Source organism: Mitsuaria sp. PDC51 (assembly GCF_900113225.1).
Taxonomy (GTDB): domain Bacteria; phylum Pseudomonadota; class Gammaproteobacteria; order Burkholderiales; family Burkholderiaceae_C; genus Roseateles.
This window is the reverse complement of record NZ_FOZE01000001.1, coordinates 623548-738890: the sequence shown is the minus strand read 5'-3', so window position 1 is coordinate 738890 and position 115343 is coordinate 623548. Positions and strand designations below refer to the sequence as shown.

Here is a 115343-nt window from a genome sequence, read left to right as displayed (position 1 = left end):
GGTTCTTCAGCGCGGCGATCACTGCGCATGTGTGGCGGAGGGCGCCGGCGAGGGCGCCGCCTTCGGTGGTTTGAGGCCGCTGCATCGGTGAGGTTCTGCAGCAAGGGGCACCGCATCGGGCGGGAGCTCCCACGCTCACCCCTCCCTCTCCCGCCCTGCGGGAGAGGGTGAAAAGAGGGGTTGGGAGAGCCCGACCGTGGGCTCTGCAGGCAACGGCTTTTCCGGTGCTCCTTCATTCCGTTGGAGTCCCTTCATGCAAAGACATTTCCGTGCGCGCCGCCTGCAAGTCGGCGTGCTTGCCCTGCTTGCGGGCGCCTGCGCCGCCACCGCCGCGGCAGACGACACTGCGCGTCGCACCGCGTCCCCCAGCACCGACCGAGTCGACGACACCGGGCTGCGTGCCGCGTCCCTCGGCGTCGTCCGGGTCGACGGCGCCGCGCCGACCTCCCTCCCCAGCCGCATCCCCACGACGATGGAGGGCGTTTCGGGCGAGGACATCGCCCGCGACATCAACGCCACCGATGCCGAGGATGCGCTCAAGTACCTGCCCAGCCTGCTGGTGCGCAAGCGCTACATCGGCGACTACAACCACGCGGTGCTGTCCACGCGCGCCTCCGGCACGGGCAACAGCGCGCGATCGCTGGTCTATGCGGACGGCATCCTGCTGTCCAACCTGCTCGGCAATGGCGCCACCTTCGCGCCGCGCTGGGGGTTGGTGTCGCCCGAGGAAATCAGCCGCGTCGACGTGATGTACGGGCCGTTCTCGGCGGCGTATCCGGGCAACGCGGTGGGCGCGGTGGTCGACTACCAGACCCGCATGCCCACGCGCTTCGAGGCGAACGCGCGGCTCGGCTACAGCCATCAGCCGGACGGCCTGTACGGCGCGCGGCGGAGCTACGACGCGAAGCAGGCCAGTGCCTCGATCGGCAGCGCCGAGGGCGCGTTTGCGTGGTGGCTGCACGCCGGTCGCACCGACAGCGAGGGCCAGCCGCAGACTTTCGCGAACCGGCCCGTGAGCAGCGCGGCCGCCAATCCGGCCGCCCCAACGGTGACAGGCGCAGTGCCAGGGCTGAACCGCACCAATCAGCCGTGGCTGCTGCTCGGCAGCGGCACGCAGTACGACACCGTCCAGGATCAGGCGAAGCTGAAGCTGGCCTACGAGCTGGCGCCGGGCCTGCGGGCGCTCTATGTCTTCGGGCTGTGGAGCAACCGCTCGGATGGCCACTCGCGAAGCTTCCTGATTGACGCCAGCGGCCAGCCGGTCGACCACCGCTACGGTGGCGGCCTCACGCAGCCGGTCAACATCGACGGCCAGAGCTACACGCTGGCCGCGAGCGACTTCCCGCAGACACGGGATGAGCTCGAACACCGCATGCATGCGTTGTCGCTGAAGCGGCGCGTCAGCGACGGGCTCGGCTGGGAGCTGTCGGGCAGCGTCTACGACTACCTCGCCGATCGCTCGCGCGCCTATGCGCCGACGCAGAAGGCCAGCGACGGTGGCCGCCTCACCGACCAGGCCGGCACCGGGTGGAACACGCTGTCCGCCAAGCTGACCTGGACGCCGGCGGGCAGCGATCACGCGATCGACGCTGGCCTCTCGCAGGAGCGCTACCAGCTGCGCACACGGGTGTCCGCGCTCAGCGACTGGCGCTGGGGGGCGGCGGGCGCGCAGACCTCGCGCTTCGAAGGCGACACGCGCGTGGGGGCCGTCTTCGCGCAGGACGCGTGGAGCTTCGCGCCGGACTGGACCGCGGTGCTGGGCCTGCGCGGCGAGCGCTGGCAGGCCTTCGATGGTCTCACGCAGGCCGCTGCCGATGCCACGCCGCATCGGCACGAGGATCGCGCCCGCACCGCGTGGTCGCCGAAGGCGGCGCTGTCCTACGGCCTCTCCGAGCACTGGGTGCTGAAGGCCAGCACCGGACGCGCGGTGCGCTTTCCCACGGTGAGCGAGCTGTTCCAGGGCGGCTTCGACCCGGCTGGCAACTTCATCAACAGCAATCCGCTGCTGAAGCCCGAGCGCAGTTGGACCAGCGAGCTCAGCGCCGAATGGACAGGCCGAGGACGCGACAGCCTGAGGATCACGCTGTTCCACGAGGACAGCCGGGATGCGCTCTATTCGCAAATCAATCCGGGCGTGATCACCTCGACCAGCACGGTGCAGAACATCGATCACGTGCGCACGCGCGGGGTGGAATTCAGCGGCACGGCGACGCTGCCCCAGCGGCTCACGCTGACAGGCAGTCTCACGTTCGCGGACTCGATCATCCTGGCCAACAGCGGCTACGCGGCGGTGCCCGGCGACACGATCGGCAAATGGCAGCCGCGCGTGCCGCGCTGGCGGGCGACGCTGCTGGCGCAATGGCAGGCGCGGGATGATCTGAGCCTGAGCCTGGGGGCGCGCTACAGCGGCAAGCAGTTCAGCACCCTGGACAACAGCGACGTCAACGGCTTCGCCTACATGGCGGCGAGCAAGTACTTCACCGTCGATACGCGGGCCCAGTGGAAGATCGACCGCCAGTGGACGCTGGCCGCCGGCGTCGACAACCTTAACAACTACCGCTACTGGAACTTCCATCCGTATCCGGGACGGACCTTCCAGGTGGAAGCGAGGTGGGATTACTGAGGGGCTGCCTCAACCAGGTGGCCACAGCCTCGCCGTGTGGATGATCCGCGCGATCCAGAGCACCTCGTCTTCCACGCGATAGACGATGCGGTAGCGTCCCTTGACAAAGGTCTCTCGAGTCTCGAAGTCTTCCCCTCGCGTCCCCAAGCCTGGCTGGAACGCCAGCAGGGACAGCTTCCTGAAGAACTCCTTCCGCATCTTTCGGGCGGCGAAGGGGTTCTCGTGGAAGATTCGAATGAGGATGTCGAAGAGTTCTGTCTGGGCAACTCGGCTGAAGGCGACCTTCACCGTTTCGACGGGAGGTCCTCGGACCCCGCCGCTCCGAGAAGCTGGTCCAGCGACTTCTCGACGTCCTCCCACGAGACCGTCTCGCCGCGATGGATCTCGGCCAGGCCGGCCTCGATCATGCGGAACTCCTTCGCACGTTCGCTGGAAGGATCGTGGTACTCGGCTGAGCTCCGGAACAGCGCGGCGCGGATCATCTGCTCGACCAGTTCGTCGACCGTGAAGCGAGCGCGCCGCGCTCGCTCCTCAAGTTCGCTTTTCAGTTCCGCTGCAATGTGGACGGTCAATGCGGAGAGCTTGCTCATATACGGACTGAAGTCGATGCGCTCAAGGAGGGCATTCATTCTGCACCTGCACTTTCCAACAAGGAGGAGAAGAGCAGTCTGAGCGCGCTGGCGACAGCCCGGATTCAGCCAGCCGCCCAAAACGACTGGGACCAGTCAGCGCTCGCCGAAAGTCGACCACTTTGAGCCAGCCCCTCACGCCACAGCCAGGCGCGGTCGCCGCTCGCCGACGCCCTCCGAGCCCCTCGGTGTTTCCCCGCCCTGACCAAAGGCACCCCCGGGTGGGCCGGGCACAATGCCGGCCCACCGCCCCGCCCGGCCACGAGCCACGCGGGGCGGCTCCCCGACTCTCAGGAGCACACCGCATGCATTCCCGTCTCACGCTGACCGCCGCGCTGGTGGTCGGACTCGGCGCCAGCGCGGCCGCCACCGCGCAAACCCCCGCGCCCGCCGCTGCCTCCGCCACCGCCTCGCAGGGCCTGAGCTACCCGGTCACCCGCAAGGTCGAGCAGACCGACAACTACCACGGCACCACCGTGGCCGATCCGTACCGCTGGCTCGAGGACGACAACAGCGCCGACACCAAGGCCTGGGTCCAGGCCGAGAACGCGGTCACCGACAAGTTCCTCGCCGCGATGCCGCAGCGCCTGCCCGCGCGCAAGCTCTACACCGACCTCTACAACTTCGAGAAGTTCGGCGTCCCCTACAAGGAAGGCGGCCGCTACTTCTGGACCCGCAACGACGGCCTGCAGCAGCAGGCGGTGCTCTACACCGCGCGCAGCCTGAAGGACACGCCGCAGGTCGCGCTCGATCCCAACACGCTGTCCAAGGACGGCACCGTCGCCCTGACCGGCGGCGCCGTGTCGCGCGACGGCAAGCTGATGGCCTACGGCACCGCCGGCGCCGGCTCCGACTGGCAGACCTGGAAGGTCCGCGACCTCGACACCGGCAAGGACCTGCCCGACACCATCGAGTGGGTCAAGTTCTCCAGCGCGTCCTGGACGCCCGACGGCAAGGGCTTCTTCTACTCGCGCTACGACGCGCCCAAGGCCGGCGCGGCCCTCACCGGCGCCAACTACTTCCAGAAGGTGTACTACCACCGCCTGGGCACGGCCCAGTCCGCCGACGTGCTGGTCGCCGAGAACCCGGCCGAGAAGGAATGGGGCTTCAACGTCGAGGTCACCGACGACGGCCGCCTCGCGCTCATCAATGTCTGGAAGGGCTCGGCCCGCAAGAACGGCCTGATGCTGCTGCCGCTGGACGGCCAGGGCGGCTACGCCGGCGCCAAGCCGGTCCCGCTGACGCTGAGCTTCGATGCGGAGTACAGCCCCGTCGTGCTCGACGGCCAGCGCCTGATCGTCAAGACCGACAAGGACGCGCCGCGCGGCCGCCTGATCGCGATCGACCTCGACAAGGACTGGACCGCCAAGGATCCCAAGACCTGGACCACGCTGGTGCCCGAGACCAAGGACGCGCTGACCGCCGCCAGCGGCGTCGGCGGCCACCTGGTGCTGAGCTACCTGCAGGATGCCTCGACGCTGGTGCGCGTGCATGCGCCCAGCGGCAAGCATGTCCGCGACCTGCAGCTGCCGGGCGTCGGCACCGCCGCCGGCTTCGGCGGCAAGTGGAACGATCCCGAGACCTTCTTCAGCTACACCAGCCTGACCACGCCGGGCGAGATCTGGCGCCTGGACGCGAAGACCGGCCGCGCCGAGCTCTTCAAGCGCACCCAGACCGCGTTCGACGCCAGCCAGTTCGAGAGCAAGCGCGTCTTCGTCACCAGCAAGGACGGCACGAAGCTGCCGATCTTCATCGCGCACCGCAAGGGCCTGAAGCTGGACGGCAGCAACCCGACGCTGCTCTACGGCTACGGCGGCTTCAACGTGCCGATGACGCCCGGCTACGGCGTCACCGCCGCGACCTGGATGAAGATGGGCGGCGTCTACGTGCTGGCCGTGCTGCGCGGCGGCGGCGAGTACGGCGCCGGCTGGCACGAGGCCGGCACCAAGCTCAAGAAGCAGAACGTCTTCGACGACTTCATCGCCGCCGGCGAGTACCTGGTCGCCAACAAGTACACCCAGCCGGCCAAGCTCGCCATCAATGGCGGCTCCAACGGCGGCCTGCTGGTGGGCGCGGTCGTGAACCAGCGTCCGGAGCTGTTCGGCGCGGCGGTGCCGCAGGTCGGCGTGATGGACATGCTGCGCTTCCACAAGTTCACCATCGGCTGGGCATGGACCTCGGACTACGGCAGCTCGGAGAACGCGGACGAGTTCAAGGCGCTGCTGGCGTATTCGCCGCTGCACACGATCAAGAGCGGTCCCGGCGTGCGCTACCCCGCGATCCTGGTCACCACCGGCGACCATGACGACCGCGTCGTGCCGGCCCACAGCTTCAAGTACACCGCGACGCTGCAGGCCGCCGAGACCGGCCCCGCGCCCAAGCTGATCCGCATCGAGACGCAGGCCGGCCATGGCGCCGGCAAGCCGACCTCCAAGATCATCGAGGAGCGCGCGGACATCCTGGCCTTCATCGCCAACACCTTCGGCATGGACGTCAAGTGAGCTGAGGACCTCCGCGTCCCGATCGGCGCCGGTGCGCGCGCCACGGCGCCCTGCCAGCGGAAATGGCGGTGAAATCCGGCCAGTTGTTTGGCCGGATTTGGGGCCTGTTCTTCGCGGCTCGCCGGCGCGCCCGGCGGCGATGATGCGAAGCATGAAGACACGCCGCACGCCCGCCTGCCCGCAGACCACGCTCCCGCGTCCCTGCTCGCATCCCTGCCCGGCCAGGCCCGCCCCGGCGCGGTCGCGACGCGACTGACGTCCTCCCCGATCCACGCGCCCAGGCCGCGGCCCCTCGCGGGTCGCCTCATGGCCGGCGCGCACGCGCTTCCGAATCGCCACGCCGCAGCGCCACGCCCTCGCAGTCAGGGTGTCCAGGCGGCGTCCCAGCGCTCTTGCCCGGCCCTTCTCACGAGGGGCCGGGCTTCTTTTCTTGCGGCGCTCAGCGCTTTTCCAGCGCGTAGGCGCGCACGTGGTCGCCAGGCTTGGTGCCCGTGGACCCATGCCCACCGGCGACCACCAGCAGGTACTGTCGCCCGTCCGCGCCGAGATAGGTCATCGGCGTGGCCTGGCCGCCGGCCGGCAGGCGGCTTTCCCACACCACGCGGCCGTCGTTGACGTCGTAGGCGCGGACGTAGTCGTCCATGCTGCCGGACAGGAAAGCCAGGCCGCCGGCGGTCATCAGCGGTCCGCCCAGGCTGGGCACGCCCAGGCGCAGCGGCAGGGGCAGCGGCGAAAGGTCGCGCACCGTGCCGTTGCGGTGGCGCCAGACGATGCGGCCCTCGTTCAGGTCGACGCCGGCCACCGTGCCCCACGGCGGCGCCTGGCACGGGACGCCCAGCGGCGAGGTGAAGGGCTTCATCCGCGACGCGAAGGGCGCGCCGAAGTTCTCGTTCAGCGCCGGCAGCGAGCCGCTGGGCGGCCCCTCGTCCTGCACCAGCTGGGAGCTGTCGTCGCGGCGCGGCACCAGCTGCGAGGTGAAGGCCAGCACCGCCGGCGTCGTGAAGGCGATGCCGCGCACCGGATCGACGGCGATGCTGCCCCAGTTGAAGACGCCGAAGTTGCCGGGGTTGATCAGCGAGCCCTGCGTCGACGGCGGCGTGAAGCGGCCCTCATAACGCAGGCGGTGGAAGGCGATGCGGCACCAGAGCTGGTCGAACATCGTCACGCCCCACAGGTCGCGCTCGCGCAGCACCGGCGGGTTGAAGGAGATCGCCGAGACCGGCTGCGTCGGCGCGGTGAAGTCGCCCGCCGCGGCGCCCTGCGGCGCCGGCGTCTCGGTCACCGGAAACACCGGCCGGCCATCGCGGCGGTCGAGCACGAACAGCTCGCCCTGCTTGGTCGGCTGCACCAACGCCGGCACCCGGGCGCCGCGCACCGTCAGGTCCACCAGCACCGGCTGCGCGGGCACGTCGTAATCCCACAGGTCGTGGTGGACCGTCTGGAAGACCCAGCGCAGCCGGCCGGTCGCCAGGTCGAGCGCCACCACCGAGGACGAATGCCGCTCCACCGCCGCCGAGCGCTTGCCGCCCCACTGGTCGGGCGGCTGGTTGCCCATCGGGAGGTAGACCAGGCCGAGGTCCTCGTCCACGCTGGCCACCGACCAGCTGTTGGGCGAGTTGGCCGTGTAGGTCTGTCCGGCCGGCAGCGGCGCGGTCGCGTCCGGGTTGGCCGAGTCCCAGTTCCAGACCAGCGCGCCGGTCTCGATGTCGTAGGCGCGGATCACGCCGGACTGTTCCTTGACCGACGCGTTGTCCAGCACCGTGCCGCCGACGATCACCAGCCGCCGCGTGACGACCACCGGCGAGGTCGAGTAGTACGCGCCCGGCTTGGCGTTGGGCATGCCGGCCCACAGGTCGACCGCGCCCTGCCGGCCGAAGGCGGGACAGGGCTTGCCGGAGGCGGGATCGAGCGCGATCAGGCGCGCGTCGGCCGTCGGCATGAAGAGCTTGGCCGCGCAGGCCGGTGCCTGCGCGCCGGCGGCGGCCATCGGATCGGGCGGCGGCTGGTAGGACAGGCCCCGGCAGGTCAGGTGCTGCAGCGCGAGTTCACCGCGCACCTGCGGATCGAAGCGCCAGAGCTCGCGGCCCGTCGTCGCGTCCAGCGCCAGCACCGTCTGGTGCGGCGTGCAGAGGAACAGCCGCTCGCCGACCTTGAGCGGGGTGACCTCGAAGGTGGTCTCCTTCGGATCGCCGGGCCGGCCCCGGACATCGCCGGTGCGGAACTCCCAGGCCAGCTTGAGGTCGCCGACGTTGGCCGGCGTGATCTGCGCCAGCGGCGACCAGCGCTGGCCGAAGCCGGTGCGGCCGTAGGCGTGCCATTCACCATCGGGCACGGCCGCGGCGCCCGATGCCGCCACGCCCGGCGGGCGCGCCGCACCGTTGGCCGGCATCGTGCCCTCCAGCGCGTGCAGGTCCCGCGTCCAGGACACGACGGCCACGACCACGAAGGCGCCCAGCGCCGCGGCCAGCACCAGCGCCGGCGGACTGCGCCACGCGACGCGCCGCGGATCGTCCACCGGCAGGTGGCGGCGCATCGTCGGCACCAGCGCCAGCAGCACCGCGCCGAGGACGAAGGGCACGCCCAGCCGCGCGCCCAGCGGCCACCAGTCCAGGCCGGCCTCCCAGAGGCTCCATGCCAGCGTGGCGAGGAAGTAGAGCGCGTAGCCGAGCACCGCCTCGCGCAGCCGGCCCCACATCAGCGCGCCGATGAGGGCCCAGGCCAGGCCCGACAGCGCATAGAACCAGCTGCCGCCGAGCGACGCCAGCAGGCCGCCCGCGGCCAGCATGACGAATCCGAGGATCAGCAGCACCACGCCGAGGACGCGGGCGAGCCAGGGCACCGGGGCGGGAATGGGGGCGAGGACATTCGACATGTCGCCGAAGCGGCAATCGACATGCCGATTGCCCACGCCCGCTGTGGACAAGTCGTGGGAAAAGCTGAGGCCGGCGCCTTCAAGCCCTTGATCCGCCAGGACCTTTCTTGCGCTGCCTCAATTTCAGGCAGCACCCTCGGCGCAGCGGCCTTCCGGGGAGCTTCACGCGCGGTTCACGCCGCCGTCGACCTCGAGCCGCCCTTCGACGCGCAGCAGCGTCTCCAGCGCCTGGCTGCGCAGGCCGTAGAAACGCTTGATCTCGTCGAGCTGCGACAGCAGCTCCGCGCGCCGCGCCGGGGCCAGGTCTTGCGGCCGCTTCACCGCCAGCACCATCTTGTTCTTGCTGGTGTGCTCCAACGCGATGAACTCGATGACCTGCGTGTCGTAGCCCATCAGCTCCAGCAGCAGCGCGCGCAGCGAGTCGGTGACCATCTCGGCCTCCTGGCCCAGGTGGATGCCGTGCTGCAGCAGCGGCCGCAGCGCGGCCGGCGTGTTCATCTGCGGCCGGATCTCCTTGTGGCAGCAGGGCGCGCACATGATGATCCGCGCGCCGCTGCGCAGGCCGAAGTGCATCGCGTGGTCGGTCGCGATGTCGCAGGCATGCAGCGCGACCATGACGTCCAGCGGCTGGTCGCCGCGCTCGCGCACGTCGCCATGCTCGAAGCTCAGTCCCGCCAGCCCGTGCCGGGCCGCGGCCGCGTTGCCCAGCGCCACCATGTCCTGCTTGAGCTCCACGCCCTGCACCTGCGGCACCAGGCCCTGCGCGCGCAGCCAGTCGTGCATCGCGAAGGTCAGGTAGCCCTTGCCGGAACCGAAGTCGGCCACCCGCACCGGGCGGTCCGCGCCGGCCGGAGCGTCCAGGCCCGCCTTGCGGACCGCGGCGCCGAAGATCTCGATGAACTTGTTGATCTGCTTCCACTTGCGCGCCATCGCCGGCACCAGCGCGGCCTGGCCCTTGAGCTCGTGGGTGACGCCCAGGTCGCGCCAGAAGGGCTGCGCCATCGACAGCTCGCGCGGCTTGGCGCGGTCATGGCCGCCGGGCGCGACCGAAGCGCCCTCGCCGGCCGGGCCGTCGGGGCCGGCCGGGCCGCCCGCCTGCGGCGCGGCCTTCTTCCCCACCTGCAGCAGCGGCTTGCCCTTGCGGCTGAAGCGCAGCTGGACCTCCTCGCCGAGCGTGTCCAGGTGGGCCTGCTGGAAATCGCGGCCCAGCAGCTGCTCCAGCAGCGCCAGGCCTTCCTCCAGCGGATGGTTCTTGGTCACGTCCTTGGTCTTGTGCCGCCACAGGAAGCTGAGCGCGCGCTCGCCGCGCAGTTCGATGTCGCGCACCGTCAGGCGCTCGATCGAGGCGTCCTCGCCCTCATGGCGGCCCAGCAGCAGGCGCTGGAAGCGGCGCTCGGCCAGCGCGGTGCGCAGCAGGCGCAGGAAGCGCTGGCGCTCGTCGGGCGCGGGCGTGTCGGGAACAGGGGAGCTGAACAGGGGATTTCCGGCGGACATGGGGCCGGATTGTCCCCTGTCCGGCTCAGGCCGGCCGGTCAAGGACCTGGCGGGCGCGCTCGAGCGCCTGCATCAGGTCGCTCACCGCCAGGCGGCGGCACAGCGCGTCGACCCGCGTCCCGTAGGCCGCCTCGCTCAGGCCCAGGGCCTCGGCCTGCTGCTCCGGGCGCGGGCGGCCCAGCAGGCCGAAGAGCAGTTCGGCGTCGGCCTGCGGCAGGTCCAGCGCCTTGGCCAGCGTCGCGATGCTGGCGGCCTCGTCGGCTTCGCGCAGGACCAGCAGCCAGTGGCCGTCGCCGATGACCTCGGGGTCGGCGGCCATCAGCGCGAAGCTCAGGCGCTGGCGCGGTGCGCCGGAGGGCGGCGCCACAGTGAGCGAGGACGGCGGCGCGCCGGCGCGCCGACGCAGCGCCTCGCGGTGCAGCCAGGCCAGCACCTCCGGCGGCAGGCGCGCATGGTCCGACCACGGCGGCGGGAAGTAGGCGCCCATCAAGGCCCGCGCCTGCGGCGTCTGCCAGGCGCAGTGGCCGTCACGCTCGCGCACCGTCATGCTGGCCGTCGGCCGGCGCGGCGCCGCCGTGCCCGTGCCGCGCGCCGGGCGCAGCAGGCGCTCGATCCGCATCAGCAGCTCGCTCATGCGCACTGGCTTGATCAGGCACTCGGCCGCCCCGGCGGTCAGCAGCGCGCCGATCCGCGGCGGGTCCTGCGGCCGGCTCAGCGTCAGCACCGGCGCCGGGCCGGCGGCCAGCCGCCGCAGCAACGCCAGCGGGCCGTCGCCCGGCAGGTCGGGCAGGGTCATGTCCATGATCACCAGCGAGGGCCGCGCGCCCAGGCCGTCTACCGCCGCGATCGCATCCGCGGCGCGGAGCAGCTCGTAGCCGCTCTCCTCCAGCACGGCGGCCAGCGGCTGCACGCTCAGCGCCTGCACGACCAGCAGGCGGGTGCGGGCGTCGGCGCCAGTGCCAGTGCCAACGCCTGCGCCATCACCCATGCCCGAGGAGCCAGGAGATCCGGTTCCCGTCCCGGAAGCGCTGGCATCGACGGCCTCTTCGGTGCGGGCGGGCGGCATGTCGGCGCGCGGCTGGGGGGGTCGAGGTGGCGGGAGCGGCAAGGACGGCATGCGTTCCACCATACAAATCCCATGCCCGCTTCTCAAGGGGACGGGACCGGGCCGAAGCCTCGAATTCCAGGGCCTTCGCCCCGGTCGCGCGGCGATCGGCCCGCAGGGGCTGACGCACAATGGCCGGCGCCATGGACGATACCCCCGCCTCGCCCGACGTCGACCCGACCGCCCCGCCGCCCGACGGCGGCGCGGTCGCGCCCGCCGCCACGCCCGCCCCCGCCGCGCCGGCCGCGCCGTGGGAAGGACCGTCGCCGGACGTCGTCGCCTGGCTGCTGGTGAACTGGCACAACAAACATCCGCTGGCGCGTCGCATCGGCATCGCGGACGTGCACACCGTCGGTGCCGTCGCCCTGCCCTTCATGGCGCAGGCGCTGCCCAAGGAACCGAGCCTCGAGGCCGCCACCGCGCCGCCCGAGGGCGCCGCCCCCGCGCCGGCGAAGCGACGCCTGCCATGGCAGCGCAAGGGCGCGGGGAACGGGCCTCGGCCGGCGTGGGTCGATGAATTCATCCCGGGGCTGAAGACCTCGGCGGTGGCCGCGATGGCGCTGGACCACGGCTTCACCGCCGCGCCGGAGGAACTGCCGCTGCGGCGCGTCGAGATCGATGAACGCGCGCTGGCCGCCGACACGAACCAGGCTGGTGCATGGCCGATGGAATTGGTGCTGCTGAGCGCCGCCTTCGATGCGGGGCCGGCGCGACGACGGGTGCTCGTCGGCCGGCGCGACCGGGTGCTGGGTCGACGCGCGCTGGATCCGGCGCGGCTGGGCGTGGCTGCCAGCGTTGGCGCACTCGTGCTCATCGCCGCGGTCTGGGCGCTGTGGCCGTCGTCCAAGCCATCGGAGGAAGAGCGCGCCGCGCAGGCCGCGGCCGAGGCCGCGTCGGCGGCGTCCGCGGCCCTGGCGACGCAGGCGGCTTCCGCCGCGTCGGCATCGGCATCGGCATCGGCGCCGGCTGCCGCGGCGTCCGAGGCACCGACGGCCGCGAGCGCCGCTGCCTCGCAAGTCGCTCCCTCGGCCGACGCTTCGGTCGCCTCAGCCACTTCCGCCGCTGCGGCGTCTTCGGCCCCCGCAAGCGCCGCGACCGCCGCCACGGCGCCGAGCGCACCCGCGATCCCGAGCATCCGCCCGACGCTGCAAAGCGGCGTGGAGCGGGCCCAGCGCGAGCAGGCGGCCGCCGCCACCGCGAAGGAGAGCCCGGCGCCGGACGCCGGCAAGCCGGCCGCCTCGTCGCCGGAGGCCGAGCGCCGGGTGAGCGTGGACGACGCCGGCCTGGGCAACCTGATGAAGCGCGACGCCGCGCCCGGCGGCAAGCTGGTGGCGCTGGTCGGTCAGCCGCAGAAGAACAAGGCCGATGCCGAGGCCCAGCTGGCGCGCATGCGCGAGATGATCGGCCAGACGCTGGGCGGCAACGCCGTGCCCAACGGCGAGGTCTTCCAGACCAAGGACGGCTGGCGCGCGGCCGTCTGGCCCTTCGGCAGCCGCGAGGAAGCGCAGCTCATCAACGCGACGCTGCTGGCGCGCGGCATGCGCGGCACGCGCGCCGTCGATTTCTGACGCGACAGACGACAACGGCGGCCCTCGGGCCGCCGTTCGCGCGTCATGCACCGCCCTCGGCGGCTTCGATCAGGAGCGGTAGTCCGCGTTGATCGTCACGTACTCGTGGCTGAAGTCGCAGGTCCAGACCGTCGTCTCGGCCGGACCGCGGTTCAGGTGCACCCGCACCGTGATCTCGCTCTGCTTCATCACGCGCTGGCCGTCCTCTTCCTTGTACTCGGGGCGGCGGCCACCCTTGGTCACGACATGCACGTCGTCGAGGAACAGGTCGATCAGGCCCTGGTCGAGGTCGTCGATGCCGGCATAACCGACCGCCGCCAGGATGCGGCCCAGGTTGGGATCGCTGGCGAAGAACGCGGTCTTCACCAGCGGCGAGTGCGCGATCGCGTAGGCCGCCTTGCGGCATTCCTCTTCGGTCTTGCCGCCCTGCACCACCACCGAGATGAACTTGGTCGCGCCCTCGCCGTCGCGCACGATGGCCTGCGCCAGCTGCTGCGAGACCGCCACCACGGCGTCGCGCAGCGCGCGGCCTTCGGCGCTGGTCAGCGAGGTGATGCGATCGTGGCCGGCCTGGTGCGTGGCGATCAGCACGAAGGAATCGTTCGTCGAGGTGTCGCCATCGATGGTGATGCGGTTGAAGGACAGGTCGGCCGCTTCCTTGACCAGGGGCTGCAGCAGCTCCGGCGCGAGCACCGCGTCGGTGGCGACGAAGCCCAGCATCGTCGCCATGTTCGGGCGGATCATGCCGGCGCCCTTGGACACGCCGGAGATGGTGACCGTCCGGCCGCCGATGGTGAGCTGGCGCGAGCAGGCCTTGGGCAGCGTGTCCGTGGTCATGATGCCGGCGGCGGCCTCGCCCCAGTGGTCCGGCTTCAGCGCGGCGATCGCCGCAGGCAGGCCGGCGACGATGCGGTCCACCGGCAGCGTCTCCATGATCACGCCGGTCGAGAACGGCAGCACCTGCTTCGCGTCGAGCTTCAATTCGGCGGCGAGCGCGTCGCAGGTCTGGCGCGCGCGCGCCAGGCCGTCGGCGCCCGTGCCGGCGTTGGCATTGCCGGTGTTGATGACGATCGCGCGGATCGCCGCGCCCGACGCGAGGTGCTCGCGGCAGACCTGCACCGGCGCGGCGCAGAAGCGGTTGGCGGTGAAGACGCCGGCGACGCTGGCGCCCTCGTCGAGCGCGATCACCGTGAGGTCGCGACGGTTGGCCTTGCGCACGCCGGCCATCGTGACGCCCAAGCGCACGCCGGGCACGGGCAGCAGGGTTTGCGGATCGGGAGCGGTCAGGTTGACGGGCATGGTGGGCGGTCGTTGAGGGTCGGCGTCCGGACGCGGCGGTCCGGTGCGAGCGCGAGCGTCGGCGCCCGCGCGCGGGATTGTAGGAGGCTCGGCCCCTCACCACCGCCCTCTCCCCGCAAGCGGGGCGAGGGAGTTTCTTTGCAGGACCGCGAGGAGGGCACCAAAACAAAACGGCGCCCGCGAGGGGCGCCGTTCATCAGCGGGAGCAAGACCGGATCAGGCCAGCTTGCCGTGGCAGCTCTTGAACTTCTTGCCGCTGCCGCACGGGCAGGGATCGTTGCGGCCGACATGGCCCCACTCGCTGGGCACGGCCTGCGTGCCGCCCGCCACCGGCGCCGCGTCCTGCGACACCGAGCCATCCTCGTTCGGATGGGTGTAGGTCACGTTGCTGACGTTCTCGGCGCGCTGCTCGATCGCGTCGGCGGCGGCGGTGGCCTCCTCCTGCGACTGGATGCGCACGTTCAGCAGCACGCGCGTCACTTCCAGCTTCACCGCGTCCAGCAGCTGCGAGAACAGCTCAAAGGCCTCGCGCTTGTATTCCTGCTTGGGGTTCTTCTGCGCGTAGCCGCGCAGGTGGATACCCTGGCGCAGGTAGTCCAGCGACGCGAGGTGCTCGCGCCAGTGCTGGTCGATGCTCTGCAGCAGCACCATGCGCATGAAGGGCGTGAACTGCTCCAGGCCGACGCGGTCCAGCTTGTCCTGGAAGGCGGCGTCGCCGGCCTTGAGCACGGCGTTCAGCACATCCTCGTCGGTCAGCGTCTCGCTCTTCTTGAGCATCTCGCCCAGCGGCACCTCGAGCTTCCACTCGTCGCGCAGCACGCGCTCCAGCGCCACCAGGTCCCATTGCTCCTCGAGCGATTCCTCCGGCACGAAGCCGCGCACCACGTCGGTCAGCGTGCCGGTGCGCAGATGCGAGATCTGCGCCAGCAGGTCCTCGGCCTCGAGGATCTCGTTGCGCTGCTGGTAGATGACCTTGCGCTGGTCGTTCGACACGTCGTCGTACTCGAGCAGCTGCTTGCGGATGTCGAAGTTGCGGGCCTCGACCTTGCGCTGCGCGCTCTCGATCGAGCGCGTCACGATGCCGGCCTCGATCGCCTCGCCCTCGGGCATCTTCAGGCGGTCCATGATGGCGCGCACGCGGTCGCCCGCGAAGATGCGCATCAGCTGGTCGTCCAGCGACAGGTAGAAGCGCGACGAGCCCGGGTCGCCCTGGCGGCCCGAGCGGCCGCGCAGCTGGTTGTCGATGCGGCGGCTCTCGTGGCGCTCGGTGGAGATCACGCGCAGGCCGCCGGCGGCCTTCACCTGCTCGTGCAGCTGCTGCCATTCGGCCTTGAGCGCGGCGATCTTGGCCTGCTTCTCGGACTCGGACAGGGCCTCGTCGTTCTCGATCGCGACCACGTCCTTCTCGATGCTGCCGCCCAGCACGATGTCGGTGCCACGGCCCGCCATGTTGGTCGCGATCGTGATCACGCCCGGACGACCGGCCTGGGTGATGATGTCTGCCTCGCGCGCATGCTGCTTGGCGTTCAGCACCTGGTGCGGGAGCTTGGCCTTGGTCAGCAGCTCGGAGACCTTCTCCGAGTTCTCGATCGAGGTCGTGCCCACCAGCACCGGCTGGCCGCGCTCGTGGCAGTCGCGGATGTCCTGCGTGACGGCGTCGTACTTCTCCTTCGTGGTCTTGTAGACCAGGTCCAGCTCGTCGCGGCGCACCGTCGGGCGGTTCGGCGGGATCACCACGGTCTCCAGGCCGTAGATCTCCTGGAACTCGTAGGCCTCGGTGTCGGCCGTGCCGGTCATGCCGGACAGCTTGCCGTACATGCGGAAGTAGTTCTGGAAGGTGACCGAGGCCAGCGTCTGGTTCTCGGCCTGGATCTGCACGCCTTCCTTGGCCTCGACGGCCTGGTGCAGGCCATCGCTCCAGCGGCGGCCCGTCATCAGGCGGCCGGTGAACTCGTCGACGATCACGACCTCGCCGTTCTGCACGACGTAATGCGTGTCGCGGTGATACACGTGGTGCGCCCGCAGCGAGGCGTACAGGTGGTGCATCAGGGTGATGTTGGCGGCGTCGTAGAGCGACGCGCCCTCGGTCAGCAGCCCGGCCTGCGACAGCAGCCGCTCGGCGTTCTCGTGGCCGTCTTCCGTCAGGTAGATCTGGTGCGACTTCTCGTCGACGGTGAAGTCGCCCGGCTCGATCACGCCCTCGCCGGTGCGCGGGTCCAGCTCGCCGATCTGGCGCTTGAGCTGCGGCGCGACCGCGTTGATCGCGACGTAGAGCTGGGTGTGGTCCTCGGCCTGGCCGGAGATGATCAGCGGGGTGCGCGCCTCGTCGATCAGGATCGAGTCCACCTCGTCGACGATCGCGTAGGCCAGGCCGCGCTGCACGCGGTCGCGGACCTCGTAGACCATGTTGTCGCGCAGGTGGTCGAAGCCGTATTCGTTGTTGGTGCCGTAGGTGACGTCGGCGTTGTACGCGGCCTGCTTCTCGTCGCGCGGCAGGCCCGAGTAGTTGATGCCCACGGTCAGGCCGAGGAAGCGGTACAGGCGGCCCATCCACTCGGCGTCGCGACGCGCGAGGTAGTCGTTGACCGTCACGACGTGCACGCCCTTGCCGGTCAGCGCATTCAGGTAGACCGGCAGCGTGGCCATCAGGGTCTTGCCTTCGCCGGTGCGCATTTCAGCGATCTTGCCGGCGTTCAGGACCATGCCGCCGATCAGCTGCACGTCGAAGTGGCGCATCTTGAGGACGCGCTTGCTGCCCTCGCGGCAGACGGCGAAGGCCTCCGGCAGGATGTCGTCGACGGTCTCGCCCTTGGCGATGCGCTGCTTGAACTCCTCGGTCTTGGCGCGCAACTGGTCGTCGCTCAGGCCTTCGAACTGCGGTTCCAGCGCGTTGATCTGCTGGACGACCTTGCGGTAGGTCTTGAGCAGGCGCTCGTTCCGACTGCCGAAAATCTGGGTCAAAAGCTTGGGCAACATGCGGCTTCGTGAAGTTCTTTTGTGGGGCCCGGTCGACCGGGCTCGGACGCCCGCCGGACCGCCTCGTGGGCGGCCTCCGAGGGCAGTTCCGCGCGACCGGTGCAGTTGGGGACGCAAACCCCGGCCTGCAAGCGCCAGCGCGGAAAAAAACCGGCGGAGTTTAGCACCCGCCCCTCGCGCGCCCGGGCCGGCCCAGGCGCGCGCCGTGCCGGTCCGGATGCGGGTTTTCCAGTGCCGGGACTACACTGCCGACCCATGCCGCCCCGCTACCTGCCACCCCGCGTCAAGCCCGAAGCGCCCGATCCGCTGGACTTCGGCCGGGCGATGTCGCAGCACGGCGTGCTGGCGCGGCTGGGGCAGCAGCTGGCGCTGTCGCAGCGGCACCTGGCCGCGGTGAGCGTGGCGCTGCCGGGCGCGATGAAGCGCTTCGTCCAGGCCGGCACGCTGGACGAGCAGGGCTGGACCCTGGTCGCCGACAACGCCGCCATCGCCGCCAAGCTGCGGCACCTGCAGCCGACGCTGCTGCGGCTGCTGCGCGAGGAAGGCCTGCTGCTCGAGGGCGAACTGCGCATCCGCGTGCGCCAGTCCTGAAGCGACGCGCCGGGCCTTTGACGGCGTCCGGCCCCTGCGTTGACAGTCGTCAACACGCGGCATGAGGCTGCGGCGAAGAATCGCCGCCCATGTTCCCCGCAACACCTGCCCCCGTCGGGACGACCTGCGCGCGATGTCCCTGTGATCGGGGCCTTGGGCCGGTTACACGCGGGTTCTCGTTGACAGTCCGAGGAGGCCACCGCTATAACCGGTTGGTCGCCCCGCGCACAAAACAGAAACCGCCAGGTTCAAGGGGCCGACCGCCAGGGAGAAGCCGTGATGCCATTGTTCCCTCCGACCGACGCCTCGCCGTCGACGCGCACCGAAGAGCTGCGCAGCTTCCTGTTCCTCGCTGTCGTGATGGCGCCCGTGCTGGCCGTCGTCACCGTCGCGGGTTATGGATTCACCGTCTGGGTCTACCAGATGTTCGCCGGCCCGCCCGGCGGGTAGCAACCGCCCCCCACCGCCGCCGCCGCGGCGTCTCCACGCGATCCCTCCGGCCACACGCCGCCGATCGCGGCCCTGAACCCCTTCCGAGGCATGCCATGCCCGCAGAGATGCACATCGCCAGCGTGGTGGTGCAGGTGTTGCCACGCCTGCTCGACGCCGCCGCCGCCGCGGTCGACCGGATGCCGTCGGCGCGACTCCACGGTCGCTCGGCCAGCGGCAAGCTGGTCGTGACGCTGGACGGCAATACCGCCGGCGAGATCCTGGACCAGGTCGGCGAGCTGCAAGGCCTGCCCGGCGTGGTCAACGTCGCGCTGGTCTACCAGCACGTCGAACCCGAACCCGAACCCGAGCCTTGCCTTCAAGAGGAACCCCGACCATGAGCACTCGCCGCGACTTCGTCCGACATTCCGCCGCCGTCGCCGCCGGCGCCGTGGCGGGCGTTCCCATCGAGGTCCTGGCCCAGGACGGCAACGCCTACGCGCAGGCCTCGAAGCTGACCTGGTCCAAGGCGCCGTGCCGCTTCTGCGGCACCGGCTGCCATGTGCAGGTGGCGGTCAAGGACAACCGCGTCGTCGCGACCCAGGGCGATCCCGAAGCCGAGGTCAACCGCGGCCTGAACTGCGTCAAGGGCTACTTCCTGTCCAAGATCATGTACGGCGCGGACCGGCTCACCACGCCGCTGCTGCGGATGAAGGACGGCCAGTACGCCAAGGACGGCGAGTTCCAGCCGGTGAGCTGGGACCGCGCCTTCGACGTGATGGCCGAGCAGTTCAAGAAGACGCTCAAGGCCAAGGGACCGACGGCGGTGGGCATGTTCGGCTCGGGCCAGTGGACGGTCTGGGAGGGCTACGCCGCGTCCAAGCTGATGAAGGCGGGCTTGCGCAGCAACAACCTCGATCCCAACGCGCGCCACTGCATGGCCTCGGCGGTGACCGGCTTCATGCGGACCTTCGGCATGGACGAGCCGATGGGCTGCTACGACGACATCGAGAACGCCACCGTCTTCGTGCTGTGGGGCTCCAACATGGCCGAGATGCATCCGGTGCTGTGGACCCGCGTCACCGACCGGCGGCTCAGCGGCCCGGACGTGAAGGTCGCGGTGCTGTCGACCTTCGAGCACCGCTCCTGCGAGCTGGCCGACATCGAGCTGATCTTCAAGCCGCAGACCGACCTGGCGATCCTCAACTACATCGCCCATCACATCATCTCGACCAACCGCGTCAACAAGGAGTTCGTCGAGAAGCACGCCAACTTCAAGCTGGGCAATCCCGACATCGGCTACGGCCTGCGGCCGGAGCATCCGCTGCAGAAGGCCGCGAAGAATGCCGGCGACCCCAATGGCGCCAAGCCCATCACCTTCGACGAGTACGCGAAGTTCGTCAGCAAGTACGACCTCGACTACACCGCCGAACTGACCGGCGTGCCGAAAAACCGCCTCAAGGCGCTGGCCGAGCTGTACGCGGACCCCAAGACCAAGGTCACCTCGTTCTGGACCATGGGCTTCAACCAGCACACACGCGGCACCTGGGCCAACAACCTCATCTACAACATCCACCTGCTGACCGGCAAGATCTCGACGCCGGGCAACAGCCCGTTCTCGCTGACGGGACAGCCCTCGGCCTGCGGCACCGCGCGCGAGGTCGGCACCTTCGCCCACCGGCTGCCGGCGGACATGGTGGTGACCAATCCCAAGCACCGCGCGCACGCCGAGGAGATCTGGCGCCTGCCCGAGGGCACCATCCCGGCCAAGCCCGGCTATCACGCGGTGGAGCAGAACCGCAAGCTCAAGGACGGCGCGCTCAACGCCTACTGGGTGATGGTCAACAACAACATGCAGGCCGGCGCCAACCTGATGCAGGAGACCTACCCGGGCTACCGCAATCCGGAGAACTTCATCGTCGTCTCCGACGTCTACCCGACGGTGACCGCCGTCGCCGCCGACCTGATCCTGCCCAGCGCGATGTGGGTCGAGAAGGAAGGCGCCTACGGCAACGCCGAGCGCCGCACCCACTTCTGGCACCAGCTGGTGAAGGCGCCGGGCGACGCGCGTTCCGACCTGTGGCAGTTGGTGGAGTTCTCCAAGCGCTTCAAGGTCGAGGAGGTCTGGCCGCAGGAACTGATCGACCAGAAACCCGGCCTGCGCGGCAAGACGCTGTATGACGTGCTCTACCGCAACGGCCATGTCGACAAGTTCCCGCTGGCGGACGTCGACAAGGCCTACGCCAACGACGAGGCGCAGGCCTTTGGCTTCTACCTGCAGAAGGGCCTCTTCGAGGAGTACGCCAGCTTCGGCCGCGGCCATGGGCACGACCTGGCCCCGTTCGACGAGTACCACAAGGCGCGCGGCATCCGCTGGCCGGTGGTCAACGGCAAGGAGACGCGCTGGCGCTACCGCGAGGGCGAGGATCCCTACGTCAAGGCCGGCACCGGCTGGCAGTTCTACGGCAACCCCGATGGCAAGGCCAACATCTTCGCCCTGCCCTACGAGCCGCCGCCCGAGTCCCCGGACAAGGACTATCCGTTCTGGCTCTCGACCGGACGGGTGCTCGAGCACTGGCATTCGGGCTCGATGACGCGCCGCGTGCCGGAACTGCATCGCGCGGTGCCCAACGCCTACTGCTACATGCATCCGGACGACGCCAAGGCGCTGGGCGTGCGGCGCGGCTCGCTGGTGGAGATCTCGTCGCGACGCGGGAAGATGCAGACCCGGGTCGAGACCCGCGGCCGCAACCGGCCGCCGCAGGGCCTGGTGTTCGTGCCCTGGTTCGACGCGAGCGAGCTGATCAACAAGGTGACCCTGGACGCGACCGATCCGATCTCGCTGCAGACGGATTACAAGAAGTGCGCGGTCAAGATCACCAAGGTCGCCTGAAGGAGAACGCGCGATGACCCCGATGCACACTCTCCCGCGCCGGCTCCTGGCGATCGTCGCCCGTGTGGTCCGACATGCAGCCCGTCATGCAGCCGGCCGCGCGGCCGGCATCGCGGGCGCCGCGCTGCTGACCGCCGGCCTGGCCGCGGCGCAGCCGGCCGGACCGAAGCCGGGCCAGCCCTTCATCGACGCGGCGCGCGGCCCCACGCCGATCACCGAGACCACCAAGCCGCCGCTGCTGGGCAACCAGATCAACGACGACCTGCGCCGCACCCGCAACTACGCGATGCAGCCGCCGACGATCCCGCACCGGATCGACGGCTACCAGCTGGACAAGAACTTCAACAAGTGCCTGGACTGCCATGCGCGGGCGAAGACATCCGTGTCGCAGGCGGTGCCGGTGAGCATCACCCACTACATGGACCGCGAGGGGCACATGCTCGGGCAGGTCTCGACGCGGCGCTACTTCTGCGTGCAATGCCACGTGCCGCAGGACGCCGCGCCCCTGGTGGTGCCCAACACTTTCGTCGACATCGACACGCTGATCCGGCGCGACACCCTGAACCCGCAGACCCGCAAGGCCGCCCCGGCGCCCGCGGGCCGCAAGTGAGCCCGGGAGCGGACCATGCTGCAAGCCACGATCCGGCTCCTGACGCGCTACTGGACCGTCCTGCGACGGCCCAGCGTCCATTTCAGCCTCGGCTTCCTGACGCTGGGCGGTTTCATCGGCGGCGTCGTCTTCTGGGGCGCGTTCAACACCGCGATGGAGGCGACCAACACCGAGGCCTTCTGCACCGGCTGCCACGAGATGCGCGAGAACGTCTACGCGGAGCTCAAGAGCACCATCCACTACACCAACCGCTCGGGCGTGCGGGCGATCTGCTCCAACTGCCACGTGCCGCACAACTGGACCGACAAGATCGCCCGCAAGATGCAGGCGTCCAAGGAGGTCTGGGGCAAGATCTTCGGGACCATCAGCACGCCGGAGAAATTCCACGACAAGCGGCTCGAGCTGGCCAAGCACGAGTGGGCGCGCTTCAAGGCCAACGACTCGCTGGAGTGTCGCAACTGCCACAACTACGGGTCGATGGACTTCACGCGGCAGAGCGCGCGGGCGCAGGCGATGCACTCGACCTACCTCGCCAACAAGGAGAAGACCTGCATCGACTGCCACAAGGGCATCGCGCACCGGTTGCCGCACATCCCGCCGGGCGAGGGCCCGTCCGACAGCCCGGGCCAGCACGTGCCCAAGGGCGACGACGCGGCCAGAACGGGCGCGGCCCCCCAGGGCCGTCCGGGCGATGGCGCATCGTGAGCGCGGCGACCTCGACGGTCGCGCCGCCACCGACGCCCCCGATGCGCCTGATGCGCCTGATGCGCCGCGCCGCGCGCTGCGCGTCGAACGCCTGGGCTGCGCGCGCGGCGGTCGCTGGCTCTTCCGCGACCTGAGTTTCGAGCTTCACGCCGGGCAGGCGCTGGCGCTGCGCGGCCCCAACGGCAGCGGCAAGAGCAGCCTGCTGCGTCAGCTCGCCGGCCTGCTGCCGCGGGAGCACGGCGTGGTCGAGGGCGCCGCCCCGGCGAGCCTGGCCTACCTGGCGCATCAGAACGGCCTGAGCCTGGACCTGAGCGCGCGTGAGAACCTCGCGCTGGCCACGCGCATCGGGGGCCACGCCCTGCCGCCGGCGGCGCTTGAGACCGCGCTCGAGGAGGTCGGCCTGCGGCAGGCGGCGGCGACGCCGGCGCGGCGGCTGTCGCAAGGCCAGCGCCGCCGGCTTGCGCTGGCGCGGGTGCGAGCCAGCGCGCGCCCGCTGTGGTTGCTCGACGAGCCGACCGCCGCGCTCGATGGCGACGGCGAGCAGGTCTTCGCCCGGCTGCTGACGGCGCATCTGGAATCCGGCGGCCTCGCCGTCGTCGCCACCCATCAGCCGCTCGCCTTGCCGCTGCCCCGCTGCATCGCGCTGACACTGGGTCCCGCATCATCTCGGCCCGCATCCTCCCGGCCCGATCCGGGCATCGCCTCGGCGCCGGTCGTCGGCGCCATGGAGTCCGCGCCGTGATGCTGGCGCTGCTGCATCGCGACCTGCTGCTGGCGGCGCGCCGGCCGGCCGACGCGCTCGGGCCGCTGGTGTTCTTCGCGCTTGTCGCCTGCCTGTTCCCGCTGGCGATCGGCCCGGATCCAGCCTTGCTGGCGGTGCTCGGTCCGGGCGTGATCTGGGTGGCGGCGCTGCTGGCGATGCTGCTGTCCCAATACCGGCTGTTCGAAGCGGACCTGGCCGACGGCAGCCTGGAACAGGCGGTGCTGGCGCCCGGCGGCGCGCTGGCCGTCGTGGCCGCAAAGACGCTGACGCACTGGCTGTCGACTGGCGCGCCGCTGGTGGTGGCCGCGCCGCTGCTGGCCCTGCAGTACGACCTGGCGCCGACGGCCACCGGCGTGTTGGCGCTGGCGCTGCTGATCGGCACGCCGGCCCTGTCGCTGCTCGGCGCCTTCGGCGCGGCGCTGACGCTGGGCCTGCGGGGGCATGTGCTGCTCGCGCTGATCGTGCTGCCGCTGTGCGTGCCGACGCTGATCTTCGGCAGCGGCGCCACCACCGCCGCGCAGCAGGGCCTGGCCGCCGGCCCGCAGCTGTCGCTGCTCGGCGCGGCGCTGCTGGTCTCGCTGGTCACCCTGCCCTGGGCCACGGCCGCCGCGCTGCGCCTGGCCGTCGAATGAGGAGGTCCCCGCCATGTCGATGACCGGCATCGCCCCGCTCGCCACGACGTCGACCGACGCCGTCGGCGACATGACGCGCAGCGGCGCGCCTCACGCTCGTTCAGGCGATCCGGCCGACGCACCCGCGTCCCACGCACGCCAGGCTGCTCGCCCGCGTGCCCACCCGCTCGATCACCCGCTCGATCACCCACTCGATCAGCCACTCGCTCGCCCACGCCGCTGGCGCGCGCTCGCCTCGCCCGTCGTCTTCGACCGCTGGGCCGCCCGCGCCGTCCCGTGGTTCGCCAGCGCCGCCGCGCTGCTGGGCGCCGCGGGCCTGTGGATCGGCTTCGTCGTCGCGCCCACCGACCACCAGCAAGGCGAGGTCTATCGCCTGATCTACCTCCATGTCCCCGCGGCCTGGATGTCGATGTTCCTGTACCTGGTGGCGGCGCTGCATGCGGCGCTGGGGCTGATCTATCGCACGCGGCTGTCGCCGGTGATGGCGCGCGCGCTGGCGCCCACCGGCGCCGTCTTCACCGCCATCGCGCTGTGGACCGGCGCCGCCTGGGGCAAGCCGACCTGGGGCACCTGGTGGGTCTGGGATGCGCGGCTGACCTCGGAGCTGCTGCTGCTGTTCCTCTACCTCGGCTACCTGGCCCTGGTCTCGGCCATCGACGACGTCCGCCGCGCCGATCACGCCGGGGCCTTGCTGCTGCTGGTCGGTGTCGTCAACGTGCCGGTCATCTACTTCTCGGTGAAGTGGTGGAACACGCTGCATCAAGGCGCGTCGATCCGCTTCGATGCCGCCCCGTCCATGGCGAGCTCGATGCTCGCCGGCATGCTGCTGATGGCGCTGGCCTGCTGGGCCTACGCGATCGCGGTCTCGCTGGCGCGCGCCCGCTGCCTGCTGCGCGAACGCCACCTGGAGGCACTGCCATGAGCCACGCGTTCTACCTCGCCATCGGCTGGGCCGCGGGCCTGCTGCTGCTGGTTGAAGTGCTGGCGCTGTGGCGCCGTGCCCGCCGATCGTCTCCGCTCCCTGAACCGGCCGGCGAGGAGGAGTCCGCTTGAAAGCCCGTCAACGCCGCCTGCTGGCCGTGCTGCTCGGTGTCGGTGCCCTCGGGCTCGCGACCACGCTGGTGCTGCGCGCGCTGGGCGACAACGTCATGTTCTTCTTCAGCCCGACCCAGATCGCCGCGGCGCAGGCGCCGCGCGACGCGGCCTTCCGCCTCGGCGGGCTGGTGGAGCCGGCCTCGCTGCATCGCGACGCCGTCGACAGCCTCACCGTCCGCTTCGTCGTCACCGACCAGGTCCATCGCGTGCCGGTGCGCTATCGCGGCGTGCTGCCCGACCTGTTCAAGGAGGGCAAGGGCGTCGTCGTGGCCGGCCGCCTGCGCGAGGACGGCGCCTTCGTCGCCACGCAGGTCCTGGCCAAGCATGACGAGAACTACATGCCGCCGGAAGCGGCCGCGGCGCTCGATCACGCCAGGCAGGCCGGCGCCACCGGCGGCACCCGTCGCACTGGCGGAGTCGCGGCGGACTCGCCCGCGCTCGTCCCGGGAGTCGCGCCATGATTCCCGAGATCGGCCTGTTCGCGCTGGTGCTCGCCCTGCTGGTGGCCGTCGTGCAGGCGGTGCTGCCGCTGGTCGGCGCGCACTGCGGCGTGGCGCCATGGATGCGCGTGGCCCGGCCCGCCGCGCTGCTGCAATGTGCGCTGTGCCTGCTGGCCTTCGGCGTGCTGGCCGCCTGCTTCCTGAGGGGCGACTTCTCGGTGCTGTACGTCGCGGCGAACTCGCATTCGACGCTGCCCGCGATCTACCGCTTCACCGCGGTCTGGGGCGGCCACGAGGGCTCGATGCTGCTCTGGCAGACGCTGCTGAGCGTCTGGGGGGCGGCGGTGGCGCTGCTCAGCGGCCGCCTGCCGCGCGACTACGTCGCGCGCGTGCTCGCGGTGCTGGGCGCCCTCAGCATCGGCATGCTGGTGTTCCTGCTGTGGCTGTCCAACCCGTTCGCGCGGCTGTCGCCGGCCGCGCCCGAGGGCCGCGACCTCAACCCGCTGCTGCAGGACCCCGGCATGGTCGCGCATCCGCCCTTCCTCTACATGGGCTACGTCGGTTTCTCGGTGGCCTTCGCCTTCGGACTGGCCGCGCTGCTGTCGGGGCGCCTGGACGCCGCCTGGGCGCGCTGGTCGCGGCCGTGGACGCTGGCCGCCTGGAGCTTCCTCACGCTGGGCATCCTGCTGGGCAGCGCCTGGGCCTACGGCGTGCTGGGCTGGGGCGGCTGGTGGTTCTGGGACCCGGTCGAGAACGCGTCGCTGATGCCCTGGCTGGTCGGCACGGCGCTGATCCACTCGCTGGTCGTCACCGACCGCCGCGGCGCCTTCCGCAGCTGGACCGTGCTGCTCGCCATCGCGGCGTTCTCGCTGAGCCTGCTGGGCACCTTCCTCGTGCGCTCGGGCGTGCTCACCTCGGTGCATGCCTTCGCGGTCGACCCGGGCCGCGGCCTCTACATCCTGTCGATGATGATCGCGGTGGTCGGCGGCTCGCTGCTGCTCTTCGCCTGGCGCGCGCCGCAGGTCGGGCTGGGCGGCCGCTTCGCGGCGCTGTCGCGCGAGACCCTGCTGCTGCTCAACAACGTGCTGCTCGGCGTGGCCGCGCTGGCCGTGCTGCTGGGCACGCTCTATCCGCTGGCGCTGGACGTGCTGCGCGGCGAGAAGATCTCCGTCGGCCCGCCCTACTTCGAAGCGGTCTTCATGCCGATGCTGGTGCCGGCGCTGGTGCTGATGGGCGTCGGTCCGCTGGCGCGCTGGAAGCGGGCGCCGGTGCCGGAGCTGCGCCGCCAGCTGCGCGGCGCGCTCATCGCCAGCGGCGCCTGCGCGCTGGCGCTGCTCGGGCTCACCGGCGGCCGCTTGTCCGGCTGGACGCCGCTGGCCGGCTTCGGCGTGGTGCTGGCGGCCTGGTGCATCGGCTCGGCGCTGTCCCACGCCCACGACCGGCTGCGCACCGCCGGCGAGGGCGGACTCGGACGCCGCGCGCGGCGCCAGCCGGCCGGCTGGTGGGGCATGCTGGCCGCGCATGCGGGCCTGGGGGTGTTCGTGCTCGGCGCGACGCTGGCCACCGGTTTCGAGCAGCGCCAGGAGGCGGCGCTCGCGGTCGGGGAGGCCGTGGTGCTCGATGGCGTGCGCTTCCAGTTCGAGTCGCTGGATCCGGTGGCCGGTCCCAACCACGACAGCGTGCGGGCGACCTTCCGAGCCGGCGCGGCGACGCTGCATCCGGAGAAGCGCGTGTTCCGCGCCGACGGCACGGCCCTGAGCCAGCCCGCCATCGACGTCGGCTGGCGGCGCGACCTGTTCGTCGTGCTGGCCGATCCGGTGGGGGACGGCCGCTGGCATGTGCGGCTGCACGTCAAGCCGTTCATGGCCTGGATCTGGGCCGGCGTGGCCTTGATGGCGATCGGCGGGCTGCTGGCGATGGCGGACCGACGGCTGCGCATGCCCCGGCATGAGCGCGATCCGTTGTCCCATCCGGCGGCGCCCGCACGGGCCACGGCGCCCGGCCGCGCGCGCTCGCCGGGCGCGGCGCCCGCCGGCGTCGCCTTGCCCGGCGGTCCGGCCCTCACCCGGGAGGAAACCGCCTGATGCGCTACCTGTTGCCGCTGCTGCTGTTCCTGGGCCTGGCGCTGATGCTGGCCCTCGGGCTGGAACGCGATCCACGCGCGCTGCCCTCGGCGCTGCTGGATCGCCCGGTCCCGGTGTTCGAGCGTCCGGTGCTCGAGGACCCCGGCCAGCAACTGGGAAGCGCCGCCCTGCGCGGGCAGCCGTGGATGCTCAACGTCTGGGCGTCCTGGTGCGAGCCCTGCCGGCAGGAGCTGCCGGCGCTGCGCCAGCTGTCGGCGCGCGACGGTGTGCCGCTGTACGGCCTCAACTACAAGGACCGGGACGACGCGGCCCGCGCGCTGCTGGGCGCCGTGGGCAACCCGTACCGGGCGTCGGCGATCGACGCCGATGGCCGGGTCGGCCTGGACTTCGGCGTGCAGGGCGTGCCGGAGACCTTCGTCATCGACGCCCGCGGGCGCGTGCGCTATCGCCACCAGGGACCGGTGACCGCCGAGGTCTGGCGCGACAAGCTGCTGCCCGCGCTGAAGGCGGCGCGATGAGCGCGCGCCTGCGTCTTGCCGCGAGACGTCTGGCGCCGGTGGCGCTGAGCGCGCTGATCGCCTTGACCGCGTCGTCGGCCTCAGGTGCGCCGGAGGCCGGCACGGCGACGGTCTCGGCTGCGGCGCCGGCCGCCGCGATCGCGGAGCTCGAGGCGCGCGAATCGCGCCTCGCCCACCAGCTGCGCTGCGTCGTCTGCCAGAACCAGACACTGGCCGAATCCAACGCGCCGCTGGCCGCCGACATGCGCCAGGCCATCCGCGAGCAACTGCGCGACGGTCGCAGCGACGCCGAGGTCGTCGCCTTCTTCGAGGCGCGTTATGGCGCCTTCGTCCGTTACTTGCCGCCGTGGCGGCCGTCGACCTGGCTGCTGTGGACCGGCCCCTTCCTGCTGCTGGGCGCCGGCCTGGCCGCGCTGGCCGCGGCGCTGCACCGGCGCGGCGCTTTCGCACAGGGCGCGGCGCTCGATGCGCTCGCGGACGAGGCGCCCTTCGATCCCGACAACGATGAATTCGAGGAAGGACGGCCCGCATGAACGCGATGTTTCCGCTCTGGGCCAGCGCGCTGCTGTTGCTGTTGGCGGTGCTCGCGGTGCTGCTGCGGCCGCTGCTGCAGGGCGACGAGCGGTCCTCCGATGCGCCGGACGAGGCCTTCGCGATCGAGGTCGCCGTGCCGGCAGGGTCGACCCGCCGCGCGCGTGGCGCCGTGTGGCGGCAGGGGACGGCGGCGGTCTTGAGCCTCACCTTGCCCGTGGCGGCGCTGGCGGTGTACCTGGAGGTCGGCGATCCGCGCGCGGCGGCCGAAGCGAACACCGAGGGCGGCGCCACGCATGCGACGCAGGGGGTGGATGTCGAGGCGATGGTCGAAGGGCTGGCGGCGCGCCTGCAGGCCTCGCCCGAGGATCTGCAAGGCTGGATGGTCCTGGCCCGGTCGCGCGAGGTGCAGGAACGTTATGCCGAGGCGGCGACAGCCTATCGCCGCGCGATCGCCCTGGCGACGGCGCCCGACCAGACCCTGTTGCGGGCAAAGCTGCAGGCCGACCTGGCCGACACCTTGGGCTCGCAGCAGCAAGGCGACCTCGGCGGCCCGGCGCTGGCGGCGATCGAGGCGGCGCTCGCGCTCGATCCCGACCAGCCGAAGGCGCTGGCCCTGGCTGGCGCGGCCGCGGTGCGCCAAGGCGACCTGGCGCTGGCGCGTCGGCATTGGACGAGGCTGCAGAGGCTGCTGGAGCCGGGTTCGGACATGGCGCAGCGCGTTGGCGCCGACCTGGCGCGGCTTGCCGAAGACACCTCGCCGGCCTCCGCTCGGCCGGCCGCGCCCGCCCCGGCGGCGGACCGATAACAGTCGCGCAAATGACCGAAGCCCCGGTTCGTCGTGCGACGAACGGGGGCTTCTGCGTGTTGGATGGTGCCGGCTATCGGATTCGAACTGATGACCTACCGCTTACAAGGCGGTTGCTCTACCAACTGAGCTAAGCCGGCACACGGAGAACTGGTGCGTCGCAGCACTGCGACGCGGGCTGCATTCTAGACGCAGCGATGAGGGCCGATGAACGAAAACAGCTCGCTCATCCCCTCATCTGGACGATCACTTGATGCGCTTGAGCGCCGGGCGACCGCCCGACGGACCCGCGCCCGGATCGTCGTCGTCCGGTGCGGGCGCCACGACCGGCGCCGGGGAAGCGACGGGTTCGGGTTTGGTCTCGCTCTGGCCCTGGCCGTCGCCCTCGGAGGCCAGGCGCAGGCCTCGGGGAGCGCTCCCGGACGGAGCCCGCGCGGCAGCGCTGGCTTCTTCCGGGCTCGGCGGCGGGAAGGCCATGCCCTGCCCGTTCTCCCGCGCGTAGATCGCCACCACATGATCGACCGGCACGATGATTTCGCGCGCCACGCCACCGAACCGGGCCTTGAACTGGATCAGTTCATTGCCGAGGTCCAGGTTGCTGGTCGCGTCGAAACCCACGTTGAGCACGATCTCGTTGTTGCTCACGTACTCGAGCGGCACCTGCACCATGCGGTCCACGTGGACCGCGATGTAGGGCGTGAACCCGTTGTCGGTGCACCACTCGTGCAGGGCGCGGATCAGATACGGCCGCGTCGAACTGGCGGCGAGCCCGCCGCCATCCTTGCTGTCATCCATGGGGAGGCAGTGTATTACTTGCGCATCACCTTCTCGGACGGCGTCAGCGCCTCGATGTAGGCCGGACGCGAGAAGATCCGCTCCGCATACTTCAGCAGCGGCACCGCGTTCTTCGACATGTCGATGCCGTAGTAGTCCAGGCGCCACAGCAGCGGCGCGATCGCGACGTCCAGCATCGAGAAGTCGTCGCCCAGCATGTACTTGTTCTTCAGGAAGATCGGCGCCAGCTGCGTCAGGCGGTCGCGGATCTGCGAACGCGCCTTCTCCAGCTGCTTCTCGGTCGGCTTGACCGACTGGCCGCGGTTCTCCAGCACGTTGACGTGGGCGAACAGTTCCTTCTCGAAGTTGAACAGGAACAGGCGCACGCGGGCGCGGGCCACCGGGTCGCCAGGCATCAGCTGCGGATGCGGGAAGCGCTCGTCGATGTACTCGTTGATGATGTGCGACTCGTACAGGATGAGGTCGCGTTCGACGAGGATGGGCACCTCGTTGTACGGGTTCATCAGCGCGATGTCCTCGGGCTTGGCGAAGAGGTCGACATCACGGATCTCGAAGTCCATGCCCTTCTCGAACAGCACGAACCGGCAACGGTGCGAGTAGGGGCAAGTGGTTCCGGAATAAAGCACCATCATGGCAGTGGACTCCTGATCGACGCCTCTCGGCGTCCTCGTTTTCTAACAACAACACCAGCCCATGGCCGGCGTGGTCAAAGACCAAACAAACAAACGACAACGCAGTGGGAGCCTGTTCGGCGCCCCACTGCGCTTGAGGGCCCGGCCAGCGGCCGAGCCATCGGGACTTACTTGACGTCCTTCCAGAAGGAAGCGTTCAAGCGCCAGGCGAACACGGTGAACCCCAGCAGGAACAGCACCACGATGATGCCGAGCCGGAAACGCAGTCCCTGCGCCGGTTCGCCCATCCATTGGAGGTAGGCGACCAGGTCGGCGATGGACTCGTCGTACTGCTGCGGTGTCATCGTCCCGGGCGTGACCTGTTCGAAGCCCTTGAAGACATGCACGACCTTGCCGTGGTCGTGCGGGTCCTTTTCCTCTTCGAACCTGGCGGTGCGGACGCCCTGGAGTTCCCACAGCACGTGCGGCATCGCCACGCTGGGGAAGGCGAGATTATTCCATCCCGTGGCCTTGGTTTCGTCCCGGTAGTACTTTCTGAGGTAGGTATACAGGTAATCCGCCCCCGTTCCCTTGGCACCGTCGGCCCTCGATCGGGCGATCACGGTCAGGTCGGGCGGCGTCGCGCCGAACCAGTCCTTCGCCTGCTTCGGGTCCAGCGAGACCTTCATCGTCTCGCCCACCTTCTCCCCGGCGAACAGCAGGTTGCCCTTGATCTGCTCGTCGGTCAGGCCGATGTCCTTGAGCCGGTTGTAGCGCATGAAGTTCGCGCTATGGCAGTTCAGGCAGTAGTTGACGAAGAGCTTGGCGCCGTTCTGCAGCGCGGCCAGGTCGTTCATCTTCTGCGTCGGGAAGCGGTCCCACTCGATCCCGCCCTCCGACGCGAGCGCCGTCGACGTCAGGCCCGCGCCCAGGCACAGCGACGTCAGCAGCGTGGCGATGATTTTCTTCATTCGTTCGACTCCGTGACGTTGGCGGTTCAGTGCGGGTGATACGTGACGCGATCGGGCACCGGCTTGAACTGGCCGGCCCTGCTCCACCACGGCATCAGCAGGAAGAAGCCGAAGTAGTACAGCGTGCCGATCTGCGACACGATCGTTCCCGCATCCGACGGCGGCTTCACGCCCAGGTAGCCCAGCACGAGGAACAGCAGCACGAAGATTCCATAGAGATACTTGTGCCAGTCGGGCCGGTAGCGGATCGACTTGACCGGGCTGTGGTCCAGCCAGGGCAGGAAGAACAGGATGATGACCGCGCCGCCCATCACGACGACGCCCCAGAACTTGGCGTCGAAGGTCAGCAGCAGCGCGATGCCCACGACCGCGCCCACGACCACGATCCCCTTGCCCAGCGTCGACAGCCCGCCGCGCAGCAGCGTGATGACCGCGGAGATCCCGATCACGCCGCACAGCACCTGGACCATCACGTCGGTGGTGGCGCGCAGCATCGAGTAGAACGGCGTGAAGTACCAGACCGGCGCGATGTGCGGCGGCGTCTTCAGCGGGTCGGCGGGGATGAAGTTGTTGTACTCGAGGAAGTAGCCGCCCAGTTCCGGCGCGAAGAAGATCACCGCGGAGAAGGCCATCAGGAAGAGGCCGACGCCGAAGATGTCATGCACCGTGTAGTACGGATGGAACGGGATGCCGTCGAGCGGGCGGCCGTCCGGCCCCTTCTTGGCCTTGATCTCCACGCCGTCCGGATTGTTCGAGCCCACCTCGTGCAGCGCGATGATGTGCGCCACCACCAGGCCCAGCAGCACCAGCGGCACGGCGATCACGTGGAAGCTGAAGAAGCGGTTCAGCGTGGCATCGCCGACGACGTAGTCGCCGCGGATCAGCAGCGCCAGGTCGTTGCCGACGAAGGGCACGGCCGCGAACAGGTTCACGATCACCTGCGCGCCCCAGTAGGACATCTGTCCCCAGGGGAGCAGGTAGCCCATGAAGGCCTCGGCCATCAGGCACAGGAAGATCGCGCAGCCGAAGATCCAGACCAGCTCGCGCGGCTTTCTGTAGGAGCCGTACAGCAGCCCGCGGAACATGTGCAGGTAGACCACGACGAAGAACGCCGAGGCGCCCGTCGAGTGCATGTAGCGGATCAGCCAGCCCCAGGGGACGTCCCGCATGATGTACTCGACCGACGCGAAGGCCAGCGCCGAGTCGGGCTTGTAGTGCATCACCAGGAAGATCCCGGTGACGATCTGGATCACCAGCACCAGCAGCGCCAGCGAGCCGAAGATGTACCACCAGTTGAAGTTCTTCGGAGCGTAGTACTCCGACATGTGCTCCTTGTAGAGCTTGGACGCCGGGAACCGGTTGTCCACCCAGGTCATGAGCCGGACGCCCATCGGAGCGCCGGCGGGTGCTTCCTTGAATTCAGCCATGTCGTGAATCTCGCTCCGGGTTAGGCCTGCTTGTCTTCACCGATCAACAGCTTGGTGTCCGACAGGAATGTGTAGGGGGGCACCTCGAGGTTGTCGGGGGCAGGCTTGTTCTTGAAGACGCGGCCGGCCATGTCGAAGGTCGAGCCGTGGCAGGGGCAGAGGAAGCCGCCGTGCCAGTTGTCCGGGAGCGAGGGCTGCGGCCCCGACTGGAACTTGTCGCTGGGCGAGCAGCCCAGGTGGCTGCAGATGCCGACGACGACCAGATACTCGGGCTTGCGCGAGCGCCACTCGTTCTTGGCGTACTCGGGGATGGGGAAGGCCTTGCGGTCCGACTGCGGATCGGCGAGGTCCGGGTCGTTGGACTTGAGCGCGTCCAGCTGCTCCTTGGTCCGGTGGACGATCCACACCGGCTTGCCGCGCCATTCGACGGTCAGCTTCTGACCCGGGGCGAGTCCGCCGATGTCCACTTCAACGGCGGCGCCGGCCGCCTTGGCCCGCTCGCTGGGAGCGAAGGTACTGACGAACGGGACGGCGGTGGCCACGCCGCCTACTGCTCCCGCGCAGCCGGTGGCGATCAGCCAGGTGCGCTTGCCTTGGTCCACTTGTGGGTCACTCATGAGGGTCCTTACAGGGAACTTCTGATCAGGGGCAACCAACGATTCTAGGTAAGAAAGTTCCGGGCCGCCCCTAGGCGCTCTACCGATGTGCATCGGTGCACCACGTTGACATCGGTCGTGGCGCAAACGCCGTTAGGATGCTTGCCCGGAGGCGGAGGGCCACCCGGGAAAGCGCTTGGTAGTGGGCGCCTTCGCACACGTGGAGCACAAGGAGCAAGCGATGGGTTTTTTGACCGAATTCCGTGAGTTCGCCGTCAAGGGCAACGTCATGGACCTCGCCGTGGGCGTGATCATCGGCGCCGCCTTCGGCAAGATCGTGGACTCCGTGGTCAAGGACCTGATCATGCCGATCATCGGCAAGGCGGTCGGCGGGCTGGACTTCAGCAGCTACTTCATCCTCCTGTCGGACCCGCCCGCCAACTACACCGGCCCCATGACCTACGAGGCGCTCACCAAGGCCGGCGTCCCGCTCTTCGCCTACGGCAACTTCCTGACGGTGCTGCTGAACTTCATCATCCTGGCCTTCATCATCTTCGTGATGGTGAAGCAGGTGAACCGCCTGAAGCGCGACACCCCCGCCGCCCCGGCCGAGCCGGCGGCGCCGCCGGAAGACATCCAGCTGCTTCGCGAGATCCGCGACGCGCTGAGACGTGACAAAGCGTAAAGCTTTCATCAATCGTCACCTTTTGCGCACAAGCCGGGTGAGCCCCACCCGGAGGTGGGATGGTCATCGCCGATACTTATCATGTGGTGTGGTCACCACAATGTGCCTGAAGCTTCGATGAACCGTCTGAATCCCCACGTCGACGCGGCGCTGCAGCGCGTGCGCCTGGCGGCGGAACAAGCCGCCGAGCGCGGCGCCGAAGGTATGGGTCTCGCCGCACTGTCCTCCGGACAGGCGAAGCGGCGGGACGCGCTGCTGTCCGCGCAATTCATCTTCCGCAAGCATCAGGCGCTGTTCTCGCAGCGCTTCGACCAGTCCATGCGACAGCAGGCCGCCGATACACCGTCGCCGGGCGGCGCCGCGGCGGGCACGTCGCGTGCCGCGCCCAAGGTGACGCAGTGGGACGAGCTCTCGCTGATGGACGACGACCAGGTCAACACCATGGTCGCCACCGACCGGATCGGCCTGGCCCTCGGCCACCAGAGCGAATGGGAGCTGCGCGAGGTCAATTCCTACATGGGCGACATTCCCGGCGTGGCCGAGGACCGTCACCCGCTGCGCCCGCAGGCGATCGCCCAGGCGCTGATCGAGGGGGTCAACGCCGTCACCGACGACGCCGACACCCGCCAGGTGCTGGTCGACGAGCTCACCCGCGCGCTCTCGCTGGAGATGCGCGCCTGCTACGCCGACATCGCGGGCCTGTTCCGCAGCCGCGGCCTGCGCCCGCAGGACCTGCGCGTGCGGGCGACCGCGGGCGCCGTGCGCAGCGGCCATTCGATGCAGGGCGCCACCACCTCGGGCGTGCCGCTGCACGACAGCCGCTACGCGACGATGCCCGGCGCGCTCCACCCCTTGCAAGGCAGTCGCGCCGGCGGCCTGCACAGCATGGCCGGCGGTTTCCAGGGCAGCGGCCATGGCGGTTATCCGGCCAGCGGCAGCGGCGCCCATGCCGGCGGCTTCGGCGGCGGTTTTGGCGGTGGGGTGGATCCCCAACTGATGGAACTGCTGCGCCGGCTGGCGCAGACGCCCTCGGCCGGCCTCGGCGGTCCGACCACCGGCGGCAGCCTGCCGACCAACAGCCAGTGGCAAGGCTGGGAGGGCGACGCCGGCGCCTATGTCGAGGGCGCGCCGCTGGTGCTGCCGCCCAACCTGATCCACCTGCATCGCGACGAACTGCGGCAGGCGGCCAACGGCTCGCTCGACCACATGGTGATCGACGTCGTGGCCGGCCTGTTCGACCAGATCCTGTCCGACGCCAAGCTGCCGCCGCTGATGGCGCAGCAGATCGCCCGGCTGCAGCTGCCGGTGCTGCGCGCGGCGCTGGGCGACCGCTCCTTCTTCTCCTCGCGCCGGCATCCGGTGCGCCGCCTGGTCAACCGCATCGCGACCCTGGCGGCCGCCTACGACGATTTCACCGACGACCCCGGCAAGTCCTTCCTCGCGCTGGTGCGCGAACTGGTCCAGGACGTCGTCAGCGGCGACTTCGACCGCATGGACCTTTACGAGTCCAAGCTGGTCCAGCTCGAGCAGTTCATCGAGGACCAGACCTCCGAGGCCCTCAAGGCCCAGGGCGACGCGGCCGCGCTGCTCGAGCGCAAGGAGACCGAGCTGCGCCTGCAGCGCCGCTACATGCAGCAGCTGCAGCAGGCGATGGCGAACGTCGACATGCGGGACTTCCTGCGCGACTTCCTCACCCAGACCTGGAGCGAGGTGCTGGTGCATGCGTCGCGGCACCCGGACCTGGACGCCGCCCTGGTCGACCGGCTGCGCCAGATGGGCCGGGACCTGGTGCTGTCGGTGCAGCCCAAGACCACGCCGCAGCAGCGCCAGGCCTTCCTGGCCTCGCTGCCGGTGCTGATGCGCACGCTCAACGAAGGCCTGGACCTGATCCGCTGGCCCGAAGCCGAGCGCAAGAAGTTCTTCGCCGAACTGCTGCCGGCGCACGCCGATTCGCTCAAGGGCCAGGCGCTCAGCCCGCTCGAGTACAACCTGCTGGCCAAGCAGCTGGAGGCCGTGTTCGGCATGGCCCCGCCGCGCGAGCAGGACCTGCCCGCCCCCAGCGCGGCGCCGCTGGACCTGGACCTGAGCGAGAAGCTGTCCGAGGAGGAGGCCGAGAGACTCGGCCTGGTGCAGGAGGAGCACGTCGACTGGGACGGCCATGTCGACATCGACCTGGACCTGGGCGCCGACGAACAGCAACCGCTGCAGGCGGTGGACATCAGCATCGATGGTCTGCCCGCGGCCGAGGAAGACCCGTCGCCCCCGGCCGGTGAGCTGCTGATCGACCACCTGCAGATCGGCACGGCCTACCGGATGCACCGCGACGGCGATTGGATCAAGGTGCGGCTCGCCCACATCAGCGCGACCCGCAGCTTCTTCATCTTCACGCACGGCAGCAAGCACCAGGAGACGCTGACGATGACGGCGCGGATGCTGCGCAAGCTCTGCGAGGCGGAGCGGCTGCGCGCCTTCGAGCATGCCTACCTGCTGGAGCGCGCCACGGCGCGCGCGCGGCAGCAACTGGCGGCGCTGGGCGCCAAGGCGTCCTGAGGCGCCGGACCGACCGCGGGTCGGCCCGCGCCGGTCCCTCAGCTCACAGCTTGCGCGGGTCGCGGAAATCGACCGGCATGTTGTCCTCGGTCCGGAATCTCAACGGCACCACATACTCGCCCTCGACCGGCTTGCCGTTCACTTCCTGAGGCTTGAAGCGCCACTGCGCCATCGAGGTCCGGCCATATCGCTTCAGCGACTGGGGCATGCCCGCGGGCATCTCGACCGTCGACTCCACGCAGGTCCCGTCGACACCGACGCGGCACACCATCCGGATCTCGCCTTCCCAGCCCGCCAGCGCCGCCGCGTCGTCCGGGTAGGCGGCGTGGTAGAGCTTGGTGGGGATGGGCATCAGCTGCATCGAACGGATGCCGACCGTCGACTTCTCCTTGTCCACGGCCAGATAGAGCACGACGCCGGTGCGGAAGGTGGCGTTGCGGCCCTCCTCCTGGCGCGGCGGGATCTTGGCCTTCTGCAGCCGGGCCGTCATCTGCTTCCAGAAGCCCGGCGACTGCGACGCCTCGTCGACCGGCGTGATCTCCTTGACCTGGCCGTTCTCGTCGAACAGCACGTCGAACCAGACGTTCAGCGCCTGATTGACCTCCTGCGCCGCCGCCGTGCCCAGCGCGCCGAACTGCATCACGCCGGCCAGCGCCAGCGCGACCAGCCACTGCGGTCGCCTCGTCTTCCCGATCTCCATCTGGCTCCCCTGTCGATTTGGATGGCGGGGATTATGGGCGCGGCCCGAAGGCAGTTCCACCGTGGCCCGCTCCCTCCTGAGGGGGAGCGGACCACGGAGCGACGAGGACGCCGCTCAGGCCGACATCGCACGCGCCATACGGATCGCCGCGGCCATGCTCGACGGGTCCGCGCGGCCGGTGCCGGCGATGTCGAAGGCGGTGCCGTGATCCGGGCTGGTCCGCACCAGCGGCAGGCCCAGGGTCACGTTGACGCCCTCCTCCACGCCCAGGTACTTCACCGGAATCAGCCCCTGGTCGTGGGTCATCGCCACGACCGCATCGAACTCGCCGACGTGCCGCGGCGGCGCATGGCGCGCGCGCATGAACACCGTGTCCGGCGCGAACGGTCCGTGGGCATCGATGCCCAGCGTCCGCGCCTGCGCGATCGCCGGCGCGATGTGCTCGATCTCCTCGGTGCCGAACAGGCCGCCCTCGCCGGCGTGCGGATTCAGGCCCGCCACGGCGATGCGCGGCGCGTCCAGGCCAGCGCGGCGCAGCGCGACGTCGGTGATGCGCAGGGTCTGCAGCACCCGCCCCGTCGTGATCTGGTCGACCGCCTGGCGCAGGGCCACATGGATGGTCACCAGCACCACCCGCAGTTCCTCGTTGGCCAGCATCATGCGCACCGGCGGCAGTTGCCCTTGCGCGTCGGCGCAGAGCGCCTGCAGCAGCTCGGTGTGGCCGGGATGGTCGATGCCGCCGGCATGCAGCGCTTCCTTGTGGATGGGCGCCGTGACCAGCGCGCGCGAGCGGCCGGCCTGCTGCTCATGCACCGCCGCGACGATGCAGCGCGCCGCCGCCGCGCCCGCCGCCGCGCTGACGCGGCCCAGCGGCTGGTCGACCAGGTCCGCGGGCAGGCCCGGCGGCTGCCAGACCGGCAGGCAATCGGGCGGCGCGAGATCGTCGGCCCGCTCGAGCACCGCCACCGGCAGGTCCAGGCCCAGGATGCCGACGGCGCGCCGGAAGACCGCGACGTCACCCACCAGGCGCAGGTCCGCGCCGCGGTCGCGGGCCCAGGCGGCGACGGCGATCTCGGGCCCGATGCCGCAGGCGTCGCCCATCGTCAGCAGCAGCGGGCGCGGGCTCGCGGGCGAAGTGGACGGCCGGTTCATGCGGGATTGGGGATGTCGATGAAGCGGTAGTGCAGGCCGAGCTGCTCCGACACCTGCCGCCCCAGGGCCTGCACGCCGTAGCGCTCGGTCGCATGGTGGCCGGCCGCGATGAAGGCCACGCCGGTCTCGGCGGCGTAATGGGCCTGCGGCTCGGAGATCTCGCCGGTGATGAAGACATCGGCGCCGGCGGCGATGGCGGCCTCGAAGTAGCCTTGCGCGCCGCCGGTGCACCAGGCCACGCGCCGCAGCGCGCGACCGTCGCCGGCCGCCTGCACGGTGGCGCGGCCCAGCCGCTCGCCGACGTGGGCGGTCAGCGCATCGAGCGTGTCCAGCGCCGCCGGCAAAGCGCCGACGCAGCCCAGGTCCTGCTCGCCGAAACGGCCGTCGGCGGCCCAGCCCAGGTGTTTCGCCAGTTGCGCGTTGTTGCCGAGTTCCGGATGCGCATCCAGCGGCAGGTGGTAGGCGAACAGGTTGATCTCATGCGTCAGCAGCCGGGCCAGTCGCTGCTTCATCCAGCCGGTGACGCGGCCGTCCTGGCCGCGCCAGAACAGGCCGTGGTGGACCAGGATCGCATCGGCGCCGGCCTCGATGGCGGCGTCGATCAGCGCGAGGCTGGCGGTGACCCCGCACACCAGTTGCCGGATCTGGTCGCGGCCCTCGACCTGCAGACCGTTCGGCCCATAATCCTTGAACCGCGTGGGCTCCAGCGTGGCGGCGAGCAGCCGCTCCAGCTCCGTGCGATGTGCCATGACAGGATCTCTCTTGCGTCAAACCTGGCTGATTTTCTCCCAGGCCACCACGGTGGCGCTGGCCGGCTACTTCGTCGTGTCGACGCTCAAGCCGGAATGGCTGCACGAGGCGCCCAAGGTTGTGCCCACGCTGCCGGCCGCCGCCGGCGCCCCGCCGCGCGCGGCGGTCCAGTTCAGCTTCGCCGCCGCGGCGCAGGCGGCCTCGCCGGCGGTCGTCGCGGTGCTCGCCAACAAGCCCGCGCCCAGCCAGCGCGAGATCGACGCCGACCCCTGGCTGCGCTTCCATTTCGGCAAGCGGCTGCCGCAGCAGCAGCGGCCGCAGACCGGCCTGGGCTCGGGCGTGATCGTCTCGCCGGACGGCTACGTGCTGACCAACAACCATGTCGTCTCCGGCGCCACCGAGATCCGGGTCCAGCTGGCCGATGGCCGCGACACCGCGGCGCGCCTGGTCGGCACCGATCCCGAGACCGACCTGGCCGTCCTGCGCATCACGCTGCCGCCGCCGCTGCCGGTGATCCATCCCGGCAAGGCCGGCGAGCTGCAGGTCGGCGACGTGGTGCTGGCGATCGGCAATCCCTTCAACGTCGGCCAGACGGTCACCTCCGGCATCGTCAGCGCGCTGGGCCGCACGCAACTGGGCCTGAGCACCTTCGAGAACTTCATCCAGACCGACGCCGCCATCAACCCCGGCAACTCCGGCGGCGCGCTGGTGGACGTGCAGGGCCGGCTGGTGGGCATCAACACCGCGATCTACTCGCGCACCGGCGGCGGCAGCCTGGGCATCGGCTTCGCGATCCCGGTGGACTCCGCCTACCAGGTGCTGGAAGCGCTGGTGAAGGACGGCAAGGTCTCGCGCGGCTGGCTCGGCGTCATCACCGGCGACGTCAATCCGGAGGTCGTCGACACGCTCAAGCTGGCCGTCGATCACGGCGTGCTGGTCAAGGAAGTCTTCAAGGCCAGCCCCGCCGCGAAGGCCGGCCTGGAGGCGGGCGACGTCGTCACCGAGGTCGGCGGCCAGGCGGTGCGCTCGCCGCGGGAACTGGTCAACGTGGTGGCGGCGCTGCGGCCCGAGAGCCAGACGGTGATCGCGGTGCAGCGCGGCAAGGAGCTGCTCAAGCTGCCGCTGCAGGTGGGCCTGCGCCAGCCGCAGACCGGCGACGAGACCCCGCCGGAATGAACCATGGATGACGACCAACTGCTGCGCTACTCGCGCCACATCCTGCTGGACGACATCGGCGTCGAGGGCCAGCAGCACCTGCTGGACGCGCATGCGCTGGTGATCGGCGCCGGCGGCCTGGGCTCGCCGGCGGCGCTGTTCCTGGGCACGGCGGGCGTCGGGCGCATCACGCTGGTCGACCATGACCGCGTCGACGTGACCAACCTGCAGCGCCAGATCGCGCACAGCCTGGCGCGGGTGGACCAGCCCAAGGCCGAATCGGCCGCCGCCGGCATCGCCGCCATCAATCCCGAACCGCGCGTGCGCGCGATCACCGAGCGCGCCGACGCCGCGCTGCTGGACACGCTCGTGCCGCAGGCCGACGTGGTGCTGGACTGCACCGACAACTTCCCCACCCGCCACCTCGTCAACGCGGCCTGCGTCAAGCACGGCAAGCCGCTGGTGTCGGGCGCGGCGCTGGGCTTCGACGCGCAGCTGAGCGTCTACGACAGCCGCGAACGGCGCTTCCCCTGCTACGCCTGCCTGTTCCCGGCGGACCAGCCGCCGGAAGAGCAGCGCTGCGCGGTGATGGGCGTGTTCGCGCCGCTGGTGGGCATCGTCGGCAGCATGCAGGCGGCCGAGGCGCTGAAGCTGCTCACCGGCATGGGCTCGGCGCTGCCGGGCCGGCTGCTGATGCTGGATGCGCGGCGGATGGAATGGACCGACCTGCAGGTCGCGCGCGACCCGCGCTGCCCGTGCTGCGGCGACCGCTGAGCGCGCGCAACAAACCGTCGTCCACGCCGCTGCGTCGCCGCGCGAGACGAACAGAAATTAAGTGGCAACGCCCGTAAGCTCCCGGGCCATCGAATCATGATCAGAAGCGACAAACTCACCGCCCGCAACTTCCCCTCCGCGCAGGAGGAGGCCGCGCAACAAGCGGCCTTCGACGCCGCGTTCGACGCCAATCCCCCCAGCGCCTACCAGCTGGCGTTCACCGACACCGATTTCCTGCTCCGCCCCGAGCTGCGCCCGGTGCGCATGCAGCTCGAGCTGCTGAAACCGGAGCTGATCCAGCAGGAGCTGGACATCCAGTCGACGGTGGTGATCTTCGGCAGCGCGCGCATCGCCGACCGCGAGTCCGCGCAGGCGGCGGTCGAGGCCGCGCGCGCCGCCAAGGACGAGGCCGCGCTGCAACGCGCCGAGCGCCGTCTGGTGATGAGCGGCTACTACGAGGAAGCGCGCAGGTTCGCGCGCCTGATCACCGAGCACACCAAGGACTTCGCGCATCCGCTGTACGTCGTCACCGGTGGCGGTCCCGGCATCATGGAAGCCGGCAACCGCGGCGCGCACGAGGCCGGCGGCCGCAGCATCGGCCTGAACATCGTGCTGCCGCACGAGCAGCGGCCCAACCAGTACATCACGCCGGAGCTCTGCTTCCGCTTCCACTACTTCGGGCTGCGCAAGATGCACTTCCTGATCCGGTCGGTGGCGCTGGCGGCCTTCCCTGGCGGCTACGGCACGCTGGACGAGCTCTTCGAGACGCTGACGCTGATCCAGACCGGCAAGTGCCGCCGTCGCCCCATCTTGCTGTTCGGACGCGACTTCTGGTCGCGCCTGATCGACTTCGAGCTGCTGATCGACACCGGCATGATCAGCCCGGGCGACGAGCAGCTCTTCCACTACGTCGAGACCGCCGACGAGGCCTGGGCGCTGCTGATGAAGGAATACGACATCGGCTCGCCCGCGAACGGCAACGGCAGCGGGGGCGACGGCACCTGATCCGCCCTTCCGGGGGCATCCCAAAGCAAGAGAGGTTGGACCATGACCGCAGCACGACACGTGAGCCTGATCGGCGCCCCCACCGACGTGGGGGCCGGCGCCCGAGGCGCCAGCATGGGGCCGGAGGCCCTGCGGGTGGCCGGCCTGGCCGAGGCGCTGCGGGCACATGGCGTCGAGGTCAAGGACTGCGGCAACCTCACCGGCCCGTCCAACCCCTGGCAGCCGCCGACCGCCGGCTACCGACACCTGGACGAGGTCACCGCCTGGAACCAGGCGGTGCACGACGCGGTCTACGCCGAACTGGGCGCCGGCCGCATGCCCATCCTGCTCGGCGGCGACCACTGCCTGGGGCTGGGCTCGATCGCGGCGGTGGCGCACCACTGCCGCGACACCGGCAAGAAGCTGCGCGTGCTGTGGCTGGACGCCCATGCCGACTTCAACACCAGCCAGCTCACGCCCAGCGGCAACATCCACGGCATGCCGGTCGCCTGCCTGTGCGGCTACGGCCCGCAGGAGCTGATCCAGATCGGCGGCAAGGTCCCCGCGATCGATCCGAAGTGGATCCGTCAGATCGGCATCCGCAGCGTCGACCCCGGCGAGAAACGCTTCGTCCACGAGGTCGGCCTGGAAGTCTTCGACATGCGCTACATCGACGAGATGGGCATGCGCCACACGATGGAGCTGGCGCTGGCCACGATGGACGCCAACACCCACCTGCATGTCAGCTTCGACGTGGACTTCCTGGACCCGGACGTCGCGCCCGGCGTCGGCACCACCATCCCGGGGGGACCGACCTACCGCGAGGCCCAGCTCTGCATGGAGATGATCGCGGACACCGGCCGGCTGGCGTCGCTGGACATCATGGAGCTCAACCCGGCGCTGGACGTGCGCAACAAGACCGCGCTGGTGGCGGTGGACCTGGTCGAGTCACTGTTCGGCAAGTCGACGCTGATGCGCAAGTGAAGCGCGCCCCGGGCACCGTCCCTTGAGGGCCAGGCCTCGCGCCGGCCACCGTCACGAAGCCGGGCTCGTCCCGGCTTCTTCACGTTGGGGACGGCTTCCACCGCGGCCTGGGGTCGGCCGCCAGTCAGGCGCGGCTGAGCTCCGCCAGATGGACCAGCGTGTGCAGCACGCGGTTGGCCGGCGTGGGCACGCCCAGGGCCTCCCCGCGCCGGACCAGGAATCCGTTCAGGTGATCGATCTCGGTCGGCTTGCCGCGGGCCAGGTCCTGGGCGGTCGAGGAGAACTGGCCCGGCATCGTCTCCGCGATCTTGCGCACCGCCTGACGGACGTCCCCCAGCAGGGTGACGCCGTCGGCCGCCGCCACCGCCAGGCCCTCGTCGACGAGCTGGTCCATCACCGTCCAGACACCCTCCCCCTTCACCAGCTCGCCGTAAGGCTGCTGCGTCAGCGCGGACAGCGCGTTGTAGGCGCAGTTGATCAGCAGCTTGGACCACAGCGCGCCGCGCACGTTGTCCGAGACGTCGACCGGCACGCCGGCCGCCACCAGCGCCTGCGCGGCGCGCTCGGCACCGGGTGCGGGCTCGATCACCAGCTCACCGCGGCCGTGGTGCTTCACATGGCCGGGCCCGGCCATCTCCGTCGCGACGTACACCACCGCCGCGGATACCGGCTGCGGCACGGTTTCGCGCAGCCGCTCGGCGTTGTCGACGCCGTTCTGCATCGACAGCAGCAGCGTGTCCGCGCCGAGATGCGGCGCCAGCGCCTGCGCCGCCGACACCGTGTCGGTCGACTTCACGCAGAACAGCACCAGCTGCGCGCCGCGGGCGGCGGCGGGCTCGGTATCGGCGCGCAGGCGGACCTGCTCGTCGAACATCCGCGTCTCCATGCGCAAGCCGTGATCGCGGACCGCCGCCACGTGGGCCGGACGCCCGATCAGCGTCACGTCATGGCCGGCGCGCGCCAGCATGCCGCCGAAAAAGCAGCCCACCGCGCCGGCGCCCATCACGGCGACCTGCAACGGCACCTGCGGCGGTGTTTGCAGCGGCGCTTGCGCCTCGGGAACATCGACTGGCGTCATGGGATCTTCCTTGTCATCGCGTGGGGGAGCCGGGCGCCTCGCCGGGCGATCCCGATTCAAGCACAGACGATCCAGCCTTCGAGCGGGTCCATGCCGGCGGGCTGGCCGTAGCCCGCCCGCGCATCGGCCCAGGCCGCCTGCATCAGGCACAGCACCGCGTCGAGCTTGTCGCCGCTGCCGTCATCGGCGAGCTCGTCGCGCTGCGCGTGGCTGAGCTTGAGCCGCAGGCCCAGCCGCGTGCGGCCCTGCTCCAGCGCCTCGATCAGGTCCTTGCGCGCGATCAGGCGCTCGGGCGTGTGCTTGGCGCGGTCGTCGCTCTTGTAGCTGCGCTGGCCGATCAGCTCGCGCGCGAGCAGCCCGGGATACGCCTCCAGCGCCACGCGCGACGGGTCGCCCGCATGCAGCCCCGGCAGATGCACGCCCGCGGCCACCAGCCGGGGCACGCCCGCGTGCAGCATGTAGGCCACCGGCGGATTCACCCACTTCATGCTCGGGGACGAGCCGGCCGGCGCGTCGCAGGCGCGGTGCGCGAACTTGCGGCCCGCCGGACGGGCATCGCAGAAGGCGGCGAAGGTGTCGCGGATCTCCGCGCGCGACAGGCTCGCGTAGTGCGCGATCAGCGGGGCCCACTCGGTGGGCCAGCCCAGCGTCTCGACCAACTCGCGCGGCAGGCCGAAAGGCAGGTCGAAGCCGCCCAGCCACGACCCCGGCGCCGCCAGCCAGGCCGCGAAGGCGTCCAGCGACGGGAGCGCCTCCTGCCGCTCCAGCTTCACGACCGCGCCGCGCCGCTGGCCGAAGGCCAGCCGGATCGGCTTGCGGGCCGTCGGCGCGCTGCTGAAGTCCACGCCGACCAGCACGCGCGCGGCCGGTACCGCAACCATCGATGCGGAGGCAGCGACGGGCGGGGTTGGCGCGGCGGCGGGGACCGGCGCTTTCGAGACTTTTGGCATGCCCGCGACTGTATCCATCGTCCACTGGGGCCAGCCGCGATTGACGTGCGATGTGCGCCGACCAATGCTGAGGTCTTCCGGTCGTCCGCATCGCCGAAGGAGGAGTCGCCTTGTTCCAGCGCGAACTGGCCCGAGCCCTGCACCTGAGCCGCCGCGGCGCCTACCGCGACGCGACCGACGCGCTGGAACTGGCGCTGGTGGCGGCCGATTCGGTGCGGGAGCGCGCACGGGCGCTGATCCTGATCGCCCACAACCTGCCTCGCCAGGGCGACCTGCCGGCGGCGCTGCGGCGCGCCAGCGAGGCGGTGGCGCTGGTGCGGCTGATCGACGGCCCCGACCAGGACGAATGGACCGCGCAGGCGCTGACCGAGCTCTGCTACATCTACGCGCAGTTCCAGATGGGGCGGGACGCGATGCAGGCCGGCTGGCAAGGCCTGGCCGCGGCGCGGCGCGCGCAGGATCCGACGCGCGAAGCCTGGGCGCTGAACCGGCTGGCGGTGGCCTTCGCGGTGACGGATCAGGTCGAGCAGGCCTGCCAGCACACGCTGCAGGCGCTGGAGATCGCCCAGCAGCAGGCCGCCGGCGAGCGCGAACTGCTGCTGTCCTGCCTGAACAACCTGGCGCATTTCTGGCTGCAGGCGCACGCGGAGGCGATCCGTGACGAGGACCGGCGCTCGGCCGCCGAGGCGCTGGCCCAGGCCGAGCCCTACGCGGTGCGCGCCGCCGACCTGGTGCGGGAGGAAGGCAATCCCTTCCTGGTCGTGGTGTCGCTGTCCAACCTGGTCGAGCTGCAGCTGGGCACCGGCGCGATCGACGACGCGCTGCTCATCGCCGACGAATACGAGCGGCTGGCGCAGCGGCACGGCTACGCCGGCATGGTGCTGCAGGCACGCGCGCAGCGGGCGCTGCTGCAGCTCAAGCGCGACGACGGCGCCGGCGCGACCGACGCGCTGCCGGCGCTGGCGACGCTGCAGGACCTGGTCGGCCAACAGGCGCCGCAGTCATTGCCCACGCGCCTGCGGCGGCAGCTCGCGCTGGCCATCTATCGGGCCTGCAAGCTGCGCGGCGATGCGGCGCGGGCGCTGGCGGCGCACGAGTTGCTGTCGTCGCTGGAGCGCCAGACGGCCCGCAGCGCGATGGCGCTGCAGACCGAGGCGATGCTGATCCGGCAGGAATTCGAGCAGGCCCAGGCGCGGGCCGAGCATGCGATGCAGGACGCGCGTCGCGAGCGCGAGCGGGCCGAGCTGGCCGAGCAGGAGCAGCAGCGCCTGCGACGCGAGGCCGCGGAGCTCGGCCGCATGGCCCATGAAGACGCGCTGACCGGCCTCAACAACCGGCGTCACGCCGAGTTCGCGCTGCCGCTGCTGCTCGAGCGGGCGCGACAGGAGCACAAGCCGATCGCGCTGGGGCTTCTGGACATCGACCACTTCAAGCAGGTCAACGATGCCTTCGGGCACGGCGTCGGCGACCAGGCGCTGCAGAAGGTGGCGCAGGTGCTGCGGCGGCAGCTGCGCAGCGCCGACCTGCTGGCGCGAGTCGGCGGCGAGGAGTTCATGCTGGTCTTCGTCGGCGTCCCGGCCGAGCGCGGCCAGGGTATCTGCGAGCGCCTGCGCGGCGCGATCGCCCACCACGCGTGGGGCGAGCTCGCGCCGGACCTGCGCGTCACGGTGTCCATCGGCCTGGCGGCCGGGGAGCCGCCCGCGAAGGCGGCGATGCTGGTGGAGACCGCCGACCAGGCGCTGTACGCGGCCAAGCACGCCGGCCGCAATCGCGTGCAGGTGATGGGGGTCTGAGCCGGCGGGGCGCCGCCGGGCCCTGTCAGCCCAGCTTGAAGACGGCCACCGACTGCGACAGCGCATCCGCCTGATGCTGCAGGCTCTGCGCCGCGGCGGCGGATTCCTCGACCAGCGCGGCGTTCTGCTGCGTCATCTGGTCCAGCTGCGCGATGGCCGAGCCGATCTGGTTGATGCCGCCGCTCTGCTCGGCGGTCGCATGGCTGATCTCGGCCACGATGCGCGACACGCGGGTGATGGAGTCGGAGATCTCGTTGATCGTCTCGCCCGCGCGCTCCACCAGCGCCGCGCCGCTGGCGACGCTCTCGCCGCTGGCGGTGATCAGCTGCTTGATCTCCTTGGCGGCCTCGGCGCTGCGCTGCGCCAGCGAGCGCACCTCGCTCGCCACCACCGCGAAGCCGCGGCCCTGCTCGCCCGCGCGCGCGGCTTCCACCGCGGCGTTCAGCGCCAGGATGTTGGTCTGGAAGGCGATGCCGTCGATGGTGCCGATGATGTCGCCGATGCGCGCCGACGAGGCGCTGATGCGCCCCATCGTCTGCACCACCTCGCCGACCACGCTGACGCCGCGGCCGGCGACGTCGGCGGCCTGCTCGGCCAGCGCCTTGGCCTCGCCGGCCGAGGCCGCGTTGTGCTGCACGCTGGCGGTCAGCTGTCCCATCGCGGAGGCCGTCGCCTGCAGGTTGGAGGCCGCCTGCTCGGTGCGCTGGCTCAGGTCGTGCGCGCCGGCCGCGACCTCGCGCGACGCGGTGGCGATGCTGTCGGTGGCGCTGCGCACGCCGCCGACGACCTCCCGCAGCGCGTCCTGCATGCCCTGCACGCCGCGCGCCATCGCGGTCGTCTCGTCGGCGCCCTGCACGGTCACCGGCTCGCTCAGGTCCTTGCGGGCGATGCGTTCGGTGGTGTCCACCGCCTGCGCGAGCGGCGCCAGGATGGAACGGATGTTCAGCACGGTCAGCAGGCCGATCAGCACCACGCCGATCACCAGCACCACGCCGAGCGCGCCGCGCACCGCGCGTTCGCGCGTGCTCAGGCGCGCCACTTCGTCCTCGCCGTGCTGCAGGATGGCCCGGGTCATCTCGGCCACGCCGCTGTCCATCGCCTGCACCGGCGCCTTGATGATGTCGGTGGAGCGGTTGGCCTCGGCGGCATCGACGAAATCGGCGTTCAGGATGCGCTTGGCGATGTCGTCCACGCCGGCCTTGTAGGCCTGCAGCGCCTGCTTCAGCTTCGGCGGCATGGCGCCGGTCTCGGCGCCGGTCTCCATCGCGGCCAGCGCGTCCAGGCTGCGGATCACGCCGGCATAGGTCTTCTGCCAGTCGGCCTGGGCCTGCTTGACGGTGCCGTCGTCGCCGATGTTGATCAGCATGTCCTTCTCGAAGCGGCGCAGGTTGCCGATGCCGGCGCGCACCTCGGAGAGCTGGGTCAGCGAGCCCACGTCCTGGGCGACGTACTGCTGGAACTCGGACCGCGTGCTGCCCATGGCCCAGAGGCCGGCGCCCCCGATCAGCAGGAGCGCCAGGACCGACAGGAGGCCCAGTCCCAGCAGGCGGGTCCGGATCGTGTAATTGCGCAGAGACTGCATGTTTTCCCGACGATTGGATCGAAGCGAAAAGCCTAGCAGCCCGCATGCCGGCGCCGGGCGACGCGGCGCTCTAAACCGGGTGGAGCGTGCACTCCTCCCGGACGGAAGTCACGCTCCTCAGGAGAGCTTGAACACCGCCACCGACTGCGACAGCGCATCCGCCTGATGCTGCAGGCTCTGCGCCGCCGCGGCGGATTCCTCGACCAGCGCCGCGTTCTGCTGCGTCATCTGGTCCAGCTGCGAGATCGCGGTGCCGATCTGGTTGATCCCGCCGCTCTGCTCGACGGTCGCGTGGCTGATCTCGGCCACGATGCGCGACACCCGCGTGATCGACTCGGAGATCTCGTTCATCGTCTGCCCGGCGCGCTCCACCAGGGCCGAGCCGCTGGCGACGCTTTCGCCGCTGGCGGTGATCAGCTGCTTGATCTCCTTGGCCGCCTCGGCGCTGCGCTGGGCCAGCGTGCGGACCTCCCCGGCCACGACGGCGAAGCCGCGGCCCTGCTCGCCGGCGCGCGCGGCCTCCACCGCCGCGTTCAGCGCCAGGATGTTGGTCTGGAAGGCGATGCCGTCGATGGTGCCGATGATGTGGCCGATGCGCGCCGACGAGGCGCTGATCCGGCCCATCGTCGCCACCACCTCGCCCACCACGCTGACGCCGCGGTCGGCCGCGCCGGCGGCTTCCTCGGCCAGCTGGTTGGCCTGCCGGGCCGAGTCGGCGTTGTGCTGCACGCTGGCCGTCAGCTCCTCCATCGCCGACGCGGTCTCCTGCAGGTTGGAGGCCGCCTGCTCGGTGCGATGGCTGAGGTCGTGCGCGCCGGCCGCGACCTCGCGCGACGCCGTCGCGATGCTGTCCGTGGCGCTGCGCACCCCGCTCACCACGTGGCGGATCGAGTGCTGCATGCCCTGCACGCCGCGCATCATCGCGGCGGTCTCGTCGGTGCCGTGCACGTCCACGCGCTCGCTCAGGTCCTGGCGGGCGATGCGTTCGGTGGAGCTGACCGCCTGCGCCAGCGGCATCAGGATGGACGCGATGTTGAAGAAGGTGAAGGTGCCGATGACCACCACGCCCAGCAGCATCACGCCGCCCAGCGCCATACGCACGCGGGTCTCCTCGCCGTCGATGCGCTGCACCTCCTGGTTGCCGCGCGCCATGATGGCCTGCGTCATCTCGCCGAGCTGCTTGTCCATCTCCCGGACCGGCCCCTTGATCGGCTCCGTCTGCCGGTTGGCCTCGGCCGAGTCGACGAACTCCTGCTTCAGGATGCGGGCCACGATGCCGTCCAGGCCGTTCCGGTAGTTGCCCAGCGAGGCCCTCATCGCCGGCGGCATCGCCTTGATCTCGGGCAGGATCTCCAGCCCCGCGATCACGTCCAGGCTGCGCAGGACGCCCTCGAAGGTCTTGCGCCACTCCTCGTGATAACGCTTCACCGCGGCGTCGTCGCCGATGTTGATCAGCATGTCCTTCTCGTAGCGGCGCAGGTTGCCGACACCGGCACGCACTTCCGAGAGCTGCACCAGCGACTCGACGTCCTGCCGCACGTAATGCTGGAAGTCCTGCTTGGTGCGGGCCATCGCCCAGAGCCCGTCGCCGCCGATCAGCAGCATCGCGAGGACCGACAGGAGTCCCAGCGCCATGAGGCGCGTCCGGATGGTGAAGTTGCGCAGGGTCCGCATGGCTGCTCCCGACGAAGTTGCCGAACGGAAACAGCCTAGCAGCCGGCGTGCCGGCCCGGAACCCTGTGGAAACGGGGGGCCCGCCCGCGTCAGCGCCAGAGCGCGGCCATGGTCGCCTGGAAGCGCTCGCGGCGGCCGGCGTCGTCGATCGAGCGCGGCTGGCCGGCGACATAGACCTCGCGCCAGGCGGCGCCCTGGCTGGCGAAGATCAGGCCGTCCAGCAGCGCGGCGTCCGGCAGGCCCGCCAGCCCGCTGGCCGACGTGTCCAGCACCAGGAAGTCGGCCCGCGCGCCGGCCCGCAAGCCCCAGGACGGCAGCCCGGCCGCCCGCGCGCTGCCCGCGACGCAGGCATCGAACAGCCGCGCCGCCGTCGAGGGCTGGTGCCCCGGCCGCGCCGCCACGTTGCGCCGCTGCAGGCCCAGGCGCTGGCCGTACTCCAGCCAGCGCAGTTCCTCGACCCAGCCGCGCGTGACCTGGCTGTCCGAGCCCACCGTCAGCGGCACGCCGGCCGCCAGCCAACCCGGCAGGTCCGCCAGCCCGTCGCCGAGGTTGCCTTCGGTGCCCGGGCAGATCACCACGCCCGCGCCGCTGGCGGCAATGCGCGCGATCTCCTCGCGCGTGCTGTGGGTGGCATGCACCAGCTGCCAGCGCGGATCCAGGCCGTAGTCGGCCAGGAAATCGATCGGCCGCCGGCCGGTCGCCGCGAGGCAGTCATTGACCTCCTGCATCTGCTCGGCGACGTGCACGTGGATGGGAATGTCCGCGTCGCCGACCAGCGCCCGCAGCGCGCGCACGTCGGCCTCATGGGCCGCGCGCAGCGAGTGCACCGCCACGCCGGCACGCACCAGCGGCAGCCCGGCGGCGTTGATGCGGCGGCAGGCCTGCCAAACCCAGTCGGCATCGGTGCGGAAACGGCGCTGCGTCTCGCGCAGTCCCGGGTGCGCGAAGCCGGCGTGCGCGTACAACACCGGCAGCAGCGTCAGCCCGATGCCCACCTCCTGCGCGGCCTCGGCCAGCGCCAGCGCCATCGCGTGTTCGTCCTCGTAGGGCGTGCCGTCCTCGCGGTGATGCAGGTAGTGGAACTCGCAGACCTGCGTGTAGCCGCCAGCCAGCAGCTCGGTGTAGAGCTGCGCGGCGATGTCCTTCAGCTGCGCCGGCGTCACGCGCAACGCCACGCCGTACATGCGGTCGCGCCAGGACCAGAAATCGTCGCTGTCGCTGTCGCGCTGCTCGGCCAGGCCGGCGAAGGCGCGCTGGAACGCGTGGCTGTGGGCATCGACCAGCGTCGGCAGCACCGGCCCGCCCAGGCGCAGCGCATCGGCCGGCGCCGGCACGCCGGCGTTCAGCGCGGTCCAGTGCCCGTCGGCGCCCACGCGCATCAGCACGTCAGCCTGCCAGCGCCCGTCCAGCCAGGCCAGCGGCGCGTGGAAGGCCGTCGGCGTCACGGCGGCGGCGCTCATGCGGCGCTCCGCGGCGGGTGGGTCGGTGGGTTGGCGGACGGGTTGGCCGACGGGTTGGCCATCAGGTAGGCCTGCAGCAGCATCGTCAGCACCGGCCGCACCCGCTCGACACAGCCCGCGTCGAGCTCGTAGCCGGTGAAGCCCATGTCGTTCTCGACCATGTAGCAGCGATAGCACATCTCCAGCTGCACCGCCTGCTGGCCCAGCTCGGGCCGGCCGTACTGGCGCGTGATGTAGCCGCCCTTGAAGCGGCCGTCGACGACCCAGCTGAAGTCGTCCTGCGCCTGCAGCACGATCTCGATCGCCTGGCGCGTGATCTGCTTGCAGGACTTGCCCTCGACGGTGCCGATGTTGAGGTCGGGCAGGCGGCCCTCGAAGAGCCAGGGCAGTTCCGAGCGGATGCTGTGGGCCTCGAACAGCAGCGCGAAGCCGTGTTCCTGCCGCAGCCGCTGCAGCTCGCCCTGCAGCGCCTGGTGGTACGGCGCCCAGTACTGCTCGATGCGGCGCTGCTTCTCGGCCGCGTCCGGCGCCAGGCCGTCCTGGTAGAGCGGCTCGCCGGTGAAGAAGCGCGTCGGGCAGAGCTCGGTGTTGGAGGCGCCGGGATACATCGGCGTGTCCTCGGGCGGGCGGTTCAGGTCGATCAGGTAGCGCGAGAAACGCGGCACCAGCATCCCGGCGCCGAGCTGCTCCGCGATCGGCGCGTACAGCGGCTCCAGGTGCCAGTCGGTGTCCTCGCTGCCCAGCGCGCGCGGGACATAACGGTGATGCTGGTCGGCCGGGATCTCGCGGCCCACGTGCGGCATGCTGATCAGCAGCGGGGTGCGGCCGCGCCGCAGTTCAAAGACGTCGTGCTTCATCGCTCGTTCCTCTTGTCTCCGCGCGACGGCAACAGGCCGCCGCGCCGCGGCCGCGATCACGTCGTCGCGCGATCGTCCGCCGCTTGTCTCACGCTCGCGCCTGGCCGCCGACCACCACCTGGCGCAGCGGGTTGCGTCCGAACCAGTAGGCCAGCTCGCGCGGATGCGTGGCCTCCCAGACGCAGAAATCGGCGCGCAGGCCGGCGACCAGCCGCCCGCGGTCGGGCAAGCCGAGCGCCCGCGCCGCGTTCACCGTCAGGCCGCGCAGCGCCTCCTCCGGCGTCATGCGGAAGAAGGTGCAGGCCATGTTCAGCATCAGCAGCAGCGACAGGCCCGGCGAGCTGCCCGGGTTGTGGTCGGTCGCCAGCGCGATCGGCACGCCGGCGTCGCGCAGCGCCTGGACCGGCGGCAGCTTGGTCTCGCGCAGGAAGTAGAACGCGCCGGGCAGCAGCACCGCGACGGTGCCGGCCCGCGCCATCGCGGCGATGCCGTCCTCGCTCAGCCATTCGAGGTGGTCGCAGGACAGCGCGCCGAACTCGGCCGCCAGCGCGGCGCCGCCCTGGTCGCTGAGCTGTTCCGCATGCAGCTTGACCGGCAGCCCGAGCGCGCGCGCGGCCTCGAAGACGCGGCGGGTCTGCGCCGGCGTGAAGGCGATGCGCTCGCAGAACACGTCGACCGCGTCGACCAGGCCCTCGCGCTGGAGTTGCGGCAGCCAGGCGCAGACGGCGTCGACGTACTCGTCCTGGCGGCCTTCGAATTCCGGCGGCAGCGCATGCGCGCCCAGGCAGGTGGTGCGCACCGTCAGGCCCAGCCCGGCCAGCTGGCGCGCCACCCGCAGGCACTTCGCCTCGTCCGCCAGCGACAGGCCGTAGCCGGACTTCACCTCCAGCGTGGTCAGCCCCTCGGCCATCAGCGCGCGGGCGCGCGCCGCCGCCAGCGTCCACAGCGCCTGCTCGTCGGCGGCGCGCGTCGCGGCGACAGTGGAGCGGATGCCGCCGCCGGCGCGGGCGATCTCCTCATAGGTCGCGCCCTGCAGGCGCAACTCGAATTCCGCCGATCGCTCGCCGCCGTAGACCAAGTGCGTGTGGCAGTCGATCAGCCCGGGCGTCACCAGCGCACCGCCCAGGTCGTGCGTGTCGGCGACGCCGTCGCGCAGGTCGGCCGGCAGCTCGGCCGCGGGGCCGGCCCAGCGCAGTTGTTCGTCCTCGACCAGCAGCGCGCCGTCGTGCACCAGTCCCCAGTCGCGCTCGCCGGCGAAGGTCGCCAGTGTCGCGTGGGTCCACAGGGCGCGGCGTGGCGCGGCGGTCGAGGTCATCGTCATGTGTCGCTCCAGACCAGCCACCAGGCCGGCCCATGTTGATCGCCGTCGTCGAAGACGCAGCTGTGCGCGGCCGGCGATTCACACCAGGCCAGCGTGTGGGGCGCCAGCGGCACCGAGCGGTGACCGTGGATCAGCAAGCCGCCTTCCTGCGTGAACAGGCCCAGCCAGCGCGCGCCGTGCGGGATCAGCGGCCGGTCGGCCGGCTGAAGCCGGAACACGCCGGCATCGCGCCGGTGCATCACGTTGAAGTCCTGCGTCGGGCCGTCGATCAGCGTGCAGTCGGGCGCGTCCTCGCCGGGAAACCGGACCATGCCCTCGTTGGGCTTGAGCGCGCGGCCACGCATGATCACGCCTTCCCCCGACAGCACGCCGAACCAGCGGTCCACGCCGGGGTAGGCCGAGAACGGACCGTCGCGGTCGATGTCCGCGACGCTGATGCGCACCTTCCAGTCCGCGACGTGCGGCCACGCGAGCAGCTCGCGGGTCCGGCCTCCCCCATTGCGCCACGGGGTCGGGGCAACCTCGTCGGCGGTGATCCTCATCCAGCTCATGTCATCCAACTGCGCAGGGCTATTGCTGAAGGGCGGGATTCTCGAAGACTCGCTCATGAGGACACGTCACCAAACGTCAACCCGGGGGTCACGCCTGGAAGCTCCCCTCTAGCAGGTAGCGGCTGGCCGGATGCACCAATCGCACCGCCGTCACCGCGCGGCCCTGGCTGGACGTGACACGTTTCACGACCAGGCAGGGTTCGCCGCGCGGCATGCCCAGCAGCCGGGCCTCGAGCGCCACCGGCATGGCGGCCTCGATGGTGTAGCGCGCTTCCGACAGCGGCGCGACTTCCAGCAGGTAGTGGGTGGGCGTGACGCGCGTGAAGTCCTGGTCCATGTAGGCCGGCGCGCAAGCCGGGTTGACGAGCCGGTCCTCGCACTGGATCGCCACGCCGTTCTCGCGGTGGACGATGACGCTGTGGAACAGCGTCGCGCCGGTACGCACGCCCAGCAGGCCGGCCTGTTCGGCATTGGCCTTGATCGTCTCCAGGACATGGACGCTGGCCTCGTGCCGGTGATTGCGCGCGGCGATCTCCTCATGCACGTCGCGCACCGTCAGCGTCGAGGCGATGCGGTGCAGCTGCGCCACGAAGCTGCCCACGCCCTGCACCCGCTCGACCAGGCCTTCCTGGTGCAGCTCGCGCAGCGCGCGATTGACCGTCATGCGGCTGACGCCGAAGGTCTCGGTCAGGTCCGCCTCCGACGGCAGGCGCTCGCCCGGCCGCCAGCGCCCGCCCGCGATGCCTTCGCGCAGGTGCGTCTTGACCTTCAGGTACTGCGGCGCGGGGCCGCCCGCTCCGCTCAACGCGGAGGCCGGAAGGGAGCTCGAGGACTTCGTCGCCATGGGGTCGCATCCTACTTGACTGTACTTGTATAGACAACTAGAGTTCGCCGCATCCCGCCAGCAGATGCGACACGCACGACGGCGCCCAGGAGACATCCATGACCGTATCGACTTCCGCCGCGTCGCGTGCCGGCGCGTCCGCCCCGCCGGACCGGCTGCTGGAGACGCGCACCATCGACCGCGTGCCCGAACGCGAGCGCCACGGCAGCCCGGGCAGCCAGTTCAGCCTCTGGATGGCGGCCAACCTGCAGATCACCGCGGTGGTGGACGGCGCCCTGGCCATCGTCTTCGGCGCGGAGGCGCTGACGGCGATCGTCGGCCTGCTGCTGGGCAACCTGCTGGGCGGCGCGGTGATGGCGCTGCATTCGGCGCAGGGACCGCGGCTGGGCCTGCCGCAGATGATCTCCAGCCGGGTGCAGTTCGGCGTCAAGGGCGCGGCCCTGCCGCTGCTGCTGACGCTGGTGATGTACCTGGGCTTCGCCGCGACCGGCACGGTGCTGTCGGGCCAGGCGATCAACCTGCTGCTGGGCGCGGAGTCGCCGCTGGTGGGCATCGCGATCTTCGGCGGGCTGACCGCGCTGATCGCCACCGTGGGCTACCGGCTGATCCACATCGTCGGCCGCATCGCCACGGTGCTGGGGATCCTGGGCTTCGGCTACCTGGCGCTGCGGCTGTTCCAGCAGCAGGACGTGGCCGCCGTCTTCGGCCAGAAGCCTTTCACCATGGCCTCGCTGCTGCTGACGATGGCGCTGTCGGCCGGCTGGCAGCTGACCTTCGCGCCCTACGTGGCCGACTACTCGCGCTACCTGCCGTCCGGCACCTCGACCGCGCGCACCTTCTGGACCACCTTCGCCGGCACCGTGCTGGGCGCGCAGCTGGCGATGACCTTCGGCGTGCTGGTGGCGGCCGCGGGCGGCGGATTCCTGAAGAACCAGGTCGGCTTCATGGGCGAGCTCGCCGGGCCGGCCGTGGCCGCGGCGATCTACGCGGTGATCGTCGCCGGCAAGCTGACCGTCAACTGCCTGAACGCCTACGGCGGCTGCATGACGCTGCTGACCACGCTGGGCGCCTTCCGGCCGTCGCTGCGCATCGGCGCGGCGGCCCGCGCGGCGACCATCCTGGGCTTCGTGCTGGCCTCGATGGCGATCGCGGTGCTGGCCAGCGCCGACTTCCTGAACCACTTCAAGAACTTCGTGCTGCTGCTGCTCGCGGTCTTCGTGCCCTGGAGCGCGATCAACCTGGTGGACTACTACCTGGTCTCGCGCGAGAAGGTCGACATTCCCGCGCTCTACGACCCGCAGGGCCGCTACGGCGCCTGGAACGCGATGGCGCTGGGCTGCTACCTGCTGGGCGTGATCGTGCAGATCCCCTTCCTCAACCAGAAGCTGTACCGCGGCCCGATCGCCGACTGGCTGGGCGGCGCCGACATCTCCTGGATCGTCAGCCTGGTGCTGACCTCGCTGGTCTATTACCCGCTGGCGCGCCGCACGATGCGCGTGCCCGCCACCATGATCTATCCCGACGGCGAGACGGCCCCCGGCCGCCGCTGACCCCACGCCCCCTCACGCCACACGATCCCGAGCCTCCCGAGAAGGAACCGCCATGAGCCACGCGCACCACGCCCAACCCCGTCCCGTCCGTGCCCCGATCGGCACGCAGCTCACCTGCAAGAACTGGCTGATCGAGGCCGCCTACCGGATGATCCAGAACAACCTGGATCCGGTCGTGGCCGAGAACCCCGATGCGCTGGTGGTCTACGGCGGCATCGGCAAGGCGGCGCGCAACTGGGACTGCTTCGAGCAGATCCTGACCTCGCTCAAGAACCTCAACGAGGACGAGACCCTGCTGATCCAGTCCGGCAAGCCGGTGGGCGTCTTTCCCTCGCACGTGGACGCGCCGCGCGTGCTGCTGGCCAACTCCAACCTGGTGCCGGCCTGGGCCAACTGGGAGCACTTCAACGAGCTGGACCGCAAGGGCCTGATGATGTACGGCCAGATGACGGCCGGCTCGTGGATCTACATCGGCTCGCAGGGCATCGTGCAGGGCACGTATGAAACCTTCGCCGAGGCCGGCCGCCAGCACTTCGGCGGCGACATGGTCGGCCGCTGGGTGCTGACCGCCGGCCTGGGCGGCATGGGCGGCGCGCAGCCGCTGGCGGCGACCTTCGCCGGCGCCTGCTCGCTGACCATCGAGTGCCAGCAGTCGCGCATCGACTTCCGCCTCAAGACCCGCTACGTCGACGAGCAGGCCGCCGACCTGGACGACGCGCTGGCCCGCATCGCCAAGTACACGGCCGAGAAGAAGGCCGTCTCCATCGCGCTGCTGGGCAACGCGGCGGAAGTGCTGCCGGCGTTGGCGGCCCGCGTGAAGGCCGGCAGCGCGATCAAGCCGGACCTGGTCACCGACCAGACCTCCGCGCACGACCTGATCAACGGCTACCTGCCGGTGGGCTGGACCGTCGAGCAGTGGAAGGCCGCCGCCGCCGATCCCGCCAAGCACGCCGACCTGAAGGCCGCCGCCGCGCGCGGCTGCGCGGTGCATGTGCAGGCGATGCTGGACTTCCAGGCGATGGGCATTCCCACCGTCGACTACGGCAACAACATCCGTCAGGTCGCCTTCGACCAGGGCGTGAAGAACGCCTTCGACTTCCCCGGCTTCGTGCCCGCCTACGTGCGCCCGCAGTTCTGCGAGGGCCGCGGCCCGTTCCGCTGGGTCGCGCTGTCCGGCGATCCGGAGGACATCTACAAGACCGACGCCAAGATCAAGGAGCTGTTCCCCCACCACGCCGGCGTGCATCGCTGGCTGGACATGGCGCGCGAGCGCATCGCCTTCCAGGGCCTGCCGGCGCGCATCTGCTGGCTGGGCCTGGGCGAGCGCCACAAGGCGGGCCTGGCCTTCAACGAGATGGTCCGCACCGGCGAGTTGAAGGCGCCCATCGTCATCGGCCGCGACCACCTGGATTCCGGCTCGGTGTCCAGCCCCAACCGCGAGACCGAGTCGATGAAGGACGGCTCCGACGCCGTCTCCGACTGGCCGCTGCTCAACGCGATGCTCAACACCGCCGGCGGCGCGACCTGGGTGTCGCTGCACCACGGCGGCGGTGTGGGCATGGGCTACTCGCAGCACAGCGGCGTGGTGATCGTCTGCGACGGCACCGAAGCCGCCGACAAGCGCCTGGCCCGCGTGCTGTGGAACGACCCCGGCACCGGCGTCATGCGCCATGCCGATGCGGGCTACGAGATCGCGCAGCAGACTGCGCAGGAGCGCGGCCTGAAGCTGCCGATGCTCGGCCGCTGAGCCGTCGCCCTTTTCGATCTCGCGATCCCCGATCCCCGATCCACGAATCCGTTCTCGAACCGAGTTCCCATGACGACTTCCCTTGAACTCATCCCCGGCCGGCTGACGCTGGACCAGCTGCGCCGCATCCGCGCCGGCGGCGTGACGCTGACGCTGCACGCCGACGCCTGGCCGACGATCCGCCGCGGCGCCGCCGTCGTGCAGGCCGCCGCGGCCGGCGACGATCCGGTCTACGGCGTCAACACCGGCTTCGGCAAGCTGGCCTCCAAGCGCATCGGCAAGGACGAGCTGGCGGCGCTGCAGCGCAACCTGATCCGCTCGCACTGCGTCGGCGTCGGCGCGCCGCTGGCGCCCCAGGTCGTGCGGCTGATGCTGGCGACCAAGGCGGCCTCGCTGGCGCGCGGCTTCTCCGGCGTGCGCGAGTCCGTCGTGCAGAGCATCCTGGACGCCTTCAACGCGGGCCTGGTGCCCTACGTGCCGGCGCAGGGATCGGTGGGCGCCTCCGGCGACCTCGCCCCGCTGTCGCACATGACGCTGGCGCTGATGGGCGAAGGCGAGATGCTGGTCGACGGCCAGCGCCAGCCCGCGCTCGCGGTGCTGGAGCGCGCCGGCCTGAAGCCGCTGGTGCTGGAGGCCAAGGAGGGCCTGGCGCTGATCAACGGCACGCAGACCTCGACCGCGCTGGCGCTGGAGGGCCTGCTGCGTTTCGAGACCGTCTATGCCGCCGCCGTCGTCAGCGGCGCGCTGAGCCTGGACGCCGCGCGCGGCAGCGACGGCCCCTTCGATCCCCGCATCCATGAGGTGCGCGGCCAGCCCGGCCAGATCGAGACGGCCGCGGCCTACCGCGCGCTGCTCGCCGGCAGCCCGATCCGTCAATCGCATCGCGATGGCGACGACCGGGTGCAGGACCCCTACTGCCTGCGCTGCCAGCCGCAGGTCATGGGCGCCTGCCTGGACCAGTCGCGCTACGTCCGCGACGTGCTGCTGCGCGAGGCCAACGCGGTCACCGACAACCCGCTGGTGTTCGCGCCGGCCGACGGCCCGGCCGCGATGATCTCGGGCGGCAACTTCCACGCGGAGCCGGTCGCGCTGGCGGCGGACGCGCTGGCCTGCGCGATCGCGGAGGTCGGCGCCATCGCCGAGCGCCGCATCGCGATGCTCATCGACACCGGCGTCTCGCGCCTGCCGCCCTTCCTGACAGAGAACGCGGGCCTCAACTCCGGCTTCATGATCGCCCACGTCACCGCCGCGGCGCTGGCCAGCGAGAACAAGTCGCTCGCCCATCCGGCCAGCGTCGACAGCCTGCCGACCTCGGCCAACCAGGAGGACCACGTCTCGATGGCGACCTTCGGCGCGCGCCGCCTGGGCCCGATGCTCGACAACACGGCGCACATCGTCGCGATCGAGCTGCTGGCCGCGGCCCAGGGCATCGAGTTCCTGCGCCCGCTGCGCAGCTCGGCGCCGCTGGAGGACATGCACGCCCTGCTGCGCGAGCGCTGCCCCGCCATGCCCACCGACCACTACCTGGCGCCGGACATCGAGCGCGCCTTCGCGCTGGTCAACGACGATGGTCCGCGCGGTCCCGCGGCGCTGCTGCGCGCGCGCACCGAGCTGGTCGTGCTGGACTAACATCCGAGGCCTCGGCGGGCCCGGCCCGCCGCCGACCCGCCGGACGGCGGCCTGACCGTCCGGCTCACCTGGTGGGTTCCACATGCCTCACACCGCCTCCACGGCGCGCCTCCCGCGCGCCGTTGTCGTTTCCGCCGGCCGCGCGCCGGCTCGCCCCTCGCCCGCGCTTGTCCGCTTCGTTGCCGCGCTGTTGCTGCTGATGGCGGCGATGCTGGTCGCACCGCGCGCCTTCGCTGCGACCCGGGTCGTCTTCGACATCGACCTGCGCGAGGAGATCGCCGCCGGCCGCTTCGATCCGGCCCGCGACATGGTGGGCGTGCGTGGCGGCGCCGCGCCGCTGAGCTGGACGCGCTCGCTGATCGCGCCGGCCGCCGGGCTGGGGCGCGACGGCTGGTACAGCGTCACCACGAGCTTCGAGCGCGTGCCGCCGGGCGGCACCGTGCCCTACAAGTTCCGCATCGAGCGCCCCGGCCAGGGCGAAGGCGACGCGGGCTGGGAGACCGGCGGCAACCGCGCGATCGAGCTGGTGTCGGACGAGGTGCGCGTCACGCGTGCGTTCAACGCGCCGGGCGCGCCGATCTCGCTGAGCCGCGCCGGCACCATCGAACGCCTGGAGCCGCTGCCGGAGCGCTTCGTCGGCGCGCGCGGCGTGCAGGTCTGGCTGCCGCCGAACTACGAGCGCGACACGCAGCGCCGTTATCCGGTGCTCTACCTGCACGACGGGCAGAACGTCTTCGACGCGGCGGCAGCCGGCGCCGAATGGCAGGTCGACGAGACGGCGCAGCGGCTGACGGTGGACGGGCAGGTCCAGCCGATGATCATCGTGGCGGTCAACAACACCGCGCGCCGCATCGACGAGTACACCGCCACCGCGATGAGCCGCGACGGCCACACGCAGGGCGGCCAGGCGGCGGCCTACGCGCGCTACCTGATCGAGCAGCTCAAGCCCGCGATCGACGCGCGCTACCGCACGCTGCCGGACGCGGCGCACACGGCGGTGGGCGGATCGTCGCTGGGCGGGATCATGAGCCTGTGGCTGGCGGTGCATCACGGCGACGTGTTCGGCACGGCGCTGGTGGTGTCGCCCTCGCTGTGGTGGGACAACGAATTCCCGATTCGGGATGCGCAGAAGACACCGCTGCCGATGTCGGTGCCGCGTCCGAAGCTGTGGCTGGACATGGGGACTGGCGAAGGGGCCGAGGCGATCCGGCAATTGCGCAAGCTGCGTGGCGTGCTGTACGCGCGCGGCTGGGCCAGCGGAGACATCGCCTACCTCGAGGCGGAGGGCGCAACGCATGATGAAGCGAGCTGGGCGGCGCGTGTGGAGCCGATGCTGCGCTTCGTCGACCGGCAGTTCAACGCCAAGCCGCGCGACGGCAATCGTCAGCAGCGGGATCCGTTCCCTGTCGAGGTCCGTCCTCCGATGCCCAAGGGCCAAGGCACCTATTGACTCAGTCCTCGGTTCGAGGATCGTCGTGTCCCACGACTGCGAGTGGGGCCGGAATGATGCTGGGGGTTCGCGGACGCGATGCCCCCTGCATCGTGGAGAGCCCGCGCTTGGCCTCCCGCACGAACGCTCAATACCGCCCGGTCAGCCCCGCCACGCGCAGGTAGACATAGGCCACCCACGCCACCAGCGCGCGCCCGAGCACGCCGCGCAGGCCGCGGCCTTCGGGATGTTCGACGCGCCGCGAGCGGGCGACCGCCGCGTCGAACTCGCGGGCCACGTCCCCGGCGAACGGCGCGTCGCGCACCACGATGTTCGCCTCCAGGTTGAGCAGCAGCGACAGCGGATCGATGTTGGAGCTGCCCACCGTCGCCCAGTCGTTGTCGACGACGCAGACCTTGGCATGCAGGAAGGCCGGCGTGTACTCGTAGATCTGCACGCCGTGGCCGAGCAGCTCGTCGTAGAGCGCATGCGCCGCCATCGCCGCGATCTTGTAATCGACCTTGCCCTGCAGCAGCAGCCTGACCTGGACGCCGCGCCGGGCCGCGTCCTTCAGCGCGCGCCGGAAGCGCTGCCCCGGATAGAAGTAGGGCGTGATCAGGTCCACCCGCGCGGTCGCGCCGCGGATCGCCTCGACATAGGCGCGCTCGATCGTGCGGCGCTGGCGCAGGTTGTCGCGCAGCACGAAGGCCACGCGCACCGGCGCCAGGCGCTCGGGGTCCCGCCGGCGGTGCTCGCCGCGCGGCATCCGGATGCGGCGCATCAGGCGCTTGGCGCGCCGCGCCGGCGAGGCGCTGCGGATCATCGCGCGCATCTCGTCGCCGAAGTCGTGCCCCAGCCAGGCCCGCGTCCAGACGGCGCGCGCGGCCTGCTCGATCGCCCGCACCGCCGGGCCGCTGACGCTCACCGCGAAGTCCAGCCGCGGCGCCTCGGTGCGGCCGTGATGCAGGTCGATGCGGTCGTCGATCACGTTGATGCCGCCGACGAAACCGACCTGCCCGTCCACCACGCACAGCTTCTGGTGCAGCCGCCGCAGCTGACCGGGATGCAGCCAGTTCCACCAGCGGTCGATCGGCCGGAACACCGCCAGCGCCACCGGCGCGCCGTCCAGCTGCTCGCGCAGCCAGCCCAGGCTGGCCTTGGAGCCGAAGCCGTCCACGACCACCCGCACCCGCACGCCGCGCAGCGCCGCGCGCCGCAAGGCGCCCAGCGTCGCGGCGCCGGCCTCGTCGTCATGAAAGATGTAGGTGGCGAGCCAGACCTCGTGCTCGGCCCGGTCGATCGCCGCGATCTGCGCCGGGAACAGCGCATCGCCCCCGCACAGCAGCCCCACCGCGTTGCCGCCCGAGAAGCTGGGCTGCGACCCGAGGGTCCAGGGGAAGAGGGGTTCCTGCGGCCGCTTCAAGATTCCAGGACGAGTTCAGCCAGCAGCGGCAGGTGGTCGGACATGCGCGCCCAGGCCGGACCGCGCGGCACCTTCATGTCGACGCAGCGCAGCCCGCGCGTGTAGATGCGGTCCAGCGAGAACACCGGCACCCGCGACGGGAAGGTCGGCAGCGAGCGCCGCGCGCCCGGCAGCGCCGCGCGGCTCAGCCCGCCGGCGCGCATCGGCTCGTCCAGCCGCTCGCCCCAGTCGTTGAAGTCGCCGGCCACCACCAGCGGCGCGCCCTTGGGCACATGGTCCTCGATGAACGCGCCCAGCCGCTGCACCTGCCGCACCCGGCTGCCGTGGATCAGCCCCAGGTGCGCCACCACCGCGTGCACCTCCGTGCCCTGCCACTGCACCGGCACATGCAGCAGGCCGCGCTGCTCGAAGCGGTGGTCCGACACGTCATGGTGGCCGACGTCCCCGATCGGGTAGCGCGACAGCAGCGCGTTGCCATGCTCGCCATGGCGCGTCACCGCGTTGGTGCGGTAGGCCACCTCGTAGCCCTCGGGCGCGAGGAACTCCGCCTGGCCCTGCTCCGGCCAGCCGAACCAGGTGCGCTCGAACTGGCGCGCCTCGCGGTGGTGGAAGAGCCGCACCTCCTGCAGGAACACCAGGTCCGCGTCCAGCGCCTGCACGCCCATGCCCAGGTTGTGGATCTCCAGCCGCTTGCCCGGCCCCATGCCCCGCACGCCCTTGTGGATGTTGTAGGTCGCCACCCGCAGCCGGCCGACGCTGTCCGCGGGCGAGGTGTCGGTGGTCGCGGAATTGGCCACGGCCGCGTGGCGCGGGGTGCGGCGGATCATGCGGCGCTCCCGGCCCGGCGGGCGCGCTGCGCGGGCAGCTGCAGCACGGCCTCGGCGTTGGAGGGCGAGAAGCACAGGTCGGCGGCCTCGCGCCAGGGCAGCCAGCGGTAGCGCAGGTGCTCGCGCGGCGCCAGCGTCACCGCGGTGCCGGCCGGCACCGTCAGGCCGAAGACATGTTCGGTGTTGCGGCTCACGCCCGGGGCGTAGCGGTGGCGCCAGACCGGATAGATCTCGTAGACATTGACCAGGCCCCAGTCGTCGAGCGCGCCGGGGGCCAGGTCTTGCACGCGGATGCCGGTTTCCTCGAGCACCTCGCGGCTCGCGGTCTCGACCAGCGGCTCGTCGAGGCGGTCCTTGGAGCCGGTCACGCACTGCCAGAAACCGGGCCGGTCGGCGCGTTCCAGCATCAGCACGTCCAGCGCCGGCGTGTGGATCACGACCAGCACCGACTCAGGAATCTTGTAGGGGCGCGCGGACGCATCGGCGTCGGTATCGGTGTCCGCGGCGGCGGCCGCCGACGGCATCGCGGCAGGGGCGAGAGGCACTTCGCTCATAGCGGGCAAGCATATCCCAGCGTCATGGCGCGACCGGCGCGTGCCAAGCCTGGCACGCGGCCGACATGGACGCCGACGAGCGGGACAAACAGTCGACAACAACGGGCGCATCGCGGTTTCCGACATGAGCGGCGCCGAGTCCCGAAACGCTTGTTCACAAGCGCGGCACAAGGGCGTCGGCAGATGTGCAGCAGGAAATATAGAAAGTTTGTAGAGCCGTCGGCCCTGGTCGCTCATGTGGGCATCCGCCGTGCCGGCCGCCGGAAGAATGGGCTCACCAAGCACACACCCTGGAGGGGTCATGACCACGGTTTCCCAGATCAACGGCACCGGCGCCGCGCCGGTCGCGTCGCGCCAACTCGTCAACCGGCCGAGCGGCAGCTTCGAGATCAACGCCCGCGAGTACGGCAGCGTCGCCGCCGGCGCGATCGGCCTGGCGCAGGCCGCCTGGCAAGGCGGCGAGAACGCGGTGAGCAGCGTCGTCCATTGGAGCGAGGAAGGCCTGCAGGCGCTGGAGGACGGCGCCAAGGCGGTGGGCCACGCGGTCTCGAGCGGCGTGTCCGAGGTGGCGGAACTGGCGGGCGAGGTCAAGGACGCGGTGGCCAGCGGCGCGAGCACCGTGATGAAGGAGGCCGGCGAGCTCGGCAGCAGCGTCGGCGCCTACCTCGCGGCGGGCGCCGTCGCGGGCAAGGCGTTGGTCGACGAGATCCTCTGACCCTGCGCGCCGACGCCCTCGTCCGGTGCGCCCGGGTGAGGCGCTCGCGCGCGCCGGTTCACCGCCTCGCCCTTCCGGAGCAGTGTTTCTGCGGGCCTCGACCGACTCGGTTTTGCTAAGGACCGCCAATCTCACGTCGTTTCCGGTCATCGATCGGGCGGTTTCAGCCCGGAACACTGCGGGCTTCCTTGGTGAACCCCCTTTGCCCATGTCCGATCCCCGCTCTCTGCCGGCCGCTTCGGCCGCGATGACCGCCTCGCCCCTCCCCCCGTCGCCGTCGCCGTCGCCGTCGCCGTCTCCGACCGCGACCTTGCCGCCAGCTCGAGGCACCCCCACGTCGAGGGCCGATCGCGCCGGACGTCCGGCGGATGAGGGGGTGGCCCCCTCGGCCAACGGCGATGAACAGCAGTCGCCGGCCTCTTCTGCAACGGCCCCGGCGGCCGACACGACGATCCCCGACTGCCCCGCCTCCGACGCGCCGACGCCGGCCAACGCCAACATCGACGCCCAGAACACCGCCGTCACTTGCGGAACGAGGTCCGAGGTGACACCCGGCGCGGCGACCGACGACGACCGCGGCCCCGTCATCGGCTGGATCTGGCCCGGCGCGGGGCTGATCACGCCTTGGGCGTTCGGGGTGATGGCCGGCGGCCTGCGCGGTACTCGCGATGACGCCCCCTTCGCTCCGGCGCATGCCATCGGGCCGGGCCGGCCCACGGACCCGGCGACGCCGGGGGAGCCCGCGTCGCCCGCCAACCCCTCCGACTCCGGCAACTCTGGCGGCTCTGGCGGCTCCGGCGGCTCCGGCGGCTCCGGTAGCTCTGGCAGCTCCGGCAGCTCTGGCGATGCTGGCAATCCAGGCAATCCGGCCGATCCCGCTGGCCCGACGGACCCGGCCCGGCCTACGGATCCCACCAACCCGACGAACCCCTCGCAGCCTGGGGATCCCTCCCATCCGGAGGATCCTTCGCAGCCCGGGAACCCCACTCGTCCGGGGGACACGGGCCACCCCGAGGACCCGTCTCGCCCGGCGGAGCCGCCGCTGCCGGAGGATCCCACCCGCCCCGGAGGCCCCTCCGAGCCCGCTCAGCCCGGCGGGGATCCGACGCCGCCCGTCGACCCGTTCGAGCCGGATCCGGCGCTGCGCCCGGGGCCTGTTCGGCTCGCGCTGGCGCAGGACTCCGGGATGTCCGCCGTGGACCACCGCACCCGCGATGCGCAGGTGATCGTGACCGGGCTGGCGCCCGACGCGCACTGGCAGTTCAGCCTGGACCTCGGCCAGACCTGGCACGACGGGCAGGGCAACAGCGTGGACGCGGCGCTGTTCACCCGCGACGGCCTGCACACGGTGCTGGCGCGGCAGGCCAATGCCCACGGCAGCAGCGGGCTCAGCGCGCTGCGCCTGGCCCTCTACACCCACGCCGACGACCTGGACCTCTCGTCGCAGCCCGGCCCGCAGTCCGCGCTGCACCGCATCGTCGACCGCGCCACGATCGCCGCCGGTGTCGCGCTCACCGCCACCGAAGCCGCCCTGACCCCGCAAGACCTCCATGAATTGCGCCTGCGCCTGGGCGGCGATGGCTTCGATCCGCTCAACGACCGCCTCCGCCTGGACCGCGACCTGGACCTGAGCCGCGACGGCCAGGCACAGGGCGTGCGCATCGGCGGCCTGGACGGCCTGGCCTACCGCTACGACGCCGCCACCGCGTCGCTCGCGATCTGGCGCGCCGACGGCAGCGCGCTGACCGGTTCCGACGCCGCCGCGCTGACCAACGCGATCCGCCTGAACAACCTCCAGACCCGGCCGCGCGACGGCGAACGGACCGTCACCCTGAGCCTGCTCGACGTGGCGGGCAACGTCAGCGCCGACGCGCAGGTGTCGGTGATGGTGGACACCCGCGTCCCCACGCTGGACTTCAATGGCGCCCGGCCCGGCCTGGACGCCGACATCGCCTTCCGCACGCTGACCGCGCCGCGTGCCCTGCTGCCGGACGGCGCCGGCCTGCGACACGCCAATCCCGACGCGCGCTTCCAGCAGGTGACGATCGACGCCGGCGGCGCCGGCGCGAGCCGGGACGACGTCCTGGGCAGCCGGGAGGGCGGCACGGTGACGGCGCTCGATCAGGCCGCCACCTCCTTCACCGTGGCGGGCACTGCGTGGCACGCGAGCCGCGCGGCCGACCGCTTCGTGTTCCGCCTCGAGGACGGCAGCTGGGCCAGCGCCGGCCAGACCCAGGCGCTGCTCGAATCGCTGACGCTGAGCAGCGTCGCCTCGCAGCCGCAGGAAGGCCCCCGGCAGTTCAAGGTCACGGTCACCGATCACCTCGGCCGGACCGGCTCGGCCACCAGCGTCCTGCTGCTGGACACCACGCCGCCGGTCTTCGACCTCAACGGGTCTGCGCCGGGGCTCGATGCCAGCCTGACGGCCGTGTCGGGCGTGCCCATCGGCGTCACGCTCGGCCTGCCGACCCGGACCCAGGTCACCGAGAGCAGCGGCGTCGTCCAACTGCAGTTCAAGTTCACCAGCGCGGTCGCCGGCGCGCTCGCGCCCACCAACAACTACCCGCCGAACCTGCGCGGCGACACGGAGATCTTCGGCTTCTACGACCTGGACAAGCCGGACCAGCTCTTGTTCATGGACAACCTGGGGCAGCCATTCAGCTACTCCGCGGTGGGCTGGTTCCCGGGCCTGCTGATGGACATGGTCTACACGCGTCCCGGCGACGGCTCGGTGGTCGTGACCATCACGCCGAACATGGCGCTGACCGAGAACGTCACGCAGACGCTGCTCGAGCGTCTGGCCTACAAATGCGGCATCGGCCAGGTGCCGGGCGTGCGCCAGGTGGAGATCACCGCGACGGACCGCGCCGGCAACGTCAGCATCGTCCCCACGCTGGCGACGCTGGACGTGAAGCCGATCGGCACGCCGGTCGTCCAGCTCGGCCGCGGCAGCGACACCGGCACGTCGGCCCATGACGAACTCACCTTCGCCAACGGCAGCGCGGCCTCGCCGCTGACACTCGCCGGCTTCGCCGCGGCCGCCGCGACGGTGACGCTGTTCCGCGATGCCGACGACAACGGCCTGCTCGAGGCCGGCGAGGCGCTGGGCACGGTGGTGGCGGACAGCACCGGCCGCTGGCAATACACGCTCGCCGGCGCCGCGCTCGCGGACGGCACGCATCGCTTCGGCGCGGTCGCGAGCGGCTTCACGTCGGCGCTCCTGGCGGTCACGGTCGACGCCAGCGCGCCGGACAGCGTCCTCGACATCGGCAGCACGGTGCGTCCCCGCCCGGTGCTGGGCGGCAAGACCGAGGCGAATGTGAGCGTCACCGTCGAGCTCGACACCGACGGCAACCCCGCCAACGGCTACGAGCTGCGCTACCTCACGCGCGCGGACGCCGACGGGCAGTGGCAGCTGGACACGGCCACCGCGACGCCGGTCGCGGGAGCGGCGCGTCGATTCGACGGCGGCGACACGGTCCACCTGCGCGTGCTGGCGACCGACCGCGCGGGCAACGTCACGACCCGGACCGCGAGCGCCGTCGCCGCGGAGACGCTCTACAGCCTCTCGGACGGGCAGCTTGTCGACGGAGCGGACGGCACCACCCAGCTGGTGTTCACGGTGACGCGCAGCGGTGACCTGGGCGAGGCGGGCAGCGTGCGCTTCGCGGTGGACCGCGCGTCCACGACGGCCAGCCAATCCGCCGACGAGCTGGCCGGTGGCATCGACTTCTCCGGCCCGAGCGCCGGCCTGCTGAGCTTCGCGGCCGGCGAGACCGTCAAGACGATCCGCTTCACCGTCCAGGGCGAGCGGGGGGTGATCGAGGAGGTCGGGATCCGGCTCGAGGCGCCGGTTCACGGTCGGATCGACGACGGCCTGGGTATCGGCAGCCTCCCGGTGGTCGACCTGGACCGGCTGCAAGGCGTCGAAGCACGCGTCCTCCGCGGCGTCACGTCACGCGCGCAGGCTGAGCTGTCGACCGAGCCGTTGATCGACGGGCCGGACGACGGCGGCATCGTCGACGACGGCCGGACGATCGCGCCGGCCGCGCTGTGGGCGAGCGACCCGCTCCATCTCGTGATCGCGGGCCAGGCGGTGGTCTGAAGCGCTCGTCGCGGCTGCGGCGCGGTCGCCCGCCGCGGCCGTGACGGGGCGCCTCAGCCGAGCCGCGCGGCGAGCCGCCGCGCGAGCGCCAGCGCCTGTGGCAGCCCGGCCGCCTGGACCGCGGCGTCGGTCTCGCCGGACAGGCGCTCCAGGGTCGCCACGAGCGCACGGGCCTGCTCGGCGGGGTCGACCGTCTCGATGGCGGCGGCGGTCGCGCCCGGCAGCGGCAGCTGCGCGATCAGCCGCTGCAGCCACCCCGCGAGCCGCTCGGCGCGGCTGCGATCGGCGCGCGACCAGACGGCGCCAGTGGCGCGTTCGAGCACCAGCGCGCCGACCGCCCCGCCGCTCGCGTCGCGCAAGGTCAGCAGCTGCGACGAGCGATCGTTGCGCTCGATCCGCCCGCCGGCCAGGCCGCCCGGCGTCCATCGCAGTTCCAGTCCGGTCAGCGCCAGCGCCTCCATCAAACGGGGCCGCGCCTGCTGCCACTGCGCCTCGACCTCGGCGATGGAGGCCACCACGGCGGAGGACCGGCCAAGCGCGAGCAGCAGCCCCTCCGCGCCATGCGGGTCCGTGTCGAAGCGCGCCAGTTGCTCCAGGCGCGCGGGCAACTCCGTCTGGCCCAGCGTCGCCTCCAGCCGTTGCCGCTGCTGCTGGTGGTACCAGCTCGGCCCGAGCTGCTCCTGCTCGGCCATCAACTGCCCGAGCCGGCCATGCGCCGCCGCCTGCAGCGAGCGCGACTGGATCGCCTCGCCCAGCGCGAGCGCCTGCTGCGCGGCCGCCACCGCCTCGGCACCGCGGCGCAGCTCGCTGACCAGCAAAAGCGTCTGCGCCTGCAGCCAGCGATAGCGGCTGCGGCGCGAGAGATCCTCGGCCTGGAGCGCCAGCGCCAGCGCGTGGTCGAGGGCGCCGCTGTCGCGGGCGCAGCGCGCGTGATGCCACATGGCCTCGGCCTCGTAGTCGCGGTGCCCGACGGCGCGCGCGTCGGCGCGGGCCTCGTCCAGGCGCGGCAGCGCAGCCTGCGGGCCCTGCGTCGCGCGCAGCGACACCGCGCGGTTCAGCGCGATCTTGGAGCGCATGTAGGGGTCGTCGCCCAGCTGCGGGTAGTGCAGCTCGGCCTGGTCCAGCACGCGACCGCCGCGCGCCCAGTCGCCCAGCGCGAAGCACAGGTGCGCCAGGCCGATGCGGGCCAGGCAGGCCCAGCGGGTCTCGTCGTCGGCCAGCTCCAGGGTCTGGCTCCAGGCGTTGCAGGCCTGGACATAGTCGCCGCGCTGGTAATGCATGCGGCCCAGCGCCTCGCTGAGCTCGGCGGCCTCTTCCAGCAGGCGGTGCTGCAGCGCGCGCGCCAAAGCGCGCTCCAGCTCGGCCTGGAGTTCAGGCCCGCGGCCCCAGCGCTCAAGGATGAAGAAGGCGCCCAGCAGCGCCTGGAAAGGCGGTTCGTCCTCGCGCGCGATCAGGCGCTGGAGCCGCGGCAAGGCCAGCCCGGGGCGGCGCATCACCAGCCGCTCCCAACGCGCCTGCGGCGACAGCGCCGTCCGGGTGACGGCGCCACCGCCGCGCCGCGCGCCCGCGGGACGCGTCCGCCCGCCCCTGCCCTTGCCGCCGCCCTCGCCCCGCTCGCCGATCGCCATGTCCATTCCGTCCGAAGCCGCCCCGTCCGGGGGAAGGCGGAAGCATAAACGCCTGAGGATTGGCTTCATCAGGCTAGCGCTCGGCGAGGGGAATCGTCGGAGCCCCACCTCTTCAAGTCATGGCAGGGGCCTATGACTGACATGAACTTGCTATTCGGCTACAGGAATCACACCCGTTTCAGCCATCGCCCCTCAGGTTCGGACCTCGGAGACTGCCGGCATTCCATCCATCCGTGCTAGTCGCCATGAATGCCGCTCCGACCCCCTCGCCCAGCCAGCCCGAACCGGCTACCACCTCCCCCACCTTCCCCGCCTCGCCGGCCACCGCGCCGCATCCGCGCGCCCTCCCGCCGTCGTCCACCCCGGAGAAAAACCGCCCGCTGCCGCGCCCGAGACGCGAGGCCGACGACGAATCGACGCCCGCCGCTGAGGCCGAGACCGCGACTGCAGCGTCCACCAGCGACGAGGCCGCTGCCGCAAGCGACGCGCCGGCGCCGGCCGAGTGCCTCCCCCAAGCCACGTCGCCGGAGAGCGCCGCATCGAACGCCGCCGACTGCGGCGGCGCGCAAGCGGACACGCCGCGGTCCGTCGCGGCGGCGTCCGCCGGCCCAGCCGAGGGCGGCTGGGTCTGGCCCGGTGTCGCGCTGATGGGCGCCAGCATCGCGGCGGCCGCGAGCGGTGGCGGCGGCGGTGGCGGCACCCACGGCGGTGCCGGTGACGGTCACCCGCCGCGCCCATCCGATCCTCAGCCCCCCGTCGATCCGGGCCCCCCCGACGTCCCCCGGCCGCCGGCCGACCCGGTCGTCCCGGTCGAGCCCGAACAGCCGGTCCATCCGGCCGACCCGGAGCTTCCCTCCGATCCGATGCCGCCGGTGGACCCCGTCAGACCCGAGCAACCGGTGGATCCCGTTGTTCCCTCCGACCCTGATCACCCGGTTGATCCGATTCATCCCGTCGACCCGGTCGATCCGGTTGTCCCGGTCGATCCGGTTGACCCGGTCGATCCGGTTGACCCGGTCGATCCGGTTGATCCGGTTGATCCGGTTGATCCGGTTGATCCGGTTGATCCGGTTGATCCGGTTGATCCGGTTGATCCGGTCGATCCGGTCGATCCGGTCGATCCGGTCGATCCGGTCGATCCGGTGGATCCGGTGGATCCGGTCGATCCGGTCGATCCGGTCGATCCGGTCGATCCGGTTGATCCGGTTGATCCGGTTGATCCGGTCGATCCGGTCGATCCGGTTGATCCGGTTGATCCGGTTGATCCGGTTGATCCGGTTGATCCGGTTGATCCGGTTGATCCGGTCGATCCGGTCGATCCGGTCCCTCCCCCGGACGCGCCCCGTCTGGCGCTGGTTCACGATTCCGGCCTGTCCGCCACCGACCTCCACACCAACGACGCGCGCGTGAGGATCTCCGGCCTCGCGGACAAGGCGACCTGGCAGTTCAGCCTGGACCTGGGCCTGACCTGGCAAGACGGCCAGGACGACACCATCCCCGCCTCGCAGTTCACGCAGGACGGCGCGCAGACCGTCCTGGCGCGACAGATCAATGCCCAAGGGGCCAGCGAGATCACCACGCTGCGATTCGTCCTCCAGACGCGCGCGGACGATCTCGATCTCTCCTCGACCGCAGGGCTCCAGACGACGGTCACCAGCGTCGTTGACCGCTTCCAGCTGGCGCCGGGCGTCGCCCTCACCGCGACGCAGGACGCGTTGACCGCGCAGGACCTCAGCGCGCTGCGCGTGCGGATCACCGGCGTCGGATTCGACCCGATCAACGACAAGCTCCAGCTGGACCAGGCCCTGGACCTCGACGTCAGCACGGCGAGGGACAACATCGAGATCGGCGGCCTGGCCGGTCTCTCCTACCGCTACGACGCCGACACCGCCAGCCTGTCGATCTGGCGTTCCGACGGCACCGCGCTGACCGGCTCCGACGCCGCGGCGCTGTCCAACGCGATCCGCCTGAGCAACACCATGGGCCGCCCGCGCGAAGGCGAGCGCGTGATCGCGCTGTCCGTGGTCGACCTCGCCGGCAACGTCAGCGCCGAGTCGCAGGTGTCGGTGGTGATGGACAACCACGTGCCCTCGCTGGACCTCAACGGCTTGCTGGCCGGCGTCGACGCCGAGACGGTGATCCACGACCTCGCCACGCCGCAGCCGCTGCTGGCGCCGGGCGGCACGCTGTCCCACACCAATCCGGACGCGACGTTCCAGCAGGTGACGATCGACATCAGCGGCGAGAGCGTCAGCCCGGACGACCATCTCGGCTGTCTGGACGGCGGCGTGATCACCCAGCTGGGCCAGGTCGACCTCACGATCACCGTGGCCGGCGTCCAGTGGCGGGCGATGGCGCTGGCGGATCGCTACCAGTTCGTGCTGGCCGACGGCTCCGCCGCCAGCCTGGCGCAGACGCAGGCCCTGCTGGACTCCCTGCGGCTGATCGACACCTCGCCGCTCGCGCTGGAAGGCCCCCGCTCGTACCAGATCACCGTCACCGACCACCTCGGCCGGACCGGCACGGCCACGAGCCTGTTCATCGTCGACCGCACCGCCCCGGTCATCGACCTCAACGGTCCCGCGGCCGGCCTCGACCGGACGGTGACGGTGTCGCCGGGCCTGCCGATCGCCTTCCCGCTCGCGATGCCGTCCAAGACCGAGATCACCGAGGCCCACGGCATCGTCCGCCTCCAGTTCCGCTTCAGCAGCGAGGTGGACGGCGCCTTCGTCGCGACCGATGCGGACGACCCCGCCAACGCCGACCGCCTGGAGCGCTTCGGCCTGTATGACCGCGCCGACCCGGAACAGACCGCCGGCATGCTGAGCATGGGGACCGCCTCGTCCGTCGAGGCCACCACCTCGACGCCCGGACTGCGCTACGGCATCACCTGCGAGCGCTCGCCGGACGGCACGGTGCTGTTCACCGTCGTCCCGTCGATGACGCTCACCGCGGACATGACGCGCGCGCTGCTGGAGCAGCTGGCCTACAGCGCGGGCGCGGGCGCCGTGGTGGGCACACGCCGTGTCGAGATCAGCGCCACCGACCTGGCGGGCAACGTCAGCGCCGTGGCCTCGCAGGTGACGCTGGAGGTGCGGCCCGCCGGCACGCCCGCCATCCTGCTCAGCCGCGACAGCGACTCCGGCCTGTCGCCGTACGACGGCGTCACCTCGGCCAACGGCTCCGCCGCGGCGCCGCTGATCCTCAAGGGCTACGCCGCGGCGGGAGCGACGGTCACGGTGTTCCTCGACGCCGACGGCGACGGCGTGATGGCCGGCAACGAAGTCCTGGGCACGGTCGTGGCGGACGGGAACGGCCGGTGGGAATTGCAGCTCGCCGGCGCCGGGCTCGAGGACGGCGTGTACCGCTTCGGCGCCGTGGCCGATGGCCTGACCTCCGGCGCGCTCGAGCTCACCGTCGACACGCATCCGCCGGCCAGCGTGGTGGCCATCGGCGACACGGTCCAGCCCCGTCCGGTGCTGTCCGGCACGACGGACGCGCGGGTCGAGGTGACCGTCGAGATCGACACCGACGACAACATCGCCAACGGCTACGAGCTGCGCTACGTGACCCACTCCGACGCCGCCGGCCAGTGGCGCGTGGACACCGCCACGGCCACGCCGGTGGCGGGCGAACGCCACCGCTTCGACGCCGGCGACCCGGTGCACGTGCGGGTCACGTCGGCCGACCTGGCGGGCAACGTGACGGTGAAGACCGCCGACAGCGTGACCGCGGGCGCCACGTACAGCATCTCCGACTCGCATGTGATCGAAGGCACCGACGGCAGCCGCGAGATGGTGTTCATGGTCACCCGCGACGGCGACCTGAGCGAGGCCGGCAGCGTCCGTTTCGCCGTGGACCGCGGCGCCAGCTCGGCCGGCTCGAGCGGTGCCGCCCTCGCCTCGGCCGCCGACTTCAGCGGCGCCAGCACCGGCCTGCTCAGCTTCGCCGCGGGCGAGACCAGCAAGCTGGTCCGCTTCACGGTGAACGGCGACCACTACCGCGAGGTGAACGAGAAGGTCGTCGTCCGGTTGGAGGACGCGACGGCGGGACGGATCGCCGACGGCCTGGGCATCGGCAACATCAACGAGATCGACGTCAACCGGCTGCAGGCGGCCTACGGCCTGCGCGACCTGAACCCGCACCAGAACGACTTCGCGATCCGGGTGCGGCGCGGTTCCGACAACGCCGAGCAGGACATCGGCTTCGACCTCAATGGCGAGCTCGATCGCACCGCGTTGCTCGACTTCGTCGGCCGCGGCGCCTCGGACAAGGGCTTCGTGACCCAGTGGTACGACCAGTCCGGCAACGGGCGTGACATGACGCAGACGGACCTGGCCAGGCAGGGCGTCATCGTCGACGCGGGACAGGTCGTGCAGCGCGCCGATGGCTCAGCCGCCATCAGCTTCAACAACGGTCGCAACGGCAAGAACAACGACTACATGGTGGCCAACGGCGTCGCGGCGGACGACTGGCGGAGCGTGGCGGTCTACACCAAGGTCCAGTCCGAAGGCACGGGCTTCGGCACGCTGTTCAACCTGGGCGGCACCGACAACGACCGGCTCAGCAGCCATTACCCCGCCTGGAACAACTACTACTTCGACGTCATGACAGCCAGCGGGGATGGTCGCCTCGTGCAGCCGCTGCCGTCGAGCAATGCGCTGCTGGGCCATGCCAATGACGTCGTTTTCGAGGCCCACGCCGGGAACGCGGGCGCCGGCACCGCCTCGCTGAACTACGTCGATGCGAAGCAGGTCATCTTCGAGGAGGGAATCCGGGTGGCCTCCGACGGCACGCTGCCGAGTCAGTTCCCGACCAGCGCGCAGTGGAAGCTCGGCTGGCACGGCAACTGGGCGAATGGCACCGACACCGCCTATTACCAGCAGGCCATGTACAACGAGTTCCTCGTCTTCCTCGACAAGGACGGCGCCGCCACCCCGGCCGTGCAGTCGCTGCTGGGCACCGCCGGCAACGACGTGCTGACCTATTCGGGCGAGCGCGAGGTGAGCCGCATCGACGGCCTGCTGGGCCATGACGCGCTGTACGTCTCAGGCGACGCCAACGTCGACTTCGGCGCCTTCTCCGGCGGCGTAAAGGGCCTGGCCCAGGTGTGGATGGACAACGGCGCGGCCAACACGCTGACGCTGACCTCGGCCACGCTGGCGGCCAACGGCGATGCGCCGCTGGTGGTGCAGATGGACGCGGGGGACCGGCTGATCCTCGATGGCCGCGAGTTCCAGCACAGCGGCGACCACCTGGAAACGATGGTCATCGGCAGCCAGCGCAACGACGTGATCGTCGCCAGCTCGCGCAACGACGTGCTGATCGGCGGTGGCGGCGCCGACACCTTCCGCTGGCAGGCCGGCCAGACCGGTCATGACACGGTGCTGGACTACAGCAATGCCCAGGGCGACCGGCTCGACCTGACGCAGCTGCTGCGCGGCGTCCCCGCCGGCGGCGAGGACCGCTTCATCCGCCGCGGCGTCGATGCGCAGGGTCAGGTCGAGCTGCTGATCGACGCCCACGGCAATGGCGACTTCAACCAGCCCGAGCTGACGATCACGCTGGCGGACCTGCGGCCCACCGACACGATCACCGTCCTGACGGGGGCCGGCCAGGCGGTGCTCTGACGGCCCTGCGCGGTTAGCGCGGCACGCGCCATGCCGCCGCAGAAACAACAACGCCCCGACGGCCTGAGCCTCGGGGCGTTGTTCCTGGCGCGACGGTGGCGGGAAGGCCACCGTGCCCGGCGATCAGGCCGAAGCCGCGCCCGGGTTGCGCAAGCGGATGTGCAGCTCGCGCAGCTGCTTCTCGTCGACGTAGGACGGCGCGCCGGTCAACAGGCACTGCGCGCGCTGCGTCTTCGGGAAGGCGATCACGTCGCGGATGGACTCGGCCTTGGTCATCAGCGTGACCAGGCGGTCCAGGCCGAAGGCCAGGCCGCCGTGCGGCGGCGCGCCGTACTGCAGCGCATCCAGCAGGAAGCCGAACTTCACGCGCTGCTCCTCGGGGCTGATGTTGAGCGCCTCGAAGACCTTGGCCTGCACGTCGGCGCGGTGGATACGCACCGAGCCACCGCCCAGTTCCCAGCCGTTGAGCACCATGTCGTAGGCCTTGGCCACGCACTTGCCGGGGTCGGTGACCATCAGGTCCTCATGGCCGTCCTTCGGCGCGGTGAACGGGTGATGGACCGCGGCCCAGCGCTTGTTCTCCTCGTCTTCCTCGAACATCGGGAAGTCGACCACCCACAGCGGCGCCCACTTGTCCTCGAACAGGCCGGTGGACTTGCCGAACTCGCTGTGACCGATCTTCAGGCGCAGCCCGCCGATGGCGTCGTTGACGATCTTGGCCTTGTCGGCGCCGAAGAAGATCAGGTCGCCGTCCTGGGCGCCGGTGCGCGACAGGATGTCGGCCACCGCCTTGTCGTGCAGGTTCTTCACGATCGGCGATTGCAGGCCCTCGCGGCCCTTGGCCGTCTCGTTGACCTTGATCCAGGCCAGGCCCTTGGCGCCGTAGATCTTCACGAACTCGGTGTAGCTGTCGATCTCGCCGCGGCTCATCGTCGCGCCGCCCGGCACGCGCAGCGCGACCACGCGGCCGCCCGGCGTCGTGGCCGGACCGGAGAAGACCTTGAAGTCGACGTCGCCCATCACGTCGGTCAGCTCGGTGAACTCGAGCTTCACACGCAGGTCGGGCTTGTCCGAGCCGAAGCGGTGCATGGCCTCGGCGTACTTCATGACCGGGTAGTCGCCCAGCTCGACGTTCAGCGCCTTGCGGAAGACGTGGCGGATCATGCCCTCGAACATCGCGCGGATCTCTTCCTCGTTCAGGAACGAGGTCTCGATATCGATCTGCGTGAACTCGGGCTGGCGGTCGGCGCGCAGGTCCTCGTCGCGGAAGCACTTGGTGATCTGGTAGTAGCGGTCGAAGCCCGCCACCATCAGCAGCTGCTTGAACAGCTGCGGCGACTGCGGCAGCGCGAAGAACATGCCGTCATGCACCCGCGACGGGACCAGGTAGTCGCGCGCACCTTCGGGCGTGCTCTTGGTCAGCATCGGGGTCTCGATGTCGACGAAGCCGTGCTCGTCCAGGAACTTGCGCGCCTCCATCGCCACGCGGTAGCGCAGCATCAGGTTGTTCTGCATGTACGGGCGGCGCAGGTCCAGCACGCGATGCGTCAGGCGCGTCGTCTCGGAGATGTTCTCGTCGTCCAGCGGGAAGGCCGGCGTCACCGACGGGTTCAGCACTTCCAGCTCGTGGCACAGCACCTCGACCTTGCCGCTGACCAGGTTGGCGTTCTCGGTGCCGGCCGGGCGCGCGCGCACCTTGCCGACGATCTTCACGCAGAACTCGTTGCGGACCTCTTCGGCCACCTTGAACATCTCGGGGCGGTCCGGGTCGCAGACGATCTGGACCAGGCCTTCACGGTCGCGCAGGTCGATGAAGATCACGCCGCCATGGTCGCGGCGGCGATGGGCCCAGCCCATCAGGGTCACGGTCTGGTCCAGCAGCTTCTCGCTGACTTGGCCGGCATAGCAGGTACGCATGGGGTTCTCCGGAAATTTCGAGTGTCGGGACGGCGCTGGCGGCGGGGCGTCGATGCGGATCGCAACGCGCGCGGCCGGCGCGGGAAGGACGGATTCAGGGAATGGGCGCTGGCGGGGTCCCGCGGACCCTCAGGACTGAGCGCTTGCCGGGGCGCTCAGCCCGGTCAATTTCGGGCGACCTCGCTCGGCAGGACGATGGCCGGCTCCCCCTGAGGAGCGACCACCCCCATCGAGATGATGTATTTGAGCGCCTCATCGACGCTCATCGCCAAAGGCCGCAATTGCGCGCGGGGCATCATCAGGAAGAAGCCGGAGGTCGGGTTCGGCGTCGTCGGCACGTACAGCGCGACATGCTCCTCCGGCTCCGCGCCGCTGAGCGTGCCCAGCTGCTGGGCCACCTCGCCGCCGGGCTTGCCGGTGACGAAGGCGATGGTCCACGAGCCCTGGTGCGGGTACGGCACCAGCACGGCTTCGCGGAAGGCGTTGCCGCTGGAGGAGAACAGCGTGTCCGAGACCTGCTTGACCGAGCTGTAGATGCTCTTGACGATGGGGATCTTGTAGAGCAGCCGGTCCCATTGACGCAGCCACCACTGGCCGAAGATGTTCGCCACGAACATGCCGGTCAGCATCAGCAGCGCGACCATGACGACCACCCCCAGGCCGGGGATGTCATGCAGCTGCTTGAGCGAGGTCTGCGCCGACAGCGGCAGCACCGCGCCGACCGCCGACAGCAGCCAGACGAAGACGCCGTCGATCATGCCGAGGATCCACAGCAGGACCCAGACGGTGATCGCGAGCGGGAGCCAGACCAGCAGGCCGGTGATGATGTACTTTCTCATGCCTGGGTCCGGCCTCGGCGTCAGTGGCAGGCGCAGGAACCGCCGCAGGCGGTGCCCGACGGGGCCGACGTGCCGGAGGAGGACTCGGACGAGGCGGCGGCGGTCCCGCCGGAGGCCGGGGCGGCCTCGCCGCCCGTGGCCGGCGCGGCGGCCGGCGACGCCGGTGCGCTGGCGCCGCCCGATCCGCCGCGGAAGTCCGTCACGTACCAGCCCGAGCCCTTGAGCTGGAAACCGGCGGCAGTGACCTGCTTCGAGAAACTCTCCGCGCCGCAGGCGGGGCAGACGGTCAGCGGAGCGTCGGACAGCTTCTGCAGCACGTCTTTGGCGTGGCCGCAGGCGCCGCAGCGATAGGCGTAGATCGGCATTTGAGGGACTACCGGGTCAAAAACCCGAAATTATATAGAGTGGCCCGCCGGCGCCGCACCGGCCAGGCGGTGGTGGCTGCCGTGCACGTCGCGGATCGCCTGCGGCCCCAGCGAGCCCACCAGCATGCCCACGATGCCGGCCAGCAGGCCCGCCAGCTGGGCCGGGAACTGCTCGCCCGCCGGCGTCATCAGGAACAGGATCCAGGTCAGCACGCCCAGCACGATCGCGAAGATCGCGCCCTGCGTCGTCGCGCGCTTCCAGTAGAGGCCGAACACCAGCGGGACGAAGGCGCCGACCAGCGTGACCTGGTAGGCGCTGGAGACCATCTCGTAGATCGACGTGCCCTGCAGCGCGATCGCGTAGGCGCAGACGCAGACCGAGAACAGCAGCACCGCGATGCGCATCGTGCGCAGTTCCTGCTTGTCGGACACGCGCGGGAAGAACTGGCGCCAGATGTTCTCGACGAAGGTCACCGACGGCGCCAGCAGCGTGGCCGAGGCGGTCGACTTCAGCGCCGACAGCAGCGCGCCGAAGAAGATCACCTGCATCACGAAGGGCATCTTGTCGATCACCAGCGTGGGGATCACCTGCTGGGGGTCCTCGGCGATCAGCTGCTTGGCCTCGGTGGGCATGATGATCAGCGCGCTCACGACGATGAACATCGGCACGAAGGCGAACAGGATGTAGCAGATGCCGCCGATGACCGGGCCGCGGGTCGCCGCCTTGACGTCCTTGGCGGACATGACGCGCTGGAACACGTCCTGCTGCGGGATCGATCCCAGCATCATCGTGATGGCCGCGCCGACGAAGAACACGACGTCGTGGAAGCTCGGCTCGGGCAGGAAGCGGAACATGTCCTGGCTCGACGCCAGCGCGATGACCTTGTCGGCGCCGCCGGCCATGTCGGCCGCGAACCAGGCGATCAGCGACAGCCCCACCACCAGGATGATCATCTGGATGAAGTCGGTCACCGCCACCGACCACATGCCGCCGAACAGCGTGTAGGCCAGGATCGACGCCGTGCCGATCATCATGCCCACCGGGATGCTGATCGCGCCGCCGGACAGCAGCTTGAACACCAGCCCCAGCGCGGTCACCTGCGCCGCCACCCAGCCGAGGTAGGACAGGATGATGATGAAGCTGCAGACCACCTCGACCACGCGGCCGTAGCGCTCGCGGTAGTAGTCGCTGATCGTCAGCAGCGTCATCTTGTAGAGCCTGGCCGCGAAGAACAGGCCCACCAGGATCAGGCACGAACCCGCGCCGAACGGATCCTCGACCACGCCGTTCAGGCCCGACTGCACGAACTTGGCCGGGATGCCCAGCACCGTCTCGGAGCCGAACCAGGTCGCGAAGGTGGTGGTGATGATCATCACCAGCGGCAGGTGCCGGCCGGCGATGGCGAAGTCCGCCGTGTTCTTCACCCGCTTGGCGGCCCACAGGCCGATCGCGATGGTGACAAGCAGGTAAAGGATGACCAGGGTCAGGAGCATGGCAGCGGGCCTTGGGAATGCGGGGAAGGCGGGAGCGCAGGAATCCGGCGCACAAAAAATTGCGCGCGGATTATCCCCGGAACCTCGGGGACTGCTGCCCAGGGTCCTCCCCGCCCCCGGACACCCCGTTTCAGCGGCACCCGCGATGGGGGATCCGCCCCCTTTTCACCAGATATCTGCGGGTCAGCTCCTCCATTTGGGTCATGGGCCGCATGTCTCACGCGAGTTCCAAGGATGGGGCCGCCAAGGGGCTCCCTTTCCAATCCCCTCCACGCCCTGCCACCGCCACCGGAGCCCCGCAACGTGGATGCCCTGACCGTAGACCTGGATTTCATCGTCGGCCGCGTCGCCATGACCGTCGGCGAACTGAGCGGCCTCACGGCGGGCCGGATCGTCCCGCTGGACACCTCGACGCCGGCACTCGTGCGCATCGTCGCGCACGGCACCGAGCTCGGCATCGGCCGGTTGGTCGAGCACGACGACCGGCTGGCGGTCGAGGTGCTGCAGTGGGGCCATCCACGGTGACCTGCCTGGCGCGGCGCGCCCTTTCCTCCCCTGTCCCAGGGAGCCACTGGCTCCGGGAGAGGCCCACCGGATCTTCTTCGAGTCTGTCCATGAGCCATCACACCGAAGCCACGGCCCGCCCGCCGGGCCCCCTTGCGAAGTCCGGGGCGGCGAGCGCCACGCCCCACCCCTCCAGCGCCGCCGCCTGCGCGCCGCACGCCGCGCCGGACGAACCGGACGAACCGGTCGATCCGGAGCTGGCCCGGCAGCGCCAGCAACTGGTCCTGTCCCACATCATCAAGATCGCCCACGACGCCCGCAGCGATTCCAGCAAGCTCAAGCGCTTCCTGCGGCGCTACGAGCGCTCGCCCGGCGAGCTCGACGACATCATCCAGGACGCCATGCTCGAGGCCACCCGCTGCGCCGACCGCTTCCAGGGCCGCTCCACCGTCGAGACCTGGTTCTTCGGCATCGCAGCCAACGTCGCGCGCAACCATGTGGCGCGCTGCGCCAAACGCAATCGTCAGATGGAAAGCCTGGACGACGCGCCGCACACCCGGGACGGCGAATCGGTCCACCACGCGCGCGACGGCAGGAAGGATGTCAGCCAGCAGGTGGCCTATCGGCAACTGGCCGGCATCGTCGACGTCACGCTGTCGGGCCTGTCACCCGACCTGCGCTGCACCTTCGATCTGGCCTGCCTGCAGGAAGAGTCCTACCGCGAGGTCGCCGCGCTGCAGGCGATCCCGATCGGCACGGTGCGCTCACGGGTGAACCGCGTACGCACCCTGCTGCGCGCCCGCCTGAAGCAGGAATTCGCCGACTACGCAGTCTGACCCGGCGCTCCCCGGCCTCCCGGCCGGAGGCGCGCGATCAGTCGATCCAGCGCATCACCAGCTGGGTCAGCACCAGCGCGAGCGTGAATCCGCCGATGCCCCACAGCAGCGTCTGGAGCAGATGGTTGGTCCGCCGCTGCTCCAGCAGCAGCTGGCGCGTCAGGTCCGAATGCCCGCCTTCGGCGCGCTGGCGCAGCACCTCGTGCATCAGGCGGGGGAATTCCGGCACCATCTGCGCGAATCGCGGCGCCTCCTTCTTCAGCTGCCGCACGAAGGCGCGCCAGCCCACCTGCTCATCCATCCAACGCTCGAGGAAGGGCTTGGCCGTGGCCCAGAGATCCAGATCAGGATCGAGCTGCCTGCCCAATCCTTCAATGTTGAGCAGCGTTTTTTGCAGCAAAACCAGCTGCGGCTGAATCTCCACGTTAAATCTGCGGGAGATCTGAAACAGCCGCATCAGCACCTGGCCGAGCGAGATGTCCTTCAGCGGCTTGTCGAAATGCGGCTCGCAGACAGTGCGCACCGCCCCTTCCAGTTCATCGACGCGGGTCTCCGGCGGCACCCAGCCGGACTCGATGTGGAGCTCGGCCACCCGTTTGTAGTCGCGACGGAAGAAGGCGATGAAGTTCTGCGCCAGGTAATCCTTGTCGACCTCGGTGAGCGTGCCGATGATCCCGAAGTCCAGCGCCACGTAGTTGCCGAAGGTGTGCGGATCCAGGCTGACCTGGATGTTCCCCGGGTGCATGTCGGCGTGAAAGAAGCCGTCCCGGAAGACCTGCGTGAAGAAGATCGTGACGCCGTCGCGGGCCAGCTTCTTGATGTCGACGCCGGCCTCCCGCAGGCGCTCGAGCTGCGAGATCGGCACGCCGCGCATGCGCTCCATCACGATGACCTCGCTCCGGCAGAGCTCCCAGATCATCTCCGGCACCAGCACCAGGTGCAGGTCCTGCATGTTGCGGCGCAACTGGGCGGCGTTGGCGGCCTCGCGGACCAGGTCCAGCTCGTCGTGCAGGTAGGTATTGAATTCGGCGACCACCTCGCGCGGCTTGAGCCGGCGGCCGTCGGCGGAGAAGCGCTCCACCCAGCCCGCGACGGTGCGCATCAGCGCCAGGTCGTCCTCGATGATGTCGAGCATCCCCGGCCGCAGCACCTTCACCGCGACCTCCCGCCCGTCCATCAGCGTCGCGAAGTGGACCTGCGCGATCGAGGCGCTGGCCACCGGCTCGGCCTCGAAGGTGGCGAAAAGCTCCTCGATGCGGCGCCCGAAGGCGCGTTCGATCAGCTCGCGGGACAGCTCGGCCGGGAACGGCGGCACGTTGTCCTGCAGCTTGGACAGCTCCTCGATCATGTCCGGCGGCACCAGGTCGCGCCGCGTCGACAGCAGCTGACCGAACTTGACGAAGATCGGTCCGAGCCGCTCCAGCGCGAGCCGCAGCCGCACGCCGCGCGGCTGGTCCCAGGCGCGGCCGACCGAGATCAGCCGGCGCAGGAAACGGAAACGCCGACGCTTGAGCGTCGACAACGCCAGCTCGTCCAGCCCGAATCGGTAGAGGGTCCAGACGATGACCAGAAGGCGGGACAGATACCTCATGCCCGGACCGGATTCCCGGACCTCATGCCCGGCCCTGGCCGTCCGGCATGAAACGGCCCGCCTGGCGGGCCAGGGTCGCCATCGCGCCCGCGACGGCGCGTCCGAAGCGACCCAGCTGGTGCGCCACCGCCGGACCGGTGATGGCGGCGAGGTCGTCCTCGATGTCCCAGCGCACGTGATCGATCAACCAGTTGAAGTCGCCGGCCAGTTGCGCATCGCCGTCCACCCGCACCTCGGGCCGGGCGCCGGACAGCGCCGCGAAGGCCGCCGCCGCCGGATTCGCCGCGTCGAGTTCGATGAGCAGGTCCGGTTCTTGCCTAGGGCCATCCTCGTCGTCCAACCGTTCCAGAAGACCCGCCGGGGTGATGCGCAACCGCAGGTCCGGCGCGGCCGGCAGCATGGCCGGCCAGCCCACCAGGCGCAGCCGCAGCGTCTTGCCCGTGTGCGGGGCCAGGCGCGCGGTGGCGACCGGCTCGCGGGACATGACATGGTTGAGCAACAGCGTGATGCGATCCTGGAGCGCAGGGGCCAGGAGCTTGGACCATTCTTGAAGCATGGGGCGGATTGTAGGCAGGCCCGGAGGACGGCCTGATGAACGAGGAAACCGGTGACAAGCTAGGGCGTCCGGTTACGAGTTCGTGAGATGAATTGAGAGAGAATTTCCGGCTCCGGCCGGACAGGAGCGGCAGGCCGGCCCCGATGCCGCCCGCCGTACGGCCACGAGGGAAGCAACGAAGGACCAACGGGTGATGTTTGAGGACCGGAACTACAAGAGAACCTTCTACAGCGCGCCGCAGTCGGTCCAGTCGTTCATCGCGGCATTCCTGGAACCGACGCTGATCGTCCTGATCTACCTGTGCCTGCTGGCCTGGTTCGGCGAACCGGTCATGCGCTCCACCTACACGCTGTGCATGCTGGTGTTCGCGCTGACCTTCCCGGGACGCAACCGCTTCTCGGATCATCCCGCCAGCGCCGTGACCGACATCGTCGGTTCCTGGCTGATGCTGCTGCTGATCCTGGGCATGTTCGCCTACGCCACCAGCAGCTTCCATTACTTCGAGCGCCCGGTGCTGCTGTGGTGGGCGCTGCTGACGCCGCTGGCGCAGATCCTGGCGGTCGAGATCGGCCGGCGCGTGCTGCGCTGGCGCGCGCAGCAGCCCTCGGTGCGGCGCACCGCGGTGATCGTCGGCGCCGGGCCGCTGGGCGCGAAGGTCGGCCGGGCGCTGTCCTTCGGCTCCATCCGCGGCGTCGAGTGCCTGGGCTTCTTCGATGACCGCACCGACGACCGCCTCCATCCCGACAGCGTCGGCCGGGTGCTGGGCACGCTGCCGCAACTGAGCGACTACGTCCGCGCCAACGGCGTGCGCGAGGTCTACATCACGCTGCCGCTGGGCTCGCAGCCGCGCATCCTGCAGCTGCTCGAGCAGCTGCAGGGCACGACCGCCTCGCTGTTCTTCGTGCCGGACGTCTTCGGCATCAGCATCATCCAGGGCCGGCTGCAGGACGTGAACGGCGTGCCGGTGGTGGGCATCCTGGAAACCCCGTTCACCGGCGTGAACGAGGTGGTCAAGCGCATCAGCGACATCATCCTGGCCGCGCTCATCCTGGTGCTGATCTCGCCCATCCTGCTGATCCTGGCGATCGGCGTGAAGATGAGCTCGCCCGGCCCGGTCATCTTCAAGCAGCGCCGCAACGGCCTGGATGGCGAGGAGATCGTCGTCTACAAGTTCCGCTCGATGCGCGCGATGGACAACGGCGCGGTCGTCAAGCAGGCGACCAAGGGCGACCCGCGCATCACGCCGTTCGGGGCCTTCATCCGCAAGACCTCGCTGGACGAGCTGCCGCAGTTCATCAACGTGCTGCAGGGCCGCATGAGCATCGTCGGCCCGCGCCCGCACGCGGTCGCGCACAACGAGGAATACCGCCAGCTGATCAAGGCCTACATGGTCCGCCACAAGGTCAAGCCCGGCATCACCGGCTGGGCGCAGGTCAACGGCCTGCGCGGCGAGACCGACACCGTCGACAAGATGAAGGCGCGCGTCGAATACGATCTGGAGTACCTGCGCAACTGGTCGCTCGGCCTGGATCTCCAGATCATCGTGCGCACCGTGCGGCTGATGCTCTTCGACCGCCACGCCTATTGACCGCAGGAGACCTTCCCACGATGAACCGCCTCCACCGACTGTCACTGCCCTTCGCCCTGCTCGCGTCCGCCTCCTGCTGGGCCCAGAGCGACCAGGGCAGTCCCTGGTACCTGGGCGCCTCGCTGGGCCATTACTACACGGACAACGTGTTCCGCTCGAATGCCGCCGAAAGCAGCGACCGGCTCACCTCGCTGAGCCTGCTGGCCGGCGTGGACACGCGGCTGGGCCGCCAGCGGCTGCACGCGGACGGCCGCTTCAACGACACCCGCTACCAGGACAACAGCCGGCTGGACAACCGCGGCTACAGCCTGGACACCGGCCTGGACTGGGAAACCGCGGGCAACCTGTCGGGCACGCTGGACTACACCCGCGCGCGCACGCTGGCGGACTTCAACAGCAACACCGGCATCGCCCCCACCACCGAGCGCAATCTGCAGACCGACCAGAGCGCCGGCGGCAGCGTGCGCCTGGGCCTGCCGGGGCTGTCGCCGTTCACCCTCGAGGGCACCTTCGTGCGGCGCCAGCGCGACTATTCGCTGCCGCTGTGGGACACGCAGGAATACCGCCAGAACACCTCCTCCGTGGGCCTGCTCTACAACGCCAGCAGCGCCTGGCGCTTCGGCCTGGCCGGCCGCTACACCAAGGGCCGCGTGCCGGTGAACGGCTTCGAGTGGGACCGCAAGGACATCGACCTGACGGCGCTGTGGCGCGCCACCGGGGCCAGCAGCCTGAACGCGCGTCTGAGCCGCAGCACCTCGGACACCTTCACCGGCCTGACCGGCTCGCTGAACTGGAACTGGGCCCCGGGGGGGCGCTGGACCCTCAGCACCAAGCTGTCCCGGGACACGGGCGTCGAAACCTATTACCTGGGCATCAACAACGGCCAGTCCGACTTCAACCGGGTGCAGACGGCCTTCCAGACCCAGTTCAGCTACCGCATCACCGGCAAGCTCACCGCTCAGGCCGGCGTGGGCTTCACACGCCTGAGCCGCGATCGCGACATCGCCCTGGGCGGGATCCGTTCCAAGGACAACTCCAAGCAATACAGCCTCGGGCTGGCCTGGGAGGCGCTGCGCAACGTCACCGTGGGCTGCCAGTACACCCGCCTGGATCGCGACACGACCGACGTGATCTACTCCTACAACGCCTACACCGCCGGCTGCTACGTGCAGGGCATGATCCGCTGACCTTCCGACTCCATGGCCAACGACACCATCCTGCTGACCGGCGCGACCGGCTACATCGCTTCCCACACCTGGCTCGCGCTGCAGGCGGCCGGCTACCGCGTCGTCGGCGTGGACAACTTCAGCAACAGCTCGCCCAAGGTGCTGGATCGCCTGGCCGAGCTGAGCGGCCAGACCCCGCTGTTCGAGAAGCTCGACGTCTGCGACGGCGCGGCGCTGGACGCGGTGTTCAGCGAGTACAAGCCGGCCGCGGTGGTGCATTTCGCCGCGTTCAAGGCGGTCGGCGAGTCCACCGCCAAGCCGCTGAGCTACTACCGCAACAACCTGGACGGGCTGCTGACGGTCTGCGAGGCGATGCGCCGTCATGACTGCAAGCGCATCGTCTTCTCCTCCAGCGCCACCGTGTACGGCCAGCCCAGGTCGCTGCCGCTGCGCGAAGACGCCGAGCTGATGGCGGTCAACCCCTACGGCGCGACCAAGCTGATCGGCGAGGGCATCCTGCGCGACCTGGGCGCCTCGGACCCGCAATGGCAGACCGCCTGCCTGCGCTACTTCAACCCGGTGGGCGCGCATGAGAGCGGCCGCATCGGCGAGGACCCGCGCGGCATCCCCAACAACCTGATGCCCTACGTCACGCAGGTGGCGGTGGGCCGGCGCGCCAAGCTGTCGATCTTCGGCAACGACTACGACACCCCCGACGGCACCGGCGTGCGCGACTACATCCACGTCGTCGACCTGGCCGAGGGCCATGTCGCCGCGTTGAACTTCCTGCTGCGCGGCCAGGAGTCGATCTGGGTCAACCTGGGCACCGGCCGCGGCTACAGCGTGCTGGAACTGGTGAACGCCTTCGCCAAGGCCAGCGGCCGCGAGATCCCCTACGAGATCGTCGCCCGCCGCCCGGGCGACGTCGCCGCCTGCTACGCCGATCCGGCGCTGGCGCGCGAGAAGCTGGGCTGGAGCGCCCGCTTCGACCTGCAGCGCATGTGCGAGGACAGCTGGCGCTGGCAATCGTCCAATCCGAACGGTTTCGAGGGCTGATCCGCCGCTCTGCGACACTTCCGACCCATTTTTCGAATCCACAGCCCCGCATCGACATGCAAGTGGCGCCAGTTCCAGAGGGAGCAGTACCTTGAGCAAGATCGACACGCAACCGGTGATCATGGCGGGTGGCAGCGGCACGCGGCTGTGGCCGCTGTCCCGCGCCGGTTATCCCAAGCAGTTCCTGGTGCTGAACGGCAACACCAGCCTGTTCCAGCAGGCCGCGGACCGCCTGGCCACGCTCGGTGCCGAGGACATCGCGGTGAAGCCGCCGATCGTCGTCGGCAACGAGGAACACCGCTTCATGGTGCTGGACCAGCTGCGCGAGCAGCGGCTCGCGCCCAGCGCCGTCCTGCTGGAGCCGGTCGGCCGCAACACCGCGCCGGCGATCACGCTGGCGGCGCTGCAGGCGCTGGAAGGCGGCGAGGACCCGGTGCTGGTCGTCACCCCGGCCGACCAGACGGTCACCGACGGCCCGGCCTTCACCGCCGCGCTGCAGGACGCGGTGCGCCAGGCCAGCGGCGGCGCCATCGTCATCCTCGGCATCACGCCCGACCGGCCCGAGACCGGCTACGGCTACATCCGCGCCGGCGCCGAAGGCACCGGCCTGCGCGTCGAGGCCTTCGTCGAGAAGCCCGATGCCCCGACCGCCCAGAAGTACGTCGACCAGGGCGGCTACTACTGGAACAGCGGCATGTTCGTGTTGCGCGCCAGCGTCTGGCTGAAGGCGCTGCAGCAGTTCCGCCCCGACATCGACCAGGCCACGCGCGTGGCCTTCGGCGGCAAGGCGGTGGACGGTCCCTTCGTGCGCCCGGCCAAGGACGCCTTCGCGGTCGTGCCGTCGGAATCGATCGACTACGCCGTGATGGAGCGCTGCCCCGGCAGCCCGGTCGCGCTGCGCATGGTGCCGCTGGACGCCGGCTGGAACGACCTGGGCGCCTGGGAAGCGGTCTGGCAGGTGGCGGAGAAGGATGCCGCCGGCAACGCCAGCCGCGGCGACGCGATCATCGCGGACAGCCGCAACACGCTGGTGCACGCGACCAGCCGGCTGGTCTCGGCGGTGGGGCTGGACAACATCGTCGTCGTCGAGACGCCGGACGCGGTGCTGGTCGCCGATCGCAGCAAGAGCCAGGACGTCAAGAAGATCGTCAGCCAGCTGACCGCCGCCCAGCGCGACGAGCAGAACCTGCACCGCAAGGTGCACCGCCCCTGGGGCTGGTACGACAGCATCGACATGGGCGAGCGCTTCCAGGTCAAGCGCATCATGGTCAAGCCCGGCGCCTCGCTGAGCCTGCAGATGCACCACCATCGCGCCGAACACTGGATCGTGGTGCAGGGCACCGCCGAGATCGTCAACGGCGACAAGACCCTGCTGCTGACCGAGAACCAGTCGACCTACATCCCGCTGGGCCAGGTCCATCGCCTGTCCAACCCGGGCAAGGTGCCGCTGGAGATCATCGAGGTCCAGTCCGGCTCCTACCTGGGCGAGGACGACATCGTGCGCTACCAGGACACCTACGGCCGGAACTGAGGCCCGGGCCCCGCTTGAGGGGTCGGCGCCGACCTGAAAACCGGATACAAAGCCGACCATCGCGCGGGGCGCCCGGACCTTCCGGTCCGGTGGGGACGCTCCGGGCCCACCACAACAGGACGCCGGCGTCGCAGCGACGTCGGCCGTCGACAGGAGAAGATCGTGTCCGTGATTGCCGTCGTCGGATTGGGATATGTGGGACTGCCGCTGGTGGTCGAGTTCGGCAAGCACGGACGGACCATCGGCTTCGACATCGCCGAGGACAAGGTCGCCAAGTGCCGCGCGGGCACCGACCCGTCGCGCGAGCTGAGCGACGAGGAAGTGCGCGCGGCCGTGCACGCCGAGTACCACAGCGACCCGGCCTGCCTGGCCGAGGCCGACGTCATCATCGTGGCCGTGCCCACGCCGGTGGACGAGGCCAAGATCCCCGACTTCCGCCCGCTGATCGGCTCGTCCACCAGCGTGGGCCGGCACATGAAGCGCGGCGCGGTCGTCGTGTACGAATCGACCGTCTATCCCGGCGCGACCGAGGAGGTCTGCATTCCGGTGCTGGAGCGCGAATCCGGCTTCAAGTGGAAGCAGGACTTCTTCGTCGGCTACAGCCCCGAGCGGATCAATCCCGGCGACAAGGACCACACGCTGACGAAGATCCTCAAGATCGTCTCCGGCGACACGCCCGAGACGCTGGAGATCGTCGCCAGGACCTACGAGCGCATCATCGTGCCGGGCGTGCACCGCGCCTCCAGCATCAAGACGGCCGAGGCGGCCAAGGTCATCGAGAACACCCAGCGCGACCTGAACATCGCGTTGATGAACGAGCTGGCGATCATCTTCGAGCGTCTGGGCCTGGACACCTCCGAGGTGCTGGAGGCCGCCGGCACGAAGTGGAACTTCCTCAAGTTCAAGCCGGGCCTGGTCGGCGGCCACTGCATCGGCGTGGACCCCTACTACCTGACGCACAAGGCCGACATGCTCGGCTACCACCCGCAGGTCATCCTGGCGGGCCGGCGCATCAACGACGGCATGGGCAAGTTCATCGCCGAGCAGACCATCAAACAGATGATCGCCGCGGGCTCGCCGATCAAGGGGGCCAAGGTCAACGTGCTGGGCCTGACCTTCAAGGAGGACTGCGGCGACCTGCGCAACTCCAAGGTGATCGACATCATCCGCGAGCTCAGGACCTACGGCGTCGAGGTCTTCGTCACCGACCCGGCGGCCGAGGCCGACGAAGCGATGCACGAATACGGCGTGCGGCTGCAAGCCTTCGAGGACCTGCCCCGCGCCGACGCCATCGTGGCGGCGGTCGCGCACCGCGAGTACAAAGCGCTGGCGGCCGGCGCGCTCGCCGCCAAGCTGGTGGAAGGCGGCGCCTTCATCGACGTCAAGGCGGCCTTCCGGGCCGACGATCTCCGTGCCGCCGGCCTCAGGGTCTGGCGGCTGTAATCCGACCGGCGTCACCGCCCGCCCGGGTCGCGACGCCACACATTTCAGGGAAGTTTCATGACGATCCTCGTCACCGGCGGTGCCGGATTCATCGGCAGTAATTTCGTGCTCGACTGGTTCAAGACCTCGGACGAGCCGGTCGTCAACCTGGACGCCCTCACCTACGCGGGCAACCTCGAGAACCTGGCCTCGCTGAAGGACGACGCGCGCCACGTCTTCGTCAAGGGCGACATCTGCGACCGCGCGCTCGTCGATCAGCTGCTGGCCACGCACCGCCCGCGCGCGATCGTGCACTTCGCGGCCGAGTCCCACGTCGACCGCTCCATCCACGGCCCCGGCGCCTTCATGCGCACCAATGTCGAGGGCACCTTCACGCTGCTGGAGGCCGCGCGCGGCTACTGGAGCGCGCTGGAGGGCGAAGCCAAGGCGGCCTTCCGCTTCCATCACGTCTCCACCGACGAGGTCTACGGCTCGCTGAAGGCCGAGGACCCGCCCTTCGCCGAGACGAATCCCTACGAGCCGAACAGCCCGTACTCGGCCTCCAAGGCGGCCAGCGACCACCTGGTCCGCGCCTGGCACCACACCTACGGCCTGCCGGTGGTGACGACCAACTGCTCCAACAACTACGGGCCGTATCACTTCCCCGAGAAGCTGATCCCGCTGATGATCGTCAACGCGCTGGCCGGCAAGCCGCTGCCGGTGTACGGCGACGGCCAGCAGATCCGCGACTGGCTCTACGTCACCGACCACTGCTCGGGCATCCGCGCGGTGCTGGCTGGCGGCACGCTGGGCGAGACCTACAACATCGGCGGCTGGAACGAGAAGGCCAACATCGACATCGTGAAGACGGTGTGCGCCCTGCTCGACGAACTGCGCCCCGATCCCGCCGGCCCCTACTCGCGGCTCATCACCTACGTGAAGGACCGCCCCGGCCACGACCGCCGCTACGCGATCGACGCCCGCAAGATCGAGCGCGACCTGGGCTGGCGCCCCGCCGAGACCTTCGAGACCGGCATCCGCAAGACGGTGCAGTGGTACCTGGCCAACGAGGACTGGGCCTCGCGCGTCCTCTCGGGCGCGTACCGCGAGTGGGTCTCGCAGCAATACGGCGCCTGAGCGCCCGGGCAGGACATCGGCATGAAGATTCTGCTGCTCGGAAAGAACGGCCAGCTCGGCTGGGAACTGCAACGCGCGCTCGCCCCGCTGGGCGAGTTGGTCGCGCTGGATCGCCATGAGGGCGGCGACCTTGGCGACAGCGAGGCGCTGCGCGCCACGGTGCGCCGCGTGGCGCCCGACGTGATCGTCAATGCCGCGGCCTACACCGCCGTCGACAAGGCCGAGAGCGAGCCCGAGGCCGCGCGCCAGATCAACGCGCTGGCCCCCGGCGTGCTGGCCGAGGAGGCCAAGGCCCGGGGCGCGCTGCTGGTCCACTACTCGACGGACTACGTCTTCGATGGCGCCGGCTCGGACTGGCGCTTCGAGGACGCGCCCACCGGCCCGCTGAGCGTCTACGGCAAGACCAAGCTCGAAGGCGAGCAGCGCATCGCCGCGAGCGGCGCCGATGCGCTGGTGCTGCGCACCAGCTGGGTCTACGCGGCGCGCGGCGGCAACTTCGCCAAGACCATGCTGCGGCTGGCGGCCGAGCGCGAGCAGCTCAAGGTCGTCGCCGACCAGATCGGCGCGCCCACCGGCGCGGACCTGCTGGCCGACGTCACCGCCCACCTGATCCGCGACACGCTGCGGGACCGCGCGCTGTGCGGCATCTACCACGCCGTGGCGAGCGGCGAGACCAGTTGGCACGCCTACGCCCGGCATGTCCTCAACCGCGCCCGCGACAAGGGACTGGCGCTGAAGGTGCAGCCCGAGCAGGTCGAAGCGCTGCCCAGCAGCGCCTATCCGACGCCGGCGCCGCGCCCGCTGAACTCGCGCCTGGACAACCACAAGCTGCAGGACCGCTTCGGGCTGGTGCTGCCGCACTGGCAGGTCGGCGTCGACCGCCTGCTCGAAGAAATCCTGTGATTGGAGAGACCGCGATGAGCAACACCCCCCGCAAGGGCATCATCCTGGCCGGCGGCTCCGGCACCCGGCTGCACCCGGCGACGCTGGCCATCAGCAAGCAGCTGCTGCCGGTCTACGACAAGCCGATGGTCTATTACCCGCTCAGCACCCTGATGCTGGCGGGCATGCGCGACATCCTGCTGATCAGCACGCCGCAGGACCTGCCGCGCTTCGAGGCCCTGCTGGGCGACGGCGCGCGCTGGGGCCTGAACCTCCAGTACTGCGTGCAACCCAGCCCGGACGGTCTGGCGCAGGCCTTCGTGCTCGGCAAGGACTTCATCGGCGGCGCGCCCAGCGCGCTGGTGCTGGGCGACAACATCTTCTACGGCCACGACTTCGCCGGCCTGCTGGACAGCGCCGATGCGCAGACCGACGGCGCCACCGTCTTCGCCTACCACGTGCACGACCCGGAGCGTTATGGCGTGGTCGAGTTCGATGCCGCCCAGCGCGCGGTCAGCATCGAGGAAAAGCCCAAGGCGCCCAAGAGCAACTACGCGGTGACCGGCCTGTACTTCTACGACCGCCAGGTCTGCGACATCGCCGCCGACATCAAGCCCAGCCCGCGCGGCGAGCTCGAGATCACCGACGTCAACGCCCGCTACCTCGAGCAGCAGCAGCTGCGCGTCGAGATCATGGGCCGCGGGTACGCCTGGCTGGACACCGGCACGCATGACAGCCTGATGGAAGCCGGCCAGTTCATCGCGACGCTGGAGAAGCGCCAGGGCCTGAAGGTCGCCTGCCCCGAGGAGATCGCCTACCGCCAGGGCTGGATCACGGCCGAGCAGCTGGAGAAGCTGGCGCAGCCGATGCTCAAGAACGGATATGGCCAGTACCTGAAGCAGGTGCTCAACGAACAGGTGTTCTGATGAATATGATCCCGACCGCGCTGCCCGAGGTGCTGATCATCGAGCCGAAGGTCTTCGGCGACGCGCGCGGCTTCTTCATGGAGAGCTGGACCGAGCCGAAGTTCAACGCCGCCTGCGGCTACGACGTGCGCTTCGTGCAGGACAACCATTCGCGCTCCAGCCAGGGCGTGCTGCGCGGCCTGCACTTCCAGCTGCCGCCGCACGCGCAGGGCAAGCTGGTGCGCTGCACCGCCGGCGCGGTGTTCGACGTGGCCGTGGACATGCGCCGCTCCAGCCCCAACTTCGGCAAGTGGGCCGGCGTCGAGCTCACCGGGGAGAACCATCGTCAGCTCTGGATCCCGCCGGGCTTCGCCCACGGCTTCCTGGTGCTGAGCGAGACCGCCGACTTCCTCTACAAGACCACCGACCTCTACGCGCCGCAGGCCGAGGGCTCGGTGCGCTGGGACGATCCGGCCATCGGCATCGACTGGCCGAGGCTGGGCGTCGAGTTCAAGCTCGCCGAGAAGGACGCGAAGGCGCCGCTGCTCGCCGACGCCAAGTCCTTCGACTGACCCGCCGATGGCCGCGCCCCTGCTGCACCTGATCGCGGGCGCGCGACCCAACTTCATGAAGCTCGCGCCGCTGGTGCGGGCGCTGCGCGCGGACGGCCGGCTCGACTGGCGGCTGATCCACACCGGCCAGCACCACGACGCCGCGATGAGCGGTGTCTTCTTCGACGAGCTCGGGCTGCCGCCGCCGGACGTCTCGCTGGACTGCCACGGCGGCGGCCACGCGCGGCTGACGGCCGCCATCCTGCAGGGCTATGAGCCGCACCTGCTGGCCGACCGGCCCGCGGCCTGCGTCGTCGTCGGCGATGTCGACTCGACGCTCGCCTGCGCGCTGGCGGCCCGCAAGCTGGGCGTGCGGGTGGCGCATGTCGAGGCCGGCCTGCGCAGTGGCGACATGACCATGCCGGAAGAGATCAACCGCCGCGCCACCGACGCGATCGCGGACTGGCTCTTCACGACCGAGCCGAGCGCCGCCGCCCACTTGCGCCGCGAAGGTCATCCCGACACCCGCATCGTCGAGGTCGGCCATGTGATGGTCGACAACCTCCTGTTCCAGCTCGACCGCCTGGAGGCCGGCGACGCCCCGGCCCGGGCCGCCGAGGCCGCGGCGCTCGCCGCGCTCGACGCGGCTGGCGCCCGGCACGCGATCGCCGGCCGCTTCGGCGTGGTCACGCTGCACCGGCCGTCCAACGTCGACGAGCCGGCCCAGCTCGCGGCGCTGATGGCGGCGCTGGGCACGCTCGCCGGGCGGCTGCCGCTGCTCTTCCCGGTCCATCCGCGCACCCGCGACCGGCTGGCGGCGCTGGGCCTGGCGCCCACGCCGGGCCTGCACCTGCTGCCGCCGCTGCCTTACCGTCCCTTCCTGGCGCTGTGGCGCCGCGCCGCGCTGGTGCTCACCGACAGCGGCGGCCTGCAGGAGGAAACCACCGCGCTGGGCATCCCCTGCCTCACCGTGCGCGACAACACCGAGCGGCCGGTGACGGTGGACCTGGGCACCAACCGCATCGCCGGCACCGACGCCGCGCGCGTCCTGGCGCTGGCAGGGCAGCGGCTGGACGAACTCGACGCCGCCGGCCCTGACACCGCCCCGGTGCGCCGCCCCCCGCTGTGGGACGGCCGGTCGGCCGCGCGCATCGTCGAGCGCCTGGCGACGGATCTGCTCCGCTGAGCCTCCCCCCGCGTTCCGGGGGTCTGCCCCGGGAAGTTGTCACGCTGGCGTGAAGCCGGGCGGGGTCGCGGGCGTACAGTTGCGGCCTCACGCGCTCAGAGAAGCGCCGGGCCTGGGCAGAGGGGGATCGCCATGGATGTTTCAACCGCTTCCACCAGGGAGGCGCACCGCCCCGGCATCGCCGGCGCAGCGGATCTGGACCTCGACAGGACCCGCGCGACGCTGATGGTCCTGGGCATCGCCCTGCACACCGCGGACGTCTTCATCACCTCGGGCGACTGGCTGGTCGCCGACAGCCACCGCAGCGCCTTCTTCGACGCGCTGGTCGCGCTGATCCACAGCTTCCGGGTGCCCGGCTTCTTCCTGCTGTCGGGCCTGCTCTTCGCCGGCAGCCTGCGCCGCCACGCCACGCCCGACCTGCTCGTGCGCCAGCTGCTGCGCCTGGGGGTGCCGCTGCTGAGCTGCTGGCTGCTGCTCAACGGCGCGCAGCAGGCACTGCTCGCCTGGCAACGGGGCGCCGATCCCTGGGCGGCGCTGGACGGCCTGTCCGCCCCGGTGTTCCACCTCTGGTTCCTGCGCGACCTGCTGGTGCTGAACCTGCTGGTGCTCGCCGCCTGGGCCATCGCCCAGGGCCGGCATCGCCGCGCCACCCGGACCGCCGCCCGCGGCGCCGGGCGCTTCGCCGCCTGGCTCTCGCGTGCCGGCGACGCCGGGCCGGCGCACTGGCTGTCGGTGGCGCTGGCCGGCGCGCTGCTGGGCCATGCCTTGATCCTCGCTGTCCGGCTGACCGGCATCGCCTACGAGGCCGGCCCGGGCGACCTGACGCTGTTCAACCTGGCCTTCTACGCGCCGCTGTTCCTCGCCGGCCTGGCGCTGTGGCATCGCCCCGCCTGGCTGCGGGCGTGGCTGTCGACGCCGCTCTGGCTGCTGCCGGTGGCCGCCTTCGCGGCCAACTGGGGCGACGCGGCCAGCGCCACGCTGCCGCATCCGCTGGCCCGCGAGGCCGCACTGGCGGTGGAACTGCTGGGCATCTGGATCGCGACCGGCGCCGCCGTGGGCGCGCTGGGGCGCTGGCGCACCGGCCCGCGCGGCTGGCTCGGCCGCATGCTCGCCGAGGCGAGCTACACGATCTTCCTCGTCCACCACCTGCTGGTGGTGGCGCTGGCGCTGCTGCTGCTGCCGCTCGATTGGCCGGCGGCGGTCAAGTTCCCGATCATCGCGCTGGCCACGCTGGCGCTGAGTCTGGCGATCCACCGCTGGCTGGTGCGGCCCTTCGCCCTCATGCGGCTGCTCTTCAACGGCCGCACGCCCGCCCCTCAGGGCGAGCGCCCGGTCACGCCCGCGCCGGGCCGCGCCTGATCCGGCGCTTGATCCGGCGCCGGCCCGCGCGGCCAGGGGCCGCGGCGGTCAGTGGGTGTCCAGAACCGGGAAACCCTTGACCAGGTCGTCGATCGCCTTGACCTGCTCCAGGAAGGGCTTGAGCTGCGACAGGCGCAGCGCGCTGGGGCCGTCGCACAGCGCCTTCTCGGGCTCGGGATGGGCCTCCAGGAACAGGCCGGCCAGGCCGATCGCCATGCCGGCGCGGGCCAGCTCGGTGACCTGGCCGCGGCGGCCGCCCGAGGCGGCGGCACCGGACTCGCGCTGCTGCAGCGCATGGGTCACGTCGAAGATCACCGGCTTGCCACCGCTGACCTGCTTCATCACGCCGAAGCCCAGCATGTCGACGACCAGGTTGTCGTAGCCGAACTGGGCGCCGCGGTCGCACAGCATCACGTTCGGATTGCCGCCTTCCTCGAACTTCTCGACGATGTTCTTCATCTGCGGCGGGCTGACGAACTGCGGCTTCTTGATGTTGATCACCCGGCCGGTCTTCGCGAGCGCGATCACCAGGTCGGTCTGGCGGGCCAGGAAGGCCGGCAGTTGCAGCACGTCGCAGACGGCGGCCACCTCGGCCGCCTGGTGGGGTTCGTGCACGTCGGTCAGCACCGCGACGCCATGCGCCTTCTTCACCGCCTCGAAGATCTTCAGGCCGGCCTCCAGGCCCGGGCCGCGGTAGCTCTTGATCGACGACCGGTTGGCCTTGTCGAAGGACGCCTTGAAGACGTAGGGAATGCCCAGTTCCCGGGTCACGCGCAGGTATTCGCCGCACACGTCGACCGCGAACTGCTCCGACTCCAGCACGTTGACACCGCCGAACAGCACGAACGGCCGGGCGTTGTCGACCACGATGTCATTGATCTTGACCATCTCGATTCCGATTCCCTGAGGCGAAGGCGCGGAGTATCCCATAGGCCCCTCTGGCGACCGGCCGCCTCCTGGCCGCCTCGCCCCCCTCGTTGAGGGGCCGGCATCGACCGGCCTGCCCGCCCATCTTGGGCCCGTCCGGGGGCCCGTCAGGGACCCGTCGGGGACCCGTCGGGAATCGGCTGACACCTCCTTCAGCGGGTTGCTTTCCCGAGTTTCGTGCGACGTCCGATGTTTTGTTTCGAATATCGAACCCCAGTATCTCGGGCCCGAGGACGAGTATGTAACGACGGGCAATAACCCCTCGATCCGAGACATCCGTCAGGTTGTCAACCCTCGACCTGGATGTTTCAAAGAGTACCTCCCCGCAGCTGCCCAATATTCCCGGAATCCCCCGCGTGTGGCCGGCGTCCACTCTGGAAATCAGCCCATCGGACTCCGCATACTGAGTCATGGCCGCAACACCTGCCCAGCCGGGCGGGAATGAAGCAGTCAATTTCCCGGGTGCCAACATCCAGTAACAAGAATCCCGCCCGACGCCTGCAACGAGGCGTCGGCGCGCAAGAAGAAGAGATACCGGCATTTACTCGTCAACGCGCTCCGCGCATTTTCAGCAGTTCGAAACACCATGACGAAAACCTCTTCTTCCTTTGGAATCTCCGCCGGCCTGAGCGCCTGCGCGCTCGCCGCCAGCCTGCTGCTGGCCGGTTGCGGCGGCGGGGGCGGCAGCAGCGCCGCCGGCGTCGCGCCGCTGGCCCTGGAGACGCCGCCGACCGCGGCGTCCACCCCGGTCTCGGTCGCCACCACGCCCGCCTCGCCGGCCAGCGAGGCCGTCGCCGGCGTCGCCGTCCTGGCCGCCGACGCCATCGCCCGCCCCTCCGCGACCGTCGCCTGCACCGCGGGCAACTTCGGCAGCTTCCTGCGTCCGTTCAGCCCGGATTCGCCGTGGAACAGCCGCCCGGTCGGCGCGGTGCTGGGGTCGGCGACGATCCCGGCCTCCACCTATTACCCGTCCGTGGACAGCGGCACCTGGTCGAGCGCCGCCTTCGAGGCGTCGGAAACCGACGCGCCCATGGTCGTGACCGGCACCAACACGCAAGGCGTGTGGGATCCGGACAGCGAGGTCTACCGTCCCAGCATCACCATCCCGCACTGGCCGGCGCAGACGCAGCCGGCCACCGGCAGCGATGGTCACGCCGAGATCGTCGACGCCGCCGCCGGGGTCATCCATTCGTTCTGGGGCCTCAAGCAGGTCGACGGCGCCTGGGTGACCAACCAGTACGCCTGGACGCCGCTGGCCGGCCGTGGCATGGGCGACCCGTCGCACTACTACCAGGGCGCGCGCGCCGCGGGCGTGTCGACGATCGGCGGCCTGATCCGCATCCATGAGGCCAACGACGGCGCGGCCAGCTACAGCCACGCGCTGGCCATGTCGCTGGACTTCACCGGCCTGAGCGCCGCCCCGACCTACCGCTTCCCGGCCACCTCGGCGGATTCGAATGCGGCCACGACCAACAGCGGCCAGATCCCGATGGGCTCGCTGCTGATGCTGCCGGCCAGCTTCGACGCGCAGGCGCTGGCCACGCCGGAGCTGCGCAAGATCGCCGAGACGCTGAAGAAGTACGGCGCCTACGTCGTGGACCGCAACCACGGCACGCCCTTCGTCATCTACGTGGAGATCGGCGCCGACCTCAAGCTGCACAAGAACGGCTGGAGCAGCAGCACGGCCACCGACCTGGACACCATTCGCGCCGCGCTGCGTCCGCTGGAGAGCGCGGCCTGGTGGGTCGACGGGAACAACAAGAACAGCAGCTCGGTGACCAGCACGGCGATGAACCTGCTGTCGATGCGCGGCGCCTGGTGGCGCACCAAGGGCACGGTCAGCGGCGAGTTCGACACCTGGCGCCAGGCGCTGGTCTTCCCCGCGACGACAACGCTGATCGAGCAGGCCAATGCGACCGGCCGGGCGATGAACCCGGTGAGCTGGGCGCTGCCGGTGGCTGGTGATCCGTATCGGCTCACCGTCGCGGGCACCGGCGGCGCGACCTTCCGCATGACCATCGCCGACCGCCAGACGGGCGCCACCGTCTACGACACCGGGTATCTGGCCGACGGCGCGGTGCTCAACTTCACCTGGCCGGCGGGCACCAGCTTCAAGGTCACGACCTGGGGCCGCAGCGGCACCGCCAACGTGGAATCGACGCTGCGCCCGACGCTGGTCCGCGCCAGCGGGGCCACGGGCAGCGTCTGCGCGTCCTGACGCGCAGGGGCTGAAAGGACAACGCCGCGTCCCTTGCGGGACGCGGCGTTGTCGTTGCGAGGACGCAGGCCCCGGCGCCGACGCCTCAATCCGACTTGCGCTTGCCGCGGCCGATCGCGTGGTGCTCGATGCCCAACGTCGACATCAGCGCCGGTTCGTACAGGTTGCGACCGTCGAAGACCACCGGCTGCTTGAGCTCGGACTTGATGCGGTCGAAGTCCGGCGTGCGGAACTCCTTCCACTCGGTCACGATCACCAGCGCGTCGGAATCCGCCAGCGCGTGCTCCGCGCGTTCGCAGAAGCTCACGCCCTGCACCTGCGCGAGCAGCTTGCTGGCCTCGCTCATCGCCACCGGGTCGTAGGCCGCGATGGCCGCGCCGCGCTTGACCAGCTCCTCGATGATCACCAGCGACGGCGCCTCGCGCATGTCGTCGGTGTTGGGCTTGAACGCCAGGCCCCACAGGGCGAAGCGCTTGCCCGCCAGGTCCTGGCCGAATCGCGCCACGATCTTGTCCACCAGCACCAGCTTCTGCCGGTCGTTGGCTTCCTCGACGGCGTTCAGCACCTTCAGTTCCTGGTCGTACTCGCGGCCGGTGCGCACCAGCGCCTTGACGTCCTTGGGGAAACACGAACCGCCATAACCGGCGCCCGCGTACAGGAACTGGTAGCCGATGCGCGGGTCCGAGCCGATGCCGCGACGCACCAGCTCGATGTCCGCGCCGACCTTCTCCGCCAGCAGCGCCAGCTCGTTCATGAAGCTGATGCGCGTGGCCAGCATCGCGTTGGCGGCGTACTTGGTGAACTCGGCGCTGCGCACGTCCATCACGAAGAGCCGGTCATGGCTGCGGGTGAACGGCGCGTAGAGCGCGCGCATCATCAGCGTGGCCTGCTCGTCGTCGGAACCCACGACGATGCGGTCAGGCTTCATGAAGTCCTCGATCGCCGCGCCTTCCTTCAGGAACTCGGGGTTGGACACCACCGCGAAACCGACGGTCGCATCGCGCCGGGCCAGTTCCTCGGCGATGGCGGCGCGGACCTTGTCCGCGGTGCCCACCGGCACGGTGCTCTTGTCCACGACCACCTTGTAGTCGGTCATGCGCTGGCCGATCGAGCGCGCCGCGGCGAGCACGTACTGCAGGTCGGCCGAGCCGTCCTCGCCCGGGGGCGTGCCCACCGCGATGAACAGGATGGTGCCGTGGTTGACCGCCGCGTCGACGTTGGTGGTGAACTGCAGCCGGCCGGCCTCGACGTTGCGCTTGACCACCGCGTCCAGGCCCGGCTCGTGGATGGGAATGCCGCCCTCGTTGAGGATGCGGATCTTCTCGGCATTCACATCCAGGCAGACCACGTGGTTGCCCATCTCGGCCAGGCAGGCGCCGGTGACCAGGCCCACGTAGCCGGTGCCGATCGTCGTGACTTTCATTCCAGTACTCCTGATTGAATCAACGGGGACGGACCGGTTCGCCGGTCCGCCTGGGATCTCATTGCTTGAAGTAGTCGCGGTACCAGGCGACGAAACGCCGGATGCCCTCGGGCACCGGCATCGCCGGGCGGAAACCGGTCCATTCGGCCAGTTCCTCGACGTCCGCGTGGGTGGCCGGGACGTCGCCATCCTGCAGCGGCAGGAACTCCTTGATCGCCTCGCGGCCCACCGCCTGCTCGATCGCCGCGATGAAGTCCATCAGCGGGATCGGCGCGTGGTTGCCGATGTTGAACACGCGGTACGGCGCGTTGGAGCGCGCCGGGTCCGCCTTCACCGGGTCGTAGGCCGGGTCGGGCGTGGCGCTGCGGTCGAGCACCCGCACCACGCCTTCGGCGATGTCGTCGATGTAGGTGAAGTCGCGGATCATCTTCCCGTGGTTGAAGACCTTGATCGGCTCGTTCGCGAGGATGGCCTTGGTGAACAGGAACAGCGCCATGTCGGGCCGGCCCCAGGGGCCGTACACGGTGAAGAAGCGCAGCCCCGTCGTGGGCAGCTTGAACAGATGGCTGTAGGTGTGCGCCATCAGCTCGTTGGCCTTCTTGGTCGCGGCATACAGGCTGACCGGGTGGTCCACGCCGTGGTGCTCGCTGAAGGGCATCAGCGTGTTGCCGCCATAGACGCTGGAGCTCGACGCGTAGGCCAGGTGCTGCACACCGGTGTGGCGGCAGCCCTCGAGGATGTTGGTGAAGCCGACGATGTTGGCGTCGATGTAGGCATGCGGGTTCACCAGCGAATAACGCACGCCGGCCTGCGCCGCCAGGTGCACGACGCGATCGAAGCGGTGCTTGGCGAAGAGGTCGGCGATGCCCTGACGGTCCGCCACGTCCATGTGCACGAACTCGAAGCCGGGCCGGCCGTTCAGGCGCGCCAGCCGGTCGTGCTTGAGCCGCGGATCGTAGTAGTCGTTGAGGTTGTCCAGGCCGACCACCTGGTCGCCCCGCGCCAGCAGGATCTGGCTGACATGCATGCCGATGAAGCCGGCGGCGCCGGTGACGAGGATCTTCAAGCGCACTCCCGCGAATCGATGAACGCAATGCCGGCCATTCTCCATGACGGATCACGCCGGGCGGACGCCGGTCCCTTGCTCATGGGGGGTGTCATCCGCGCAACCGTCCCAGCAGGCCCTTGACCATCGTCTTGGCCGCCACCTCCAGGCGCTCGGCGCGGGTGCGCGAGGCCGCCTGGCGCAGCAGCGCGGCGACCTCGTCGCGCGTCATCAGCGGGTAATGCGCCTCGCGGCTCAGGCCGTCGACGTCCTCCTGCTGCCCATTCCACAGCCGCACCGGGAAGCGGTAGAAGCGATAGCGCGGGTCGTACAGCGGCAGCAGGTCGACATCGGGCCGCTGCGCCGGGTTGAGCAGGCCCAGCACCGGCACGTGGATGGTCTGCGCGTCCGACAGCCAGGTCGCCAGCCAGGCGAAGGAACTCACGCTGGTGACGACGTGCCGCGCGCTGCGCAGGCGCTCGAAGTCCGCCAGCACGCCCTGGCTGCGCACGACGCGCGCATCGGGCATCGCCTCCATCAGCAGGCGCGAGTACCAGTCGTCCTCGATCTGGCCGAACAGCACCGGACGCAGGCCGGTCTCGCGGGCCAGTTGCCGGTAATAGGCCGGCGGCACCGGGCCGTAGTCCGGGTGGCACTGGCCGAGGATCTCGGCGCCCCGCACGCTGATGAGCAACTCGTCGTCGCCGTGGCGCTCGACCTCGGCCCGGCCCGCCGGGAACAGCGCCTGGTAGGCCGAGGGCGGCAGGTAGTTGGCCATGCGCGAGCCGATGCCCACCAGCTTCATGTCGCGCAGCACGCCGGCCTTGACCAGCGAGGCCACGCCGTCGATGTCGATCAGGTGGCCGCGCAATTCCACCGGCTTGGCGCGCGGCGCCGGTTCCTCGCCGCCCTTGAGCGACCACAGCGGCATGTCGTAGCCGACGATGTCGAGCTCCGGAATCCGCGAGCGCAGCGAATGCCCGAGCATCAGCTGCATCATCTGGTTGCCCAGGTTGCCGGTGGGCTGGATGCGGAAGGTGACCGCGCTCATCGAGGGTGCTCCGTGTTGATCGTTTCAGTGCCCGCGCAGTTCCGCATACAGGGCCTCGTAGGTGTTGCCGATGGCGGCCATGCCGAAGTCGCGCGCGGCGCTCTCCGCCAGGGCGGCCGACGAGGCCGGCGTGCGCTGCGCCAGCAGCTGCAGGCACAGCCGCGCGAACTCCTGCGGATCGCGCGACGGCGTGTTCACCGCGTCCGGCCGCTCGCCGACGATCCAGCCGGTGATCTCCGGGATGTCCATCACCGCCACGGCCAGCCCCGCGCACATCGCCTCGACGATGGCCGTGCCGAAGCCCTCCTGGCGCGAGCAGAACGCGAACAGGTCGACCGCGCGCAGGATCTCGTGGATGTCCTCGCGCCGCCCCAGGAAACGCACGCCGCCGATGCCGCGCTCGGCCATGTACTGCTGCAGCTGGACGTGGAAGGGGTTGGTGTCCTCGTTGCCCGGCCCGATGATCAGCAGGACCGCGTCGGGCCGCTCGCGCCGGATGGTCTCGAAGGCGGCGATCAGCAGGTCGTAGCCCTTGCGGTGCTCGACCGCGCCGATGCTCGCCATCACCGGCACGCCCTCGGGAATGTCCAGCGCGGCGCGCGCGCGCGCGATCTCGTCGGGCATGGGCAGGTAATAGCGCGCGGTCTCCACGCCGTTGGCCACCAGCAGCACCCGCTCGGGCGCCACGCCCACGCTGCAGGCCATGCGCTTGAGGCTGGGCGAGATCGCGATGTAGCGGTGCACCGAGCCCAGGCAGGCGCGGTACAGCTTGCCCATCAGCCGGCGCCGCGTCAGCGTGGCGGGGTCGTCGGACTCGGCCAGCGTCAGCTTGACGATGGTCTTGCGACCCAGCCACTTCAGCACCGGCATGGCCAGCAGTTCGGGCCCCTGCACCGAGTGGAAATGGAAGACGCGGAACTTGGGGTGCGCCAGCGCGAACAGCACGATGCGCAGCGTCCAGATCAGCTTGCGCAGGTTGGAGCGCGCCGCGGTGAAGGTGCGCCGCCGGTAGAGGTCGAAGGACTCGTGCCGCAGGTCGGCATCGGCGCCGTCGCCGTTGTCGGCCAGGAAGGCGACCTCGCAGCCGCGCGTCTGGAGTTCGGCGCCCAGGCGCAGCGCCTGCACGATCGCGCCACCGAATTCGGGCGGGAAGGTGAAGCACACCATCAGGATGGCGCCATCGGCGGCCGAGGCGGTGGCCCGGGATTCGTCGAGCGGATCGGCAGTGGCGGGAACAGGGGAAGTCATCGGGGACGCCTCAGGATGCACGGGACAGCTTGCCGCGGAACATGGCCTTGACCGAGGCCATCTTCTGCGGCGCGAGGACGGCCATCAGGCCGAGGTAGCAGGCGGCGAAGAGCGCGTACTGCGCGGCCAGGCGCCACAGGCCGGTCCGGCCCAAGGCCGCCGCGTGGCCGAAGATCCAGCGGTCGCCGCCCCAGACCAGCACGCCGGCGGCCAGCGCCGCGAGCACCTGGTAGCCGATCGCGCGCAGCAGCGGCGCCGGGCCGGTCTCGAGCAGGCGCAGCACCGCGGCCATCGTCAGCAGCAGGTTGAGCACGGTGGCGATCAGGTAGGCCTGCGTCAGCCCCACCACGCCGAAATGGATGCCCGCGGCGAAGGACGCGACCTGCAGCACCGAGCCGATCACGCCATAGCGCAGCATCAGCCCGGCCTGGCCGGTGGCCAGGAAGGCGCTGCCCGAGGTGCTCAGCACCGACTGGATGAAGCCGGTGGGCGCCAGCCACGCGAGCAGCACCTCGGCGCCCGCCCACTTCGCGCCGAAGACCACGGCCACCGTCGGCTCGCGGAAGAACCAGAGCGCGGCCATCACCGGCGCGGTGCCGAAGGTGATCACGCCCAGCGAGCGCAGGTACACCTCGGCCATCTGCGCGCGACCGCCCTGCTGGTGCGCCTGCGTCAGCAGCGGGAACACCGCGCGGGCCACCACGTGGCTGATGTTCTGCACCGGGAACAGCATCAGCCGGTAGGCCACGCTGTACAGGCCCAGCACCGCCGAGCCCAGCACCTTGCCGATGATGAAGCTGTCGGCGTTGCGGGCGAAGTAGTTGACGAACTGGAACGCGGACACGTTGCCGCTGTAGCCCGAGATCTCCCGCAGCCCGTCCCAGCGCGGCCGCGGCGCGGGCCGCCAGTCCGACATCGCCCACAGCATCGCGCCCTGCACCGTCGCGGCCACCAGGGTCTGCGCCACCAGCGCGTACACGCCCCAGCCGGCCAGCGCGGCGCCGACCGCGGCCAGCAGCGCCAGCACCACGGCGACGCTCTCCACCGCGGCGATGCGCTTGAACTGCGACGCCCGCTCCAGCAGCGACTGGTGGACGATGCTGCTGCACGCCACCGGGAAGGACAGCGCCATCAGGCACAGCACCGGCACCAGCGTCGGGGCGTCGTAGAAATGCGCCACGGCGGGCGACGCCGCCATCAGGGTCAGGCAGATCAGGCCGCCCAGCGCCATGTTGAGCCAGAACACCGAGGCCTTGAGGCCCTCGGTCAGCGTCTGGCGCTGGATCAGCGCCGAGCCGGTGCCGAAGTCGCGGAACAGCATCGCGAAGTTGGTGAAGATCGCCGCGATCGCCAGCAGCCCGTAGTCCGACGGCGACAGCAGCCGCGCCAGCAGCGTCACGCTGGCGATCTGCGAGCCGATGCGGGCCAGCTGCGAGAAGGCCGCCCATTTGATGTTGTGCAGGATGGACACGCGCGCGTTCCGGATCTCTGGACGCGGGCCGGCTCAGGCCGGCTCCTGCGCCATCTTGCGCAGGTCGTCGGCGACATAGGTCGCGGCGACCTGGCGGTCGTTGCCGCCGTTGAAGCTGTTGAAGTGCACCAGCCCCTGGTCGTGCGTGCCGGGCAGCCCCTCGAAGTAGCGCGGCAGCCGGCCGAGCTGGCGCACCCGCAGTCCCGCGCGCAGCGCCATCGCGTGCAGCCAGATGTCGTCCGCCTTGGGGCAGCAGGCCTTGAACGCATCGCCCTGCGCGTGCATGAAGTCCAGGAACTGCGGCGGATAGATCACCCCCGACACGCCGGTGGCGAAATGGCGCCAGCGCGGCTCCCGGCTGCCGCACGGCGGCCATTCCCGGTATGGGCGGATGGCGGTCCCGTCCGGGTCCTGCAGCGCCACCACGTGGGCGCGGTAGCAGCTGATCTGGTCCGGCGCGGCGCGGTAGGCCTCCCACAGGCGACGCAGCCACCAGCGCGGATAGACGATGTCGTCGTCGGCGGTGACCAGCGGCACTTCGTGATGCGCCTGCGAGGCCACGTAGGGGTAGTACTTCGTGTGCGGACCGAGGTTGTCGGTGAGGTGCACCTCCAGCCCGCGCGCCTTCAGCCGTCGCAGTCCCTCCGGCAGGTCCTTGAAGCGCGCCGCGTCGTCCAGCCACAGGATCAGCCGCGAGGGCTTGAGCCGGCCGCGGCCGATGCTCTCGATCGTCAGGTGGACGGTGTCGATGCGCGGGCCGTAGGTGGTCAGCGACACGACCGGGCCGCCCGGCGCGACGACCGGCTCGGTGGCGGTCTCGTTGAGCCGCTGCAGCGCGCGCACCTGCCCCGGCACCAGCCGCGGCGCGAGCTTGTAGACCAGCTTGCGGTGAATCTTCGAGATCAGCAGATCGATGTCCATGAACCCAGTACCCCTCCTCGAATCAACCCTTGGAGCGGGGCGCCGCCGCCGCCCGCGCCCCCGTCAGGCGCAGGCGGACCAGGTCCATCACGCCCCCCACCCAGCGCTTGACCACCGGCTCGGCATAGGTCACCACCAGCCAGCTCAGCAGCAGCACCGCCGCGCTTGCCGCCAGCAGCGACGTCACCGGATCGATGCCCGCGCGGCGCAGCACGCCCACGGCGACGGATCCGATGTTTTGATGAAGCAGGTACAGCGGGTAGGTCATCAGGCCCAGCACGCGCAGCACGCTCACCAGCGACTGGCTCGATCGCCAGGCCAGGTTGTGCCGGATGCCAAGCAAGATCACGGCCAGGCTTCCCACCCAGATCGCCACCGCGGGCCACCAGGGGTTGTCTCGCCCGTCGTTGTTGTCCACGGTCGTCCAGAAGATCTGCACCAGGCAGGCCGCGGCGATCGCGGCGAGCGTGGCCCACGAGGGGCGCTTCTGACGGTCGATCAGCACCGCCCAGACGAAGATGCCGGCGGCGAAGAAGGCGCCGTGCTTGACCAGCAGCAGTTCCAGGAGGCGGTCGACCAGGTAGGGCAGCCCCTTGTAGAGCACCGCCAGCACCGGCACTGCGCCGCTTTGGCCGAGGCTGAAGGCTGCCCAGTAGCCGAGACAGACCCATGCGAGGACGACGGCCAGCATGCCGATCGCGCGCTCCTTGCCACGCCAGATGAGCACGCCCACCGCGGTGTAGAAGACGATCTCCACGCCCAGTGTCCAGAAGACGTTGTCGATCCACGGATACCACGGCAGGAACAGCATGCTGTGGCGGTAGCCGCGCATCAGCTCGGTGGTGAAGCCGCTGAAATGCCAGGCCAGCACCGCCAATGTCAGCGTGGAGCACACCCAGGCTGCAGGCACCAGACGCACCACGCGGCTGCGCAGGAAGGCATAGGGCGTGGCGCCACGCGCCGAGTAGGCGATGACAATGCCCGAGATCACGAAGAACACCTGCACCCCGATCCAGCCGTAGAACGACAGCCCCGGCAGGATGGACGCCGGCATGGTGTGACCGCTGAGTTCCGCCGGCTTGCTGTCGGGACGCTCCGCGATGCTGAAGGCCAGGTGCGAGAACAGCACCAGCACCGCGGCGACGAAGCGCACCAGGTCGATCGCGATGACGTGCTGCTGCCGGGGATTGGCATGCTCGATCGGCTGAGGCCGTGGATCAGGCGGGGACATCATGGTGGTACCTCCGGAACGGGCGAGGGGCGGCGCTGGCATTTCAGGCTGACGAACGCGGGACGGCGGTCGCCGCGGCATACCGCCGCGCGCGCGCCAGGAACAGGGGATTGCCGAGCACGTAGCGCTTGAACAGCCGGCGAGGCTCGCGCGCCAGGCGGTACAACCACTCGATGCCCAGGCGACGCATCCAGGCCGGCGCGCGCGTCGCGCCACCGCCCAGGAAGTCGAGGATGGCGCCGCCGCACACGATCACGCAGGGGTGCGCCAGCGCGCGGCGGAGCTGCTGCGCGACCTGCTCCTGCTTGGGCATGCCCATGCCCAGCACGACCAGGTCGGGTGCGAAGGCGCGGGCCAGCGCGAGGTAGGCCTCCGGCGCCTGGAACCCGTCCAGTGCCTCGACCACGGCGCCGGGCGCGAGCTCGTCGCGGATCCGCGCGGCCGCCACGGACAGCTGCGGATCGCGCGTGCCCAGCACCAGGATGCGCCGGCCGGCGTGACGCGCGACGATGCGCGGGATCAGGTCGGTGCCGTTGAGGTTCAAGCCGGGCGCGCGGCCCAGCCGGTCCATCAGCATGCGCATGCCCGAGCCGTCGCGCAGCACCCAGTCGGCCTGCGCCACGGCATCGGCGAAACCGGCGTCGGTCACCGCCGAGTTCATCGCATGCGCGTTGACGAAGGCGACCACGCGCGGGCGGTCGACACCGCCCGGGCCGCCGGCGGTCATGGCCCGCAGCAGCTCGTCCTCGACGCCGCGTTCATCCGTCACGACCGTGAGCGCACCCAGGATCGCGCGCCAGCGGTCGATCCAGGTCGGACCGACCGGGGTGGCGGCGCGGGAGGTGGAACTGTGGAGATCCGTCATGGTGCGGGGCCGCGTCTCAGTGATCGCGCTTGGTGCGCACCCATTCGGTCTGGCGGCGCACGACGAAGCTCAGGTAGATGGGCAGCTTGGCCAGCACGTAGACCGGCGCCTTCAGCAGCTCGCCCAGTCCGATCAGCTCGGCGGCGAAGCGATGGCGTGCCGCGACGATCGCGACCAGCAGCGCCGCCACGCCCAGCAGCGCGAGGACCAGCCCCGCCACCCAGCCGGTCAGCAGCGCCCAGATCGCCTGCGCCAGCGTGGCCACGACCAGCAGCCCGGCCAGCAAGGCCAGCGGCGGCACCAGCATGTCCATCACCAGCATCGCCTGCGCGAGGCGGCCGCGCCGCAGCGCCTCCCACAGCAGCTTGGGGCCCTCGCCCACCAGCAACGACAGGTGGCCGTGCTCCCAGCGCGTGCGCTGGCTGCGCTCGCCTTCCTGGCTGGCGGCGAAGACGCTGGTCACCAGCACGTCCTCGCAGAACAGCGGCGGCGTGCCGTCGCGGGCCAGCCGCACGCCCAGCTGCATGTCCTCGGCCAGATGGCCGCTGGCCAGCGGCGCGCGCAGCGCCACCGCCCAGGGAAATGCCATGCCCGTGCCCAGCAGCTGGCAGGGCAGTCCCAGCCGGAACATGCCGCGCGAGCGTGCCAGGTTCTTCACCCGCATCGCGAATTCCGCCACGCGCGCCTTCAGGCCGGGCGTGGGGGCGTACATCAGGTAGCTCGCCTGCACCGGCCGGCCATGCGCCTGCGCCAGGCCGGCCACGCGCGGAATCAACCCCGGCGACAGCACGCAATCCGCATCCAGCACCAGGACGACGTCCGGCGAATGGCCCTCGTGCTGCGCCAGCATCTCCAGGTGTCGCACGCCGAAGTCCAGCGCGTAGCCCTTGCCGCGGCGCTCCGCATCGTGGCGCTCGACGACCTCGGCGCCCACCAGCCGCGCCTGCGCGGCGGTGTCGTCGTTGCAGTTGTCCGCCACCACCAGCACGCGGTCGTCGGGCCCCAGTTGCGACAGCGTCTGCATGATGGTCGCGCGCACGCCGTGGCCCTCGTTGTGGGCGGGAATCAGCACCGCGATGCGCGCGGGCCGCGGCTGCGCGGGCAAGGGCGGCGGCTGCCGCAATGCCAGCACGATCTGCACCAGCAGCAGCAGCGCGGGCAGCACCAGCAGCGCGGTGCCGGCCAGCAGCAGCCCGTTGACGACGGCCAGGACGGTGTCAAGCATGGGCGTACTCGCTGAAGAGACGGAGCAGGCGCGAGGCCTCGGTGTCCACGTCGTGGCGGGCGAGCACGCGGGTGCGCGCGGCCTCGGCCATCTGGCGCAGGCGTGCGTCGTCGCAGTCCAGGCACTCGCGCATCGCCTCGGCCAGCGCCGGCGCGTCGCCCGCGGGCACCAGCCAGCCATGCGTGCCCGGCACGATCAACTCGGGGATGCCGGCGATGGACGTGCTCACGACCGGACGGCCCAGCGCCATCGCCTCCATCGCCACGACGGGCAGGCCCTCGGCGAAGCTCGCCAGCACCAGCGCGCGCGCGGCCATCAGCTCGGCGCGGACCTGGTCGCTGCCGATCCAGCCGGTGATGCGCACCACGCGCTGCAGGCCCAGCTCGGCGATGCGGGCCTCGATGGCCGCGCGCAACTCGCCGTCGCCGGCCAGCACCAGCTCGAAGTCGGGGCGCTCGCGCGCCAGCAACGCGGCGGCCTCGATCAGGAGCAGGTGGCCCTTCTGCTCGGCAAGGCGTCCCACGGCGACCAGCCGGCGACCGCTGGGCGGCGCGTCCGCACCGGCGTGGAAGCCAGGCTCCAGGCCGCAATGCACGACCTGCACCTTGGCCCAGTGCGCGCGCTCCACCCACCGGAACAGCTGGCTGCGGCAGAAGGAGGTGATGGCAACGACGAAACGCGCGCGGCGGATCTTCTCGCCCAGGTGCAGGAATTCGGGTTTGTCGAATTCCTCGGGACCATGGACGGTGAAGCTGTAGCCCGGACCGCCAAGCGCATGCAGCAGCATCGCGACCTCGGTCGAGTTGGTGCCGAAATGCGCATGCACATGCGTGACGCCGGCATCGCGCATCAGGCGCAGCGCGACGCAGGCCTCGGCCAGGTAGACCAGGTGCAGCGGCCAGGGGCGATCGGCGCGACGGCCCATGCGCAGCGCCAGTCCGAGCGCGCCGAGGAAACGCCCGGGCGCGCGCAGTGCCTCGCGCACGAGCGCGGTGCCCAGCGCCGCCGCGCCGCCGCGCAGCAGGTAATGGGTGCGCGCCTTCTCGGCCTGGTCCTGGGCGTCGGGCGCGGGATCGTCCCAGCCGCGCACGGCCACGCGCAGGACGTCCTGGCCCTGCTTTTCAAGCGCGAGGATCTCCCGGCGGATGAACGTGTGGCTGACCTTCGGATAGTGATTGACGAGGTAGGCGATCTTCAAAGGGTCACACTCCCTGGCTCCTGCTCCTGCGGAGCCGGATGCTTGTTTTGCTCTTGGCCGGCGTCGACGCCGACAGGTCCGGCGCCAGGGCAAGCATCGTTCCTGGCGCGCAGCGCCTCGCCCCGATGCAGGATGCGGGCCGGATTGCCGACCGCGGTCGCACCCGGCGGCACATCCTGCAGCACGACGCTCATCGCGCCGACCTTGCAACCGGCGCCCAGTCGCACGCCGCCGAGCACCTGCGCGTAGGCGCCCAGCTCCACGCCGTCCTCCAGCACCGGGCAGGGGCCGCCGTCGACGCGGTTGCCCAGGGTCACGCCCTGGCGCAGCGTGCAGCCGGCACCGATGACGGTGCCCGGGTTCACGAAGATGCCGCCGAAATGCCAGATCCGGAGCCCCGGCCCGATGCGCGTCTGCTTGGGCAGGCTGATGCCGGTCAGCGTCTCCACGACGGTGTGCAGCAGCAGATGCAGCCGGCGGTGCAGGCCCTGCGCGAAGCCGGGCGGCGCCGCATCGACGCGACGTCCGTAGCGGTAGACCCACAGCGCCCACATCGACTGCTCGCGCAGCGGCATGCGGCCCAGGCCCCAGCGGGCGACATCGGCGGCCCAGTCCGGGTCGCGGTGCGCGCGCAGCGTCATCGCCTGCTCCTCTCGCCGTCGGACCGGGCCGGCCCACGGCGGGCGGCCGAGGCCTCGACCGGCACCAGCGCGCCGCCCACCGACGACTCGCCCGGTCCGGGTCCGCTGCGCACGGTCAGCCGGACGGCGCCCTGCCCTTGCGGCCATTCGAAGGTCTTGCTCGCACCGTCGGCGAGCTCGCCGCTGTCGAAGAGCGTCGTGCGCCGGTCCGCGTCGAGCAGCTGCAATTGCAGCTTCGCGTCGCCGGTCGCGGTCACGGTCAGCCGGTAGCGCCGGCCGGCCTCGGGCTTGGCCCAGGTGACCGGCTGCAGGCTGCGGCCACTGTCGTTCACCTGCACGGCGATGCCTTCGCCGGGCGGGAACACGACCGCCTGGCGACGGGTGTCGAAGACGCCCGGCGGCCGATCGGCGCCCGCACCCGCGACCGCTGCCTTCATCGCGGTGGCTTCCGCGCCGCCGCGGCGCCACGGCCCGCGCAGCGACATCTGGTTCTGCGGCGTCTCCATCGACATCGGCCGGCCATTGCCGTCGACCCAGCGCTCCACGGCCGTGACCTGGCGCAGCGCCGCGCGCACCCGGTCGAGCTGGGCCGCGAACGCGGGATGCCAGCCGCGCTTCATCGGCGACTTGTTGGCCCCCATCTCGACGTAGATCACGAACGGCGTCTCGACGTTGCGATCGACGACGTAGGCGCCGTAGACCTTCAGCGTGCGCGCGACCTTGCGCAGCAGCGGGTCCTCGATGGGGCTGACGTCGAAGTCCGGCGGCAGCATCATCAGCGCGCCCTGCGGGATCTGGCCGGTGTTGGACCTGGCGCCGGTGTCGGCCGAGGTGGCCGGGAAGATGTAGGCGGGATCGGCCGACAGCCCGGTGTGCGTCAGCGACATCGCCAGCGCGTGCCGGAAGAGCTCGTCGCCGTCGTCGATCTCCTTCGCGCGCACCAGGCCGCCCATCGTCGGCACCGCCGCGGCGCGGGCGCCCTGGAAGTAGTGACCGGGCTCGCCCCAGCCGCGACCGTCCAGGCGCGTCCACGCGTACTGGTCGGCGCGCCACTGGCCGTCGATGAATCGCAGCACGTTGAAGGAATGGATCACGCGGTCCACCGGGTCGACGATGTCGCCATGGCCGTCGGCCGCGCTCGCGGGCACGACGCCGGCGGGCCAGCGCGGGATGGTGATCTGCTCGCGCATCGCCTCGGCGTCCGGATCCCAGATGCCCTTGCGACCCGGCAGCGGCAGCACGGTGACCGGCGGATCGTCGGACGCGGCCACGAACACGCCGGTCGACCACTTGCCGTCTTCCATCGTGGGGAAGTTCTTCGCCTTCGGGATCTCGAAGCTGCCCAGCGTCACGCCGATCGGGCGCGCGTTCCAGGGCGAGTCCGCCGCGAAGGGCCGGTCGGCGGTGCCGAAGCGCAGGTGACGCACCGCGCGGGCCTGGGGATCGGCGGCATCGGCCTTGTCGGTGGCCTGCGGCGTCGCCCACGCGCCCGCGCCCATCGCCGCCGCCAGTCCGGCGAACACGCCCGACAGCAGCCAGCGGGCGGAACGGATTGTGAGCATCGACGTCATCCGTCCACCCTTAAACACTACGAACCGCGTCATTGGACATCCTCAGCCGGTGGCCCATCGCAATAAAGTGTCGCTCGAAGTAAAACGTCGACAGGTGCGCGAGCAGGAAGACCGCCGCCAGCAGCAGCGGTCGCTTGAGGTACTTTTCGGTGACATCGCCACTGCCCAGCCAGGTGTGCTCCAGCGGCACGTGCAGCACGTACACCGCGAAGGACACCGTCGCGAGGTAGGTCCAGAACGGGCGGGACAGGAAGGCCGCCGCCGCCGATCGCGGCTGGCACAGCAAGGCGCCGGTCAGGCACAGCACGGCATAGGGCCGCAGGAAGGACGCGACGTTGCCGTCGACGTTGTAGCAGGCCAGGCACAGCAGCGCCGCCGCGCCCCACAGCACGACGGGACGTTCGAAGAAGCCGATCGCCTCGCGCCGGCTCGGCGAGTGCAGCAGGATCGCCAGCACGAAGCCCGCCAGGATGTCGTCGATGCGGTACCAGGTGATGCTGCCGCTGTAGCCGCTCATGTACACGCGGTAACCGGTCACCGCCACCAGCAGCGCCGGGACCAGCACCCGCGCCACGCCGGGACGGAACAGCAGCAGCGCGGTGGCCAGCGCATAGAACTGCAGTTCCACGCACAGGCTCCAGTAATGGTCCAGCGGCACCCGCATGCCGGCGTCGCTGAGGTTGGCGTAGAACAGCAGGTGCGCGGCCAGCGTCGAGGGCTCGAAGTGCCAGATCGCCGCGACCACCACCGCCACCAGCCAGGCCAGCGGCAGGATG

General features: G+C 70.6%; 96 protein-coding genes and 1 tRNA gene (2 of these 97 only partly in view). 47 read left to right on the top strand and 50 right to left on the bottom strand.

The genetic code is table 11. The features are described from left to right. Together BM393_RS03290 and BM393_RS03285 are read left to right on the top strand one after the other, a co-directional pair. Positions 1-74, top strand: partial view of a DUF2946 domain-containing protein gene (locus tag BM393_RS03290; protein ID WP_175538174.1) — the 3' end only. Its footprint begins 397 nt before the window's first position; only the last 74 of its 471 coding nucleotides appear in the window; its start codon lies beyond the left edge, outside the window; it ends in the stop codon at positions 72-74. A 179-nt stretch (positions 75-253) separates the two neighbouring features. Then, entirely contained in the window at positions 254-2623 is a 2370-nt protein-coding gene (locus tag BM393_RS03285) for a TonB-dependent receptor (RefSeq protein ID WP_091721850.1), read from the top strand. Between the two features lie 9 nt (positions 2624-2632). On the opposite strand, the gene BM393_RS03280 is transcribed toward BM393_RS03285, so the two are convergent. Then, positions 2633-2911: a type II toxin-antitoxin system RelE/ParE family toxin gene (locus BM393_RS03280; RefSeq protein ID WP_175538173.1), complete on the bottom strand. Its 279-nt coding sequence runs from the start codon at positions 2909-2911 to the stop codon at positions 2633-2635. Next, a complete protein-coding gene (locus BM393_RS03275; RefSeq protein WP_091721839.1) occupies positions 2908-3252 on the bottom strand; it encodes a hypothetical protein in 345 nt (114 codons plus the stop codon). Before BM393_RS03275 ends, BM393_RS03280 begins: the two co-directional genes overlap by 4 nt. A 305-nt stretch (positions 3253-3557) precedes the next feature. On the opposite strand from BM393_RS03275, the gene BM393_RS03270 reads away from it, so the two are divergent. Beyond that, entirely contained in the window at positions 3558-5753 is a 2196-nt protein-coding gene (locus BM393_RS03270; protein ID WP_091721836.1) for a prolyl oligopeptidase family protein, read from the top strand. Between the two features lie 439 nt (positions 5754-6192). Here the strand turns inward: BM393_RS03270 and BM393_RS03265 are convergent, their stop codons facing one another. The 3 genes from BM393_RS03265 to BM393_RS03255 form a co-directional block, all read right to left on the bottom strand. Then, on the bottom strand, positions 6193-8625 hold the full coding sequence (locus BM393_RS03265; RefSeq protein ID WP_175538172.1) for a membrane-bound PQQ-dependent dehydrogenase, glucose/quinate/shikimate family: 2433 nt from the start codon (positions 8623-8625) through the stop codon (positions 6193-6195). Positions 8626-8787: 162 nt separating this feature from the next. After that, complete coding sequence (locus tag BM393_RS03260; protein ID WP_091721833.1) at positions 8788-10119, bottom strand: SAM-dependent methyltransferase; 1332 nt, start codon at positions 10117-10119, stop codon at positions 8788-8790. A 25-nt stretch (positions 10120-10144) separates the two neighbouring features. Further along, positions 10145-11107, bottom strand: a complete 963-nt coding sequence (locus tag BM393_RS03255) for a response regulator transcription factor (RefSeq protein ID WP_175538171.1) — start codon at positions 11105-11107, stop codon at positions 10145-10147. A gap of 260 nt (positions 11108-11367) precedes the next feature. Here BM393_RS03255 and BM393_RS03250 point away from each other — a divergent pair, with 260 nt between their 5' ends. Then, positions 11368-12792, top strand: coding sequence for a hypothetical protein (locus tag BM393_RS03250; protein ID WP_091721822.1), 1425 nt, complete (start codon positions 11368-11370; stop codon positions 12790-12792). Between the two features lie 69 nt (positions 12793-12861). Here the strand turns inward: BM393_RS03250 and argJ are convergent, their stop codons facing one another. Both argJ and secA read right to left on the bottom strand, forming a co-directional pair. Further along, positions 12862-14091: a bifunctional glutamate N-acetyltransferase/amino-acid acetyltransferase ArgJ gene (argJ, locus tag BM393_RS03245; RefSeq protein WP_091721819.1), complete on the bottom strand. Its 1230-nt coding sequence runs from the start codon at positions 14089-14091 to the stop codon at positions 12862-12864. 216 nt (positions 14092-14307) lie between these two features. Further along, on the bottom strand, positions 14308-17067 hold the full coding sequence (gene secA / locus BM393_RS03240; RefSeq protein ID WP_091721816.1) for a preprotein translocase subunit SecA: 2760 nt from the start codon (positions 17065-17067) through the stop codon (positions 14308-14310). Between the two features lie 255 nt (positions 17068-17322). On the opposite strand from secA, the gene BM393_RS03235 reads away from it, so the two are divergent. The 15 genes from BM393_RS03235 (at position 17323) to BM393_RS03170 (ending at position 29166) form a co-directional block, all read left to right on the top strand. Next, positions 17323-17658 carry a hypothetical protein gene (locus BM393_RS03235; protein WP_091721812.1) on the top strand — a complete coding sequence of 112 codons (336 nt, stop codon included), beginning with the start codon at positions 17323-17325 and terminating at the stop codon, positions 17656-17658. 279 nt (positions 17659-17937) lie between these two features. After that, positions 17938-18108 (top strand): periplasmic nitrate reductase, NapE protein, encoded by a 171-nt coding sequence (napE, locus tag BM393_RS03230; RefSeq protein ID WP_091721808.1) that lies wholly within the window; start codon positions 17938-17940, stop codon positions 18106-18108. 95 nt (positions 18109-18203) lie between these two features. Further along, on the top strand, positions 18204-18488 hold the full coding sequence (locus BM393_RS03225) for a chaperone NapD (protein ID WP_254783190.1): 285 nt from the start codon (positions 18204-18206) through the stop codon (positions 18486-18488). Next, positions 18485-20980: a periplasmic nitrate reductase subunit alpha gene (gene napA, locus BM393_RS03220; protein WP_091721798.1), complete on the top strand. Its 2496-nt coding sequence runs from the start codon at positions 18485-18487 to the stop codon at positions 20978-20980. Before BM393_RS03225 ends, napA begins: the two co-directional genes overlap by 4 nt. Positions 20981-20993: 13 nt before the next feature. Beyond that, entirely contained in the window at positions 20994-21590 is a 597-nt protein-coding gene (locus BM393_RS03215; RefSeq protein WP_254783189.1) for a nitrate reductase cytochrome c-type subunit, read from the top strand. A 15-nt stretch (positions 21591-21605) separates the two neighbouring features. After that, positions 21606-22295, top strand: coding sequence for a cytochrome c3 family protein (locus BM393_RS03210; RefSeq protein WP_091721793.1), 690 nt, complete (start codon positions 21606-21608; stop codon positions 22293-22295). Further along, on the top strand, positions 22282-23037 hold the full coding sequence (gene ccmA / locus BM393_RS03205) for a heme ABC exporter ATP-binding protein CcmA (RefSeq protein ID WP_091721790.1): 756 nt from the start codon (positions 22282-22284) through the stop codon (positions 23035-23037). Before BM393_RS03210 ends, ccmA begins: the two co-directional genes overlap by 14 nt. Next, entirely contained in the window at positions 23037-23690 is a 654-nt protein-coding gene (gene ccmB, locus BM393_RS03200) for a heme exporter protein CcmB (protein WP_091721786.1), read from the top strand. The genes ccmA and ccmB overlap by 1 nt, the downstream gene beginning before the upstream one ends. A 13-nt stretch (positions 23691-23703) precedes the next feature. Further along, positions 23704-24612: a heme ABC transporter permease CcmC gene (gene ccmC / locus BM393_RS03195; RefSeq protein ID WP_404932384.1), complete on the top strand. Its 909-nt coding sequence runs from the start codon at positions 23704-23706 to the stop codon at positions 24610-24612. Continuing rightward, positions 24609-24743 (top strand): hypothetical protein, encoded by a 135-nt coding sequence (locus tag BM393_RS26270; protein WP_255488590.1) that lies wholly within the window; start codon positions 24609-24611, stop codon positions 24741-24743. The genes ccmC and BM393_RS26270 overlap by 4 nt, the downstream gene beginning before the upstream one ends. Further along, complete coding sequence (gene ccmE, locus BM393_RS03190) at positions 24740-25246, top strand: cytochrome c maturation protein CcmE (protein WP_091721783.1); 507 nt, start codon at positions 24740-24742, stop codon at positions 25244-25246. Before BM393_RS26270 ends, ccmE begins: the two co-directional genes overlap by 4 nt. Further along, on the top strand, positions 25243-27309 hold the full coding sequence (locus BM393_RS03185) for a heme lyase CcmF/NrfE family subunit (RefSeq protein ID WP_091721779.1): 2067 nt from the start codon (positions 25243-25245) through the stop codon (positions 27307-27309). The genes ccmE and BM393_RS03185 overlap by 4 nt, the downstream gene beginning before the upstream one ends. Then, a complete protein-coding gene (locus BM393_RS03180) occupies positions 27309-27827 on the top strand; it encodes a DsbE family thiol:disulfide interchange protein (RefSeq protein ID WP_091721774.1) in 519 nt (172 codons plus the stop codon). The genes BM393_RS03185 and BM393_RS03180 overlap by 1 nt, the downstream gene beginning before the upstream one ends. After that, the gene (locus BM393_RS03175; protein WP_091721770.1) at positions 27824-28360 is read left to right on the top strand and encodes a cytochrome c-type biogenesis protein; all 537 of its coding nucleotides are present in this window, start codon (positions 27824-27826) and stop codon (positions 28358-28360) included. Before BM393_RS03180 ends, BM393_RS03175 begins: the two co-directional genes overlap by 4 nt. Next, complete coding sequence (locus BM393_RS03170) at positions 28357-29166, top strand: hypothetical protein (RefSeq protein ID WP_091721767.1); 810 nt, start codon at positions 28357-28359, stop codon at positions 29164-29166. The genes BM393_RS03175 and BM393_RS03170 overlap by 4 nt, the downstream gene beginning before the upstream one ends. Positions 29167-29230: 64 nt before the next feature. Here BM393_RS03170 and BM393_RS03165 read toward each other — a convergent pair. The 6 genes from BM393_RS03165 to petA form a co-directional block, all read right to left on the bottom strand. Next, positions 29231-29306, bottom strand: a tRNA-Thr gene (locus BM393_RS03165). 106 nt (positions 29307-29412) lie between these two features. Next, positions 29413-29961 (bottom strand): ClpXP protease specificity-enhancing factor, encoded by a 549-nt coding sequence (locus tag BM393_RS03160; protein ID WP_091721763.1) that lies wholly within the window; start codon positions 29959-29961, stop codon positions 29413-29415. Positions 29962-29975: 14 nt separating this feature from the next. After that, positions 29976-30593 carry a glutathione S-transferase N-terminal domain-containing protein gene (locus tag BM393_RS03155; RefSeq protein ID WP_091721758.1) on the bottom strand — a complete coding sequence of 206 codons (618 nt, stop codon included), beginning with the start codon at positions 30591-30593 and terminating at the stop codon, positions 29976-29978. 167 nt (positions 30594-30760) lie between these two features. Beyond that, complete coding sequence (locus tag BM393_RS03150) at positions 30761-31543, bottom strand: cytochrome c1 (RefSeq protein ID WP_091721753.1); 783 nt, start codon at positions 31541-31543, stop codon at positions 30761-30763. Positions 31544-31569: 26 nt separating this feature from the next. Beyond that, complete coding sequence (locus BM393_RS03145; protein WP_091721750.1) at positions 31570-32970, bottom strand: cytochrome bc complex cytochrome b subunit; 1401 nt, start codon at positions 32968-32970, stop codon at positions 31570-31572. 20 nt (positions 32971-32990) lie between these two features. Continuing rightward, complete coding sequence (gene petA / locus BM393_RS03140) at positions 32991-33587, bottom strand: ubiquinol-cytochrome c reductase iron-sulfur subunit (protein ID WP_091721747.1); 597 nt, start codon at positions 33585-33587, stop codon at positions 32991-32993. A gap of 220 nt (positions 33588-33807) precedes the next feature. Between petA and mscL the strand changes: the two genes are divergently transcribed. Both mscL and BM393_RS03130 read left to right on the top strand, forming a co-directional pair. Beyond that, positions 33808-34251 (top strand): large conductance mechanosensitive channel protein MscL, encoded by a 444-nt coding sequence (mscL, locus tag BM393_RS03135; protein WP_091721743.1) that lies wholly within the window; start codon positions 33808-33810, stop codon positions 34249-34251. 117 nt (positions 34252-34368) lie between these two features. Next, a complete protein-coding gene (locus BM393_RS03130; protein WP_254783188.1) occupies positions 34369-36801 on the top strand; it encodes a DUF1631 family protein in 2433 nt (810 codons plus the stop codon). 43 nt (positions 36802-36844) lie between these two features. On the opposite strand, the gene BM393_RS03125 is transcribed toward BM393_RS03130, so the two are convergent. The 3 genes from BM393_RS03125 to BM393_RS03115 all read right to left on the bottom strand — a co-directional run bounded on the left by BM393_RS03125 (position 36845) and on the right by BM393_RS03115 (position 39402). Then, the gene (locus BM393_RS03125; RefSeq protein WP_091721734.1) at positions 36845-37501 is read right to left on the bottom strand and encodes an energy transducer TonB; all 657 of its coding nucleotides are present in this window, start codon (positions 37499-37501) and stop codon (positions 36845-36847) included. A gap of 114 nt (positions 37502-37615) precedes the next feature. Next, positions 37616-38653, bottom strand: coding sequence for a 4-hydroxythreonine-4-phosphate dehydrogenase PdxA (gene pdxA / locus BM393_RS03120; protein WP_091721731.1), 1038 nt, complete (start codon positions 38651-38653; stop codon positions 37616-37618). Then, positions 38650-39402 carry a Nif3-like dinuclear metal center hexameric protein gene (locus BM393_RS03115; protein WP_091721727.1) on the bottom strand — a complete coding sequence of 251 codons (753 nt, stop codon included), beginning with the start codon at positions 39400-39402 and terminating at the stop codon, positions 38650-38652. Before BM393_RS03115 ends, pdxA begins: the two co-directional genes overlap by 4 nt. Positions 39403-39415: 13 nt before the next feature. Between BM393_RS03115 and BM393_RS03110 the strand changes: the two genes are divergently transcribed. The 4 genes from BM393_RS03110 (at position 39416) to rocF (ending at position 43300) form a co-directional block, all read left to right on the top strand. Further along, entirely contained in the window at positions 39416-40579 is a 1164-nt protein-coding gene (locus BM393_RS03110) for a trypsin-like peptidase domain-containing protein (protein ID WP_091721722.1), read from the top strand. A gap of 3 nt (positions 40580-40582) precedes the next feature. Beyond that, complete coding sequence (locus BM393_RS03105) at positions 40583-41332, top strand: HesA/MoeB/ThiF family protein (RefSeq protein WP_091721718.1); 750 nt, start codon at positions 40583-40585, stop codon at positions 41330-41332. Positions 41333-41428: 96 nt separating this feature from the next. Beyond that, on the top strand, positions 41429-42337 hold the full coding sequence (locus BM393_RS03100; protein ID WP_091721713.1) for an LOG family protein: 909 nt from the start codon (positions 41429-41431) through the stop codon (positions 42335-42337). Positions 42338-42379: 42 nt separating this feature from the next. Beyond that, positions 42380-43300 (top strand): arginase, encoded by a 921-nt coding sequence (rocF, locus tag BM393_RS03095; RefSeq protein WP_091721709.1) that lies wholly within the window; start codon positions 42380-42382, stop codon positions 43298-43300. Between the two features lie 124 nt (positions 43301-43424). Here rocF and BM393_RS03090 read toward each other — a convergent pair whose 3' ends face one another. Continuing rightward, on the bottom strand, positions 43425-44318 hold the full coding sequence (locus tag BM393_RS03090) for a ketopantoate reductase family protein (protein ID WP_091724981.1): 894 nt from the start codon (positions 44316-44318) through the stop codon (positions 43425-43427). A 116-nt stretch (positions 44319-44434) separates the two neighbouring features. Beyond that, positions 44435-45259: a DUF429 domain-containing protein gene (locus tag BM393_RS03085; RefSeq protein ID WP_091721706.1), complete on the bottom strand. Its 825-nt coding sequence runs from the start codon at positions 45257-45259 to the stop codon at positions 44435-44437. Between the two features lie 179 nt (positions 45260-45438). Here BM393_RS03085 and BM393_RS03080 point away from each other — a divergent pair, with 179 nt between their 5' ends. Continuing rightward, complete coding sequence (locus BM393_RS03080; protein WP_091721702.1) at positions 45439-47121, top strand: diguanylate cyclase; 1683 nt, start codon at positions 45439-45441, stop codon at positions 47119-47121. A gap of 25 nt (positions 47122-47146) precedes the next feature. On the opposite strand, the gene BM393_RS03075 is transcribed toward BM393_RS03080, so the two are convergent. From BM393_RS03075 to hutC, 7 genes are all read right to left on the bottom strand, one after another. Beyond that, entirely contained in the window at positions 47147-48703 is a 1557-nt protein-coding gene (locus BM393_RS03075) for a methyl-accepting chemotaxis protein (protein ID WP_091721698.1), read from the bottom strand. 117 nt (positions 48704-48820) lie between these two features. Next, positions 48821-50377: a methyl-accepting chemotaxis protein gene (locus tag BM393_RS26350; RefSeq protein WP_091721695.1), complete on the bottom strand. Its 1557-nt coding sequence runs from the start codon at positions 50375-50377 to the stop codon at positions 48821-48823. A gap of 89 nt (positions 50378-50466) precedes the next feature. Then, positions 50467-51837 carry a formimidoylglutamate deiminase gene (hutF, locus tag BM393_RS03065; protein WP_091721689.1) on the bottom strand — a complete coding sequence of 457 codons (1371 nt, stop codon included), beginning with the start codon at positions 51835-51837 and terminating at the stop codon, positions 50467-50469. After that, positions 51834-52694 (bottom strand): N-formylglutamate deformylase, encoded by an 861-nt coding sequence (hutG, locus tag BM393_RS03060; RefSeq protein WP_091721680.1) that lies wholly within the window; start codon positions 52692-52694, stop codon positions 51834-51836. The genes hutF and hutG overlap by 4 nt, the downstream gene beginning before the upstream one ends. Before the next feature lie 88 nt (positions 52695-52782). Next, the gene (gene hutI, locus BM393_RS03055; RefSeq protein ID WP_217648377.1) at positions 52783-54015 is read right to left on the bottom strand and encodes an imidazolonepropionase; all 1233 of its coding nucleotides are present in this window, start codon (positions 54013-54015) and stop codon (positions 52783-52785) included. Beyond that, positions 54012-54566, bottom strand: coding sequence for a HutD family protein (locus tag BM393_RS03050; RefSeq protein WP_175538170.1), 555 nt, complete (start codon positions 54564-54566; stop codon positions 54012-54014). Before BM393_RS03050 ends, hutI begins: the two co-directional genes overlap by 4 nt. An 88-nt stretch (positions 54567-54654) precedes the next feature. Next, the gene (gene hutC / locus BM393_RS03045) at positions 54655-55410 is read right to left on the bottom strand and encodes a histidine utilization repressor (protein ID WP_091721674.1); all 756 of its coding nucleotides are present in this window, start codon (positions 55408-55410) and stop codon (positions 54655-54657) included. 98 nt (positions 55411-55508) lie between these two features. Between hutC and BM393_RS03040 the strand changes: the two genes are divergently transcribed. From BM393_RS03040 to BM393_RS03025, 4 genes are all read left to right on the top strand, one after another. Further along, positions 55509-56960 (top strand): cytosine permease, encoded by a 1452-nt coding sequence (locus tag BM393_RS03040; RefSeq protein WP_091721668.1) that lies wholly within the window; start codon positions 55509-55511, stop codon positions 56958-56960. A gap of 52 nt (positions 56961-57012) precedes the next feature. After that, positions 57013-58707: a urocanate hydratase gene (hutU, locus tag BM393_RS03035; RefSeq protein WP_091721664.1), complete on the top strand. Its 1695-nt coding sequence runs from the start codon at positions 57013-57015 to the stop codon at positions 58705-58707. Between the two features lie 69 nt (positions 58708-58776). Then, positions 58777-60336 (top strand): histidine ammonia-lyase, encoded by a 1560-nt coding sequence (hutH, locus tag BM393_RS03030; RefSeq protein WP_091721661.1) that lies wholly within the window; start codon positions 58777-58779, stop codon positions 60334-60336. A gap of 82 nt (positions 60337-60418) precedes the next feature. Next, positions 60419-61786: an alpha/beta hydrolase gene (locus BM393_RS03025; RefSeq protein ID WP_091721658.1), complete on the top strand. Its 1368-nt coding sequence runs from the start codon at positions 60419-60421 to the stop codon at positions 61784-61786. A gap of 127 nt (positions 61787-61913) precedes the next feature. Here BM393_RS03025 and clsB read toward each other — a convergent pair whose 3' ends face one another. Genes clsB through nudB form a run of 3 tightly spaced genes read right to left on the bottom strand, consistent with a single transcriptional unit; the run spans position 61914 to position 64539 of the window. After that, on the bottom strand, positions 61914-63188 hold the full coding sequence (gene clsB, locus BM393_RS03020) for a cardiolipin synthase ClsB (RefSeq protein WP_221211207.1): 1275 nt from the start codon (positions 63186-63188) through the stop codon (positions 61914-61916). Then, positions 63185-64015 (bottom strand): endonuclease/exonuclease/phosphatase family protein, encoded by an 831-nt coding sequence (locus BM393_RS03015; RefSeq protein ID WP_091721653.1) that lies wholly within the window; start codon positions 64013-64015, stop codon positions 63185-63187. Before BM393_RS03015 ends, clsB begins: the two co-directional genes overlap by 4 nt. Then, positions 64012-64539 carry a dihydroneopterin triphosphate diphosphatase gene (nudB, locus tag BM393_RS03010; RefSeq protein WP_091721650.1) on the bottom strand — a complete coding sequence of 176 codons (528 nt, stop codon included), beginning with the start codon at positions 64537-64539 and terminating at the stop codon, positions 64012-64014. The genes BM393_RS03015 and nudB overlap by 4 nt, the downstream gene beginning before the upstream one ends. 331 nt (positions 64540-64870) lie before the next feature. Here nudB and BM393_RS03005 point away from each other — a divergent pair, with 331 nt between their 5' ends. Beyond that, a complete protein-coding gene (locus BM393_RS03005; RefSeq protein ID WP_091721646.1) occupies positions 64871-65284 on the top strand; it encodes a hypothetical protein in 414 nt (137 codons plus the stop codon). 1186 nt (positions 65285-66470) lie between these two features. Continuing rightward, positions 66471-69389, top strand: a complete 2919-nt coding sequence (locus tag BM393_RS03000; RefSeq protein WP_091721641.1) for an Ig-like domain-containing protein — start codon at positions 66471-66473, stop codon at positions 69387-69389. Positions 69390-69442: 53 nt separating this feature from the next. Here BM393_RS03000 and BM393_RS25580 read toward each other — a convergent pair whose 3' ends face one another. After that, positions 69443-71017 carry a hypothetical protein gene (locus tag BM393_RS25580; protein WP_091721636.1) on the bottom strand — a complete coding sequence of 525 codons (1575 nt, stop codon included), beginning with the start codon at positions 71015-71017 and terminating at the stop codon, positions 69443-69445. 236 nt (positions 71018-71253) lie between these two features. After that, on the bottom strand, positions 71254-72378 hold the full coding sequence (locus BM393_RS26345; RefSeq protein WP_310732143.1) for a hypothetical protein: 1125 nt from the start codon (positions 72376-72378) through the stop codon (positions 71254-71256). 45 nt (positions 72379-72423) lie between these two features. Between BM393_RS26345 and BM393_RS25575 the strand changes: the two genes are divergently transcribed. Next, positions 72424-76647: a type I secretion C-terminal target domain-containing protein gene (locus BM393_RS25575; protein WP_091721628.1), complete on the top strand. Its 4224-nt coding sequence runs from the start codon at positions 72424-72426 to the stop codon at positions 76645-76647. Between the two features lie 123 nt (positions 76648-76770). Here the strand turns inward: BM393_RS25575 and aspS are convergent, their stop codons facing one another. From aspS to BM393_RS02960, 4 genes are all read right to left on the bottom strand, one after another. Next, entirely contained in the window at positions 76771-78564 is a 1794-nt protein-coding gene (gene aspS, locus BM393_RS02975; RefSeq protein ID WP_091721624.1) for an aspartate--tRNA ligase, read from the bottom strand. Between the two features lie 164 nt (positions 78565-78728). Further along, the gene (locus BM393_RS02970) at positions 78729-79403 is read right to left on the bottom strand and encodes a DUF502 domain-containing protein (RefSeq protein WP_091721619.1); all 675 of its coding nucleotides are present in this window, start codon (positions 79401-79403) and stop codon (positions 78729-78731) included. A 20-nt stretch (positions 79404-79423) separates the two neighbouring features. Beyond that, complete coding sequence (locus BM393_RS02965) at positions 79424-79768, bottom strand: FmdB family zinc ribbon protein (RefSeq protein WP_091721616.1); 345 nt, start codon at positions 79766-79768, stop codon at positions 79424-79426. Between the two features lie 30 nt (positions 79769-79798). Continuing rightward, on the bottom strand, positions 79799-81262 hold the full coding sequence (locus BM393_RS02960) for a sodium:solute symporter family protein (protein ID WP_091721613.1): 1464 nt from the start codon (positions 81260-81262) through the stop codon (positions 79799-79801). Positions 81263-81565: 303 nt separating this feature from the next. Between BM393_RS02960 and BM393_RS02955 the strand changes: the two genes are divergently transcribed. Together BM393_RS02955 and BM393_RS02950 are read left to right on the top strand one after the other, a co-directional pair. After that, positions 81566-81787 (top strand): FliM/FliN family flagellar motor switch protein, encoded by a 222-nt coding sequence (locus BM393_RS02955; RefSeq protein WP_175538166.1) that lies wholly within the window; start codon positions 81566-81568, stop codon positions 81785-81787. A gap of 89 nt (positions 81788-81876) precedes the next feature. Beyond that, positions 81877-82602 carry a sigma-70 family RNA polymerase sigma factor gene (locus tag BM393_RS02950; protein WP_091721607.1) on the top strand — a complete coding sequence of 242 codons (726 nt, stop codon included), beginning with the start codon at positions 81877-81879 and terminating at the stop codon, positions 82600-82602. 37 nt (positions 82603-82639) lie between these two features. Here the strand turns inward: BM393_RS02950 and ubiB are convergent, their stop codons facing one another. Together ubiB and BM393_RS02940 are read right to left on the bottom strand one after the other, a co-directional pair. Further along, entirely contained in the window at positions 82640-84193 is a 1554-nt protein-coding gene (ubiB, locus tag BM393_RS02945) for a ubiquinone biosynthesis regulatory protein kinase UbiB (protein ID WP_091721604.1), read from the bottom strand. A 22-nt stretch (positions 84194-84215) separates the two neighbouring features. After that, positions 84216-84749, bottom strand: coding sequence for a hypothetical protein (locus BM393_RS02940; RefSeq protein ID WP_091721602.1), 534 nt, complete (start codon positions 84747-84749; stop codon positions 84216-84218). 193 nt (positions 84750-84942) lie between these two features. Here BM393_RS02940 and BM393_RS02935 point away from each other — a divergent pair, with 193 nt between their 5' ends. From BM393_RS02935 to BM393_RS02885, 11 genes are all read left to right on the top strand, one after another. Beyond that, a complete protein-coding gene (locus tag BM393_RS02935) occupies positions 84943-86337 on the top strand; it encodes an undecaprenyl-phosphate glucose phosphotransferase (RefSeq protein WP_091721599.1) in 1395 nt (464 codons plus the stop codon). 20 nt (positions 86338-86357) lie between these two features. Beyond that, the gene (locus BM393_RS02930) at positions 86358-87524 is read left to right on the top strand and encodes a hypothetical protein (protein ID WP_091721596.1); all 1167 of its coding nucleotides are present in this window, start codon (positions 86358-86360) and stop codon (positions 87522-87524) included. Positions 87525-87536: 12 nt separating this feature from the next. Continuing rightward, entirely contained in the window at positions 87537-88559 is a 1023-nt protein-coding gene (gene galE, locus BM393_RS02925) for a UDP-glucose 4-epimerase GalE (RefSeq protein ID WP_091721594.1), read from the top strand. Between the two features lie 121 nt (positions 88560-88680). Next, complete coding sequence (locus BM393_RS02920; protein ID WP_091724977.1) at positions 88681-90090, top strand: mannose-1-phosphate guanylyltransferase/mannose-6-phosphate isomerase; 1410 nt, start codon at positions 88681-88683, stop codon at positions 90088-90090. A 162-nt stretch (positions 90091-90252) separates the two neighbouring features. Continuing rightward, the gene (locus BM393_RS02915; RefSeq protein ID WP_091721590.1) at positions 90253-91533 is read left to right on the top strand and encodes a nucleotide sugar dehydrogenase; all 1281 of its coding nucleotides are present in this window, start codon (positions 90253-90255) and stop codon (positions 91531-91533) included. Between the two features lie 57 nt (positions 91534-91590). Beyond that, the gene (rfbB, locus tag BM393_RS02910) at positions 91591-92649 is read left to right on the top strand and encodes a dTDP-glucose 4,6-dehydratase (RefSeq protein WP_091721587.1); all 1059 of its coding nucleotides are present in this window, start codon (positions 91591-91593) and stop codon (positions 92647-92649) included. Positions 92650-92670: 21 nt separating this feature from the next. Beyond that, positions 92671-93552 (top strand): dTDP-4-dehydrorhamnose reductase, encoded by an 882-nt coding sequence (gene rfbD, locus BM393_RS02905; RefSeq protein WP_091721585.1) that lies wholly within the window; start codon positions 92671-92673, stop codon positions 93550-93552. Positions 93553-93566: 14 nt separating this feature from the next. Beyond that, positions 93567-94457, top strand: a complete 891-nt coding sequence (gene rfbA, locus BM393_RS02900; RefSeq protein WP_091721582.1) for a glucose-1-phosphate thymidylyltransferase RfbA — start codon at positions 93567-93569, stop codon at positions 94455-94457. After that, a complete protein-coding gene (gene rfbC / locus BM393_RS02895) occupies positions 94457-95008 on the top strand; it encodes a dTDP-4-dehydrorhamnose 3,5-epimerase (protein ID WP_091721579.1) in 552 nt (183 codons plus the stop codon). Before rfbA ends, rfbC begins: the two co-directional genes overlap by 1 nt. A gap of 7 nt (positions 95009-95015) precedes the next feature. Continuing rightward, positions 95016-96173, top strand: a complete 1158-nt coding sequence (wecB, locus tag BM393_RS02890; protein WP_091721577.1) for a non-hydrolyzing UDP-N-acetylglucosamine 2-epimerase — start codon at positions 95016-95018, stop codon at positions 96171-96173. A gap of 132 nt (positions 96174-96305) precedes the next feature. Next, complete coding sequence (locus BM393_RS02885; protein WP_091721575.1) at positions 96306-97532, top strand: acyltransferase family protein; 1227 nt, start codon at positions 96306-96308, stop codon at positions 97530-97532. A gap of 48 nt (positions 97533-97580) precedes the next feature. Here BM393_RS02885 and kdsA read toward each other — a convergent pair whose 3' ends face one another. Next, positions 97581-98420, bottom strand: a complete 840-nt coding sequence (gene kdsA, locus BM393_RS02880; RefSeq protein ID WP_091721573.1) for a 3-deoxy-8-phosphooctulonate synthase — start codon at positions 98418-98420, stop codon at positions 97581-97583. 625 nt (positions 98421-99045) lie between these two features. On the opposite strand from kdsA, the gene BM393_RS02870 reads away from it, so the two are divergent. Continuing rightward, positions 99046-100677, top strand: coding sequence for an Atrophin-1 multi-domain protein (locus BM393_RS02870; protein WP_175538165.1), 1632 nt, complete (start codon positions 99046-99048; stop codon positions 100675-100677). A gap of 85 nt (positions 100678-100762) precedes the next feature. On the opposite strand, the gene BM393_RS02865 is transcribed toward BM393_RS02870, so the two are convergent. The 13 genes from BM393_RS02865 to BM393_RS02805 form a co-directional block, all read right to left on the bottom strand. Beyond that, entirely contained in the window at positions 100763-102100 is a 1338-nt protein-coding gene (locus BM393_RS02865; protein WP_091721569.1) for a UDP-glucose/GDP-mannose dehydrogenase family protein, read from the bottom strand. Between the two features lie 58 nt (positions 102101-102158). Then, a complete protein-coding gene (locus BM393_RS02860) occupies positions 102159-103166 on the bottom strand; it encodes an NAD-dependent epimerase (protein ID WP_091721565.1) in 1008 nt (335 codons plus the stop codon). Positions 103167-103257: 91 nt separating this feature from the next. Then, positions 103258-104196: a hypothetical protein gene (locus tag BM393_RS02855; protein WP_091721562.1), complete on the bottom strand. Its 939-nt coding sequence runs from the start codon at positions 104194-104196 to the stop codon at positions 103258-103260. A 24-nt stretch (positions 104197-104220) separates the two neighbouring features. Beyond that, a complete protein-coding gene (locus tag BM393_RS02850; protein WP_091721557.1) occupies positions 104221-105444 on the bottom strand; it encodes a glycosyltransferase family 4 protein in 1224 nt (407 codons plus the stop codon). A 10-nt stretch (positions 105445-105454) separates the two neighbouring features. Then, positions 105455-106915 (bottom strand): lipopolysaccharide biosynthesis protein, encoded by a 1461-nt coding sequence (locus BM393_RS02845; protein ID WP_091721553.1) that lies wholly within the window; start codon positions 106913-106915, stop codon positions 105455-105457. A 33-nt stretch (positions 106916-106948) separates the two neighbouring features. After that, positions 106949-107836 (bottom strand): hypothetical protein, encoded by an 888-nt coding sequence (locus BM393_RS02840; RefSeq protein WP_091721548.1) that lies wholly within the window; start codon positions 107834-107836, stop codon positions 106949-106951. 22 nt (positions 107837-107858) lie between these two features. Beyond that, positions 107859-109070 carry an acyltransferase gene (locus BM393_RS02835; protein WP_175538163.1) on the bottom strand — a complete coding sequence of 404 codons (1212 nt, stop codon included), beginning with the start codon at positions 109068-109070 and terminating at the stop codon, positions 107859-107861. 40 nt (positions 109071-109110) lie between these two features. Continuing rightward, positions 109111-109932 (bottom strand): WecB/TagA/CpsF family glycosyltransferase, encoded by an 822-nt coding sequence (locus BM393_RS02830; protein ID WP_091721539.1) that lies wholly within the window; start codon positions 109930-109932, stop codon positions 109111-109113. Positions 109933-109948: 16 nt separating this feature from the next. Next, entirely contained in the window at positions 109949-111157 is a 1209-nt protein-coding gene (locus tag BM393_RS02825) for a glycosyltransferase family 2 protein (RefSeq protein ID WP_091721536.1), read from the bottom strand. Beyond that, positions 111150-112355, bottom strand: coding sequence for a glycosyltransferase (locus tag BM393_RS02820; RefSeq protein WP_091721533.1), 1206 nt, complete (start codon positions 112353-112355; stop codon positions 111150-111152). Before BM393_RS02820 ends, BM393_RS02825 begins: the two co-directional genes overlap by 8 nt. Beyond that, on the bottom strand, positions 112352-112996 hold the full coding sequence (locus BM393_RS02815) for a serine acetyltransferase (RefSeq protein WP_091721529.1): 645 nt from the start codon (positions 112994-112996) through the stop codon (positions 112352-112354). Before BM393_RS02815 ends, BM393_RS02820 begins: the two co-directional genes overlap by 4 nt. Beyond that, the gene (locus tag BM393_RS02810; protein WP_091721526.1) at positions 112993-114558 is read right to left on the bottom strand and encodes a hypothetical protein; all 1566 of its coding nucleotides are present in this window, start codon (positions 114556-114558) and stop codon (positions 112993-112995) included. Before BM393_RS02810 ends, BM393_RS02815 begins: the two co-directional genes overlap by 4 nt. A gap of 19 nt (positions 114559-114577) precedes the next feature. After that, positions 114578-115343 carry the 3' portion of an acyltransferase gene (locus tag BM393_RS02805; protein ID WP_091721521.1) on the bottom strand. The gene runs 230 nt beyond the window's last position, so only the last 766 of its 996 coding nucleotides appear in the window; its start codon lies beyond the right edge, outside the window — the gene reads right to left on this strand; its stop codon occupies positions 114578-114580.

What these genes read in the sequence shown, in the direction of transcription:
- BM393_RS03285 (WP_091721850.1), top strand. Translation starts at nt 254, where the DNA reads ATGCAAAGACATTTCCGTGCGCGCCGCCTGCAAGTCGGCGTGCTTGCC.
- BM393_RS03275 (WP_091721839.1), bottom strand. Translation starts at nt 3,252, where the DNA reads ATGAATGCCCTCCTTGAGCGCATCGACTTCAGTCCGTATATGAGCAAG.
- BM393_RS03270 (WP_091721836.1), top strand. Translation starts at nt 3,558, where the DNA reads ATGCATTCCCGTCTCACGCTGACCGCCGCGCTGGTGGTCGGACTCGGC.
- BM393_RS03265 (WP_175538172.1), bottom strand. Translation starts at nt 8,625, where the DNA reads ATGTCGAATGTCCTCGCCCCCATTCCCGCCCCGGTGCCCTGGCTCGCC.
- BM393_RS03260 (WP_091721833.1), bottom strand. Translation starts at nt 10,119, where the DNA reads ATGTCCGCCGGAAATCCCCTGTTCAGCTCCCCTGTTCCCGACACGCCC.
- BM393_RS03255 (WP_175538171.1), bottom strand. Translation starts at nt 11,107, where the DNA reads ATGGGTGATGGCGCAGGCGTTGGCACTGGCACTGGCGCCGACGCCCGC.
- BM393_RS03250 (WP_091721822.1), top strand. Translation starts at nt 11,368, where the DNA reads ATGGACGATACCCCCGCCTCGCCCGACGTCGACCCGACCGCCCCGCCG.
- argJ (WP_091721819.1), bottom strand. Translation starts at nt 14,091, where the DNA reads ATGCCCGTCAACCTGACCGCTCCCGATCCGCAAACCCTGCTGCCCGTG.
- secA (WP_091721816.1), bottom strand. Translation starts at nt 17,067, where the DNA reads ATGTTGCCCAAGCTTTTGACCCAGATTTTCGGCAGTCGGAACGAGCGC.
- BM393_RS03235 (WP_091721812.1), top strand. Translation starts at nt 17,323, where the DNA reads ATGCCGCCCCGCTACCTGCCACCCCGCGTCAAGCCCGAAGCGCCCGAT.
- napE (WP_091721808.1), top strand. Translation starts at nt 17,938, where the DNA reads ATGCCATTGTTCCCTCCGACCGACGCCTCGCCGTCGACGCGCACCGAA.
- BM393_RS03225 (WP_254783190.1), top strand. Translation starts at nt 18,204, where the DNA reads ATGCCCGCAGAGATGCACATCGCCAGCGTGGTGGTGCAGGTGTTGCCA.
- napA (WP_091721798.1), top strand. Translation starts at nt 18,485, where the DNA reads ATGAGCACTCGCCGCGACTTCGTCCGACATTCCGCCGCCGTCGCCGCC.
- BM393_RS03215 (WP_254783189.1), top strand. Translation starts at nt 20,994, where the DNA reads ATGACCCCGATGCACACTCTCCCGCGCCGGCTCCTGGCGATCGTCGCC.
- BM393_RS03210 (WP_091721793.1), top strand. Translation starts at nt 21,606, where the DNA reads ATGCTGCAAGCCACGATCCGGCTCCTGACGCGCTACTGGACCGTCCTG.
- ccmA (WP_091721790.1), top strand. Translation starts at nt 22,282, where the DNA reads ATGGCGCATCGTGAGCGCGGCGACCTCGACGGTCGCGCCGCCACCGAC.
- ccmB (WP_091721786.1), top strand. Translation starts at nt 23,037, where the DNA reads ATGCTGGCGCTGCTGCATCGCGACCTGCTGCTGGCGGCGCGCCGGCCG.
- ccmC (WP_404932384.1), top strand. Translation starts at nt 23,704, where the DNA reads ATGTCGATGACCGGCATCGCCCCGCTCGCCACGACGTCGACCGACGCC.
- BM393_RS26270 (WP_255488590.1), top strand. Translation starts at nt 24,609, where the DNA reads ATGAGCCACGCGTTCTACCTCGCCATCGGCTGGGCCGCGGGCCTGCTG.
- BM393_RS03185 (WP_091721779.1), top strand. Translation starts at nt 25,243, where the DNA reads ATGATTCCCGAGATCGGCCTGTTCGCGCTGGTGCTCGCCCTGCTGGTG.
- BM393_RS03180 (WP_091721774.1), top strand. Translation starts at nt 27,309, where the DNA reads ATGCGCTACCTGTTGCCGCTGCTGCTGTTCCTGGGCCTGGCGCTGATG.
- BM393_RS03175 (WP_091721770.1), top strand. Translation starts at nt 27,824, where the DNA reads ATGAGCGCGCGCCTGCGTCTTGCCGCGAGACGTCTGGCGCCGGTGGCG.
- BM393_RS03170 (WP_091721767.1), top strand. Translation starts at nt 28,357, where the DNA reads ATGAACGCGATGTTTCCGCTCTGGGCCAGCGCGCTGCTGTTGCTGTTG.
- BM393_RS03160 (WP_091721763.1), bottom strand. Translation starts at nt 29,961, where the DNA reads ATGGATGACAGCAAGGATGGCGGCGGGCTCGCCGCCAGTTCGACGCGG.
- BM393_RS03155 (WP_091721758.1), bottom strand. Translation starts at nt 30,593, where the DNA reads ATGATGGTGCTTTATTCCGGAACCACTTGCCCCTACTCGCACCGTTGC.
- BM393_RS03150 (WP_091721753.1), bottom strand. Translation starts at nt 31,543, where the DNA reads ATGAAGAAAATCATCGCCACGCTGCTGACGTCGCTGTGCCTGGGCGCG.
- BM393_RS03145 (WP_091721750.1), bottom strand. Translation starts at nt 32,970, where the DNA reads ATGGCTGAATTCAAGGAAGCACCCGCCGGCGCTCCGATGGGCGTCCGG.
- petA (WP_091721747.1), bottom strand. Translation starts at nt 33,587, where the DNA reads ATGAGTGACCCACAAGTGGACCAAGGCAAGCGCACCTGGCTGATCGCC.
- mscL (WP_091721743.1), top strand. Translation starts at nt 33,808, where the DNA reads ATGGGTTTTTTGACCGAATTCCGTGAGTTCGCCGTCAAGGGCAACGTC.
- BM393_RS03130 (WP_254783188.1), top strand. Translation starts at nt 34,369, where the DNA reads ATGAACCGTCTGAATCCCCACGTCGACGCGGCGCTGCAGCGCGTGCGC.
- BM393_RS03125 (WP_091721734.1), bottom strand. Translation starts at nt 37,501, where the DNA reads ATGGAGATCGGGAAGACGAGGCGACCGCAGTGGCTGGTCGCGCTGGCG.
- pdxA (WP_091721731.1), bottom strand. Translation starts at nt 38,653, where the DNA reads ATGAACCGGCCGTCCACTTCGCCCGCGAGCCCGCGCCCGCTGCTGCTG.
- BM393_RS03115 (WP_091721727.1), bottom strand. Translation starts at nt 39,402, where the DNA reads ATGGCACATCGCACGGAGCTGGAGCGGCTGCTCGCCGCCACGCTGGAG.
- BM393_RS03105 (WP_091721718.1), top strand. Translation starts at nt 40,583, where the DNA reads ATGGATGACGACCAACTGCTGCGCTACTCGCGCCACATCCTGCTGGAC.
- BM393_RS03100 (WP_091721713.1), top strand. Translation starts at nt 41,429, where the DNA reads ATGATCAGAAGCGACAAACTCACCGCCCGCAACTTCCCCTCCGCGCAG.
- rocF (WP_091721709.1), top strand. Translation starts at nt 42,380, where the DNA reads ATGACCGCAGCACGACACGTGAGCCTGATCGGCGCCCCCACCGACGTG.
- BM393_RS03085 (WP_091721706.1), bottom strand. Translation starts at nt 45,259, where the DNA reads ATGGTTGCGGTACCGGCCGCGCGCGTGCTGGTCGGCGTGGACTTCAGC.
- BM393_RS03075 (WP_091721698.1), bottom strand. Translation starts at nt 48,703, where the DNA reads ATGCAGTCTCTGCGCAATTACACGATCCGGACCCGCCTGCTGGGACTG.
- BM393_RS26350 (WP_091721695.1), bottom strand. Translation starts at nt 50,377, where the DNA reads ATGCGGACCCTGCGCAACTTCACCATCCGGACGCGCCTCATGGCGCTG.
- hutF (WP_091721689.1), bottom strand. Translation starts at nt 51,837, where the DNA reads ATGAGCGCCGCCGCCGTGACGCCGACGGCCTTCCACGCGCCGCTGGCC.
- hutG (WP_091721680.1), bottom strand. Translation starts at nt 52,694, where the DNA reads ATGAAGCACGACGTCTTTGAACTGCGGCGCGGCCGCACCCCGCTGCTG.
- hutI (WP_217648377.1), bottom strand. Translation starts at nt 54,015, where the DNA reads ATGACGATGACCTCGACCGCCGCGCCACGCCGCGCCCTGTGGACCCAC.
- BM393_RS03050 (WP_175538170.1), bottom strand. Translation starts at nt 54,566, where the DNA reads ATGAGCTGGATGAGGATCACCGCCGACGAGGTTGCCCCGACCCCGTGG.
- hutC (WP_091721674.1), bottom strand. Translation starts at nt 55,410, where the DNA reads ATGGCGACGAAGTCCTCGAGCTCCCTTCCGGCCTCCGCGTTGAGCGGA.
- BM393_RS03040 (WP_091721668.1), top strand. Translation starts at nt 55,509, where the DNA reads ATGACCGTATCGACTTCCGCCGCGTCGCGTGCCGGCGCGTCCGCCCCG.
- hutU (WP_091721664.1), top strand. Translation starts at nt 57,013, where the DNA reads ATGAGCCACGCGCACCACGCCCAACCCCGTCCCGTCCGTGCCCCGATC.
- hutH (WP_091721661.1), top strand. Translation starts at nt 58,777, where the DNA reads ATGACGACTTCCCTTGAACTCATCCCCGGCCGGCTGACGCTGGACCAG.
- BM393_RS03025 (WP_091721658.1), top strand. Translation starts at nt 60,419, where the DNA reads ATGCCTCACACCGCCTCCACGGCGCGCCTCCCGCGCGCCGTTGTCGTT.
- BM393_RS03015 (WP_091721653.1), bottom strand. Translation starts at nt 64,015, where the DNA reads ATGATCCGCCGCACCCCGCGCCACGCGGCCGTGGCCAATTCCGCGACC.
- nudB (WP_091721650.1), bottom strand. Translation starts at nt 64,539, where the DNA reads ATGCCGTCGGCGGCCGCCGCCGCGGACACCGATACCGACGCCGATGCG.
- BM393_RS03005 (WP_091721646.1), top strand. Translation starts at nt 64,871, where the DNA reads ATGACCACGGTTTCCCAGATCAACGGCACCGGCGCCGCGCCGGTCGCG.
- BM393_RS03000 (WP_091721641.1), top strand. Translation starts at nt 66,471, where the DNA reads ATGTCCGCCGTGGACCACCGCACCCGCGATGCGCAGGTGATCGTGACC.
- BM393_RS25580 (WP_091721636.1), bottom strand. Translation starts at nt 71,017, where the DNA reads ATGGCGATCGGCGAGCGGGGCGAGGGCGGCGGCAAGGGCAGGGGCGGG.
- aspS (WP_091721624.1), bottom strand. Translation starts at nt 78,564, where the DNA reads ATGCGTACCTGCTATGCCGGCCAAGTCAGCGAGAAGCTGCTGGACCAG.
- BM393_RS02970 (WP_091721619.1), bottom strand. Translation starts at nt 79,403, where the DNA reads ATGAGAAAGTACATCATCACCGGCCTGCTGGTCTGGCTCCCGCTCGCG.
- BM393_RS02965 (WP_091721616.1), bottom strand. Translation starts at nt 79,768, where the DNA reads ATGCCGATCTACGCCTATCGCTGCGGCGCCTGCGGCCACGCCAAAGAC.
- BM393_RS02960 (WP_091721613.1), bottom strand. Translation starts at nt 81,262, where the DNA reads ATGCTCCTGACCCTGGTCATCCTTTACCTGCTTGTCACCATCGCGATC.
- BM393_RS02950 (WP_091721607.1), top strand. Translation starts at nt 81,877, where the DNA reads ATGAGCCATCACACCGAAGCCACGGCCCGCCCGCCGGGCCCCCTTGCG.
- ubiB (WP_091721604.1), bottom strand. Translation starts at nt 84,193, where the DNA reads ATGAGGTATCTGTCCCGCCTTCTGGTCATCGTCTGGACCCTCTACCGA.
- BM393_RS02940 (WP_091721602.1), bottom strand. Translation starts at nt 84,749, where the DNA reads ATGCTTCAAGAATGGTCCAAGCTCCTGGCCCCTGCGCTCCAGGATCGC.
- BM393_RS02935 (WP_091721599.1), top strand. Translation starts at nt 84,943, where the DNA reads ATGTTTGAGGACCGGAACTACAAGAGAACCTTCTACAGCGCGCCGCAG.
- BM393_RS02930 (WP_091721596.1), top strand. Translation starts at nt 86,358, where the DNA reads ATGAACCGCCTCCACCGACTGTCACTGCCCTTCGCCCTGCTCGCGTCC.
- galE (WP_091721594.1), top strand. Translation starts at nt 87,537, where the DNA reads ATGGCCAACGACACCATCCTGCTGACCGGCGCGACCGGCTACATCGCT.
- BM393_RS02920 (WP_091724977.1), top strand. Translation starts at nt 88,681, where the DNA reads ATGGCGGGTGGCAGCGGCACGCGGCTGTGGCCGCTGTCCCGCGCCGGT.
- rfbB (WP_091721587.1), top strand. Translation starts at nt 91,591, where the DNA reads ATGACGATCCTCGTCACCGGCGGTGCCGGATTCATCGGCAGTAATTTC.
- rfbD (WP_091721585.1), top strand. Translation starts at nt 92,671, where the DNA reads ATGAAGATTCTGCTGCTCGGAAAGAACGGCCAGCTCGGCTGGGAACTG.
- rfbA (WP_091721582.1), top strand. Translation starts at nt 93,567, where the DNA reads ATGAGCAACACCCCCCGCAAGGGCATCATCCTGGCCGGCGGCTCCGGC.
- rfbC (WP_091721579.1), top strand. Translation starts at nt 94,457, where the DNA reads ATGAATATGATCCCGACCGCGCTGCCCGAGGTGCTGATCATCGAGCCG.
- wecB (WP_091721577.1), top strand. Translation starts at nt 95,016, where the DNA reads ATGGCCGCGCCCCTGCTGCACCTGATCGCGGGCGCGCGACCCAACTTC.
- BM393_RS02885 (WP_091721575.1), top strand. Translation starts at nt 96,306, where the DNA reads ATGGATGTTTCAACCGCTTCCACCAGGGAGGCGCACCGCCCCGGCATC.
- kdsA (WP_091721573.1), bottom strand. Translation starts at nt 98,420, where the DNA reads ATGGTCAAGATCAATGACATCGTGGTCGACAACGCCCGGCCGTTCGTG.
- BM393_RS02870 (WP_175538165.1), top strand. Translation starts at nt 99,046, where the DNA reads ATGACGAAAACCTCTTCTTCCTTTGGAATCTCCGCCGGCCTGAGCGCC.
- BM393_RS02865 (WP_091721569.1), bottom strand. Translation starts at nt 102,100, where the DNA reads ATGAAAGTCACGACGATCGGCACCGGCTACGTGGGCCTGGTCACCGGC.
- BM393_RS02855 (WP_091721562.1), bottom strand. Translation starts at nt 104,196, where the DNA reads ATGAGCGCGGTCACCTTCCGCATCCAGCCCACCGGCAACCTGGGCAAC.
- BM393_RS02850 (WP_091721557.1), bottom strand. Translation starts at nt 105,444, where the DNA reads ATGACTTCCCCTGTTCCCGCCACTGCCGATCCGCTCGACGAATCCCGG.
- BM393_RS02840 (WP_091721548.1), bottom strand. Translation starts at nt 107,836, where the DNA reads ATGGACATCGATCTGCTGATCTCGAAGATTCACCGCAAGCTGGTCTAC.
- BM393_RS02835 (WP_175538163.1), bottom strand. Translation starts at nt 109,070, where the DNA reads ATGATGTCCCCGCCTGATCCACGGCCTCAGCCGATCGAGCATGCCAAT.
- BM393_RS02830 (WP_091721539.1), bottom strand. Translation starts at nt 109,932, where the DNA reads ATGACGGATCTCCACAGTTCCACCTCCCGCGCCGCCACCCCGGTCGGT.
- BM393_RS02825 (WP_091721536.1), bottom strand. Translation starts at nt 111,157, where the DNA reads ATGCTTGACACCGTCCTGGCCGTCGTCAACGGGCTGCTGCTGGCCGGC.
- BM393_RS02815 (WP_091721529.1), bottom strand. Translation starts at nt 112,996, where the DNA reads ATGACGCTGCGCGCGCACCGCGACCCGGACTGGGCCGCCGATGTCGCC.
- BM393_RS02810 (WP_091721526.1), bottom strand. Translation starts at nt 114,558, where the DNA reads ATGCTCACAATCCGTTCCGCCCGCTGGCTGCTGTCGGGCGTGTTCGCC.